The sequence below is a fragment of the Kitasatospora sp. SUK 42 genome, from assembly GCF_015776785.2.
In the GTDB taxonomy this organism is placed as follows: Bacteria; Actinomycetota; Actinomycetes; order Streptomycetales; family Streptomycetaceae; genus Kitasatospora.
Map to the genome: position 1 here is coordinate 879,664 of NZ_LFMD02000007.1, position 113,105 is coordinate 992,768.

The window sequence follows — 113,105 nt, forward strand, 5'->3', positions numbered from 1 at the left end:
TGACCGCGATGGCCAGGACGGCGCATACGGGCCAGAAGCGGCGGGACGGGCGAAAGCGGGTTGTGCTCATCCCTATAGTCTCTCTGGCCCGGCCGCGCGGGATCGCACCGCCTCGCCCAGCGGGGCGATCGGCACGGAAGGTAAGGTGCCCCGGGGGACCTTCCTGGTAGTTCGCTGAGCATCTGGTCCGGACGTAGGCCGTCCGGGTGGCAGACTGAGCGCCGATCCGAATCCGGAACACCGCGGCGACGTGATGTTCCTCTCAGGTTCCACACAGATTCGGACGGCAACCGATCATCGGTTCTCAGCCGTCTGATGCCATTGACGCGCGTCCGGGCGAGTGGGGCCCGGACGGCGAGCGACCCGGATACGAGAACTCGATGGAACTGACAGGTACGCCATTCTTCATCCTCACCGTCATCCTTGTGCCGGTGTCCATCGCTGTGGCGTTGCTGTTCTGGGGGAAGGTCCGCGGCCCCCAGCCGGCGCGGTTCCTCGCCCGGATCGTCATGATCATGTTCTGCCAGGTCACGGCCGTGCTGATGGTCTTCGTGATGGTGAACAACGCCAACCTGATCTACGGCAACTGGGACGACCTGCTGGGCACCGGTGACCACGTCCGCGCGGTGCCCTCGATCGCCCCGGCGGACCCGGCCGGCAACCAGAACGGGCAGCAGCAGCAGTCCAACGACGCCGCCAAGCAGCCGCCGAAGGTGCTGCAAAAGTTCGGCGGCGTGAACGACCCGGCGGTGCCGGGCGACGTGCAGAAGACCGAGCTCAAGGGCCAGGTGTCCGGCGTCGACGGCGAGGTGCTGGTCTGGCTGCCGCCGCAGTACAACGACCCCGCGTTCAAGGACAAGAAGTTCCCGGTGGTCGAGCTGATCCCGGGCTACCCGGGCTCCTCCTCCACCTGGTACGGCACCCTCAAGGTGTCCGAGCAGCTCAAGCCGCTGATGCAGCAGGGCAAGGTCTCGCCGTTCATCCTGGTCTCGCCGCGCACCCTGCTGCTGGGCAGCCACCAGGACGCGGGCTGCACCGACATCCCGGGCAAGATCAACGCCGACGCGTGGATCACCCGCGACGTCCCGCAGATGGTGCTGGACAACTTCCGCGCCGACCCGTCCTCGGACCGCTGGGCGATCGCCGGCTACTCGGCCGGCGCCCACTGCGCGGCCAAGCTCTCGCTGGCCCACCCCAACCGCTACCGGGCCGGCATCGCGATGTCCGGCTACAACGACCCGGGGACCGAGCCCGACTCGCTGGTCGGCAAGGACCCGAAGCTGCGCGAGGCCAACAACCCGGTCAACATCCTCAAGGCCGCCCAGCAGCCGCCGAAGGTCGCCCTGCTGGTCAGCGGCGCCAAGGGTGACGGCTACGAGGCCGGCCAGGCGATCGCCGCCGCGGCCAAGGACCCGACCAAGGTCCAGGTCGAGGAGAGCACCGGCCCGCACACCACCGACATGTGGAAGCAGATGGTGCCGAGCGCCTTCCAGTGGCTGACCACGGTCATCCCCCCGCAGTGACCGACCGGTACGAGTGAGGGCCCGCCGCGAACGTTCGCGGCGGGCCCTCCGCTTTCCCGGTGATCCGACCGGAAGCTCACAGGAAAATCCCAGGAAAGCTTCGGCAAACCCCGGGGTGCGGTCAGGCCAGTTCCAGCGCCAGATAGAAGTCCACCCGGTCCTCCAGCCGGGACAGGTCCCGCCCGGTCAGCTCCTCGATCCGGCCGATCCGGTACCGCAGCGTGTTGACGTGGACGTGCAGCTGCCCGGCGCAGCGCGTCCAGGAGCCGTCCGAGCGCAGGAACGCCTCCAGGGTGCGGACCAGGTCCGCCTGGTGCTCGATGTCGTACGAGATCACCTTGTCCAGCAGTCGGCTGCGGAAGGCGCGGCGCACCTCGTCCGGGACGGCGGCCAGCAGCAGCACGTGCGAGGCCAGCTCCTCGGGGCCGGCCACGCAGACCCGGCCGACCCGGGCGGCGGCGATCCGGCGGGCGTGCCGGGCCTCCTCCAGGGCGCCGCGCAGGCCGCCGGCCTCGGCGGCGGGGGCGGAGACGCCGAGGGTGATCCGGCCCTCCGAGCCGAGCCCGGCCTCCAGCGGGGCGAGCAGCTCGCGCAGGGCGTCCGCGGGCACCGGTCCGGGCGGGGCGGGGAGCACCACCACGGCGCCGCTGCCCGCCCCGGCGACCAGGGCGCGGTCGGTGGTGCCGCCGAGCGCCTCCTCCAGGACGGCCCGCACCGTGCCGTCGGGCAGGCCGGTGCCCTCGGCGCTGAGCACCAGCCAGGAGTCCGCCTGCGCGTGGGACCTGGGCTCGGGGCTCTCGTAGCGGGCGGCCATCGCCGAGGAGGCGTACAGGGCGCGGCCGATTTCGGCCGGGTCGGCGTCGCGGCGCAGCAGGGCGAGCAGTTCGTCGGCGAGGCGGCGGCGCAGCCGACGGCCCTCGTCCCGGCGATGGCGCTCGGCGGCGACCAGGCGGGCCAGGTTCTCGGCGAGCTGCTGGCGCTTGGTGGTCCACTCGGTGACGTCGCCGGCCACCACGAGCACCCAGTCGGCCAGCGGAGAGCCGGCCTGCGGCGCCTCGTGCTCGGCGGAGGCCGGGGCGGGCAGCAGCGAGTAGGTGCCGCCCGCCAGCCGGGCCCGGTGCGGGGGGCGGCGGCGCTGGCGCTGGGCGGCGAGGTGGGCGCGGACCAGCTGGTCGCGGTCCTCGGCGGTGAGCCGTTCGGCCGGGCCGGCGATCACGGCGCCGGTCGGGGTGAGCACCCAGCAGTCCAGGTCGAGGTCGCCGCCGAGCAGGTCCAGCACGGCGTCCAGCCCGCCGCCCCCGGCCGCCGAGACCAGCAGCCGGTGCCGGTCGACCAGGGCGGCGAGGTCGGCGGCCCGGTCGGCGGAGACCTGGCGGCCGATGAACTCGGTGACGGTGCCGAAGGCGATGTCGTCGGGGACGGCGAGCAGCGGCATCCGGTGCCGGCGGCAGGCCTCGATCAGGTCCTCGGGCACCGGCCCGACCTCGGCCTCGCCGGCCGCCAGGGCGACGGCGCCGCCGGCCGCGAGGGTCCGTACGAACCGTTCGGAGTCGGCCGGGCCGCTGCGCCACAGCATGCCGGTGAGCACCAGTTCGCCGCCGTGCAGGTAGCGGCCCGGGTCGTGCAGGTCCGTGGTCATGACGCCGCTGACCTGCCGGTCCAGCTCCTCCTCGGCCGCGAGCAGCCGCAGTCGTGGGGCGCCGGGGGCGAGCAGGTCACGGACACGCATCCGCGGACTCCTTACGGGGCTTGGGCCAGGGGCACGGCCACGGGTCAAGGTCAGGGGTCAAGGTCAGGGGTCTAGGTCAGGGCAGGGAGCCCGGGAGCAGGATCAGGGGGCGGGGTCGGGATCGGGCGGCGGGATCACCGGGTCCGGACCGGGGCTGGGTGGCCGGTCGTTCCCGTCCCGAGGGGGTCACAGTGTGCCCGAACATCCGTGCTCAGTGTTACGCACCACCGGGCGGCCGGATTACGGTCGTAGGTAGCACCGGGTGGACACCTGGGCTGCGGGATTCTCCTCCTTAGAGGAACGTACAGGATGCCGGGCGGGCTCACAGCCGGGGCTTCATGCCATCGGTGACTGCCAGTGGGCCGCGTCACAGGGGTTCACTGGGCGACACGCCGCCGGGCATCCGGCGGTCGACGACAGGAGGAGAGACCCGCATGGAGTTCCTTCGGCCCGCCACCTGGGACGAGGCGCTCGCGGCGAAGGCCGAGAACCCGACCGCGCTGCCCATCGCGGGCGGCACGGACGTCATGGTCGAGCTGAACTTCGACGTGCACCGGCCATCCGCGATTCTCGACCTGAACCGCGTCACCGAGCTCACCGAATGGACCAACGACGGCGCTGTCGTCCGGCTCGGCGCCTCGGTCCCGTACGCCCGGATCATCGCGGAGCTGTCCGGGCCGCTGCCCGGGCTCGCGCTGGCGGCGCGCACCGTCGGCTCGCCGCAGATCCGCAACCGCGGCGGCGTCGGCGGCAACCTCGGTGCGGCCTCCCCGGCCGGCGACTCCCACCCGGCGCTGCTGGCGGCCGGGCGGGACGTGTTCGTGGAGGCGGCCTCGGTGCGCGGCACCCGGATGATCCCGATCGACGACTTCTACCTCGGGGTCAAGCGCAACTGCCTGGCCGCGGACGAGCTGATCCGCGCCGTGCACGTCCCGGTGGCGGACGGCCCGCAGCAGTTCTCGAAGATCGGCACCCGCAACGCCATGGTGATCGCGGTCTGCGCCTTCGGCTTCGCCCTCCACCCGAAGAACGGCACCGTCGGCACCGGGATCGGCTCGGCCGCCCCCACGCCGCGCCGCGCCGTCGAGGCCGAGGAGTACCTGCGGGGCGTGCTCACCGAACGCGGGCTCTGGGAGTCCGGCGGGCCGCTGGGCGCCGAGGTAGTCCAGCGCTTCGGCGAGCTGGTGAAGGCCGCCGCCTCCCCCATCGACGACGTGCGGGGCACCGCCGACTACCGGCGGCACGCGCTGGCCGTGATGGCCCGCCGCACCCTCACCTGGTGCTGGAACGACTACGGCCGGCAGATCAGGAGCGCGGCATGAGGGTCACGTTCACCGCCAACGGCAAACCCGTCGAGGCCGACGACGTGTGGGAGGGCGAGAGCCTGCTGTACGTGCTGCGCGAGCGGGTCGGCCTGCCGGGCTCGAAGAACGCCTGCGAGCAGGGCGAGTGCGGGTCCTGCACGGTCTACCTGGACGGCGTGCCGGTCTGCGCCTGCCTGGTCGCGGCCGGCCAGGTGCAGGACCGCGAGGTCCTCACGGTCGAGGGCCTGGCCGGGGAGAACGGCGAACTGGGCCTGGTCCAGCAGGCGTTCGTCGACGCCGGCGCCGTCCAGTGCGGCTTCTGCACCCCGGGGCTGCTGGTGCAGACCGACGCGCTGCTGGAGCGGGACCCTCAGCCGGGCGACAACGACATCCGCGAGGCGCTGTCCGGCAACCTGTGCCGCTGCACCGGTTACGAGAAGATCATGGACGCGGTGCGGCTCGCCTCCGTCCGCAAGTGCGCCGCGAGGGGCACCGGCCAAGGCGCCGGTCAAGGCACCGGCCAAGGCGCCGGTCAGGGCACCGGGCGGAACACCGGCCCGGGCGCCGGAAAGGGTGGTGCGGAATGACCGCGCGGACCATCCAGGGCGAGAAGAACCTGCAGAAGATCAACCAGGCCGCCAAGGACGGCATCGGCGGCTCACCGCTGCGCCCGGACGGCAACCTGAAGGTCAGGGGCGAGTTCGCCTACTCCTCCGACCTGTGGCACGAGGACATGCTCTGGGGCACGGCGCTGCGCTCGCCGCACCCCAGGGCCAACATCCTCTCGGTGGACATCACCGAGGCGCTCAAGGTGCCCGGCGTGTACGCGGTGCTGACCCACGAGGACATCCCCGGCGCCAAGTACTACGGACTGGAGATCGCGGACCAGCCCGCCCTGGCGATCGACCGGATCCGCTACCACGGCGAGGCGATCGCGCTGGTCGCCGCCGACCACCCGGAGACGGCCCGGCGCGCGATGAAGAGGATCAAGGTCGAGTACGAGGTGCTCACCCCGATCGTCACCGAGGAGCAGTGCCTGCACCCGGAGACGTACGGGTACGTGCACGAGCCGCACGAGTACAAGTCGCACGCGCACGGCAACATCTGCCACGAGCAGCGGCTGGTCTCCGGCCTCGGCGTGACCGACGAGGTGCGGGCGATGGCGGACGTGATCGTCAGCGGCGACTACGAGGTCGGCATGCAGGACCAGGCCTTCCTCGGGCCCGAGTCGGGCCTGGCCGTGCCGGCCGAGGACGGCGGCGTCGACCTCTACATCGCCACCCAGTGGCTGCACGTCGACCGCCAGCAGATGGCCCCGGTGCTGGGCCTGCCCGAGGAGAAGGTCCGGCTCACCCTGGCCGGCGTCGGCGGCGCCTTCGGCGGCCGCGAGGACCTGTCGATGCAGATCCACGCCTGCCTGCTGGCCCTGCACACCGGCAAACCGGTCAAGATCGTCTACTCCCGGGACGAGTCCTTCTTCGGCCACGTGCACCGCCACCCGGCGAGGATGCACTACGAGCACGGCGCGACCCGGGACGGCAAGCTGGTCTTCTCCGACTGCCGGATCGTGCTGGACGGCGGCGCGTACGCCTCCGCCTCCCCCGCCGTGGTCGGCAACGCGGCCTCGCTCGGGAACGGCCCGTACGTGATCCCGAACGTACGGATGCACGCCCTCGCGCTCTACAGCAACAACCCGTCCTGCGGGGCGATGCGCGGCTTCGGCGCGGTGCAGGCGGCCTTCGGCTACGAGTCGCAGATGGACAAGCTGGCCGCCGAACTCGGCATGGACCCGGTCGAGTTGCGCCAGCTCAACGCCGTCAAGCAGGGCGACCTGATGCCCACCGGCCAGGAGATCGACGCGCCCGCGCCGGTGGCCGACCTGTTGCAGCGGGCCAAGGACATGCCGCTGCCGCCGCCGCTCGACACCGAGCACCCGGACCTGCGCCAGCTGCCCGGCGCGCTGTCCAACACCTCCCACGGCGAGGGCATCGTGCGCGGCGTCGGCTACTCGGTCGGCATCAAGAACGTCGGCTTCTCCGAGGGCTTCGACGACTACTCCACCGCCCGGGTGCGGCTGGAGGTGATCGGCGGCGAGCCGGTCGCCATGGTGCACACCGCGATGGCCGAGGTCGGCCAGGGCGGCGTCACCGTGCACGCCCAGATCGCCCGCACCGAGCTGGGCGTCGAACAGGTCACCATCCACCCGGCCAACACCCAAGTGGGATCGGCCGGTTCGACCTCCGCCTCGCGCCAGACGTACATGACCGGCGGCGCGGTGAAACTGGCCGCCGAGGCCGTCCGGCGAGAGCTGATCGACAAGGGCCGCCGCCGCTACGGCTGGACCCACGACGACCTCACGCTGGCCGGCGGCAAGGTGGTGTCCGCCGCCGCCGGACCGCTGGTGTCCATGGTGGACCTGCTCGGCGACGAGGCGATCGAGCGGACCCGCGAACACCGCCACCGGCCCACCCGGCCCTTCGACAAGGAGACCGGCCAGGGCTTCGGCCACGTCCAGTACACCTTCTGCGCCAACCGCGCGGTGGTGGACGTGGACGTCGAACTGGGCCTGGTCAAGGTGGTCGAGCTCACCGCCGTCCAGGACGTCGGCAAGGCGCTCAACCCGCTCTCCGTGGTCGGCCAGATCCAGGGAGGCTGCACCCAGGCGCTCGGGCTCGCGGTGATGGAGGAGATCGTCGTGCGGGACGGGAAGGTCCGCAACGCCTCCTTCACCGACTACCTGATCCCCACCATCCTGGACACCCCGCCGATCCCGGTGGAGATCCTCGAACTGCCCGACCCCAACGCCCCGTACGGGCTGCGCGGGGTCGGCGAGGCGCCGACCGTCTCGGCGACGCCCTCGATCGTGGCGGCCATCCGCAACGCCACCGGTCTGGCGCTCAACCGGATCCCGGTCCGGCCGGAGCACCTGACCACCGAACAGCCCGGCTGAACCTGCCGGTTGACACTGCTCGGCACGTCCCGGGGCGGCGACGCGTCCTGCCCTCCGCCCCGGGACCGCCCCCACCCGCCGCCCCACCCGCCGCCCTGCCCACGCCGGGGCACCGCAGTGGTACGCACAGCCCTCGCCCCACCCGCACTCCCCCGCCGAGTGCCCAGTGAGTCGATACCGTCCCCCCCCGTGCCGCCCTCGTCGACCGGCGGCCAGGTCGGCTCGCCCACCCCAACCCCCTGTGACACTTGGGAGTGGACATGACCAGGATCCCCACGGAGCCCGGCACCACCGGAGCAGACAGACCCGCCGAGGACGGGCCCCACCCCTCGCCCCCGGCACCGCCATCAGCGCAGGCAGCACCATCAGCGCAGGCGCCACCACCAGCGCAGGCACCGCCATCAGCGCAGGCACCGCGTGCGAACGGCGCGCTGGACGCGTACTTCAGGATCTCGGCCCGCGGATCGACCCTCGCCAACGAACTGCGCGGCGGCCTCACCACCTTCATGGCGATGGCCTACATCATCCTGCTCAACCCGCTGATCCTCAGCGGCGCGGACGTCAACGGCGTCAAGCTCGACCAGGCCGCGCTGACCACCGCCACCGCGCTCGCGGCCGCCGTCACCACCGTCCTGATGGGCGTGGTCGGCAACGTGCCGCTGGCCCTGGCCGCCGGGCTCTCGGTCTCCGGCGCGGTCTCCGCCCTGGTCGTGCCGCACACCACCTGGCCGCAGGCGATGGGCCTGTGCGTGATCTACGGCCTGCTGATCGTGCTGCTGGTGGTCTCCGGCCTGCGGGAGAAGATCATGAACGGCATCCCGCTGCCGCTCAAGCACGCGATCACCATCGGCATCGGCCTGTTCGTCACGGTCATCGGCCTCCACAAGGCCGGCTTCCTGCACACCGGCGGCCCCACCCCGCTCTCGCTCGGCCCGGCCGGCGAGCTGACCGGCTGGCCGGTGCTGGTCTTCTGTGTCACCCTGCTGGCGATCTTCGTCCTGATGGCGCGCGGCGTCCGCGGCGCGATCCTGATCGGCATCGCCGGCGGCACCGCCCTCGCGATGGTCGTCGACAGGGCCGCGCACGTACCCGCGGCCGCCTGGCGCAACTCCGCCCCGGTGTGGCCCGGCAGTCCGGTCTCCGCACCCGACTTCGGCCTGTTCGGCCACGTCGACCTGTTCGGCGCCTTCGGCGCCCACGGCATGGGCGCCATCAGCGCCTCGGTCGCGGTGTTCACCCTCGTCCTGGCCGGCTTCTTCGACGCGATGGCCACCATCATCGGCGTCGGCACCGAGGCCGGACTGGCGGACGAACGGGGCCGGATGCCCGGACTGTCCAAGGCCCTGTTCATCGACGGCGCCGGCGGCGCGGTCGGCGGCCTGGCGGGCGCCTCCGGCCAGACGGTGTTCGTCGAGTCCGCGACCGGCGTCGGCGACGGCGCCCGGACCGGCCTCGCCTCCACCGTCACCGGCGCGCTGTTCGCGCTGATGCTGTTCTTCTCACCGCTGGCCGGCATCGTCCCGGTCGAAGTCGCCTCCGCCGCCCTGGTGGTGATCGGCTCGATGATGATGAGTCAGGCCCGGCACGTCGACTGGGCCGACCGCGAGGTCGCCGTCCCCGCGTTCCTCACCTGCGTGCTGATGCCGTTCACCTACAGCATCACGGCGGGCGTCGCGGCCGGGGTCGTCTCGTACACGGTGATCAGGGCCGGCCGGGGCGGGTGGCGCGAGCCCGGGGCGCTGATGTGGATCCTCACCGCGGTGTTCGTCGTCTACTTCGCGCTCAGTCCGATCAAGTCCTGGCTGGGCGTGCACTAGCGCCGTCGGATCACGGCGGTACCGCCGATTGAGCACAACCGCCGCCGTACGGGATCGTTTCCCGTACGGCGGCGTCTCCCGCTACCGTCGAAACCGTGAAGGAGCTCTCCGACATGCAGGACATCGCCGAACGGTTGCAGGCGTGGCACGCGTCCGGGCGCGCCTTCGCCGTGGCCACCGTGGTCGGGGTCTCCGGCAGCGCCCCCCGCGACCCGGGCGCGGCACTGGCCGTGGACATGGCCGGGGAGGCGATCGGCAGCGTCTCCGGCGGGTGCGTCGAGGGAGCGGTGTACGAGCTGTGCCGGGCCGCGATCGAGAGCGGCGAGCCGGTGCTGGAGCGCTTCGGCTACAGCGACGAGGACGCCTTCGCCGTCGGGCTGACCTGCGGCGGGACCCTCGACGTGTTCGTCCAGCCGATCGTGCCGGGAACGGATCCCGGACTGGACGCCGGCATCGCCCGCATCGCCACCGGCGAGCCGGTCGCGCTCGCCCGGGTGATAGCCGGGCCGGGCGGGCTGGTCGGCGCCACCCTCGCGGTCACCGCCTCCGGCGCCTTCGGGGCCCTCTCGGTCGGACCGTCCACGGTGGGCGCGCTGGAGCGGGCGGTGGTCGCCGAGGCACGGGCGATGCTGGACGCCGGGCACACCGGGCGGATCGTGCTCGGCCTGGACGGGCGGCCCTGCGACGAACACCAGCAGGGGACGGTCACCTGCTTCGTCGAGTCCTACGTGCCGGCACCGCGGATGCTGGTGTTCGGCGCGATCGACTTCGCCGCCGCCGTGGTGCGGATCGGCAAGTTCCTCGGCTACCACGTCACGGTCTGCGACGCCCGGCCGGTCTTCGCCACCACGCGGCGCTTCCCGGACGCCGACGAGGTGGTCGTCGACTGGCCGCACCGCTACCTCGACTCCCAGCTCGGCCGGATCGACGGGCGCACCGTGCTGTGCGTGCTCACCCACGACGCCAAGTTCGACATCCCGCTGCTGGAGCGCGCCCTGCGACTGCCGCTCGGCTACGTCGGTGCGATGGGCTCGCGCCGCACCCACCGCGACCGGATGGCCCGGCTGCGCGAGGCCGGGCTGACGGACGCCGAGCTCGCCCGGCTGCGCTCCCCGATCGGGCTCGACCTCGGCTCCCGTACGCCCGAGGAGACGGCGGTCTCGGTCGCCGCCGAGATCATCGCCCACCGGCGCGGCGGCAGCTGCCTGCCGCTGAGCGCCGGGGACGGGCCGATCCACCACGACGTGGCCGAGGCGGAGGGCCGCCAGGGGCCGCGGACGCACGCGGCGTGAGCCGGGCGGGTCACATCAGCCGGGGTCGGACCAGTCGGGTTCGGACTGGTCGGGTTCGGACTGGTCGGGTTCGGACTGGTCGGGCCCGGATCAGTCGGTGAGCGCCAGCTTCAGGCCGAAGCCCACCACCACCACGCCGGTCACCCGGTCCATCAGGCGTCGGGCGGCCGGCTTGCGCAGCCAGCCGCGCAGCACCTGGGCGAAGCCGACCAGGACGGTCGACCAGAGCACGCCCTCCACGACGTGGACGCAGGTCAGCGCCACCCCGGCGGCGAAGTGCGGGGCCCCGGCGGGGATGAACTGCGGCAGCACGGCCACGTAGAACACCCCGACCTTGGGGTTCAGCAGGTTGGTCAGTGAGCCGCGCCGCCAGCCGTACCCGAAGCCGCCCTCGGCCGGCGCCTCCTCGACCGCGGTCTGGTCGCCCCGGTTGCGCAGCATCCCGATGCCCATCCACACCAGGTACGCGGCACCGGCCCAGCGCAGCACCTCGTACGCCACCTGCGAGGCGGTCAGCAGTGCCGTCACCCCCGCCGAGGTCAGCGTCCCCCAGATCAGCGTCCCGGTCTGGATCCCGAGCACGACCCCCCACGCCTGCCGGCGCCGCCCCAGCGCGGAGGTCCGGAGGATCAGCGCGGTGTCGAGCCCGGGGGTGAGCGTGAGCAGCCCCACGACGAGGGCGAAGGACCACAGAGCGGTTGTCATCTCCATGGACCTCGATGCTCTCACAGCCTCGAACGGCCCCCGTCAGCCGGTGTCGGCGGTGCTCAGCCGCCCGTACCGTCGCCGTCGCTGTCGCTGTCGCCGTCGCTGTCGCTGTCGCTGTCGAGGAGCAGTGTGCGTTCGGCGCGGAGCCAGGAGCGCTCGGCCGCCATCTCGGCCGCGTCACCGCGGGCGAGGAACGTCGCCCACGGCTCCTGGCCGAGCCCGCCGAGCCGTTCGATGCGCTCGGCCTCGCGGGACTGGACGGCGTCCAGCGCGTCGAGCACGGCCGCCGGCTGCGCTCCGTAGGCGGCGCACAGGGCGTCGAGGCGGCCGCGCAGGACGGGTGCACCGGCGACCGATGCCCTGCGCTGCTGCTCGACGGGGCGCAACGGCACGGCGTACCAGGCGAGTTGCGCGAGGTCGTCGAGGGCGTGGCCGGGCGCGGCGAAGTCCCAGTCGATGAAGCCGACCAGGCTGTCGCCGGTCCAGATGGAGTTCCACGGGCCGAGGTCGCCGTGCCGGATGACCATGCCGGGCCGCCACTCCTCCTCCTGGCCCTGCCACCGCGCGTCGGCCGGCGGCCGGAAGTCCCGGACGGCGTCGTGGTATTCGCGTAGCCAGCGCCCGAGTTCGACGACTCCGCCGGTCGAGCGCAGGGGCGACGGCCAGGGGCTGAAGGCGGGTTCGCCGTGCAGCAGCGACAGCACCTCGTCGGTGCCGTCGATGCCGATGGGTCGCGGGGCCCGGGTGAAGCCCACCGCTTCGAGGTGGGTCAACAGGGCGTGCACCGCGGGCGTCCACTCGCCGACCGGGCGGCGGATCGTCTCGCCGATCCGCCGCACCGTGGTCACACTGCCCTTGTCCGTAGCGCCATCCTCGATCACCGGGTCAGCGTAGCCGGACGCCCGCGCAGGTGTCCCGGCCGATGTTCCGGGTGACGTCCCGGCCGCCGTCTCAGGTGACGTTGAGGCGGGCGGCGAGGCGGAGGAGGCCGGGGCTGAGGCGGGAGAGGAGGCGGGCGGCCTTCGCCTCGGGGGTGACCGGGACGACGGGCTTGCCGGTGCGGACGGCGGTCAGGATGGCGGTGGCGACCTTCTCCGGGGGGAAGCCGCGGCGGGCGTAGAGCTTCGCGGCGCGGGCCTGCTTCGCGGACTGCTCGACGGCGGTGGTGGCGGAGAAGGTGGAGGTGCGGGTGATGTTGGTGTTGACGATGCCCGGGCAGATGGTGGAGACACCGATGCCGTGGCCGACGAACTCGGCGCGCAGGCAGTCGGAGAGCATGAACACCGCGGCCTTGCTGGTGGCGTAGGCGGTGAGCGCCTTGGACGGCAGGTAGGCGGCGGCCGAGGAGACGTTGACGATGTGTCCGCCCTGGCCGCTGTCGGCCATCAGGGTGCCGAAGGCGCGGCAGCCGTGGATCACGCCCCAGAGGTTGACGTCCAGGACCCGCTGCCACTCCTTCTCGGTGGTCTGGAGGAACGTCCCGGAGTGGCCGATGCCCGCGTTGTTGACCATCACGTCGGGCACGCCGTGCTCGGCGGCGACGGTCTGCGCGAAGGCGTCCATCGCGGCGCCGTCGGAGACGTCCACCCGGTAGGCGTGCGCCTGCGGACCGATCAGCGAGGCGAGTTCGGCGGTGCGCTCGGCGGCGGCGAGGTCGAGGTCGCAGACCACCACCCGGGCGCCGTCCTCGGCGAAGGCCAGCGCGGTGGCCCGTCCGATGCCGCTGCCGCCGCCGGTCACCACCACCAACCGTCCCTCGCCCTCAGCGGGTTGGGCGCCCCCTTTGTCGATGCGGGCGGTGAACTCGCGGACCATGCCGGCCACGGTGGCTCCCTTCTCCAGCAGCGCCGACCAGTGGCCGGCGTGCAGCGTCCGTCGGGTCAGGTTCGGCACCCAGCGCTCCAGGCCCTCGGAGAGGTAGGTGCCGACGTAGCGGTCCCGGGTGAGGGTGATCAGCTGGACCGGCACCTCGGTCGGCCGCTCGCGCGGGCTGCCCAGGGTGGGGCGGAAGTTGGCCCGGTAGAGCTCGATGCCGCGCACCGCGTCGCGGCGCAGGCTGCGCTGCGGGTGGTCGGCGCGCGGGGTGACGTGCTCCAGGTCGCGCAGCACCCTCGGCCAGGCCCGGGCCAGGCCGAGGCGCCAGACGGCGGGGGCGAGGAAGGGCAGGTGGAAGGCGGTGATGTACCAGGAGTGCGCGCCCTGGTGGAGCAGCTGCCGCAGGTGGCGGGGGGTGGGGCGGCGCAGCCGGTGGCGCAGCCAGTGGCCCATGTGGTCCAGGCTGGGGCCGGACACGGTGGTGTACGAGGCGATCCGGTGCTCGGCGCCGGGGGCGGTGACGGCCTCCCAGGACTGGATCGAGCCCCAGTCGTGGGCGAGCAGGTGGACCGGGCGGTCCGGGCTGACCGCGTCGGCGACGGCGAACAGGTCTTCGGCGAGCTGCTCCAGGCGGTAGCCGGCCCGGTCGGCGGGGACGCCGGACTCCCCGGCGCCGCGCACGTCGTAGCGGACCACGTGGTGGTCGCGGGCGAGGTCGGCGGCGATGTCGTCCCAGACGGCGTGGGTGTCGGGGTAGCCGTGGACGAGGAGGACGGTGGGGGCGGCCGGGTCGCCCTGCTCGAAGACGGCGAGCGGGAGGCCGCCGGAGTGGACGGTGCGGCGGCGGACGGGGGGCGTCATCGGGTGGCCTCCAGGGTGTCGGTCGGCTCGGCGGCGGTCGACGCGGTGGCCGGCGCGGTGGCCGACCCGGTGGTCCAGCGGCGGACGTGCGGGAGGTCGTCGTCGAGCCAGTAGGCGTCGTCCTCGGTGACCACCAGCAGTTCCTCGAACTTGATGCCCACGCCGCGGAAGCCGATGTGCGGCTCGACCGCCCACAGGCCCGGAGTGGGTGCGTGCCGGGACGACCGGCCGTCCGCCCACAGCGGTGAACGGCCGTGCAGCCGCTCGGAGATGAGCTCACGGCCGAGGGTCTGGAGGGTACGCACACCGAAGCCGAAGACGTTCACCCCGGCCGGGCCGCGCACGGTGGTGCGGGTGACCTGGTGGCCGATCACCCGGCCCGGGTAGACCTGGTGCCGGTTGTCGTAGCCGTGCGCGGCGATCTGCGCGTCCACGGCGGCGTAGACCTCGTTCAGAGGCCTGCGGGCGCGCACCTCGGTGAGGATCAGCTCGCGGTAGACCTTCAGGTCGGCGGCCAGGCGGTCCCAGACCCGGTTCTCGCCGACCTTGCCGCCGTAGCCGATGTCGGCGGTGTAGCCGTCCACGATGGGGGCGCAGTCCAGCACGTACGGCATGCCCTCCTCCAGGCGGCGGTTGCCGGCGAAGAACTGGAGCGGGGTGTGGAAGTGCCGGAAGGCCGTGCGGTCGCCGAACCAGGCGAAGGGGACGTGGAAGAAGTCCTGCACCCCGGCGGCGACCAGGCGGCGGCGCAGCTCGGCGGTGGCCTGCCGCTCGGTGACGCCCGGTTCGATCCAGGCGGCGACCTGTTCGGCGCAGTCGTAGGCGAGCTGCTGGGTCGCGCGGAAGCGGGCGAGGTCGTGCTCGGTGTAGGGGAAGGCGGGGAACGCGGAGGACGCGGGGGACGCGGGGGTCGCGTGGGTCGCTTTCGCCAGCGGGGGCATCGGGGCTCCTTCTAGAGGTCGAGCACGAGGGTCTCGCCCTCGGCGGCCCGGGAGACGCAGGGCAGGAGGGCGCCGGCGGCGCGCTGCTCGGGGGTGAGGCGGCGGTCCCGATGGTCGGGCTCTCCGGAGACCAGGCGGACCTCGCAGGTGCCGCAGAAGCCCTGGTGGCAGGAGTACGGGAGGTCGGGGCGGGCCTCGCGCAGCACGTCCAGGGCGGAGCGGTCGGCGGGGACGTCGAGGGTCGGGCCGTCGGCGCCCAGGCGCACGGCGAAGGGCCGGCCGTCGGTGACCGGGGCGGCACCGAAGCGCTCGAAGTGCAGGGCGGTGGCCGGGGATCCGTCCAGGGCCCGCTGGACGGCGGTGAGCATCGGGGCCGGGCCGCAGCAGTAGACGGCGGCGCCGCGCGGGGCGTGGGCGAGCAGTTCGGCGCCGGTGGGGACGCCGCCGTGCGCGTCGTCGGTGCGCAGCACCACGCGGTGCGGGTCGAGGGCGCGCAGCTCCTCCGCGTACGGGAGGGTGTCGGCGCTGCGCCCGACGTGGACCAGGCGCCAGTCGAGGCCGTGCCGTTGCGCCTCGCGGGCCATCGGGAGGAGGGGGGTGATGCCGATGCCGCCGGCGAGCAGGAGGACGGCGGGCTCGGTGCAGAAGGCGAAGCCGTTGCGCGGGCGGCGGGCGGTGAGACGGGCGCCCGGGTGCAGGGTGTCGTGGATCTCGACGGATCCGCCGCCGCCCTCGGGCAGCCGCCGTACGGCGATCCGGTAGCCGTGGCGGTCGGCCGGGTCGCCGCTGAGCGAGTAGTGGCGCTCGCGGCCGGAGGGCAGGGCGAGGCGCAGGTGGGCGCCGGGCTGCCAGGGGGGCAGTGGCCCACCGGAGGGGTCGGCGAGGGTCAACTCGATGACGTCGGATGCGAGTTGGCGGCGGGCGGCGACGACCAGCTGGAGCAGCGGGGTGGGGCGGCTGAACGGGCGGCGGGGGTTGCGGCGCAGCAGCGGGCCACCGAGCGCCGGGGAGTAGCGGTCGCCGAAGGCGGTGAGCCAGCGGATGAAGGAGTCGGCCCGGGGGCGGCCGTAGAGGTCGGGGGGCGGGGTGAGCAGATCCATCCGGCGGGGTCCTTGGGGAGGGGGTGGCGAGCGGGCGGGCGGGCGCCGGGCTTCGGCGGTCGGGGTTCGGCGTTCAGATTTCAGCGTTCGGATTTCAGCGAACAGATGACGTTTTCTGTTCGCTGAAATCTGTCAGCTGTCAGCCGTCAGCTGTTCGCAGCCGCCGCGCGGGCGGCCGGGGATGTGGCCAGGTAGCCCAGCGCCTGACTGGAGGACCCCTCCTGGGTCGGGTGGTAGCCCGGCCTCAGGTACCGCAGCCCGGAGCGGACCGACTTCATCGGATCCGGCAGCAGCCCGCGCTTGGCGATCCGGCCCGCCTCCCGCCAGGTCGGCTTGAGCCGCCCCTCCAGCGTCGGGTCGGCGGCGAGCATGAACCGGGCGCCGCGCACCCACAGATGGACCAGCAGCGGCCCGGACATCATCATCCCGCGCACCCGGCGCAGATACCCCGGGTCCAGGTGGACCATCAGGTCGAAGGCGACGCTGCGGTGTTCGACCTCCTCGGCGCCGTGCCAGCGCAGCAGGTCGAGCATGGTCGGGTCGGCCTTCGCCCGGTCCAGGCCGGGCGAGTTGAGGGCCCAGTTGCCGAGGAAGGCGGTGAAATGCTCGATCGCCGCGATGAAGGCGACCCGCTCGATGATGTTCTCCCGCCGCCGGGCCGGCGCCAGGCCCGGCTTGTCGCCCAGGACGCGCTGGAACAGCCAGGAGATCTGCCGGACGTACGGGCGCGGGTCGAGCCCCTGGCCGAGCAGGTGGGCGAGCACCTCCTCGTGCGCCTCGGCGTGGATGGCCTCCTGCCCGATGAAGCCGAGCACCTCCTCGCGCAGCTGCTCGTCCCGGATCAGCGGCAGCGCCTCCTTGAACACCCGGACGAACCAGCGCTCGCCCTCGGGCAGCAGCAGGTGCAGCACGTTGATGACGTGGGTGGCCATCGGCTCGTCCGGGATCCAGTGCAGCGGCAGCTGGGACCAGTCGAAGCGGACGTCCCGGGGCTCCAGGACGAGGCTTTCGTGCACGCGCGCGGCGGGGGCGGCGAGGGCGGGGACAGGGGTGGTTCGGGTCATGACAGGCCCTCCTGACCTGGGCGGGCGGCTCGGCTGAGGGAAACGTACTCGCGGGTAGCGGCCGGGACAAGGGTTTCGGCAACTCTTATCGACATCGAGTCTAATAAGTGATGTGCACCCGGGGACGGCCGCTGAAACACCACCAGGGGAGCGGCCGGGACGACGAGGGCCCCGCCGGACGCGGCACGTCCGGCGGGGCCCGTCGGGCGGACGGCTCAGACCGCCATCGCCAGCATCAGCGGCGCCGCCCGGGCCGCCAGCAGCTCGGCGGCGGCCTTCAGCTTGTGGATGTTGTCCGCCGGCATCGAGGTCGCCAGGCAGCCGACCGTGCTGCCCGCCGTGATCGGCACCGCCGCGCACACCGTGCCGAGCGCGTACTCCTGGATGTCCAGCACCGGCACCGTGGCCGGCTGCCGCTCCAGCCGGTGCATCAGCTGGTCCGCGTCGGTGACCGTACGGGAGGTGAGCCGGGCGACCGGGTGCCGGGAGAGGTGGTCGCGCCGGGCGTCCGCGTCCAGCTGGCCGAGCAGGCACTTGCCGATCGCGCTGGCGTGCGCGGTGGCCCGGAAGTCCACCCACTCCTGCACGGCCGGCGCGAAGTCGGACGCCGAGACCGCCTCGACCGACAACTCCCCGTCGTGGTAGCGGCTGAAGTACACCGCGGCACCCAACTCGTCACGGAGTTCGGCGAGTTTGCGGTTCAGCCGGGCCTTGACCAGCTGTTCCCGGTTGTGCTGCCCGAGCAGGGCGAAGGTGCCCCCGAGCACCCAACCCCCGTCCTGGCACTGGAGGTAGCCCTCGATCTCCAGGATCTCCGCGAGCCGCCGCACGGTCGGCAGGCCGAGCGAGGTCTCCCGCGCGAGGGCGACCAGGGTGGCGCCGTCGGGGTGCCGGTCGACGGCCTCCAGCAGTCTGAGGGCGTGCTGCAGGGAGGTGAACGGGCCCGGCAGGCCCTGGTCCAAAGCGGCGTGACGACCCGGGGCTGGTGTCGACATGTCGTCCCCTTCCGATGTCCCCCCACGGAGCGACCGCGGGCGGTCTCCAGCCTATCGACCCCGCGGCCCCGGCAACTGCCGTCCGTGAATATCCGTGAGCATTCCGTGGAGCACGGCTCGGCCACCTGGTAGAAGGGGCGGCCACCCGACGCCGACGGGCCCCTCCCCCACTGCCCTGGGGGGAGGGGCCCGTCGTGCGGCCGCCGGGTTGCGGGCCCCGGTGGCCGTGCGGATACGGATGGTCGGAGGAGCCGGACGAGCGGACGGACGGTCGGCTCGTCCGGCTCAGCCCTCGTCGCCCGCGCGCAGCTTGGCGACGGCCGCCGCGACCCGGGCGCCGTACTCCTCGTCGGCGGCGTGGAAGTGGGCCAGGTTCTTCTCGACGACGTCGTCCCGTGTCACCTGCGACAGGAAGCCCGCGATGTTGCCGACCAGGCGGGCCTTCTCCCCCTCCGACATCAGCCGGTACAGCTCACCGGCCTGGAAGAAGTCGTCGTCCTTGCTGTGGGCCGGCGTGGTGTAGGTGCCGGTGTGGCCGTTCACCTTGACCGGCGCGGCGAGCGCCTCGTCGGTCTGGGCCGGGCCGTCGTACGAGTTGGGCTCGTAGTTCCTGCCGCGGCCGGCACCGTTGACGGCCATGAGCCCGTCCCGGCCGTAGTTGTTCGCCTCGGTGGCGCGCGGGGCGTTCACCGGCAGCAGGGTGTGGTTGACGCCGAGGCGGTAGCGCTGGGCGTCGGCGTAGGCGAACAGACGGCCCTGGAGCATCTTGTCCGGGGACGGGCCGATGCCGGGCACGAAGTTGTTCGGCGAGAACGCGGCCTGCTCGACCTCGGCGAAGACGTTCTCCGGGTTCCTGTTGAGCACCAGGCGCCCGACCTTGACCAGCGGGTAGTCGGCGTGCGGCCACACCTTGGTGAGGTCGAAGGGGTTGAAGCGGTAGTCCGCGGCCTCGGCGACCGGCATCAGCTGGACGTGGAGGGTCCAGGACGGGAAGACCCCTCGCTCGATGGCCTGGTGCAGGTCGCGCTGGTGCGAGTCGGCGTCGGCGCCGACCACCTCGGCGGCCTGGTCCCCGTCCAGGCTGCGGATGCCCTGGTTGGTCTTGAAGTGGTACTTCACCCAGTAGGCCTCGCCCTCGGCGTTGACCCACTGGTAGGTGTGCGAGCCGTAGCCGTTCATGTGGCGGTAGCTGGCCGGGATGCCGCGGTCGCCGAACAGCCAGGTGATCTGGTGGGTCGAGGCCGGCGAGTGGGCCCAGAAGTCCCAGACGTTGTCCGCCTCCTGCACGCCGGTGTACGGGTCGCGCTTCTGCGAGTGGATGAAGTCGGGGAACTTGACCGGGTCCTTGATGAAGAACACCGGGGTGTTGTTGCCGACCAGGTCGTAGTTGCCCTGCTCGGTGTAGAACTTCAGGGCGAAGCCGCGCGGGTCGCGCACCGCGTCGCTGGCACCCAGGTTGCCGGCCACGGTGGAGAAGCGCAGGAAGACCTCGGTGCGCTTGCCGACCTCGGACAGGAACGCCGCCCGGGTGTACCGCGACACCTCGTCGGTGACCTCGAAGTAGCCGTACGCGCCGGAGCCCCGGGCGTGCACGACCCGCTCCGGGATGCGCTCACGGTTGAACCGGGCCAGCTTCTCCAGCAGGTGCTGGTCCTGGATCAGCAGCGGGCCGTACTCGCCGGCCGAGGCCGAGTTCTGGTTGTCGGCGACCGGGGCACCGGACTCCGTGGTCAGGATCTTGGACATGGAGGGTCCTTCGGATATCGATAAACGCGGTGCGTGGAGAGTGAGATGACGGTGCGTCAGTTTCAGGTGCCGAGCAGGCGCCGGACGGCCTCACGGCGGCGGTCCGAAGCATCCGAGCCGTCCGAGCCGTCCGAACTGCCGGGGCCGTCGGCCGGCCGGAGGGCGGCGACCGCGGCGGCGACCGCGGCCGGGTCCGCCAGCGGGCGGGCGGCGGCCAGCTCGGCGGCCTCCGTGCCGGTCAGGCCGGCCCCGGTGAGGGCGTCCGCGGCCTCGGCGGCCGGGGCGGCGTTGAACCAGCGCAGCGCGAGGGCCGCGCGGCCGGCCCCGGTGAGGCGGCCGGTGAGCCGGAGGCGGGCGAGCCCGCCGTCCGGGTAGACGTTGATCCGCACATGGGTCACCGGACGGCCCGCGTCGAGCCGGAAGCGGTGCCGGGTGTCGGGCTGGAGCCGGGTGCGGGGCAGGAGTTCGAACCACTCGCCGTCGGCCGGGTCCTGCCCGGCCGAGGCGTCGAAGCCGATCAGGTCGGCCCAGCCGGGGGCATTGGCGACGAAGTAGGAGGTGTCCACCTCGGCGGCCAGGACCTCACCGCCCCCGGCCAGGGCGATCTGCACCCAGTCGTTGGCCTTGTCGCGCCGACGCCGGGTCTCCCAGCCATCGCCCATGACGGAGGCTCGGCCGGGAGCGTTCAGGTTGTGCGGGGAGGAGAAGTAGCGGTCGGAGGCCGCCTCGGCCACGCCGCCGAACTCCTGGGCGGCCAGGTCGAAGGTGAGGCCGTCGAGTTCGCGCGGGTCGGGCAGCACCTCGCCGTGCACCCGGAGCCGGGCGACGCCGCCGTCCGGGAAGATGTTCAGCCGCACGTGGGTGTACCGGGTGCCGTCCTCGACGGCGAACTCGTGGGCGGTGTCGCCCTGCAGCGGGGTGCGCGGCACCACCGTCCTCCACTCGGCGCCGTCCAGCTCCTCGGGCGAGGGGTGGCCGGGTACAGAGGCGGCCTCGACCGAGGCGCTCTCCGGGTAGTTGCCGGTGAAGTGGGCGGTGTCGACGATCACGCCGCGGATCACCCCGGCGGCGCCGAGCCGGACGATCGCCCAGTCGTGGTCCTGGTCGGTGGGGTGCGGCTGCTCGGCGGAGACGCCACGCCGACGCTTGGACTCCCAGCCGTCCATGATCTGGCCCTTGTGGCCGAAGGTGTGCGGGCGGAACTCGGCCGGCTTCGCGACCAGCAGGTTCTCCGCGTCGGCGAAGGTGTCCTCGTTCGTGGCGACGACGCCCGCGCCGAGCAGCCGGGAGGCCAGGTCGACCAGCTCGGTGAAGGGAGCGCTCGGGGTGTCGGCAGTGGTCACTGACTCTCCTCAGAAGACGTTGTCGGACGGGGTGACGGCGGGCCGGGTGAGCGGGCGCCCGAAGGGCTCGGCGCCGGTGTCCACCACGCGGCCGCGCAGCCAGGTGGTGCGGACCGCACCGGTGAGCGTCCGGCCCGCGTACGGGGTCACCGGGTTGCGGTGGTGCAACCCGGCGGCCCGGACGGCGAGTTCGCCGTCGGGGTCGAAGGCGACCAGGTCGGCGTCGTGGCCGACCGCGATGGCGCCCTTGGTGCCGCTGAGGCCGGCCAGCTCGGCCGGTCCGGCGGACATCCAGCGCACCACGTCGGCCAGGGTGTGGCCGCGGCGGCGGGCCTCGGTCCAGACGGCCGGCAGGCCCAGCTGGAGCGAGGCGATGCCGCCCCAGGCGGCCGCGAAGTCGCCGCTGCCGCCGTACTCGGGCAGCAGTTTGAGGTCGGGGGTGGACGGCGAGTGGTCGGAGACGACGGCGATGAACTCGCCGTTCGCCAGGGCCTCCCAGAGCGCGTCGCGGTTGGCCTCGTCGCGGATCGGCGGGCAGCACTTGAAGGCGGTGTCGCCGTCCGGCACCTGCTCGGCGGCGAGGGTCAGGTAGTGCGGGCAGGTCTCGGCGCTCACCCGTACGCCGTCGGCGCGGGCCTGGCGCAGCAGCGGCAGCACGGCCGCCGAGGAGACGTGCAGGATGTGCACCCGGGCGCCGGTGCGCCGGGCGGTGTCGAGCAGGTGGGCGACGGCGGCGGTCTCCGCGTCGGCGGGACGGGAGGCGAGGAAGTCCCGGTAGTGGACGCCGGGTTGTTGCGGTGCGGCGGCCAGGACGGCCGGGTCCTCGGCGTGGATGATCGCCAGCGCCCCGATCCGGGCCTGTTCGGCCAGGGCGGCCTCCAGGTCGGCGGCCTCGACGTGCGGGAACTCGTCGACGCCGGACGGGGCGAGGAAGCTCTTGAAGCCGAACACGCCCGCCCGGTGCAGGGGTTCGAGGTCGGCGACGTTGCCGGGGACCGCTCCGCCCCAGAAGCCGAGGTCGACCCAGGCCTGGCCTTCGGCGGTCTTCCGCTTGACCTCCAGCGCCTCCACCGTGGTGGTGGGCGGGATGGAGTTGAGCGGCATGTCGATGACGGTGGTGACGCCGCCGGCCGCGGCCGCCCGGGTGGCGGTGGCGAAGCCCTCCCACTCGGTACGGCCGGGCTCGTTGACGTGCACGTGGGTGTCGACCAGGCCGGGCAGCAGGGCGGTGTCACCGAGGTCGGCGATCCCGCCGGCGTCCGCCGCGGACCCGGCCGCGAACTCGGCCGTGCGCTCGGCAGTGGGCTCGGCGGTGGGCTCGGCGGTGAACGTGCCGTACGCGGCGACCTCGACGATCTTCCCGTCCCGGATCAGCACGTCCGCGGGACGCTCGCCGCCGGGCAGGACCACCCGTCGGGAGCGGATCACCGTCGGCTGGCTGAAAGGCATGGGGGACCTCCGAAACCTGGAAGTTGAGGGTGGTTTGGGGGGCGCGGAACGCCGGAGGAACCGAAGGATTGCCGGGAGCCTAGGCCCGCCTTCAACAAAACGTCAATGGTGGAACGTCCAAGGGATCAGCCCCGTAGCAGCTCCCCGGCCAACCGCTCCCCCGCGGCCTCGGCCAGCTCGGCGGCCCTGGTCAGGCTGTCCCCCGGGTGCTCCGCCAGGTCGGTGAGCGCGAGCGCGGCGGCGAACCCGGCCGCCCGCCACTCCGGCTCGGACAGCTCCAGCCGGCCCGCCACGGCGGCCACCCGGACCCCCGCCCGGGCAGCCGCTGCGGCGACTCCGGCGGGGGCCTTGCCGTGGAGCGTCTGCGCGTCCAGGCAGCCCTCGCCGGTGACGACGAGGCGTGCCCCGCGCACGGCCTCGTCGAAACCCAGCAGTTCGAGCAGCAGCTCGATACCGGGTCGCATGGTGGCGCCGAGCAGGGCGAGGGCGGCGAAGCCCACCCCGCCGGCGGCCCCCGCGCCAGGGGCCTCCCGTACGTCGCGGCCGGTCACCGCGGCGACCTGGTCGGCGAAGCGGGTCAGCCCCTCCTCCAGGACCACCAGGTCGTCCGCGTCGGCACCCTTCTGCGGACCGTAGACGGCGGCGGCGCCGCGCGGGCCGAGCAGCGGGTTGTCCACGTCGCAGGCGACCACCAGCTCGACGCCGGTCAGCAGCTCGGCCGACCGGCCCGGGTCGATCCGGTCGAGTCGGCGCAACGCTCCCCCGCCGGGCGGGAGTTCGGTGCCGTCGGCATCGAGCAGGCGTACCCCGAGCGCCTGCACCATGCCCGCCCCGCCGTCGGTGCACGCACTGCCGCCGAGGCCCAGCACGATCCGTTTGGCGCCCAGCGACACCGCCCGGCCGATCAGCTGGCCGACCCCGTAGGAGCCGGCCGCGAGCGGGGCCGTCCGGCCGCCGGGCAGCCGGGCGAGCCCGGAGGCCTGGGCCAGCTCGACCACGGCGGTGTCACCACTGACGGCGAGGGCGGCGTCCACCGGCAGGCCGGTCGGGCCCGCCACCTTGGCCGGGACGCGGGTGAAGCCGGCCGCGAGCGCGGCGGCCAGGGTGCCCTCGCCGCCGTCGGCGACGGGCAGTTCGCGCACCTCGGTACCGGGCGCGGCGCGCCGGATGCCGGCGGCGATCCGGGCGGCGGCCTCGGCGCCCTCCAGGGTGCCCTTGAACTTGTCCGGAGCTACGACCACATGGCCCTGGCGGGGGGTGGGGGGCATGAGGCGGTCCTCGCTTCTGTACGGGGTCTGGCGTTGGTTCGACGACGTGCGTCCAGCATGTGCCCGGTGCCCTCGGTGGTGCGACCCCCTCCCGGGTGGTGCGACCCCCTCCGCGCCGTCCCCCTCGTCCCGCTTCCGACGTACGAGAGGCTCCCCTCGGCGGGGAGGGGGCCAGGCGACGCGCATCGGGCACGACCGAGGTGCCCCCCGGGGGAGGGTGTGCGCGTCACCGGCTGGATCGACCGGCGGGCGGGCGGATGAGCCCCGGCCCGCACGCCGGTCGGGTCCGGCCTCCTGGCGGCGCGGGCACGACCGGATCAGGTACACGCCGCCAGGAGGAGCTTGGGGCCGGGGGCTCCGCGCGGGAGCCCCCGGGTGGGCCGGCAGGCCTCGCGGCCGACAGGTCCCGTGACCGTCAGGCCTCGGGGCCGGCAGGCCTCGGGGCCGGCAGGCCTCGCGGCTACTCGACCTCGCGGCCCGAGAGCCGCTCGACACCGCGCAGGAGCGCCGAGTGGTCCAGCGAGCCGTCGCCGTTGGCCCGGGCGGAGGCGACCAGCTGGGCCACCACGGCGCCGACCGGCAGCGCGGCGCCCACGGCGCGGGCGGCGTCGGTGACGATGCCCATGTCCTTGTGGTGCAGGTCGATCCGGAAGCCGGGGGCGAACTCCCGGTTGATCATGTTCGCCCTCTTGCGGTTGAGCACGGTGGAGCCGGCCAGCCCGCCGCCGAGCACGTCCAGCGCGGCGCCGAGGTCGACGCCGGCGTTCTCCAGGAACACCACGGCCTCGGCGAGCACCTGGATGTTGACGGCCACGATCAGCTGGTTGGCGGCCTTGACGGTCTGGCCGGCGCCGGCCGGGCCGACGTGGACGACCGTGGTGCCGAGTGCGTCGAACAGCGGCTTGGCCTCGGCGAAGTCCTCCGCCGCGCCGCCGACCATGATGGACAGCACCGCCTCGACGGCCCCGGCCTCGCCGCCGGAGACCGGCGCGTCCAGGGCGCGCACGCCCTTCGCCCGGGCGGCCTCGCCGACCTTGATGGAGGTCTGCGGGGTGATCGAGGACATGTCGATCACCAGGGTGCCCGCCCCGACGTTCTCCAGGACGCCGTCCTCGCCGAGGATGACCGCCTCAACGTGCGGGTCGGCCGGGACCATGGTGATGACGACCTCGGCGTCCTTCACCGCGTCCGCGATGCTGGTGGCGCCGTGGCCGCCGGCCGCGATCACGGTGTCGATCGAGGCCTGGGAGAGGTCGAAGCCGGTCACGTGGTGGCCGGCCTTGACCAGGTTGACGGCCATGGGCTTGCCCATGATGCCGAGACCGACGAAGGCAATCTTGCGGGAGGCGCTCATCGCGTCGCGTTCCTTACGTGTGCGGGTGGGGTGGCCGGCCGGGCGGGCCTCCGGACGGGCGGTGCGGTTCCCGGACCGTTCCGGGCCGGGCACTACCGGGCAGGGCGCTGTCGGACAGGTCGCGACCGGACGGTTCGTCGCCGGGCGACCGCGCTACCGGGCGGCGCGCAGCTCGCGCGGCAGCCAGTCGAAGCTGTCGGCGCTGACGCCGGTCGAGGGGCGGTACTCCAGGCCGATCGAACCGCTGTAACCGGCGGCGCTGAGCCGGGCGAACAGGTCCTCGAAGTCCAGTTCGCCGGTGCCGGGTTCGTTGCGGCCCGGGGTGTCGGCGATCTGCACGTGGCCGATCCGGTCGGCGTGGGTGTCGATGACGGCCGCCAGGTCCTCGCCGTTCCTGGCCAGGTGGTACAGGTCGCAGAGGAACTTGGCGTTCCCCAGGCCGGTGGCGGCGTTGACCTTGTCGACCACCTCGACCGCGGCGGCCGTGGAGACCAGCGGGTAGTCCGGGGACTCGGCCCTGTTGAGGGCCTCGATCAGCAGGACGGCGCCGATCCGGTGCGCGGCCCGGGCGGCGATCACCAGGTTCTCCAGCGCCAGCGCGTCCTGCTCGGCGGGCTCGACGCCCGCGATCCGGTTGCCGTACAGCGCGTTGAGCGCGGTGGCACCGAGCGAGGCGGCGAGCTCCGCGGCGACCGGGACGTTGGCGCGGAAGCGGTCCTTCTCGGACGGGACCGAGACGGTGCCACGGGCGCCCTGGGAGAGGTCGTCCAGGAAGTTGAGGCCGGTGAGCCGGACGCCCGCGTCGCTGAACGCCTTGCCGAGCGCGTCCAGTTCGGTCCGGCTCGGAGCGGGCTCCGGGCCGAAGGGCCACCACAGCTCGGCGGCGGTGAAGCCGGCCGCGGCTGCGGCTGCGGGACGTTCCAGCAAGGGGAGTTCGCCGAACAGGATCGACAGGTTGACCGTGAAGCCGTGCTTGGCTGCCGCCGTCACGTCCATCACCTCTCACTCTCTTCCTTCATCCACAACTTCCACGATCCGGAAGAGGGATTCTGTGTGGTGGAAGCATCTCCGGCCCGCGGAGCGAGTGTCAAGGCTGTCGCAACATTTTGTTGAAGAAGCCCCCGACCACCCCCCTGAGCCCCGGACGACCGTCCGGCCACCGGACCCCTGCCCGCCCCCACCCGCGCTCGATACAGTGATCCCGTGCGATTGATGGTGGAGTTCACGACAGAACCATTCGAAATGGACACGTTCCCGGAGCACGCCGCGGCGGCCCGCAACGTCGTCGACGAAGCCGGCCTGGACGTGTCGGTCGGCCCCTTCGGGACCGGCGCCGAGGGCGAGGCCGACCAGGTGCTCGCCGCGGTGACCCGACTGCTCCGGGAGACCCTGGAGGCCGGGGCCACCCGCATCTCCGTCCAGGTCAGCGTGCTGGGCGAGGAGGGCGGTACGCCGTGACCGAGCACGTGGAGCACCCGCTCGCCGCGGCGATCAAGCCGCTGCTGGACGCGGTCGGCGCGGTGCCCGTCCCGCTGGACGAGGCGAAGGCCGAGGACGTCGTCCTGGAGTGGGAGGGCGCCCCGGCCGTGGCCGTCCGGCTGCCGCACCTGAGCAGCGCGCTGGACCGGCTGCTGGCCGAGATGACCCGGCAGTTCGAGGGCCGCCCGCTGGCCGAGCTCGACCGGCTGGAGAAGCAGCGGGTCGTCGCCCTGCTGGAGGAGCGCGGCGCCTTCACCGTCCGCCACGGGGTCGAGACGGTCGCCTCGGCCCTGGGCGTCAGCCGCTTCACCGTGTACAACTACCTCAACCGCCAGGACAGCTCGAAGCCCTCCTGAGCGGGTGCGCACTCCCGGGCGGTGCCCCTTCCGACGGTCGGACGGGGGCCCGCCGGCCGGGTGGTCCCGACCGGTGCCGCCGACACGGATGGCGCGGATCGGCCCACGGCGCGGCGCACTTGGCGAATCGCACACGAAAGGGCCCGAGATCAGGGCGCGGCATCAGGGCCCGGTTCAAAACGTAACCACCAACCGTTCAACAAACTGTTGACCTAAGGGTGGGGCCGATCTAGCTTTTCCGGGTGGCACCACTCTTCAGGAGGTCCACTCGTGACCAACCACCCCCACACCCTTGACGCCCTGGCCGCGGCCGACGCCGCGGAGTTGACGGAGATCCTGCTGGAGGTATGCTCCAGCCCCCGCTGGGCCGCCGCCGTCGCGGAGGCCGAACCCTGGTCCAGCCGAGAGGCCCTCCTTGCCGCCAACGCGGCGGCGACGGCGGAGCTGACGGCCGCGGACCTGCACGACGCCATGACCGGACACGCCCGGATCGGCCGGCCCACGGCGGGCGACGCCACCTCCGAGCGCGAACAGGTCGGCATCCAGGGCGCGGACCAGGCCGTCCTGGACGAACTGCACGAGGCCAACAGCGCGTACGAGGCCAAGTTCGGCCACGTCTTCCTGATCTGCGCGACCGGCCGCACCGCGGTCACCATGCTCGCCGCCCTGCGCGAGCGGCACCCCAACGACCCCGCCACCGAGGCGGAGATCGTCCGGGGTGAGCTGCGCAAGATCAACGACATCCGGATCAACCGCCTGCTCGACGTGCCCTGATTTCTTCTGACACGTCGTCAGGAATGCTTCGTACGCCGATTCATGCCGCCCGACATGGCACTCTTTGTGAACCGGCGGGCCGGCATCAGATCTGACGCACCATCACTTCTGCCATCAGTAAGGTCACTCCACCCATGACTGGCATCTCCACCCATGTGCTCGACACCAGCCTCGGCCGCCCGGCCGAGGGAGTTCCGGTCGAGCTCGCACTGAACACCGAGGGTGGCTGGCAGGTGCTCGGCACCTCCGCCACGGACTCCGACGGCCGGGTCAAGGACCTGCCGGCCGTGGAGGCGGGCTCGGTCGTCCGGCTGCTCTTCGACACGAGCGCCTACCACGCGCTCACGTCCGAGGAGGCGCCGTTCTTCCCCGAGGTCTCGATCGTCTTCACGGTCGCGCCCGCGCAGCACCACTACCACGTGCCGCTGCTGCTGAACCCGTTCGGATACTCGGTCTACCGCGGAAGCTAGACCGACCAGGAACCCTAGGAGCCTGTCATGGCCCACGTGCTCGGTCAGAACCAGTACGGCAAGGCGGAGAACCGCATCGTCCGGGTCCACCGCGACTCCACCCGCCACGAGATCAAGGACCTCAACGTCTCGGTCTCCCTCCGGGGCGAGTTCGAGGACGTCCACCTCACCGGGTCCAACGCCAACTGCCTTCCCACCGACACCACCAAGAACACCGTCTTCGCCTTCGCCAAGGAGCACGGCATCGAGTCGGCCGAGGCCTTCGGCATCCTCCTGGCCCGGCACTTCGTCGACGACACCGAGCGCGGCGTCGTGCACGGCGCCCGGATCCGGATCGAGGAGTACACCTGGGACCGGATCAGGACGCCGGACAGCTCGGCCCGCTTCATCGGCTCCGAGGAGGTCGGCCACTCCTTCGTCCGCAACGGCCAGGAGATCCGCACCACCGAGATCGTCTACGACGGCGAGTCCGTCCAGGTCATCTCCGGCCTCAAGGACCTCGTCGTGATGAACTCCACCAACTCGGAGTTCTGGGGCTACATCAAGGACGGGTACACCACCCTGCGGGAGGCGTACGACCGCATCCTCGCCACCCAGGTCACCGCCCGCTGGAAGTACGGATACGGCGGCGGGGACAGCGAGGCCCAGCCCAACTGGAACCGCTCCTACGCCCAGGTGAAGCGGCACATGCTGGAGGCGTTCGCCGAGACCTACTCCTACTCGCTGCAGCAGACCCTGCACGCGATGGGCACCCGGGTCCTCAACAACCGCGCCGAGGTGGACGAGGTCCGTCTCGAACTGCCCAACAAGCACCACTTCCTCGTCGACCTGGAGCCCTTCGGCCTCAAGAACGAGAACGAGGTCTACTACGCCGCGGACCGCATGTACGGCCTGATCGAGGGCACCGTGCACCGCGAGGGCGTCGTCCCGGTGATCCCGGTCGCCTGATCTCCCCGGCTCCGTCCGCCCTGCCTGTTCCGTCCATCCCGTGTATCCCGTCCATCCCGTCCACCCCACCGACCCCATGGACACCACCCGGAGTCGCCGCACCCTCCGGCCCCCACGGGCCGGCCGAATCCGGGCGGACCGTACCGACCGCTCCAACCGCACCACCAGTATCTCCACCCCCACCCACCGGAGTTCGTGTCTGCCTCACGGCGGCCGGCCCGGGGTGCTGGAGAGGCCCGCCGAGGGACCCTTGCCCGCCGTCCCGCCCTCGGCCAGGAATCCACCGGCCGGCCTCCAGCGCCACGGGCGCGCCGGGAGCCACGGGCACAAGAGGGGCTCGACATGGCACCCAGCAACACCACCAGTAAAGACGGCGGTTCCACCCCGGCGAGAGTCAACGATCCTGATGATTCGTCAATCAGCCTCGGCAGTACGCCATCAGGGGCGGGAACCCACCCCGTGGACGAGGTGCTGCCCCCGGTGAAGCTGTTCTCCACCGGGCTCCAACACGTCGCCGCGATGTACGCGGGGGTCGTCGCACCCCCGCTCATCGTCGGCGCCGGCGTCGGGCTCTCCGCCGCCGACCTCGCCCTGCTCATCTCGGCCAGCCTGTTCACCGCCGGACTGGCCACCCTGCTCCAGACCCTCGGCATCTGGAAGATCGGCGCGCGGATGCCGTTCGTGAACGGCGTCTCGTTCGCGGGCGTCGCGCCCATGATCGCCATCGCCAAGGAACACGGCCCGAAGGACGCCCTCCCGGTGATCTTCGGAGCGGTGATCGTCGCGGGGGCCCTGTGCTTCCTCGCGGCACCGTACTTCTGCAGGCTCATCCGGTTCTTCCCCCCGGTCGTCCAGGGCACCGTGATCACCCTCATCGGGGTGTCCCTGCTTCCGGTGGCGGTCAACTGGGCGCGCGGCGGCTCGCCGAGCGCCCCCGGGTACGGCTCCATGCGGGCCATCGGCCTCGCCGCGATCACCCTCGTCGCGGTGGTGCTCTGCAACCGGCTGCTGCGCGGTTTCTGGCAGCAGCTGTCGCTGCTCATCGGTTTGGCGTTCGGCACCCTGATCGCCTTCCCGCTGGGGCTGGCCGACTTCGGCGCGGTCCAGGACGCGAAGGTCTTCTCGCTCCCCTCCCCGTTCCACTTCGGCGCGCCCGTGTTCGACGCGGCCGCGATCGCCTCGATGTGCATCGTCATGGTGGTCTCGATGACCGAGTCCACCGCCGACATGCTCGCCCTGGGCAAGATCGTCGACCGCGAGGCCGACGAACCCACGCTCGCCGCCGGCCTGCGCGCCGACGGGCTGGCCACCGCGCTCAGCCCCGTCTTCAACGGCTTCGCCGCCAGCGCCTTCGCCCAGAACATCGGGCTGGTCGCGCTGACGAGGATCCGCAGCCGTTTCGTGGTCGCGGCCGGCGGAGGCATCCTGATCCTGTTGGGGCTCTTCCCCGTGCTCGGGTCGGTCGTCTCCCTGGTGCCGCAGCCCGTCCTCGGCGGCGCCGGGATCGTGCTCTTCGGCACGGTCGCGGCGAGCGGCATCCGCACCCTCGCCGAGGCGGGCATGGAGTCCAGCTCCAACACCATCCTGGTGTCGGTCTCGCTCGGCGTCGGCATCATCCCGATCGCCGTACCGGCCTTCTACGACTCCTTCCCGGAGGCCGTCCGGACCCTGCTGCACTCGGGGATCTCGGCCGGCTGCGTGATGGCCGTCCTGCTCAACCTGCTCTTCCACCACGTCGGAGCCGCCCGCCGGCCCGGGCCGGGCCAGACCTCCGGCGCGACGGTGCCGAACGCGACGCCGTCCTGACCGGCCCGGAAGGGATGCGCGCCGCTCCAGGTGCGCACCCCTTCCGGCCCTCCCCCCATAGGAGCCCCGTCATGGCAGTCCAGCCCCCGCCCGCCGACCGGCGGATCGTGATCGAGAACGCCGCGATCGCCACCGTCGACGTCACCGGCACCGAGTACGCCCGCGGCCACGCCGTCATCCTCGGGAACACCATCGAGTCGGTCGGGGACGGGCCCGCGCCGGACCGGCTAGACAACGTGGCACGCCGGATCGACGGCGAGGGCCACCTGCTCACCCCCGGGCTGGTCAACACCCACCACCACTTCTACCAGTGGATCACCCGCGGCCTCGCCCAGGACGCCATCCTCTTCGACTGGCTCGTCGCCCTCTACCCCACCTGGGCGCGGATCGACGAGGACCTCGTGCACGCCGCCAGCCAGGGCTCGGCCGCCGCCCTGCTCAAGTCCGGCTGCACCACCGCCTCGGACCACCACTACGTGTTCCCCCGGGACGGCGGCGACGTGCTCGGCGCCTCGATCGAGGCCGTGCGGGAGCTCGGGCTGCGCTTCACCGCGCTGCGCGGCTCGATGGACCGGGGCAGGAAGAACGGCGGACTGCCGCCGGACCACGCGGTCGAGGAGCTCGACGACATCCTGGCGGCCTCCGAGGTCGCGGTGGACCGGTACCACGACGCCTCCTTCGGCTCGATGCTGCACGTCGCGCTGGCGCCGTGCTCGCCCTTCTCGGTCTCCACCGAACTGCTGCGCCGGTCCGCCGAACTCGCCCGCCGCAAGGGCGTGCGGCTGCACACCCACGGCTCGGAGACGGCCGAGGAGGAACGGTTCTGCAAGGAGCTGTTCGGGATGGGGCCGACCGACTACTTCGAGTCGGTGGGGTGGCTCGGCGAGGACGTCTGGATGGCGCACTGCGTGCACATGAACGACTCCGACATCGCCAAGTTCGCCGAGACCGGCACCGGCGTCGCGCACTGTCCGTCCTCCAACGCCCGGCTGGCCGCCGGGATCGCACGGGTGCCCGACATGCTCAGGGCGGGCGTTCCGGTGGGGCTCGGGGTGGACGGCACCGCCTCCAACGAGTCCGGCGAGCTCGGCACCGAGCTGCGCAACGCCCTGCTGATCAACCGGCTGCACGGCTACCCGACGGCGCTCACCGGGCGCCAGGCGCTGCGGCTGGGCACCATGGGCGGTGCCCGGCTGCTCGGGCGGCAGCACGAGATCGGCTCGATCGAGGCCGGCAAGCTGGCCGACCTGGCGCTGTGGAAGGTCGACGGGATCATGCACTCCTCGATCGCCGACCCGGTCGCGGCCCTCACCTTCGGTGCGCTGCCGCCGCTGTCGGTGCTGTTCGTCAACGGCAACGCCGTGGTCGAGAAGGGCGAGTTGACCACCGTGGACGAGGACCGGATCGCCCGCGCCTGCGCCCGCGCGGCCAAGGAACTCGCGGCCCGGCCGGTCTGACGGGACGGGGGCCCCGCTTCCGTGCCCGCCCCCTGTGCTCCGGGCCGCCCAGGGACGGTGCGTGACCCGGGATCCGCGCGCCTCCGGGCGGCGGGCGGGTGACGGCTGACAACTTTCGTCATCTGTTATCTGTCACCTGTTATCTGTCCGCTGTTCACTGTCACCGGTGCGCGGACCGCTGCCCCGGACCCACGGCGAGGGTCCGGGGCAGCGGCGCGCCCGGGGAACCGGCCCTCACCCGGCCGGGCGCCGCGAGGCCGAAACCTTCGAGGCCGGGACCTTCGAGGCCGGGACCAGTGCGAATCCGGCGAGGGAGAAGAGGACTGCGAGCACGAGCCAGCCGAGGGCGCCGTGGGTGACGACGGTCAGGCTGATCACCAGCGGACCGAGAACGTGCGCCGCGGCCTGGCCGCTCATGAAGACGCCCTGATACTCGCCGTGCGACCGAGGATCCGCCAGGTCCAGGCTGAGCGTCCAGCCACCGGCCGAGGTGAGGAGCTCGCCGAGGCTGTGGACCAGGGCGCCGGCCAGGACCGTCGCCGTCGCCACGGTCACCGGGCCGTACTGGGCCGCCGCGTAGACGAGGCAGGCGGCGGCGAGCAACACCCCTCCCCGGGCACAGGCACGCGCGGCCGTCGAGGCGCTGTCGACACCGCGGCTCGCACGGACCTGGAACAGCACCACCAGAAGGCAGTTGACCACGTTGACCGCGGCGACCACGGCGGTCGGCGCGTCCGTCGCCAGCACGATCCACAGCGGTATCCCGACCGTGAGCACGGCCAGCTGAAGCTCCAGCACGGCGTGCAGGGCGGTGACCAGCAGGTAGCGCCGGTCCCGAAGTGCCGTCCGCTGCCGAACCACTGCCGCTTCGGGCGCCCGCCTCTCCGCCTCCGCCGGGAGGGGCAAAACGGCCAGCAGGGCCGTCGCGCCGAGGAAGCTCGCCGCGTCCAGGGCCATCATCGTCACGCACCCGGCATAGGTGTTCGCCTGGAGGGCGACCGCCGCACCGGTGGATCCGACGACGACCCCCGCATTCATCACCGACCGCAGCAACGCCCTTGCCCGGACCTGCCGTTCGGCGGGAATCACCCGCGCGATCAGCGCGCTGCGCACCGCCACCGCACCGCGCTCCAGCACCGTCGCCACGCACACCAGCACCACGTACGCGGCGAAGGAGTGCACGAACGCGTACCCGAGCACGGCCACGGCCTCCAGCGGCCCGACCACGAGCAGCAGCCGCCTGCTGCCGATCCGGTCCGCGAGCCGGCCCATCGGCACCCCCGCGAACACCCCGCACACCCCGGCGGCGGTGAGCCCCAGCGCGACCCGTCCGGGCGTCAGCCCGACGGACCGGGTGAGGAACAGCACGCTCACCGTCACGAACAGGCCGTTGCCGACGGTGTTCACCAGGCTCATCAGGGCCAATCCGCGCAGCAGCGGATCATCCGGGAGCAGTCGGCCGACGAGGCCAGGGCGGGAAACGGAGGGCGGACGCGCCGCGGCGGAAGTCATGGCAGCAGGACAGCGGGGTTCCGATCGCGGTGGAATTCTTTTACCGTTGCGGTCAATGTTCGAGTTCCGATTGGGTGTTGATGATCTGGCCGCCACCTGGTTCGGCTACTCCCCGCTACAGGAAACGGTGTTGAGCCTGCGCACCCGATCCCGGCCGGGCGGCTATCCGGAGCAGCAGCGGTGGGTGGCCGGCTGGCGATCACGCTACGCGGCCCTGGACACCGCCCTGTTGGATTCCCTGATCACCCCGCTGGGCTTCGTGCCGGACTTCCTGACGCCCCGCCCGACGGTGCCCCGGCCGGACATCGCGGCCGAGCTCGCCGTCCTGGCGGCCACCCCGCCCGAGGTCGTGCGGACGGACGTCCTGACCGCGTACCGCAGCGCCGGGAACGTGCTCCCGCCGGTGCTGGCCGCACTGGTCGACGATCCGGCGGCGCTCGCCGCCCGGGTGGCCGGGGCGCTGGAGGCGTACTGGACGCACTGCCTCGCCCCCGCCTGGTGGCCGCGGGCACGCTCGGTGCTGGAGGCGGACATCGCCTACCGGGGGCGGCGGCTCTCGGAGCACGGCGCCGAAGGACTGTTCGCCGATCTCGACGGCCGCCTGTCCTGGCACGCCGGCGTCCTGCGGCTCACCGACCCGCACCCCGCCACCAAGGCCCTGGGGACCACGGTGGACGTCGCCGGGCGGGGGCTCGTGCTGATGCCGACGCTGTTCGCGCTCGGCGCGGTGACCGACATCATCCAGGGCGGGCCTCCGGTCATCACGTACCCGGCGCGGGGCAAGGCCACGATGGGCGAGGACGCGGAGACCGGTCGGCGCCCACCGGAGCAGGGCTCGGCGCTCGCGGGGCTGATCGGCGCACCCCGGGCGAGGCTGCTCCTCCTGCTGGAGACCCCGGCGAGCACCACCGAACTGGCCCACCGACTCGGTGTCACCCCGGCGGCGGTCAGCCGCCACCTCGGCGCGCTCACGGCCGCCGGCCTGCTGGAACGCACCCGGCGCGGACGCAGTGTCCTCTACCGGCGCAGCGGACTGGGGGACAACCTGGCGGCGGGCGGGCGGGGGCGACGGGCGCCCGACGGGTGACGGCGAACAGCTGACGGATAACAGATGATGAAAGTTGTCAGCTGTTATCTGTTGATTGTCGGCTGTCCGCTGTCCGCAGAGCCGCCAGGTAGCCGGGTAGCCGGGCCGCCAACCGTCAGGCCGTACGCCCCAGCGTCGCCAGGTAGGCGCGCCAGCCGCCGTGGTGGGTGATCTCGCGGTGCACGCCCCGCTCCAGCTCCCCGCGGGCGAGCAGCATGGACAGGCAGGCGGAACCGTCCTCCAGCTCGATCACACCGAGTTCCAGCTCGCGCGGCTCGCCGGGCAGGATGACGTCCCGCAGCCGCTCCAGGGGAATGTCGTACAGCTCGCCCTCGATCGCGGTGTCGACCGCCGGATCGGCCAGCAGTCCCGGGCAGACGTCCGTGCCGCCGCTGTGGTCGATGGAGAAGAAGCGGTAGCCGGGGGCGGTCCGGGCCGGACCGATCAGCGAGTCGGCGACCTTCGCGTGGAACGGTCCGCCGACCATCGCCTGGCCGTTGAAGAACATGCGCGCCATGGGTGAACTCCTCATGTGAAAAAGGCCGTTCCGTACGACGACGAGAGGACAGGTGGAATCGTCGCCGCACGGAACGGAGCCGTGGACCGCCGCTCAGCCCAGCAGGGGAAGCGCGGGGAGGGTCAGGAAGTCCGCGAAGTCCTCGGCCAGGGCGACCTGTTCGAAGAGCCGGGCGGCCTCCTGCCAGCGGCCGGCCCCGTAGGCCTCCTCGCCCAGCTCGGTGCGGAGTCCGGCCAGCTCTGCGGCGACCAGGGCGCGGACCAGCTCGGCGGTGGCCTTCTCGCCGGTGTCGGACAGCACGACCCCGTTGTGGATCCACTGCCAGATCTGCGAGCGGGAGATCTCGGCGGTGGCGGCGTCCTCCATCATGTTGAAGATGCCGACCGCGCCGAGGCCGCGCAGCCACGCCTCGATGTAGCGGATGCCGACCTGGACGGCGTTGTGCAGCCCCGCGCGGGTGCAGGTGCCGCCGGCGCCGGCGACGTCGAGCAGTTCGGCCGCGGTGACCGGCTCGGACGGGCCCGGGTTGTCCTTCTGGTGGGGACGCTCGCCGAGCACCGCGTCGAAGGAGGCGCGGGCGACCGGCACCAGGTCCGGGTGGGCGACCCAGGAGCCGTCGAAGCCGTTGCCCGCCTCGCGGTCCTTGTCCGCCTTAACCTTCTCCAGCGCGGCCGCGTTGACCTCCGGGTCCTTGCGGCTGGGGATGAACGCGGCCATGCCGCCGATCGCGTGGGCGCCGCGCCGGTGGCAGGTCTGCACCAGCAGCCGGGTGTAGGCGGCCATGAAGGGCGAGGCCATGGTGACGCTGTTGCGGTCCGGCAGGATGTAGTGCTCGCCGGCGTCGCGGAAGTTCTTGACGATCGAGAACAGGTAGTCCCAGCGCCCTGCGTTGAGGCCGGCCGCGTGGTCGCGCAGCTCGTAGAGGATCTCGTCCATCTCGAACGCGGCGGTGATGGTCTCGATCAGCACGGTGGCGCGGACGGTGCCGTGCGGGATGCCGAGTTCGGCCTGGGCGTGGGTGAACACGTCGTTCCACAGCCGGGCTTCGAGGTGGCTCTCGGTCTTCGGCAGGTAGAAGTACGGGCCGGAGTTCGGGTCCTCGGCGCCCTTGGCGAGCAGCCGGGCCGCGTTGTGGAAGAAGTACAGTCCGAAGTCGACGAACGCGCCGGCCACCGGGGCGCCGTCGACCAGCAGGTGGTTCTCGTCCAGGTGCCAGCCGCGCGGGCGGACCACGACGGTCGCCAGTTCGGCGGCGGGCCTGAGGGCGTAGGCCTTGCCGGCGGAGGTGGTGAAGTCGATCCGGCCCTCGAAGGCGTCGATCAGGTTGACCTGGCCGCTCACCACGTTCTCCCAGGTCGGGGAGGTGGCGTCCTCGAAGTCGGCGAGCCAGATCCGCGCCCCGGAGTTGAGCGCGTTGATGACCATCTTGCGGTCGGTCGGGCCGGTGATCTCGACCCGGCGGTCCTGGAGGGCGCGCGGCGCCTCGGCGACCTTCCAGTCGCCGGCCCGGATGTCGGCGGTCCCGGGGAGGAAGTCCAGCGTGCCGGTGGCGGCGATCTCCGCGCGGCGGCTCCTGCGCCTGGCCAGGAGTTCCTGCCGGCGGCCCTCGAAGGCGCGATGGAGGCCGGCCACGAAGACGAGCGCCTCCGGGGTGAGCACCTCCTCCGCCCGGTGGACGCGCGGTCCGGCGACAGTGACGACCGGAGCGGCGGGGGAGGCGCCGACGGGCCCCTGATCTGCAGCCATGAGCAGGACACTCCTAAGACGGTTGAGCCTGACGAAGGGAGCTCCGACAGGAACTTCCTCGGGAACTTCCTTGATCGGACCCTGCCTGCCGGCGAGTCCGATTCTGTAAGGTGGAGACTAGTTTCCGCGATACAGAATTTCAACGGTTTGTTGAAGAGGTCGCCGGGACTCTACTCCTCCCCGACAGCGAAGGGAACGCCGGTGGTTGCGACCCCCGACTCAGCACCGACGACAGGCGCCGACCGCGCGAGCGGCGGCGTGCAGTCCGTCGAGCGCGCCTTCCAACTCCTGGAGGCGCTGGCCGACTCCGGCGGAGTGGCCACCCTCAGCGAGCTCTCCACCACCTCCGGCCTCCCGATGCCGACCATCCACCGACTGGTTCGTACCCTCGTCCAGCAGGGCTATGTCCGCCAGGACACCGCGCGCCGCTACACCCTCGGCCCCCGGCTGATCCGGCTCGGCGAGACGGCCGGCCGCCTGCTCGGCAGCTGGGCCCGCCCCTACCTGGCCGAACTCATGGAGGCCACCGGCGAAACCGCCAACCTGGCGGTGCTGGAAGGCGGCGAGGTGGTGTACGTCGGACAGGTGCAGTCCCGGCGCTCGATGCGGATGTTCACCGAGGTCGGACGCCGGGTGCAGCCGCACTGCACCGGAGTCGGCAAGGCACTGCTCGCCCAGCTCCCCGAGGACGAGGCCCGCGCGATCCTCGGCCCCAACCCGCTGCCCGCACACACCGAGTACACCGTCACCGACCCGCAGGAACTGCTGAGCCAGCTCACCGAGGCGCGCGAGCGCGGGTACGTGGTCGACGACCAGGAGCAGGAGATCGGCGTCCGCTGCATCGCGCTCGCCGTCCCGGGCGCGCCGACGCCCACCGCGCTCTCGGTGTCCGGCCCCGAGGCCCGCATCCGGGCGCTGGAGGAGCAGGCCGGCGCCTCCGCGCTGGTGCCGGTGATGCACCAGATCGCGACCAGGCTGGGGCAGGTCCTCGCGCCCTGACATTGCCTCAACTGCCGCCGTACGCGCAGGGGATGTGTGGTTTCGTCCAGCCGGTGTCCCTCGTTCGGGGGGACGGCGGGCGGGTTGCGCCCCGGATCCGGCGGCGACTCCGCCACCCTGGTGCGGACGCGGCCCGCGACGGCGCGGGCGGCCGGAACGCGAGAGCAGGGTGAGCGGGGATGACACGCCGGGACGGACGGGACGCACTGGACCGGCGACGCGGCACCGGGCACGACACCGAACACCGCACCGGGCGACGTACCGGGCTCAGCGCCCGGCTCCGCAGCGGATTGGTCGCGGCCGTGACGGCGCTGGCGGTGGGCTGTGCGGTGGCGGTGCTGGTCGACGTGCCGTCCTGGGCCCGTCAGCCCGAGCCCGGTCCGGGCGTCGGCCTCACGGTGGCCGCCGAACCGTCCCGCTCCGAGCTGGAGGTGGTCCGGATCGACCCGGACGCCGCCCCGCCCGGCGGCACCACCACCATCCACGCCTTCGTCGCCAACCGCGGCCCGGACACCACTGCCTCCCCGATCACGGTCGTGGTCCACCTGCCGCACGGCGTCACCGCGGAGGGCCCGTACTTCCCGTCCGACTGCCAGGTGTTCCGGGGCGGCCGCCAGGTGCGCTGCGTCTTCGGCCCCGGCCTGCCGCCGCTGCGCAGTGCGACCGCGCTCGTCCCGGTCCGGCTGGACCCGGAGCTGCACCCGGGCAGGCTCGACGGGGGCTGGGTCGCGGCGCACGGCCCCGACGACCGGAGCGGGAGCGACCACCGGCAGCCGTTCGACCTCACGGTGGTCGAAACGGCTGCCGGTTCGCGCGCGGCCAGTTCGTGAGGGGCCGGTTCGCGAGCAGTCGGCCGGTGGGCGGCCCTCCCGGCGGAGGGGCGCGTCAGCGGTACACGCGGACGTAGTCGGCGGCGAAGGTGATCGGGGCACTCCCCTGCGGGCCCGGGTGGTACTGGCCCGCGGACACCGACAGGTTGAGGACCAGGTACGCCGACCAGTTGGCGCCGACGCCCTTTCCGTCCGAGAAGACCTTGACGCCGTTGACGTACCAGTCGACCGAGTTGGCGCCGTAGTAGGTACCGATGGTCACCCACTGGTCCTTGGCGATGGCGCCCGCGTCGATGTGGTACTTCGCGTTGCCCGGGTTGACGTGGTTGGTCAGCTCCAGCAGGTTCGGGTTGTCAGGGTGGTACTCGAAGGAGTCGACCTCCCCGTTGCCGTTCTTCCAGGTCCACAGGGCCGGCCAGGCGCCGCTGCCGGAGGGCAGCTTGACCCGGGCCTCGGCGTAGTCGCCGGTCCTGACCTGGAAGCCCTCGGCGGAGCCCTCGGTGGTCAGGAAGCCGGTGTTCCAGGACTGCTTGCCGTTCTCCAGGGCGGGCCCGCCGGGCGTGGCGGTGAAGGTGGCGACGCCGTTGGCGACGGTGACGTTGTTCCTGTTCAGCCAGTCGAGCTTGTTGTCGCCCGGGTTGTGGTTGCCGTACTTGTACGCGGTGCTCTTGTCGCCGACCCAGCGCTGGCCCCAGGCTATGGGGCCGTTGAACTCGTCGGACCAGGTCAGCGACTTGCCGGCGATCGGCGAGGCCTGCGCCGGGGTGCTCGGGCTCGCGGTGGCTCCGGGGGTGGTGGTCGGCCGGGTGGTCGGGGTGCCGGCGGAAGTGGCGCTCGGCTTGGCGGTCGGGGACGGCTTGGCGCCGGAGGTGGTCGTCGGGGCCTGGCTCGTCGGGGCCGGGGTCGGCGTGGACGCACCGGCGGCGGAGACCACCAGCTGCCGCGAGGGCAGGTTGTGCCAGGCGCCGCCGAGGTCCTGCCACATGCCGAACTGGGTGTACGTCCCCGCGGGCAGGCTGCGTGGGCCACTGGTGAAGTCGAAGCCGCTCGGGCAGATCTGCACGTTGCCCGCGCTGCCGGGGAAGTCGAGGTTGGTGCCGCGCGCGTCGCGCACCCCGACACCGACGGCCTTCGCGGTGAAGCACGACGAGGAGTGCAGGCTGAGCGAGGCGGTGGCGGCCTTGCCCGCGACCATGGTGGCGGGGGCGAGCCGGTCCTGGGTGACGGTCGGAGCGGTGACGGACTGGGCACCGGAGACGGCCTGGGCGCCGGAGACGGACGGCAGGCCGAGAAGGCCGGCGCCGCTGATCGCGAACGCGCCGGTGGCGGCGAGGGCCGCGTTGCGACCGCGGTGGGACGGGCGGGCGTGGCGCGGGGCTCGGCGGCGCCGGGCGGGCTGGTGCATGGGGGTCCTCTGCGACGCCTGCGAGGTGAGCTGTCGGATTCGGGCTGCAGTTGCCCGGCCGCCTGCGGAGCGGCTTCACCCCTAGCCTCGGCCCGCACGCGGGAGCGTACGGGCCGGGCGCTGACCTTGGTTCCCCCGCTCCCGTCCGCTGTGGTGCTCGGCTGCCCGCCGACGGGTGGACGGGACTCGGCGTCCCGGCGGCGGGGTCCGCGAGGGGCGGACGACCGGTTGCAGGCTAGGCAAGCCGTCCGTGAACGGACAACTCCACCGGGCCCGTTGTCGCGCAGCTCACAGTGATGTCGATCAACGACGCTGCGTGGCGGCCGAGTTGATCACTGGCGTGGGTCAATGGTGTGGATCAACTACACGGATCAACGGCGCGCGTCGGCGGCGCACGCCACCGACACGGATCGACGGCAGGGCTAGCCCAGCCACGAGTTGACCTGGCTCTCGGCGTCCGGGGACCATGCCAGCTCCAGGTGGTTGAGGCCGGTGAGCAGCCGGGTGCCACCGACCGTCGCGATACCGGTGGTGTCCAGGGCGCTCGCGGTGAACACGATGCCGTCGCTGGGCCCGCGGTTCTCGTTGAGCACGCCGGGGATGTCCGCCGACCCGCCCGCGAGGAGGTAGGTGCGTACCGAGGCGGGCACGCCGGCCCGTTGCAGCGGGGCGATCAGCGAGCCCGCGTCGATGGCCGCCTGGATGCCCTGGCCGGAGGTGTAGAAGCCCTGGCCGCCGTAGTAGGTGGTCCACCAGTCCTGGGCGGTGGTGTCCACCCCGTAGGTGCCGTCCCAGCGGGCGAGCATCTGGCGCTGTCCCGGGTAGCAGTCGTAGCCGCCGGTCGGCAGCACGCCGAGGCAGGGCTGCGCGGTGTAGGTGCCGTAGCAGGTCATGTACAGGTGCGGGGACGGCGCGTTGGCGGTGCCGCCGCAGGCCGGCCAGGTGGCCAGGTCGAAGTCCCAGCCGTGCGCGTAGGCGTAGTCGAGCCCGCCGTTCGGCCCGCCGAGGGTGACCAGGCGGCGCACGTCGCCCGCGTACGCCCTCCCCCAGGACGGGCGCACCGAGGACACGTACGCCCGGGCGGAGATCTCGCCCTTGCTCCAGGCCACCACGTCGACCTGGGGGACGCCGAGGCGGGCCCGGATCAGGGCGATCGCGTCGCCGATGGCCTGGGCCTGGAGCAGGTTGTCGCCGTGCTTGTGGGCGAAGCCGATCGCGAAGACCCGGTGGCCCGTCCCGGCGAGGTACTGGGCGAGGCCGGTGGACGGGCAGCTCGCGGCGCCGCAGGTGCCGCTCTCCCCCGGGTTGGCCCAGGCGCGGTCGGCGTTGTCGTTGACGCCGTGGACCAGCAGGACGGGGGTGGCGAGGCCGCCGGTGTCCCAGCCGGCGGCGGAGTAGAGGAGGAAGCGGCCGGAGTAGGGCTCACCGGTGCCGAAGTAGGTGCGGCGGGCGCCGTCCTGGTCGCCGCGGCCGTCGGCGGGGAACTGCTCGGTGCGGAAGCCGGGGGTGGTGTCGAGGTACCGCTCGACCTTGGCCCAGCCGTTGCCGGGGGTGGGGAAGGTGGCTTCGAGGGTGAGCGGGGCGGTGGCCGCCTGCGCCGGGGTGGTGACCGCCTGCGCCGGGGTGGGGGCCCCGAGGAGGAGTGCGGCGAGGGTCAGGAGCACGGCGGACAGCGCGGCGGGGACGCTTCTGGTGGGGGTGCGGGTGGGGGTACGTCTCATGGGCGTGGACGGTAGGACCGGCGCGCGGCGGGCGCCCATGTGCCGGTCGCACACCCCCACCGGCGGCGCGGTGGCGGACCGCACCGTGGCGCGGGGCGAAACGGGCCGTGGCACGGGCGCGGACAGGGGCGGCGGCGGGGCGGGACGGGCCGTGACGCGGGGCGAACCGTTCGGCGCCGGGGCCCCACCGAGTCCGCCCGGTCGGATAAATTGGATGCCTGGCATCTTCCGCAGTGCACAAGAGCTCCGAGCATCTCCGAGCATCACAGAAACGAGGACCCGCCCCACCATGACCGCGTCCCTGCCCGCCTTCGCCGGCCGTACCTACGTCTTCCGGGCCGACAACGGCGCGGCCTTCCGCAACACCTACTCGGCCGACGGCACGCGGCTGCGCTGGGAGGGCCTCGGCGAGTCGGCGGGCCAGTGGGAGGACGTGCGGCTGCACGTCGCCGAGGTCGCGCCGGAGATCTACTTCGTCAGCTGGACGGAGCAGAGCGGGATCACCGTCAGCCACGTGATGGACCTCAACAAGCTGACCGTGCGGGCCTTCTGGACCTTCGAGGGCGAGGGCGGCCGGGTCGGCCAGCTGCACACCGGGACGCTGGAGCGGGTGGCCTGAGCCACGTGAGAACCGAACCCCCGGGGCTGCGGCCCCAGGGGTTCGTCGTGTCGACGCGTCGGCGTGCGAGTGGTCCGGCCGTCAGACCGACTGGTTGGGCACCTTGAGGTGCTGGGAGAGCCACTCCAGCGAGGACGGCAGCAGCGCGCTCCAGGTCTCGAAGTTGTGGCCGCCGTTCTCCAGCATGCTGTAGGAGACCTTCATCGGGCTCTTCACCGCGTCGACGAAGGCCTCGGTGTCCTGCTTGTAGTTGCCGTCGCCCTCCTTGGTGCCGGCCAGCAGCACGGAGACGTTCGGCTGGGGCAGGTTCTTCAACCGCCACATCAGGTTGGCCTCGTCGCGGCGCTGCTTGCTGCCGCCGAAGAGGTCGCCGGTGGTCGGATCGTCGGCGGCGTCGTAGTACGCGGACAGGGCGACGGCGGTCGGGAAGACGTCCGGGTGGCGCATGGCCAGCTTGAGGGCGCAGTAGCCGCCGGTCGAGTTGCCCATGAACGCCCAGGCCTGCGGGTCGCTGGAGACCCGGAAGCTCGCCTCGATCGCCGAGGGGACGTCCTTGGTGAAGTAGGTGTCGGACTGGGCGCCGCCCGGGATGTCCTCGCACTCCGTGTCCTGCGGGAGGGCGGGCGAGGGACGCATCAGGACCAGGACGGTCGGCTGCATCCTCCCCGCCTGCAGCAGCTTGAGCGCCGCGCCCGGGTAGTTGAACCGGGTGATCAGGTTCTCGGCGATCCCCGGGAAGCCGGTGCTGACGATCACGGCCGGGAACTGGCGGTTCGCGTACTCGGGCTGGAAGTACTGCGGCGGCAGGTAGACGTACCCCTCGGTGGACAGCCGGCTGACGGCGCCGTCTATCCGGACCTTGCGGATCTCGCCGGACTGGCTGGGCTCCCGGCCCATCGCGCCGCCGCCCTTGACCTCGGCGTGGCCGATCGTGTCCACCAGCAGGCGCCCGGAGGCGTCCGCCTTGTTGTGGATGACCACCGGGCCGGTGGTGCCGGTGCCCAGCAGGTCGTCCCAGCTGCTGTAGAAGGCGAAGTAGTTGTTCGCGACCAGGCCGAGCGCGGCGAGGACGGCGAGCTGGGTGGCGAGCAGCGCGCCGATCCGGCCGAGCACCGCCTGCCAGCTCTTCCTGGCGAGTCTGGGCCACAACCAGACCGTGCCGACCATCATCACGACGGAAACCAATACGGCCAGCGCCAGCACCTTGTGGCTCGTCAGACCCATGTCCTACTTGCTCCCACGCCTCGAACTCCCCGCCCCCTCCGCCAAGGACATCCGAGGAGATCACCCCGGTTCCCCTCCGGGACGCGAGCACCAACCCTAGCGGTAGCTGGGAGAACGCTGATGGCGGCTGGGAGGTAACAGCAAACAGATAACAGCTGACAGATTTCGAAATCTGTCAGCTGTTATCTGTTCGCTGGCGGCTGTTCGCTGGCGGCTGCCGGCTGTTCGCTGTCGGCTCGCGGCTGTCGGCCGTTCGTTGCTATCCGGCAGCCACCCCCACTCCCCTACTCCCCGCCGACCCGCCCCCACAGCCGCAGCCCCGCCGTGAGCTCGCGCATGCAGCGGGCGCCGAGGTCCTGCGGGGAGCCCGGGCCGGTGGCGGCGGCGTCGGAGGCGGCCCACTGCTCCAGGGCCACCCGGATGGCCGCGGTCGCGGCGGCGGCCCCCAGCCGGATCTCCAGCGGGTCGGTACCGTCCGGGCAGCGCTCGGCGAGGACGGTCCGCAGCCGCTCCTCCGAACCCGAGTGCACCCGCTGCCAGGTGCCGTCGAGCCGCGGGTCGCGCAGCAGGCTGCGGGTCCAGTGCATCGCCTCGACGGCCGCGTCGTCGGCCGGGGTCAGCGACTCGACCGCCGACCGCTCCAGCGCCTCCCGCAGCGGCAGGTCCGCCGAGCTCTCCGCGAGCAGTTCCACCCAGCGCCGCCCGCCCGCCGCGAGCAGCGGCGCGACGGCGTCCTCCTTGACGGAGAAGTAGCGGTAGAAGGTGCGCAGCGAGATGCCCGCGGCGAGGGCGATCTCCTCGGCGGTGGTCGCCTCGGCGCCCTGCCGGGCGAAGAGCGCGGCGGCGGTGCGGGCGATGTCCAGCCGGGTGGCGTCACGGCGGCGCTGGGTCAGGGTGGGGCGTCCGGTCACAGGGTCAGCGTACGCAGGCGAAGCACCTTCTGACACGTTGCGCCGCAATGTCACAACAAGACTTATTGGCACAACATGCCAGAAAGGCGTACCGTGCCTATCGAGGTCGAGAGACCACGAACGAACGGAGTACCACCATGGAGCGCTTCAGCGGACGGAACGTCCTGATCACCGGCGGCGGCTCGGGCATCGGCCAGGCGACCGTGCACCGGATCCTCGCCGAGGGCGGGAAGGTCGTCGCCGTCGACGTCAACGAGGACGGCCTGAAGAAGACGCTGGACCGCGCGACCGCCGACGGCACCGCGGACCGCCTGACCATCCAGGTTCTCGACATCTCGGACGAGGCCGCCGTGGTGACGGGTGTGGCCGAGGCGATCACGGGTCTGGGCGGCCTGGACGTCCTGGTCAACGCGGCCGGCATCCTCCGCTCCTCGCACACCCACGAGACCACCCTGGAGTTCTGGAACAAGCTCCTCGCGGTGAACCTGACCGGCACCTTCCTGATGACCCGCGAGGCGCTCCCCGCGCTGCTCGCGAACGGCAAGGGCGTGGTGGTCAACTTCAGCTCCACCTCCGCGAGCTTCGCCCACCCCTACATGGCCGCGTACGCCGCGACGAAGGGCGGCATCCAGTCCTTCACCCACGCGATCGCCTCGGAGTACTCGAAGCAGGGCCTGCGCGCGGTCTGCGTGGCGCCGGGCAGCATCGACAGCGGCATGACCAACAACCCCGGTCTGCCCGCCGACGCCGACTTCAGCCTGCTCGCCAAGCTCTCCCCCGCCATCGGCCAGGGCTTCGCGGGCCCGGAGACGGTGGCCGGTGTGATCGCCATGCTCGCCTCCGACGACGGCGCGTTCGTCACCGGCACCGAGCTCCGCATCGACGGCGGCACCCACATGTGACGCGTCGGTCCGGTTGACGGCGGGGCCTGTGCCATCCCCCTTACGGCACAGGCCCCGCCGCGTTTTCTCCCTGAGAGTCGGGCGGGGTCAGGCCAGCGGCTTGGCCAGGAGGAGCTCGCGGGTGCCCGCGTCGTCGAGCGGCTCACCGGGCTCGGCGAGCGGGACGAAGCCGTGGCGGCGGTAGAGCGCCAGCGCGGGTTCGTTGCCGGGGAGCACGGCGAGGCGCAGCGTGCGACCGCCGGTGGCCCGGGCCCAGCGTTCGACCTCCTCGATCAGCCGGTCCGCGACGCCCCGGCCGCGCGCCTGCGGCCCGACCCAGAGCGAACGCAGCTCCCGCACGCCCCCCGCCGCGCCCAGGACACCGCCGGCCAGGCCGACCGGGACGCCGTCGAGCAGGGCCGCGACGTGGAGGGTGCCCGGCAGGTGGAGCCGGGCCCGCCAGCGCTCCTCGCCGCCCCGGTGCCAGTCCGCCAGGCCCCTCTTGAAGGCGTGCGGCGCGTCGGTCAGCGCGGCGAGGCGCAGGTCGCGCCAGAGCGGCCAGTCGTCGGCGGTGAGGGTCCGGAGCGTCGGCATGACCGTCACGGTACGGGTGCGCGGAGGCGCCGGGTGCGTGTTTCAGGGCGTGCGCCAGTCGGCGGCGAGGGCGGCGGCCGGGTTGGCGACGAGGAGCCGGTCGGGCAGTTCGGGGCCGAAGCTGCGGGCCAGGCGCGGGGCGAGGTCGGTGAGCAGTCGGGCGGGGCCGCCGGCCTGCCGGGCCGTACGGGTGGTGGTGTCGGCGCCGAGCAGCAGCCGGTCGGCGTGACCCGCCTCGACCAGGTCGGCGATCACGTCGAAGGCCTGCAGGTCGGCGGGGTGGCCGAGCCTGGACGGGCTGTCCAGCGCGAGGTGGACGCCCTCGGCGGCCAGGCTGCGGTGCAGCGAGCGGTCGGTGAACCGGGTGAGGTGGCCGAGGACGATCCGGTCGGGCCGGACACCGTGCAGGCCGCTGAGCTGCTCCAGCACGCCGTGCGGATCGCCGTCGGATTCGAGGTGGACGGCGATCGGGGCGCCGGTGGCGTGGTGTGCCCGGGCGGCTGCGGCCAGGGTCCCCCGGGTGTGCGGGGTCGTGGGCCCCGGGTCGTCCGCGACCTTGATCAGCCCGGCCCGGACGCCCTCGGGCGCGCCGGGCAGTCCGGTGGTGAGCTCGGCGACGAAGCGTTCGGCGAGGTCGCCGACGGCGCGGAGGGCTCCAGATGGGTAGTGGACCGCCTGGTGCGCGCCGGTGGCGGCGACCACCTGAACGCCGGTCGCACGGGAGAGCCCGGCGAGGGAGTCCGCGCCACGGCCCATGCCCCACGGGGTCCACTGGACGAGGGTGCGGCCGCCCGCGGCGGCGTAGGCGCGCAGGACGTCCTCAGCGGCGGCCGGGTCGTCCAGCTCCTGGGCGGGGAGCAGGGGGCTGCGGATGAAGAGGTGGTCGTGGGAGTCGGTGACGCCGAGCCCGGCGGGGTCGATGTCACCGAGGACGGTCCGCACGGTGCGTGCCGCACGGGCGGTGGGGGTGCTCATCCGCGGGCTCCGGGGGTGGCTTCCGCTCCGGGGGTGGCTTCCGCTTCGGGGGTGGCTTCCGCTTCGGGGGCCGACTTCGAGTCGGGGGCCGACTGCTCGTCGGCGGCCGGCTTCGGGTCGGAGGCGCGCTGCGAATCGGAGGCGGCGAAGGTGGCAGTGGCGACGCGGAGGCCGGCCAGTGCCTTGGGGACGCCGACGTAGGGGGCGAGGTGGACGAGGACCTCGGTGATCTCCTCCCGCGTCAGGCCGATCCGCAGGCTGTTGCGGACGTGGTCGGCGAGCTGCGGTTCGACGCCGCCGAGGGCGGTGAGCGCGGCCAGGTTGGCGATCTGGCGGTCGCGCAGGGCGAGGCCGGGGCGCTGGTAGGTGCCGCCGAAGAGACTGGTGATGATCCAGTCGGGGAAGCCGGGGGCGAGGCCGTCCAGGCCGCCGAGGGTGGCGGCGGCGACGGGGCCGGCGAGGTCGGCGAGCAGGGCGTAGCCGGCTTCGCGGTCGAGCGGGGCGGCGGTGAGGTCGGCCGGGGTGAGGTCGGCGGGGCTCAGGTCAGTGGCGGGTGCCTGGGCGACAGACGTCGGGGTGGCGGGCATCGGGGTGGCGGGTCCTTTCACCAGTGGCGGCCGGTCGGCAGCCGGTCGAGTTCGGGGCGGGAGAGGTGCAGCACCCGGTAGCGGGTGCCGGGCACCTCCTCGGGGGCCGGGCCGTGCCAGAGGGCGAAGCGGAGCAGCTCCCAGCGGCTCGGGTCCACGGCGACGGCGGCGGTGTGCAGGTCGGAGTGCACGGGGAGTTCGGCGAGGGCCCGCTCGACGGCCTCGGCCGGGTCGGCGGTCTCCGGGAGGCGTACGGTCTCGCGGGTGGCCGTGGTCGGGGGTTCGGTCCGGGCGTCGCCGATCCGCGCGTCACCGGCCCGGACGCCCTGGGCGCGGGCGCCCCGGGACAGGCCCGCGCCGAGCCAGTGGCGGACGGCGGGGCGGCCGAAGTCGGCGCTCAGGCCGCGGAAGCCAGGGCCCCAGAGGAAGCCGTTCATGCCCTCGGCGGTGCGCCAGAGGTAGAACGGCGCGTACTGGTTGACCGGCGAGCCGTCCTGGCCGCGCTCACGGACCAGGTACGCCTTCAGCCCGAGGCCGGGGTGGGCGTCGAGCAGGTGGCCCCGCTCGGCGACGCGCTTCCGGATGATGCCCAGGTCGTAGTCGGCGGGGAGGGTGATCTCGTACTGCATGGCGTGCACGGCAGGACTCCTCGGGTTGCGCGTCGGGTGGAGGTCAGGCCTGCCGGTGTGCGGCGAGCAGTCCGAGGGCGCCGCGTACGGCCCGGTCGAAGGGCTCGGCGCTGTCGGCGGCGCGGGCCAGCACGTAGCCGCCCTGGACGACGGCGACCACCGCGGCGGCGGTGTCCCCCGGGTCCAGGCAGGGGGCGAACTCGCCGCGCGCCTGGCCCTCGGTGACCAGCTCGGCGATCCGGCCGCGCAGCCAGTCGAAGGTCTCCTCGACGGGGGCGCGCAGCTGCGGGTCGGCGACGACGTCCGGATCCTGGGCCATCCGGCCGATCCGGCAGCCGCGCAGCACCTCGCGGTCGCGGTGCAGGTAGGCGGCGATGCGGTCGTACGCGCTGCCGGGGGCGGAGAGGTCGGCCTCGGCGATGCCCCGCATCTGCTCGGCGCTGCGGCGCAGGGCGGCGGCGGCGAGGTCGGGCTTGCCGGTGAAGTGGTGGTACATGCTGCCCTGGCCGACCCCGGAGCGCTGCTGGATGGCCTTCGGGCTGGTGCCGACGTAGCCGCGCTCCCAGAGGAGTGCCTGGGTGCTCTCGATGAGGCGGTCCTGGGTGGTCATGCGGATCACTGTACATACCAGTAGGTACAGAGCGCCAGAGAGTATCCCCGGCAGCGGTCCGGGAGACCGGAACGCCTGAGGGCCGTGCGCCGCCCCCCGGCGGCCACGGCCCCTCGCCCGTTCGTCATCCCCCGCCCCACCGGGCGGCATTCCGCCCCGACCGGTGGCGCGCGTCACGTCACGTACGGTCGCGGGCGTCACACCGGACGGGGGGTGCGCGGCGCGTTGCGCGGGCGGGCGGGGCGGGGACCGTCGCGCGGACCGGACGTCGCCCCGCGCCGCCCGCCGTCAGGGCAGTTCGCGCCGGATCACCGGGGCCACCTCGCCCGCGAACAGCTCCAGTTGCTCCCGCTGCGCGCCCTCGGTCAGCGCGTCCACGCCGATGCCGACCACCTCGTTGCCGAAGGCCTCGTGGTAGCGGTGGATCTTCTCGATCACCTGCTGCGGGCTGCCCACCAGTGCCGAACCGTGCTCCAGCGCGTCCTCCAGAGAATTGAACGGCGAGTTGTTGTGCCGACCGGCCGCCGAGTTGAACATTTCGTTCCAGTAAGGGCGGTAGCCCTCGACGGCGTCCTGCGAGCGTCTGGCGACGTACAGCCCGCCAAAGCCCGCGCCCACCCGGGCCTCCTTCGGGTCGTGCCCGTAGTGCTCCCAGCGCTCGCGGTAGTGCTCGACCAGGGCCTGGTACTTGGCCAGCGGGTGGAAGGAGTTGGCGGAGAACAGCGGATCACCGTAACGGGCCGCGAGATCGGTGGACTGGACACTGGTCGCGCTGCCGTGCCAGACCGGGATCGGATCCTGGAGCGGGCGCGGCGAGACGGTGGCCTCCTTGAGCGGCGGGCGGGTCGAGCCCTCCCAGGTCACCTTCTCCTCCCGCCAAAGGCGGCGCAGCAGCGCGTAGTTCTCGGCGAGCGCGTCCCACTGGCGCTCCTCGGGAAGGCCGAACAGGCCGAAGTGGCGCGGATCGTTACCCTTGCCGACGATCAACTCGACCCGACCGCCGGAGAGTTGGTCCAGCATCGCGTAGTCCTCGGCGACCCGGACGGGGTCGAGGATGCTGAGCACCGTCACGGTGGTGAACAGCCGGATGGCCGAGGTGCGGACGGCGATCGCGCTGAGCAGGACGGGCGGCGCCGGGGAGATGAACGGCTCGCCGTGGCGCTCCCCCACCCCGTAGCCGTCGTAACCGAGTTGTTCGGCGAGGACGGCCTGGTCGATCACGCTGTGGAGCTTCTGCTGCGGGGTCCGCCGCACACCGGTGACGGGGTCGGGGCCGTTGGCGACGAGGGACGAGACGGTGAACCGCACGGCGGTCTCCTTGGGGCGATCGAGAGGAAGGGGTCGGGGCGGGTCACTGACCGCTTCGAGCGCCGTGGAGGAGGCGGAGCCGGTCCCACGAGGGCACCGTGCGGTGCCGCGCTCGGACGGGCAGCACCGATGGGGAACGCGGGGCACTGGTCACCCGGTCACGGGCCGGGCGGATCGCCCGGCGGGGAGTGGCGTCAGCGCGCGGTGCTGCGGCGGTGGCGACAACAACAGCGGGGTACGACGGTCACGGTCAGGACTGCCATCACGCCCCCTTCGCCTCGCACCCATACGCTCCTCCGCGAGGATAGGCAGTGGCCGGAAACGGGGCAAGGGCTTGATCGGGCGGGCCCTGCTGGCAAGATGTCCGGCATGAGCTACCTCGCCGCGGATGACCGCTATGCCTCGATGACCTACCGGAAGGCCGGCCGCAGTGGCGTCCAGCTGCCCGCCGTCTCGCTCGGGCTCTGGCACAACTTCGGTGACGCCCAGCCGCTGGAGGTGCAGCGGGCCGTGCTGCGCCGGGCCTTCGACCGGGGCGTCACGCACTTCGACCTGGCGAACAACTACGGCCCGCCCTACGGCAGCGCGGAGCGCAACTTCGGCTACCTCTTCGCGCAGGACTTCCGGCCGTACCGGGACGAGCTGTTCATCGCGAGCAAGGCCGGCTGGGACATGTGGCCCGGCCCGTACGGCAACGGCGGCAGCCGCAAGTACCTGCTGGCCAGCCTGGACCAGTCGCTGGAGCGGATGGGGCTGGACTACGTCGACGTCTTCTACTCGCACCGCTACGACCCGGACACCCCGATCGAGGAGACGATGGGGGCGCTGGACCGTGCGGTGCGCTCCGGCAAGGCGCTGTACGCGGCGATCTCCAACTACCCGGCGGAGCAGCACCGGGAGGCGGTGGCGATCCTGCGCGAGCTGGGGACGCCGGTGCTGATGAACCAGTCGGTGTACTCGATCCTCAACCGGCACGTGGAGGAGGGCGGCGTGCTGGACGCGGTGGGCGACACCCAGACCAGCCTGATCGCCTACTCGCCGCTGGCCCAGGGGCTGTTGACGGACCGCTATCTCTCCGGGCAGGTGCCGGCCGGGTCGCGGATGTCGGTCGGGAAGTTCCTGACCGAGGAGACGCTGACCGAAGCGAAGCTGGAGCAGCTGCGGGCGCTGAACAAGGTCGCCGAGGGGCGCGGGCAGACCCTGGCGCAGCTGGCGCTGTGCTGGGTGCTGCGGGATCCTCGGGTGGTCTCGGTGATCATCGGCGCGAGCAGCGTGGCCCAGCTGGACCAGAACCTCGACGCCCTGGCGGGCGGGCCCCTGACGGAGGAGGAGCTGGCGGAGATCGACCGGCTGAGCCTCTGAGCTTCTGAGGCGCTGAGCCCCTGAGGCTGGTTGACGGGCTCGTGAGTAACGGCCGACGGATGACAGCTGACAGATTTCGAAATCTGTCAGCTGTCATCTGTTCTCTGTTCCCCGTCAGCTGTTAGCTGTCGGCTGTTATCCGCCGGCTGTAGTCCGTCGGCTGTCAGCGACGGATGCCCAGCGCGGGCAGGACCGTTTCTGCAATCCGGTGGGCCTCCTCCAGCAGCGGGTTGCCGGAGAGGATGAAGGTGTCCACGCCCAGCGCCTCGAACTCCTGCAGCCGCTCGACCACCTGGGCGGTCGAACCGACCACCGCCGTCCCCGGGCCGGGGCGGAACAGGCTCATGCCCGGCCAGAGGTTCGGGTAGGCCTCCAGCTCCCGGGCCCGGGCCGGGACCTTCCCGCCGTGCTGGCGGAACTGCCGCTGCCAGCCGACGCCGTCCTCCCCCTTGGTCTCCCCCAGCTGCCGGGCGTACGTCGCCTCACTGGTCACGTCGAGCAGCCGGTCGGCGGCGGCCCAGGCCTCGTCCTCGGTGTCGCGGACGATCAGGTGCAGCCGCAGCCCGATCCGCAGGGTCCGGCCGTGAGCCGCGGCGCGCTCGCGCACCAGGTCCAGCTTCTCCTTGAGCAGGTGCGGCGGCTCGCCCCAGGTCAGGTAGACGTCCACGTGCTGGGCCGCCATCTCGATGCCGGCCGCCGAACTGCCGCCGAACCAGAGCGGGATGCCGCCCTGCTGCACCGGGGTGAGCTCCCGCAGGCTCGCGCCCGCGTTCTTCAGATCGTAGAACTCGCCCTTGTGGTCGAAGACTTCACCAGCCGTGAGGCGCTTGACGATCGACCAGTACTCGGCGCTGAGCCGGTAGCGGTCGTCGTGCTCGACGTCCAGGCCGTACTCGCGCAGCTGCGCGGTGGAGCCGTTCACCACGTTGAAGCGCAGTCGGCCGCCGTGCAGGTGGTCGAAGCTGAGCGCCATCTTGGCCAGCAGGGTGGGTGAGACCAGCCCGGGGTGCACGGCCAGCAGCGGCTTGAACGCCGGAGTGGTGGCGGCGGCGAGGGCGCTGCCGAGCGTCCAGACGTCGTGGAGGTCGGTCGCGAGCAGGGCGCCGGTGTAGCCCAGGCGCTCGACGCTGCCGGCGAGTTGCTGAAGGTAGCGCAGGTCCACCGGGCGGCGGCCGGCCGGCTCCCAGGGGTAGTGACCCTCGCGCGGGATGATGTACCAGAGGACTTCGGAGGCCACGGCTCAGCTCTCCTTCGCGAGCGCGGCCGCCACCGGGGCCTCCAGGGCGGGCAGGTGGGCGTCGGCGACGGTCAGCGTGCGGTCGATGAACCCGACTCCGTGGAAGATGTCCGCGGCCTCCTGCTGCTCGGCGATGAACCCGGCGGTGGCCGGCTCCAGCCGCCAGGGAAGTGCGGCGAGGGCGGTCCGCCAGTCGGTGGCCGTACCGCCCAGCTCCCCGGACGCGATCGCGGCGGCCTCGGCCGGGTGGGCGGCCGCCCAGGCGTCCGCCCGGCGCAGTGCGGTGGCGATCGCGGCGACCACCTCGGGGCGCGCGGTCGCGAACTCTCGGCGGGTGAAGAACACCGAGCGGTCGGTGATCACGTCGCCGGTGCGGATCAGCTCGCGGAACTCCCCGGTGCGGCGGGCGGCGGCGAGCTCCGCCCCCTGGGCGATCCAGCCCGCGATCTCGCCGTCGCGCAGCCGCTGCGCCTGGTCCTCCCCCGCCGCCGGACGCGCCGGGATGACGTCCTCGCCGTACGAGAGCCCCTGCGCGTGCAGGGCCTTGGCGAGCAGGTGGGTCTGCCAGGAGCCGACGGCGAGGACGACGGTACCGCCCTTGAGGTCCTCGACCGTACGGACCGGTCCGGCGTCCAGCACCAGCAGCGCGCCGTGGTCGGGGCGGGGTGCGGAGACCGCCGCGTACACCAGGTCGTGGCCGGCCGCCTGGGCGGTGATCGGCGGGGTGGAGCCGGTGCCGCCGAAGTCGATGGTGCCGTCGGCGAGCAGGTCGCCGGTGCGGGTGCCGTCGGTGTAGTGGTGGAATGCTCCGGTCTCGCCGAGCGGGGCCAACTCCTCGTCCAGGTAGGGCAGCCGGGCGAGGTAGTAGAGCGAGGGGTTGCTGGCGTGGACGCCGAGGGTGACGGTCATCTGTTCAACTCCGGTGGTGCGGGGGTGGTTTTCGTCGGATTCGGGCAACACGGGGGGCGAGGGTGCTCAGTGGACGCCGAGGTCGGCGAGCAGGTTCCGGCGCAGCTCGGCGAAGGCCGGGTCCGCGGGATCGCGGGGGTGGTCGACGCCGACCACCTCGTCCCGGACCAGCAGGCCGTCCCGCAGCACGGCGACGCGGTCGGCGAGCCGGACGGCCTCGTCCACGTCGTGGGTGACCAGCAGGACGGCCGGGCGGTGGCGGCGGACCAGGTCGCCGACCAGGTTCTGCATGCGCAGCCGGGTGAGTGCGTCCAGGGCGGCGAACGGTTCGTCCAGCAGCAGGAGTTGCGGCTCGCGGACGAGCGCCCTGGCGAGCGCGACGCGCTGCGCCTCGCCGCCCGACAGGGTGGCCGGCCAGGCGTCGGCGTGCCGTTCCAGGCCGACCTCGGCGAGCGCCTTCAGCCCGGTCTCCCGGGTCGTGGCGCCGCGCGGCAGGCCGACCGTGACATTGGCCAACACCCGCTTGGACGGCACGAGTCGGGGCTCCTGGAAGACCACCGTACGGACCGGGGGGACGAGGACGGTGCCCTCGTCGGCCTGGTCCAGCGCGCCGAGGATGCGCAGCAGGGTGGTCTTGCCGGTGCCGCTGGCGCCGAGCAGGGCGACGAACTCGCCCCGGGCGATGGAGAGGTCGACGCCGTCGAGGACGGCCCGGCTGCCGAACACCCGGCGTAGGCCGCGCAGATGGACGGCGGGGACGGTGGCCGTGGCGGCGACGGCGTCGGTGGTGGGCGTCGCGGTCGTGGCGGGCGTCGTGCCGGCGGAGGGCGTCCCGGTCGTGGCGGGCGTCGCGGTGGTCATCGGGCGGCTCCCTGGACGGCCTGACGCCAAGGCATCAGCAGGCGCTCCAGGACTCGGACGATGCCGTCGGCGGTGAGGCCGAGCAGTCCGTAGATCAGGATGCAGACGGCGAGGACGTCGGTGCGCGAGTAGTTCTGCGCCTGGGCCATCAAGTAGCCGATCCCCTCGGTGGAGTTGATCTCCTCGGCGGCGATCAGGGCGATCACGCTGAGGGTCATGGACAGCCGCAGTCCGGACAGCAGCGAGGGCAGTGCTCCGGGCAGTACGACCGTGCGCACGATCGCCCAGCGGCCGAGTCCGAAGCTGTGCATCGCCTCGACCAGCTTGCGGTCGGTGTTGCGGACTCCGCCGGAGGCCGAGACGTACATCGGGAAGCTGGTGGCCACACCGATCAGGGCGACCTTCGCGGTCTCGGTGATGCCGAACCACACCATGAACAGCGGGACGAGCGCCAGGAAGGGCACGGTGCGCAGGACCTGGATCGCCGAGTCGAGCAGTTCCTCGCCGAGTCGGGTGAAACCCGTGACCACGCCGAGCACCAGGCCGGTGGTGGCGCCGAAGAGCAGGCCCAGCCCGGCCCGGGTGAGCGAGACGGTGAGGGCGTCGGCCAGCTGGCCGTTGCCCCACAACTCGCCGACGGCCTCGGCGACCTGGGCGGGCGAGGCGAGCACGTCCTGGGTGAGTGCGCCGGTGGCGGAGGCGAGTGCCCAGCCGCCGAGCAGGGCCAGCGGGCCGAGGGTCCGCAGGACGACCGCGAGGGCGCGCGGCCGGGGCCTGCGGCGTTTGGTGCGCGGGGCCACCAGGCCCGCGTCGAGGGCGGCCCGGGTGTCCTCGGAGGCGATGTCCGGTGCTGCCGTGGTCACTTGGAACCGCCTGCGAGCGTGTTGATGTCGATCAGGTACGGCTTGACGTCGACCAGCTGCTTGGTGACCTTCTGGTCGGCGAAGAACTGAGCGACCGTCCCGAAGCGGGTGATGTCGGACTCGGCGATGGCGTCGGCCGCGGCACCCTGCCGGCTGACGTTCACCGCGATGTCCTTCTCGGCGGGGGTGACGGCGGTCGGGCCGGAGTCGGTGAAGACGTTGAGGTAGGCGGCCGGGTCGGCCTTCTCCTGCAGACCGTTCTCGCGCAGGTAGGTGTAGAAGGCCTTGACCACCTCGGGGTGCTTGTCGGCGAAGCCGTTGCGCACCGCCCAGACCGCGTAGTTGTCGGAGCCGATCGCCTTGCCGTCGACGAGGAAGTGGGCGCCGGCGTTGGCGATGGTCGGCGTGGAGAAGGTGTTCCAGGTCGCCCAGGCGTCCACCTGGCCGGAGTTGAAGACGCCGGAGGTCTGGTCGGCGCGCAGGTAGACCCGTTCGACCTTGTCGGCCGGGACACCGCTCTTCTCCAGCGCCTTGAGGAGCAGGTACTCGCTGGTGCCGCCCTGGGAGACGGCGACCTTCTTGCCGACCAGGTCCTGCACGGTCTTGATGGGCGAGTCGTTCTTGACCAGGATCCCCTCGCCGACGCCGTCGGGCGCGGTCTGGGCGAACAGCTTGAAGCCGGGCTTCTGGGCGAGCGCGGCGACGGCCGAGGTGATCGATCCCTGGGCGACGTCGAGCTGGTCGGCGGACAGCGCCTGGGCGGCGGGGGCGAAGGGGCCGGCGCTCCCGGTCCAGGCCACCTTGGCGTGGACGGCGGCGAGGGCCTTGTCCAGGGAGCCGTCCTTCTTGCCGCGGGCGAGGAATCCGTTGTTGCCGGGGTCGGGCAGGCGGAGCACCACGTCGGCCTTGCCACCGGCCCCGCCGTCGGCGGAGGCCTTGGCCCCGTCGGCGGACGAGCCGCAGGCGGCCAGGGCGGTGGAGGCGAGCAGCGCGGTGGCGGCGAGGGCGAGGCGGGGGGTGTTCACGGGGGTCTCCAAACGGGCGACAGATGACGACTGACAGCTGACAACTTTCGAAATCTGTTCGCTGAACTCTGTTCGATGAAAGTTGTCTGCTGAAAGCTGTTCGCTGAAGGCTGTTCGCCGAAAGTTGTTCGCTGAAATCTGTCGACTGACATCTGTCCGTTGTGATCTGTCAGCCGGTCGCGGTCAGGCCGCAGAAGCAGCAGGGAAAGCCGGGCCGGCCAGGCCTGTCAGGCCGGTCAGGCCGGTCGGGAGCGACCCGATCCCGCAGGTGCGGGTGCTCAGCCGCCCGCCGCCACGGCCCGCCGCTCGCGCAGCAGTTCGCGGGCCGCGCGGAGCGGCTCCGGGTCGGCCCAGGCGCGGACGTCCACCGGCGCGGCGAGGAAGCCCTGCTCCCGGAGGAAGCGTTCCTGCTGCGCCAGCAGCTCCAGCCGCTCCTCCGACAGGTCCAGGTGCAGCGTGCGGTGGCTGCCCGAGGCGTAGGCCCCGGCGACGCCTTCGGCACCGGCACCGGTCTCGGCCTGCAGGATCCGGGCCACCTCCGCCGGACGCTCCGCCGCCCAGTCGGCGGCCTCCAGCAGCACCGCGAGGAAGCGGGCCACCAGCTCGGGGTGCTCGTCCAGCAACCGCTGGTGGACGGTGACCGGCCGGGGCGTCCCGTTGTTGACCCGGGCCTGGCGGTCCGGCACGGTGTCCAGTTCCACGGCCACCTCCGCACCGATCCGGCGGGCCGCCTCGACGGCGAGCGCCCCCTTCACGTACACGGCGTCCACCACACCATCCCGCAGCGCGGACAGTTCCGCGGACCACTGCCCGTCGCCCGGGGTGCCCGGCACGTCGACCAGTTCGGCGTCCTCCAGGCCGAGACCGGCGAGCGCGAGGGCGCCACGGAAGCCGGCCAGCGCCATGGCCCGCCAGAAGTCGATCCCGATCCCATGATGTGGAACGGCCAGCCGCAGCCCGCGCAGCTGCCCCGGCTCGGTGATGCCGCTCCCGGCCCGGACCAGGACGACCTGCCGCTCCTCGATCCAGGTCAGCCCGATCAGCCTGGTCTCCTCGCCTCGCGAACGGGCCCACAGCGCGGGGACGTTGCCGCCCTCGCGGAAGAGACCGGTGAGCGCGTGGGTGTAGTGGTGGTCGGCGGCCACCTCCGGCGGGGCGTCCTGGAGCGAGCGGACGGCGATCCCGTCGGCGGCGAACTCCCGTGCCAGCCAGCCCTGATCGGCGGCGATCCCGGTCGCGGTCGGCACCGGGCAACGGGTGAACCAGAGGGTGTCGGGAAGACCGGCGGAGCCCGGCGAACTCGCGGAACTTGCAGTGCTGCTGGAAGGGCTGGCCACGGAACGTGTCCTCTGCGGAGGCTCCGACGACGGTCGGAGCAGGTGGGATCGGGCGCGCCCCGGCAGGCCGACAGGCAGCACGAGGCTTGGGAGGCTTGGTACGTACGGGAGTCGCTCCCCGCACCGGAGCGGGGCGGGAGGGGCGGCCGCGCGGTAGGCGTCAGCGACAACACGCACAGGAGGAGGTACACCGGCGGGACATCACGGTGCTGCTCCTTCCTGTGGTCGGGGACGCGGGCCCGGGTCGTCGATTCGCCCGGTGCGATGCGAGGAGCGTTCCACGGCAGCCGAGCCGTAGGCAAGCCCTTGCCACATGGTGGGATCAGTTGTTCATCAACGCCATCCCATTGCAACGCGGTTGACACATTCCGGCAGCACCAGCTGCCCTACGCTGAAACTCCCTCCGGCGGTCCGGCCGGAGTCCCGAACCGAAACGCGAGGTGTCATGGCCGAGGCCGCCACCGCCGTCCAGAGCCCGCCGGCCGGTGCGCAGGCCGTCCAGCGCGCGCTCGGGCTGCTGCACTGCTTCCACGACAACGGCCCCGACCTGAGCGCCTCGGACCTGGCACGCCGGATGGACCTCTCGGTGTCCACCGCGCACCGGCTGGCCCGTACGCTGGTCAGCGCCGGGTTCCTGGAGCAGGACGAGCAGAGCGCCCGCTACCGGCTCGGCCCGGCCGTCGCCGAACTCGGCCAACTCACCTTCCATCAGCGCGGGCTGCACCTGGCCGCGCCCGAACTGGACCTGCTGTCCCGGCGCACCAAGGCCGCCGCCGACCTGGCGATCCGCAGCGGCCCGCACGCGGTGATCCTGGTGGGCGCCTCCGTCCGTCCGGACACCGGGCTGGGCCTGCGTCGCCCGCTGCACTCCACCGCGCTCGGCAAGGTCCTGCTCGCCTGGCCGCGCCCCGGCGACGCGGCCGTGTCGACGCTCGGCCCACTGCTTCCCTTCACCGACCGGACGATCACCGAACCACTAGCCCTGGACGAGGAGTTGGCGAGGGTCAGGACGTCCGGTCACGCGCTCAACGACGGCGAGTCGGCCGACGGGGTGCGGACGGTCGCCGTTCCCGTCCTGGACGCCGCCGGACAGGCCCGGTTCGCCCTCGCGGTCCGCTCGACCCCGGCGCACCTCACCGACGAACGGCTGGACTGGTTCCTGGGCCACGCCCGGACCTGTGCCGACGCCCTCTCCGTCCTCCTGCTCCCGCCCGATCAGCGGGCCTGACGAACCCAACCCGCGAGCCCGGCGCGACCGTCGAGCCCGACAGGGCTCGGCAAGGGGTTCGGCAAGGGGCTCGGTAGAACGCCAACACGCCGCAGCGGGCCGCCCGTTCGGTGAACAACGGACAACCCGCCACGGCGGCGCGGACGTTGGATCAGATCAGCTGACCGGCGTGTACTTGTAGCCGACCCGGCGGACCGTCACGATCGTCCCCCGGTAGGCCGGTCCGAGCTTGCGGCGCAGTCGGGCCACGTGCACGTCGACCGTGCGCCCGTCCCCGACGTGGCCGTAGCCCCAGACCGCCGAGACCAGGTGGTCCCGGGTGTGCACCCGCTGCGGGTGCTCGGTGAGGTGGGCCAGCAGCTCGAACTCCAGGTAGGTCAGGTCGAGCAGCCGCCCGTCGACATAGGCGTTGCGCCGCTCGGTGTCGACGGTGATGCCGCGTCCGGCCGGGCGGACCGGGCGGACGGCGCCCGGTGCGCCGGTGCCGGGCGCGTTCGGCACCACGGAGGGCGCCGCCGGGCTCTCGGCCGGCACCAGCACCAGGTACCCGATCATCGGGTGGCCCGCCGCGCCTCCGGGCTGCGCACCGGACTGCGCGCCGTACTGGGCGAGCAGTCCCTGCGGCAGCGCGCCCTGCGGCAGGGCGGCCACCACGGTCGCCCCCTCCGGGAGCGCGGCGAGCAGCGACTGCGGTGCCGGCGGGACGACCGCGCCCGGCTGGGGCGCGACGGCCGGGCCCGCCACCGGGCGGGACGGCCCGGTGACCGGTCGGGAGGCCCCGGCGACCGACGGCACCGAGGGGATGGTCGGGACGACGGGAACGGGAGGGACGGAGGGGACGGACCGGACCGCGCGCAGGTGCGGGGTCGCGGTGGGCAGGGGCAGGGTGGCCGTGGAAGAAGAAGACATGGTGTGCCGCTCATTTCGCGCGTGACGGACGGGGTGGACTCGTCTGCGCGTCGACCGGGCGTACTACTGCCGGAGCTGGACCGTATCGGACCGGTTCAGCGGGCGGAGAGCCGGGACGCGCTGGGCGAACCCGGACACGTCTGATCGAACAGGTGCGGCTGCCGGGACGGCCAGAACGGCTCAAGGTCGAAGCGACCCTGCGGCCTGTCCGTGGCACGGTGCGCACGCCCGTTCCACCGTCCGGTCCACGGACCCGCGCACATCGCGGAGGCCGGCCCGGTCGGACGGGCGCGGCCGGCGATGCCGGGGGCTGGGCTGGGGCAGACGATGTTCACTGGTGGTTTCTCCGCGAGGCGGGGCCGGTTGGTCGGCCGCGGGCACGCCTGTCCGGCGGTCCGCTACGGCCTGGTCGACGGGATCGGCGGTGCGTCGAGCGGCGGCCGGGAGTGGGTCGGAGGTGCCGCGGACGTACCGGGTGAGGGGAGGCCGGTCAGCGACAACAGGCGCTACAGATGAGCGCGTGGTCGATGTAGCGGCGGACGGTGAGCACCGGCATCACGGGGGCGGGCACGGTGGTGATGCGTCGCTGGCCGACGGTCATCCCTACTGCCCTCCCCCTTCGTTCTGCTTCGTTTCAGCGCGACGACGCACCGGTTCCGGTGCGCGCCGACGGTGCCGCGTCGGATCGTCGAAGACCACTCACTGGTCGGCAACGCCCGTGTGAACGGCACGTTTCCGACCCTCCCGACGGCATGGCCGGGGCGGCCTTCGTCCACAGAGCCTTCCACGGCTGAGCCCGTCTAGGCAACCTTCAGCACATGAAGTGTCCGGGATCCGGACGACCGAATGAGACGTCGGGCAGGCGGAGGGCACCTGACCAGCCACTTCCCCACGGAGCCTCAGGCCCGTGCCGGCGCCCGGCGTCGAAGCTCGGAGGCGTGCTCGACCAACGCCACCAACAGCTCCTTGCCGTCCTCCCGCAGCCGCGCGTCGCACAGCAGCACCGGGATCTCCGGGGCGAGGTCGAGCGCGTCCCGGACCTCCTCCGGGGCGAACCGCTCGCCGCCCTCGAAGCAGTTGACCGCGACCAGGAACGGGATGCCGCGCTGCTCGAAGAAGTCGACCGAGGGGAAGCAGTCGGCCAGCCGGCGGGTGTCCGCGAGCACCACGGCACCGAGCGCGCCGCGCGCCAACTCGTCCCAGACGAACCAGAACCGGTCCTGCCCGGGCGTGCCGAACAGGTAGAGCGCGAGGCCGGGCCGCAGGTCGATCCGGCCGAAGTCCATCGCCACGGTGGTGGTGCGCTTCGCCTCCACGCCCGAGGTGTCGTCCACCGGGCGGCCCAGCTCGCTGAGCTCCTCCTCGGTGCGCAGCGGCCGGATCTCGCTCACCGCGCCGACCAGGGTGGTCTTGCCCGCGCCGAAGCCGCCCGCGACCAGGATCTTCACCGCGACGGCCGGACCGCCGCGCCAGCGCGGTTCGCCGGCGTTCCCGTTCCAGCCCGCCGGGCGGTCGCCGGGGCGGGCGTCCGGCCGGGCGTCCGAATGGTGGTCCGAGTGGTGGTCCGAGTGACCGCTCGATCGGCCGTCCGGCCGGTGGCCCGCACGGCGGTCCACAGGTCCGTCCGGATGGTGGTCAGAGCGCACGGAGTCCATTGATCACGTCTCGCAGCAGGCGCTCGTCCGGGAGCTCGGCGAGCGGAACGGGTCGGGTGACGCTGATCAGGTCGGCGTCGTAGAGGTCGCCGAGCAGCACACGCACGACGCTGACCGGTAGGTCGGTGTAGGAGCCGAGTTCGGCGACGGAGAGCGGCTCGTGGCGGCACCAGGCCAGCAGGGTCTGGTGCTCCGGGTCGAGGACGTCCGCGGGCACGGCCCCCGAGTCCGGCCCCGGTTCCTTGGCGGTGATCAGCGAGATCAGGTCGAACAGACCCTCCTCGACCGGCCGGGTGCGGCCCCGGGTCATCGAGTAGAGCCGCACCACCGGGCCGGCCTCGTCGTCGAACCAGCGGTCCTCGACCGGGGTGCGAGGCCGGAACAGGTCGACCTCCGGCTCGTCCGGGCCCGCCTGCTCGGCACTCGACCGACCGGGCCGACCGGGCCGACCGGGCTGGCCGGACGGCTCGGTCGGACCGGACCGCCGGGAGGACCCGGACGCGCCGACCGGCACCTGGGGGCCGTCGGGCGCCTCCGGGCCGTCCGGCGCGTCCGCCTTCGGATCCGCCATCGGACCGCTCAGTTCCTCGGCGGGGCGGCTTCGCCGCGCGGCTCGGCGGCCATGTGCTCGCCGACCCGCTTGACCAGCAGGGCCATCTCGTAGGCGATCTGGCCGATGTCCGCCTCGGCCTCGCTCAGCACGGCCAGGCAGCTGCCGTCGCCGGCGGCCGTGATGAACAGGAACGCCTCGTCCAGCTCCACCATGGTCTGCCGGACCCCGCCGACCTTGAAGTGCCCGCCGGCGCCCTTGGCCAGGCTGTGGAACCCGGCCGCGACGGCGGCGAGGTGCTCGGCGTCCTCGCGGTCGAGGTCGCGGGAGGCACCGGTGGCCAGTCCGTCGTTGGAGAGGATCACCGCGTGCCGCAGGGCCGCGACGCGTCCCACCAGGTCGTCCAGGAGCCAGTTGAGGTCTCCGGACGGCTGCGTCGAAGTGGTCATGAATCAGTTCCTTCCGCTGGAGCGGGTGGTGCGGGCCGTGCAGGTGGTGCGGGTACTGCGGTTTGAGCGGGTGGTGCGGGTGGTGCGGGTACTGCGTTCTGAGCGGGTACTGCGGATGTCGCGGGTGCCACAAGTGGTACGGGCGACGGGGCCGCCGGGTTCCGCCGCACCGGCTGCCCCGGCGGCACCCGCCGGGCGAGCGGCGCCCGGCCGGACTCCGCGGGCGCGGGCAGTGCCGCCGGGGAGGGCGCCGGGCTGATCGCCCGCCGGGACGGGTGCGGCGGCTGCCAGGCCGGTACGGCCGCGGGGCGGGCGCCGGACCCGGCGGGGCTGCCCGACACCGAGCCGCCCGACGCCGAACCGCCCTGCCCGGGGCCGCTCTGCGCGGAGCGGTCCTGCGCCGAGCGGTCCTGCGCCGAACGATTCGCCGCAGCCGAGCGGCCCGCCGGGCCGGTGGCCCCGCGCCCACGGGTGAAGCCGCGCTGGAAGGAGGCGAAGGTGGCCCTGGCCTCCTCGGGCGAACGTTCCCGAGCCTCCCGGGCCTCGCGGGCCGCCGTTGCCTCCGCGCCCTCCCGGGCGGCTCCGGCCTCGGGCCCGGTCTCGCCCCGGAGCCGCTCCTTCAGCTGTTCCTTCAGCTGCGGCGCGAGGTTCGCCTGCCGCACCCGCCGGGGCAGCCCGCCCGCCGTCCGGGGCTCGGCGGCCGCAGGAGCGGCCACCACGGGAGCGTCCGCAGGCACCGTGTCGACGGGCGGGGCGTCGGCAGACGGGACGTCAACGGGCAGGGTGTCGCCGGGCAGGGCGTCCGCGGGAACCACGTCCCGCCGGTGCCGCCCCGTCCCCGGACCGCCCTCGACGTCCGGCCCGGGCGCCGGCACCAGCACCGGCCCGCCCTTGGTCCGCGCCGCCCGGCGCGGCAGCCCGTTCACCGTACGCCCGGTCTCGGGTGCGGACGGCCGCGGGCCGCCGGACACCCGGTGCCGCCCACTGGTGCCCGCCGCGGCCGAGGAGCCGGAGGCCCCGCTCGGCACCGCGACCAGGTCCCTCCGCCCCGCCGCCCGCGACGCCGGAGCCCCGGCCCTGCCCGCGGATCCCGAGGCCCCCGCCGAACCCGGAGCGCCCGCAGCCGTCGAGGCCCCCGCGGCGGGCGGCTCCGGCAGCCCGTCCGGCGCCTCCGCGAGCAGTTCGCGCGGTATCAGCACCACCGCTGTCGTCCCGCCGTACGGCGAGGGCCTCAGGTGGACCCGGATGCCGTGCCTCCGGGCCAGTCGGCTGACCACGAACAGTCCCAGCCGGTCGGTGTCGGCGAGGTCGAACTCCTGCTCCACGGCCAGGCGTTCGTTGATCTCGGCGAGCAGCTGCTCGCTCAGGCCGAGCCCCCGGTCGTCGATCTCAAGCGCGAAGCCGTGCGCCACCACCTCGCCCTGGACGGTGACCTGGGTGGTCGGCGGGGAGAACACCGCGGCGTTCTCGACTAGTTCGGCGACGAGGTGGGTCACGTCGGCGACGGCGCTGCCGAGCAGCCCGGTGCCCGGGAACGGCCGGACGGTCACCCGGGCGTAGTCCTCGACCTCGCCGACCGCCGCGCGGACCACGTCCACCATCCGGACCGGCTTGCGCCAGGCGCGCCCGGGCGAGCCGCCGGCGAGGATGATCAGACCCTCGGCGTGCCGACGCATACGGGTGGTGAGGTGGTCGACCTTGAAGAGGTCCTCCAGCTCCGCCGGGTCCTCGGTGCGGCGCTCCATGGTGTCGAGCAGGGTGAGCTGGCGGTGCAGCAGCACCTGGCTGCGCCGGGCCAGGTTGACGAACACCGCCGAGACGCCTCGCCGCAGTTCGGCCTGTTCCACGGCGGCCTCCACGGCGGCCCGCTGGACGGCGTTGATGGCCTGGCCCACCTGCCCGATCTCGGCCTGTCCGAAGCGCAGTTCAGGCGCCTCGGCGGCCACGTCCACCGGCTCGCCGCGGCGCAGCCGCAGCATGACGGACGGCAGCCGGGTGCCGGCCAGGTCGTTGGCCGCGTTGCGCAGACCGATCAGCTCGCGGGCCAGCCCCCGGCCGATCCGGGAGGAGATCAGCACCGACAGGACGACGGCGACCAGGCCGATCGCACCGGCGATGCCGCCGCGCCAGAGCGAGGCGGTCGCGGCGGACCGGCCGCGTTCGTCCAGCCCGGCGGAGATCCGGGAGTTGATCGAGGCGAGGTCGCCGAGCGAACGGTCGGCGGTCTCCCGCCAGTTGTCCCCGTTGAGCGCCTGGCCGACCCGGTCGGGCCCGCCGGCGCCGACGAAGTCGGCCTCGGCCCGGGCCAGCGCGCCCCAGGCCTCGCCGCCGCGCAGGGCGATGTAGTCGGCCTGGTCGGCGGGTTCGAGTTCGGCGATGTAGACGGTGAACAGCGCCTGCTGGTTGTGCAGGGCGTCCAGCGCGACCTGGTACTGCTCGGCGGTGGGCCTGGTCGCGCTGGTACGCAGGCCCTCCATCGCCGCGTCCTCCTGCGCGAGGTACTCACGGGCGCGCACCAGTTCGATCAGGATGGTTCCCTGTCGCGGGAGTTGGCCGCTCTGACGGGCGACGTAGGCGGACCGGAAGCCGAACACCGGCTTGACCAGGTCGCTGTACTGCTCCAGCGCGAACTCCCAGTTGAGCGCCAGCCGGCCGACCTGGGCACGCAGCGGGCCGAGCTGGTCCGCTGCGGCGATGATCTGCACCAGGCGAGCCCGCTGGGCCGCGGAGAGCCGGTCTCCGGCGCCGTCCTTCTTCTGCCGCAGCACGGCGAGGCTGCGGTCGGTGGCGGTCGTGGCGCGTTCGAAGGCGTCCCGGGCGACCGGCGAGGCCGGGTCGGCCAGGTGCTGGACGGCGGCCCGGCGCTCGCCCTGCAGATCGCCCGCGTACTGGTCGACCGGCGCTCCGTACTCCTTGTACGCACTGCTGATACCCAACTGGTTCCAGGCGTCCCCGGTGGTGGCGAGCGTCGCGTACACCCACAGGGCGATGAGCGCGACGATGGGCACCAGGAGCAGCGCGATGATCTTCGCGCGGATCGAGCTGCTGCGCAGACGCATGGAGTCCTCGGTCGGGAAGTGCCAGGCGCGGACGGGGAGCGGTGGGAGCGGGTCGGAGGGGCGGGGGCGACACGGAACGGCGGGCGGAGCGGCCGGCGGAGCCTGTGGACGGAGCCGGTGGGGGTGGCGGAGAACGGTGGGAAAACGGCGGGAGAACGGTGCTGGGGGATGTCGGAGGGGAGGCTCCCGGCCGCAGGTCTGCGAGACTCTACTACGCCCTGACCAGACGTTCGAGGGCCGAACCACTCCACTTCCCGGGCTTGCCCCGCACACGTCAGAAACCAGCCGTGATCGCCTCCGGTTTCGCACGCGGATCGCGCACCGGCACCCGGAAGGCCCAGGCCGTACGGCACCCGGCTCCTCCCCGCCTCCTCCCCCGGACCTCCCCGAATGCGACACCGTCCGAGCGGACGCGTGCCGTTCTCGTCGCGTCACCGCCACAACCCTGGGCAGTGACAGGACGATCCGATAGTTTCGCTCCACCCGCGCGACCGGGCGCCGCAACCCCGGCGCCCGTGCGCCGGAATCGGCGGAGAACGCTGCGGAACGCGAACTGGGGAGGACTGTGCGCGAGTTCACCACCCCCGCCCCGGCCGGGCGCGAGGCCGCCGGAGGACTCGCCGACTCCTTGTACGACACCGCCGAACGCACGCCCGATCTGGTCCAGCTCTCCTGGCGCAGCCCCGACGGGCCCTGGCGGGGCGTCACCGCACGGGAGTTCCGGGACCAAGTGCTCGCCCTCGCCAAGGGCCTGCTGACCCGGGGCGTGCGCTACGGCGACCGGGTCGCGCTGATGTCCCGCACCCGCTACGAGTGGACGCTGTTCGACTACGCACTCTGGTCGATCGGCGCGATCACCGTCCCGGTCTACCCCACCTCCGCACCCGAGCAGGTGCGCTGGATCCTCGCCGAGACCCAGGCGGTGGCCTGCCTGGTCGAGGACGAGGACGCCGCGATGACCGTCGGCGCGGTCTGCGACGCCCTGCCCGACCTCACCGGGATCTGGCAGCTCGACCGCGACTGCGTCGCCGCGATCACCGAGGACGGCCGGGGCGTCCCCGACTCCCTGGTGCACCGCCAGCGGGTCGGCGTCGGGGCCGACAACATCGCGACCGTCGTCTACACCTCGGGTACCACCGGCCGCCCCAAGGGCTGCCTGATCACCCACGCCAACCTCGCCGCCGAGGCCGACGCGCTCCTCGACGGCTGGGGCGAGGTCTTCCGCGACACCGGCGGAGGCCAGCCCGCCACCCTGCTCTTCCTGCCGCTGGCCCACGTGTACGGGCGGGCCGTGCAGATCGCGGCGATCCGCGGCGGCTTCCGGATCGGCCACATCCCCGAGGTCTCCACCGACGCGCTGCTGCCCGCCCTGGAGAGCTTCCGGCCGACCTTCCTGCACGCCGTCCCGTACGTCTTCGAGAAGATCTTCCAGCAGGCCAGGCGCGCCGCGGAGGAGGCCGGACGCGGGGAGGCCTTCGAGCAGGCCCGGCAGGCGGCCGTCGACTGGGCCGCCGCCCGGGAGCAGAAGGCCTTCGGCCGCGGCCCCGGTCCGGGCGCGGCGCTGCGACTGCGCCACCTCGCCTACGAGCGGACCGTCTACCCGAGGCTGCGCGCCGCGCTCGGCGGCCGGGTGCGCAGCGTGATGTGCGGAGGATCCTCGCTGCGCCGGGAGTTGGGCCTGTTCTTCACCGGCGCCGGGCTCCAGCTGTACGAGGGGTACGGGCTCACCGAGACCTCCGCCGCGATCACCGCCAACCCGGCCGGTCGGCAGAAGCTCGGCACGGTCGGACAGCCGGTGCCGGGCGCCTCGGTGGCGATCGCCGACGACGGCGAGGTGTGGGTGCGCGGCGCCTCGGTGTTCGGCGGCTACCTCAACCACCCGCGCTGCACTGCGGAATCGCTGGTCGACGGCTGGTTCGCCACCGGCGACCTGGGCCGGCTGGACGAGGACGGCTACCTCACCATCACCGGCCGCAAGAAGGACCTGATCGTCACCAGCAGCGGCAAGAACCTCGCCCCGGCGGCGCTGGAGGAACGGGTCGAGGCGCACCCGCTGGTCTCCCAGTGCCTCGTGGTGGGCGACGACCGACCGTACGTGGCGGCACTGATCACGCTCGACCCGGCCGCGCTGGCGCACTGGCTGAAGACGCACGGGCGGGGGCAGCTGGACCCGTGGGCGGTCCTCTCGGACGAGCAGCTGCACGTCGAGATCCAGCGCGCGGTGGCGGCCGCGAACGCGGCGGTCTCGCGGGCCGAGTCGATCCGCGCCTTCCGGCTGCTACCGCGGGAGTTCAGCCAGGACCAGGGGCTGCTGACCCCTTCACTCAAGCTGCGGCGGGCGGCGATCGCGGAGTACTACGCGGAGGACATCGAGGAGCTCTACCTGTCCTGAGTCGGGCCCGAACCGGGCTTGTCGATAACGGTCCTGACGTACCGTCTTGTCCCTTTCCGCACCGGGGTGGTGGAGGCTCGGTTCACCGGCCGTTCCCTTGACTGGCCGATTGGTCCAGTCCATTGTTGCACTCCGGTCCGAGTGCGGCGCACCATCACCAACCGCTCCCGCCCCTCCGGGAGCGCCCAGGTTCCACGGCCCCGATTCCGCCCACGCCCTCCCCACGGGCGTGCCCCCACCTGCTGGAGTCCTCACGTGTCGATGTCCACGCGCCTGTCCGCGCTGGCCGCTTCCGTCGCGCTGATCACCGCCTTCGCCGTACCGGCGGCCTCCGCGGACGCCCCGCCGACCACCGGTCCGAGCGCGCCGACCGTCAACCTGGCCACCAACCCCGGCTTCGAACTGCCCCAGCCCGGCCTCGCCGACTGGGGCAGCATCCCCGGTTGGAGCTGCACCGGCGGACCGGCCGAGGCGGCCGTCACCACCACCGCCCCGCACTCCGGCACCTCCGCGCTCACCGTCACCCCGGCGAGCGCCGACTCCACCGGCGAGTGCGCGCAGACCGTCGCCGTCCAGCCCAACACCACGTACACCGCCTCGGCCTGGGTGCGCGGCAACTTCGTCTACCTGGGCGCCACCGGCACCGGGCGGGACGTCGCCCCGGCCTGGACCGAAACCACGGGCGGCGGCTGGCAGCAGCTGACCACCCGCTTCACCACCGGCCCGAACGCCCGGAGCGTCCGGCTGTACGTGCACGGCTGGTACCAGCAGGGCCCGTTCTCGGTCGACGACGTCCGCGTGGACGGCCCGGCACCCGCCCCCGCGGTGGCGGCGGGCTCGATCCCGACCAATGACAAGGTCGTCTTCTTCACGGTGGACGACGGGTGGCAGCGCACCCCCGAGGCGGAGAAGTTCATCGCCGACCACCACCTGCCGATCACCGCCTTCCCGCTGCCGATGCCGGCCGGGACCGACCCGTCCTTCTTCAAGCGGGTCACCTCGGTGCCCGGCTCCTCGATCCAGGACCACAGCGTCTCGCACTCCGACCTCAGCAAGCTCCCGCTGGACCAGCAGCAGGTCGAGATCTGCGACGCCCGTGACGCGCTGACCCGGCTGTTCGGCACCGCGCCCGTGGTGTTCCGCCCGCCGTACTTCGCCTGGAACGCCGACACTCTGCAGGCCGCCGCGAACTGTGGCATCCGCACCGTGCTGACCGCCGACGCGGACTTCAGCTGGGGCGCGTCCAACATCTGGCACCCGGGGCTGCTGCAGCCGGGCGACGTGGTGCTGATGCACTGGACCGACACCCTCGCCACCGACCTGCAGCGCGCCCTCGCCGCCGCCGACGCGGCCGGGCTCAAGCCGGCGGGCGTGGTCGACTACGTGCGCTGAGCCGCGCCCGCACCGACGGCCGGGCAGGCAGGAAGGCAGGCAGACGACGGGTGACAGCTGACGGATAACGGCTGACAGATTTCATCATCTGAAATCCGTCAGCTGTTATCCGTTTCTCGTCTCCCCTCCCCTTCCCCTCTCACCCGACCCCCTCCTCGATGATCTTGGTCGTTGACAGGCCGTCCGCCGCCTGGCTCTAATGGGGGCGTGCAGCGCGGCGTCGGCCACAGAGCAGTGGGCCGGCCGACAGCCGAGCCAGCACCTTCATTCGTAAGGGACGATGCGCGATGAGCACCTTCTCCGCTGCCCTGATCTGACCCAGGCGGCCACCGCGGTGTCCGCCCGTTCGCGCGTGGTACCGCGTGTGGCCGCGACTCCCCGAATTCTCAGGAGACTTCACCACACACGCATGCCCATGTCCTTCAATCTGAACGTCATCGAGGAGTTCCGCGCCAACGGCGGCCGCGTCGGCGGCCCCTTCGAGGGCGGCGACCTGCTGTTGCTCACCACCACCGGGGCCCGCTCGGGGCGACCGCACACCGTGCCGCTCGGGTACGTCCGGGCCGAGGGGCTGCTCCTGGTCGTCGCCTCGGCGGCCGGGGCGCCCGAACACCCGCAGTGGTACCGCAATCTGCTGGCCCACCCGGTGGTCCGGGTCGAACTCGGCACCGAGACCTTCGAAGCGATCGCCGTACCCGCCGAAGGCGCCGACCGGGAGCGGCTGTTCACCGCCGTCGTCCGGATGGCGCCGGGCTATGGCGACTACCAGGCGCACACCGAGCGGCGGTTGCCGGTGGTCGTGCTGGAGAGGCCCGAGGCGCCGCCGGGCGCGGTACGCGAGGTGCGCAGCCTCGCCGACAAGCTGCTGGAGGCCCACACCTGGCTGCGCGCGCAACTGCGCCACGTCCGGGAGGAGGCGCGGGACCACTCCCCGGACCGTCCGGCCGGGCTCGGGCTGCAACTGCGACAGCACTGCCTGGCCTTCTGCCAGGGCCTGACGCACCACCACACCGGCGAGGACTCCGCGATCTTCCCCGCCCTGGCCCGCAGCCACCCGGAGCTGGCCGGAGTGCTGGAGCAACTCGGCGAGCAGCACCGGGAGATCGGCCGGATCAGGGAGGAGCTGGTGGCCCTGCTCGCCGGGGTCACCCTCACCGACCCGGACCGGTTCCGGGTTGAGCTGGACCGGATGTCGGCCGAACTGGAGACCCACCTCGACCACGAGGAGGCGGAACTGTTGCCCGTCCTCGCCAGGATCCCGTTCCCGCCGGTCCGGCCCGCCCCGGCCGAGGGCTGAGATACCGACGCCGCCGCCCCTCCCGAGGTACGGGCGGGGCGGCGGCACCGGCGTGTCCGTCAGCGGCGCCGCACCGGCGCCTGGCGAGACGTCACCGAGCGAAACGTCACTGCGCGGAACCGGGCCTCAGGAGCGGCTGAAGACCGGGAAGTAGCCGTTGGCCTGGCCGGACGAGTTCGGGTGGTAGCTCTCGTCGATCGGCAGGGTGGTGCTGTGCAGCCAGGTGCTCAGCGAGCCGCAGATCTCGTGCTCGGCGAAGATGCTGCGCACGTCGCCGAAGGTGAAGCCGGCGTTGGCGACCCGCTTGGCGATGACGCCGTCCAGCGCGTCGGCGGCACTGTTGATGGCGGCGCGCTTGGTGTCACCGATGCCGAAGATGCAGTCGCCGCCGACCTTGTACAGGTGCGGGTAGCCCATCACCACGACGTGCGCGTTCGGCGACTTGGAGTGGATCGCGGAGTACACCTTGTCCAGCTGGCTCGGCAGGGTGTTCTGGGCGTAGCTCTTGGCGTTGTTGACCGCGGTGAGGCAGTCACTGTCGGAGCCCAGCACACAGGTCTTCATGGTGTCGGCGAAGCCCGCGTCGTTGCCGCCGACCGAGATGCTGACCAGCGAGGTGCTGGAGCTCAGGGCGGAGATCTGGTTGTTGAGGACGTCGCCGGTTCTGGCGCCTGAGCAGGCGACGAAGCTGAAGGAGGACGGCGCGTGCGCGTTCTTCCACAGGTACGCGTAGGCGTTGGTGCTCCGCTTGCAGCTACCGCTGTCGCTCAGGTAGCTGCCGGCACCGACGCCGGCGGAGTAGGAGTCCCCGAGGGCGACGTAGTTGACGCCTGCCGCACTGGCGGACGAGGCCGTGAAGAGCGTGGTCAGGGTGAGGAGAGCCGCTATGGCGGCAACGGACAGGGCACGGGCGGGGCGAAGCATTGCACCTCCTGGTATGGCGTGGGTCACAGAAGGGATACCAGGCAGTAGCCAAACGCGGAAGCGCTCATGCCAAGGACATTGACGGGCAGTCTGATAGCGGAAACGTGAACTGGCCCCGACGGAGTGTGAGTTCGCGCTGGTGAGCGCGGGTGTATGTCGATGCGCATCGGTCATCGCGTGTAGATGGGAAATTCCTGAGAAGTCAGCACTCCGTCAGCCGCTGGTCAGCACGCGGCCGCCGCCGCGTCAGTTCCGCCGCGGGAGCAAGGGCTCGCGCACCGACCGGTACGACGGATACGACAGGTACGACGGTGGGCGCAGCAGTACTGCGGTAGGTACGGCGGCGACAGGCGCAGCGCCGGGCGCAATGCAGAGCGCAGCGGCGCGCGACCGGACATCCGGAGGCATCCCGCCGGGTGCGCGACTGCGGATGCCTCGGTCCGCGCGCAGGCCTGAGCGATGCTCAGGCATCCGGGCACGCCAGAGTCAGCCCCCGGCCCAGGGCACGACTCGGCTCCCCGCCAACCGCCCGAGGGCACACGTCAGCACCCCGCCGGCCGACACCCCACCCGTCGATCGCCGCGGTACTGCGCCTGCCCCCGCTAAGGCGACCCCGGGGAGATCGTGCAGCCCTCGACCGGCAGTTCCTCGATCGTCTCGTTCGCGGCTGCGGGCACACCGAGCCAGTGGACGGCCATGGCCACCGCCGCCCGGGCCTGGCGCAGTCCGGGCGCGCCCCAGCCCAGGAGCTCGACCGCGAGCCCGGGCGCGACCAGCAGCCGCCGGTAGTGCCGGCCTGAGGCCGGGTCGGCCACACTCGGGCCGACCGCCCGCAGCGCCGCCGTCATCCGCACCCGCGCGCACTCGTGCCCGCCGTTCGCCGAACCGACCCGGTCGTAGAGGTAGCCGAGGTAGTACGGCGGGCCGATCGCGGCCTGGGCCTCCTCGCCCGCCTCCCGGGCCAGGGCGGCCGCAGGGTCCCCGTCGTCCTCAGGCTCCAGCGAGCCGCCGGGGAGGGAGCAGATCCCGTCCCTGGGGTTGACCAGGGTCAGCACCCGGCCGTCCGGGACGAACAGCCAGCCCCAGGACTGCTTCACCGGCAGCCCGTCCGGCACCTGCTCACCCGGCCGCCACGGCCAGCCCGCCGTGGGACGCCGGCGCACCTTCCCGAGCAACTCGGCGACCTCCGCCGTGAACTCGATCCGGCCCATGCCGTGCGTCCCCCTCTCACTGTCGGGCCCGCCGGACCTGCGGAGCACGGTTCGGAGCGGAGCGGCCGGAGCGGCGGCGTGGGGTACCAGACGCTCCTGCTGTTGATCTTCTCCGATCTTCCCCGAACAGGCGGTCGATGAACAGTCCCCAGCGCCGCATGGTGGATGCGGAGGCCACGAACGCCCTGATCACACCAGCGGCCCACCCCCTTCCCCGGCCCCGGAGAAGCCCTGGGACGGGAACCCGGGCAACGGGAACCCGGGCCGCGGCACCACTCCGGGCGGGAAGGGCAGCCCCCGCGCCGCGTCGTCGGCCAGCTCGTCGAACACCTCGTGCGCCGTCATCGGGCGCAGCCGCCCACCGGCCAGCGCCCAGCCACGCACCAGCTGACCTTCCGACACGCCGCCCGGCACAGCGCCCGACGCACTGCTCGACACACCACCCGGCACGACACCCGGCACACCGCCCGCCGGGTCACCGTGCAACAGCAGCGCCCCCTCCCCGCCGGAGGCCACCCCCGCCGCGAGCGTGACGCAGAACGCCTCCGCGTCCCGCCCACCGGGGACGAGACGCCCGGCCTCCACGCAGACGTCCACCGCCGAGGTGAGCTGCTCACCGTCCTCGGGCCCGTGGCAGCGGAGCGTCAGCAGGTGACAGCCCTCCCCCGCTCCCTCGGCCAGCGCCAGGTAGACCGAGGTCACGTACCGCATCACCTCCGACATCCGCCGCTGCCCGACCGGGTCGTCGCCGACCGCGTCCAGCAGGGCCGCGCAGGCGACGGACATCCGCACCCGCGCCCGGTGATCGTCCAGCAGCACCGGGAGCAACTCGGCCAGCCGCTCCCCCGCGTAGACGAACGGCTCCCCCGCCAGCTCCGGATCGCCCGCGTACGCGACCCGGGCGGCGGGCATCCGGGGGTCGAGCCCGAGCGCCGCGCAGTAGTCCTCGAAGTCGGCCGCCTCGAACACCCGCAGGTGCACCTCCAGCCCCTGTTCGTACAGGGCGTTCAGCTGCTCCTCGGCCCGCCGCAGGTAGTCCCGGTGCCCGACCGCGCCGAACAGCCCGTACCGGGCCAGCCCCGCGAAGTCGGCCGGCTCGGCGGCCAGCGCCACCGCCACCGGCTGGGGCGGCGGCGCTCCCCGGGCCCGACCGCCGCCCCGCCCGCGCGCACCGGCCGCGCCGGACCCACCGGCAGTACCGGACCCACCGGCTCGACCACCCGGCGGCCGCGCCCCACCGGGACCACCCGCCGGCGCCCCATCGATGCCCCCGGACCCGATCCCGCACTCGCGCCCGCGCCCACGCCCGCCGAGCAGCAGCACCCGCCGCCCCCGCGCCGACCCGCCCCGCACCACCGCGACGGCGCCCAGCACCTCGCTCACCAGCTCCCGCACAGCCATGCGTCCTCCCGTTCACTCGCTCGGCGCCGGACGGCGTCGACGCCACGGAACATACACAGAGCCACTGACAATCAACCCTGAGTAATCGAACACCTGGCCCCCGGAGCCCCCGTGGCCCCTGATCCCGGCGGGATTGTCAGAGGCGGGCGTTATCGTCGGGGACCATGCGACTGCTGCATACCTCCGACTGGCATCTCGGCCGTTCGTTCCACCGGGAGAGCCTGCACGAAGCCCAGCGCGCCTTCCTGGACCACCTGGTGGACGTGGTCCGGTCCGAGGGCGTGGACGCCGTGCTGGTCGCCGGGGACGTCTACGACCGGGCGCTGCCCGGCCTGGACGCGGTCGCGCTGTTCGACGACGTGCTGCACCGGCTGGCGGACCTCGACGTCCCGACGGTCTTCATCAGCGGGAACCACGACTCTGCGCGCCGCCTCGGCGTCGGCGCCGGCCTGATCAGCCGGGCCGGGATCCACCTGCGGACCGACCCGGGCGAGTGCGCCGAACCCGTCCTGCTGGCGGACGAGCACGGGCCGGTCGCGGTGTACGGGCTGCCGTACCTGGAGCCGACACTGGTGCGCGAGCGGTTCGGACTGGCCAGGGGCGGGCACGCGGCGGTGCTCGGCGCGGCGATGGAGCAGGTCCGGGCCGATCTGGCGGCGCGCCCGGAGGGAACGAGGGCGGTGGTGCTGGCGCACGCCTTCGTCACCGGCGGCAAGGAGACCGACAGCGAGCGGGACATCGCGGTCGGCGGGGTCGCCTCCGTCCCCGCCTCGGTCTTCGACGGGGTGCACTACGCGGCGCTCGGCCACCTGCACGGCTGCCAGACCGTCGCCCCGCACCTGCGCTACAGCGGCTCCCCGCTGGCCTACTCCTTCTCCGAGGTGCGCCAGCGCAAGACCATGTGGCTGGTCGACCTCGCGGCCGACGGCTCGGTGGCCGCCGAGCGGATCGACTGCCCGCAGCCGCGCCCGCTCGCCACCCTGCGCGACACCCTGGACGCACTGCTCACCGACGAGGGGTACGCCGAGCACGAGCAGTCCTGGGTGCAGGCCACGCTCACCGACGCGGCCCGTCCGAGCGAGCCGATGGAGAAGTTGCGCCGCCGCTTCCCCCACACCCTGCAGCTGCTGTTCGACCCCGAGGAGAGCGGGGCCGAGCCCACCCGGTCGTACGCGGCCCGGGTCAGCGGCCGCGACGACCTGGAGATCGCCGAGGGCTTCCTGCGGCACGTCCGCCCCGGCGCCGAGCCGGAGCCGGACGAGCTCGGCTGGCTGCGCGAGGGCTTCGAGCTCGTCCGGGAGACCACCGACCGGAAGGCTGACCTGCCCCGATGAGGCTGCACCGGCTCACCGTCACCGCCTTCGGCCCGTTCGCGGGCAGCGAGACGGTGGACTTCGACGCGCTCGCCGCCGGCGGACTGTTCCTGCTGCGCGGCGCGACCGGCGCGGGCAAGAGCAGCGTGCTGGACGCGGTCTGCTTCGCCCTGTACGGCGAGACGCCGAACGCCCGCCGGGCCAACCGGCTGCGCAGCGACCACGCCGATCCGAAGCTGCTGACCGAGGTGCGGCTGGAGCTGACGCTGGGCGGGCGGCGGCTGCAGATCACCCGGCTGCCCGAGCAGCGCCGACCGAAGAAGGTCGGCACCGGCACCACCGTCGAGCGGCCGCAGACCCTGCTGCGCGAGTGGACAGCCGACCCGGGCGACGGCACGCCCGGCTGGCGGCCGGTCAGCAAGTCGCACCAGGAGGCCGGGGAGGAGATCCACCGGCTGGTCGGTATGAGCCGGGAGCAGTTCTGCCAGGTGGTGCTGCTGCCGCAGGGCGACTTCGCCCACTTCCTCAAGGCCGACTCGGAGGAGCGCGGCAAGCTGCTGCGGCGGCTGTTCGACACCGAGCGCTACGGGCTGGTCGAGGCCTGGCTGGCCGAGCAGCGGCGTGCCCAGGAGTCCGCCGTCCAGGCCGGTCGGCGCCGGCTGCGCGACCTCGCCAGCAAGGCCGAGCAGGCGGCCGGGCCCGGCGCCGAGCCCGCCGACGGCTGGGTGCCCATCGAGGACGGCGACGACGGCCTGACCGCCGGGGTGCTCGGCTGGGCGGCGGTCCTGCGCAGCGGCGCCGCCGAACAACTCACCGTCACGGAGGCCGCGCTCGCGGGCGCCGCGGCCTCGCAGCGCGCCGCTCAGGAGGGCCGGGCGGCCGCCGAGGAGCTGGCCGGCCGGCAGCGCCGGTACCGGGAGGCACTGGCCGAGGCCGAGCGGCTCACCGGGTTCGAGCAGGCGGCGGCGCGGGACCGGCAGCGGCTGGCCGCCGCGCAGGAGGCCGTCGGGGTGGAGTCCGCGCTGCGGCTGCGGGGCGGCGCGGCCGAGGCCCTCGGGCGTGCGCAGGAAGCGGAGCGCCGGCGCTGGGAGGCGCTCTCCCGGGTCGGTGGCGAGGGGCACGCGCTCGCCGGGACGGACGCCGCCGGGCTGGCCGAGGCCGAGCTGCGGCTGCGCGCCGAGGTGGTCCGGTTGGAGGCGGCCCGGGCGGAGGAGCGGCGCTGCGCCGAACTCGCCCGCGAGCAGCGGTCCCTGACCGCGGACCGACGCGGCGCCGAGGAGCTGGCCGAGGATGCCGAGGACTGGCTGGCCGAGTTCGACGGCGAGCTGGGCCGGTTGGAGGAGCAGCAGTCCCGGGCCCGGGCGGCGATCGCCCGGGTCGAGCAACTGGACGGCCAGCGGGCCGAGTTGAAGACCCGCCTGGACGCATCCCGGGAGCGCGACGGGCTGCGGGCCGAGCTGGAGACCGCCGGGCCCCGGGTCGCCGAGCTGCGCACCGCCGCGCTGGACGCCCGCGAGCACAGCCTCGACCTGCGCGACCGCCGGCTGACGGGCATGGCCGCCGAGCTGGCCGAGCAGTTGCGGGCGGGCGAGGCCTGCCGGGTCTGCGGCTCGCCCGAGCACCCGGCACCCGCCGAGGCCACCGAGGGCGGCCGGGTGAGCGCCGAGGACGAGGAGCGGGCCCGCCGGGCCCAGGCCGCCGCCGAGCAGGCCTGGACGGACGCCGACCAGGCCCTGACCGCGCTGCGGGTGCGCGAGGCGACCGCCGCCGGAGCGGCCGGGCCTGACACGGCGGACGCGCTCTCGCGCTCCCTGGCCGAGCTGGAGGCCGAGCACCGCGAGGCGCTGCACCAGGCGGAGGCTCTCGGCCGGGTCGAGCAGGAGATCGACCGGCTGTCGCAGGACCGCACCCGTCGGCTGAACGAGTTGCACGAGGCCAAGGAGCGCGCCGCCGTCCTCACCGACCGGCTGCAGGCCCTCGACGCCGAACAGCGGGAGCTGACCGCCCGGGTGGCGGCCGCGCGGGGCGACGCGGCCTCGGTCGCCGACCGGGCCGAGGCCCTCACCCGGCTCACCGGGGAGGTCACGGCCACGGCCGCCTCCGCCCGGGCCCGCGCGGAGGCGGCGGCCCGGCTCGACGAGGCCGAGGACGAGCTGGGCAAGGCCGCCGCCGGGGCGGGCTTCCCGAACGTCGGGGCCGCGCTCGCGGTGCTGCTGCCACGCGAGGAGCGCGAGCGGCTGGAGGCCCGGCTGGAGCGGCACCGTGCGGAGTCCGCCGCCGTCCGGCACGAGCTGGCGCTGCCCGAGCTGGCCGAGGCCGCCACCCGTCCACCGGTCGACCTGCCCGCCGCCGCGGCCGCGCTCGGCGCCGCCACCGACCGGCTCGGCCGGGCGCACGCCGCCCGGTCCGCGGCCGGCGAGCGCTGCGCGGCGCTGGCCTCGATCGGGCGACAGCTGACCGACCTGGCCGGCGAGCTGGCCCCCGCCCTGGAACGGTACGGGCGGATCAACCGGCTCGCCGCGCTGGCGTCCGGCACCTCCACCGAGAACCGACTGCGGATGCGCCTGGAGTCGTACGTGCTGGCGGCCCGGCTGGAGCAGGTCGCGGCGGCGGCCAGCGACCGACTGGTGCGGATGTCCGGCGGCCGCTACACCCTGATACACAGCGACGACCGGGGCACCGGCAACAAGCGCTCCGGCCTGGCCCTGCGGGTGGTCGACGCCTGGACGGGCACCGAGCGGGACACCGCGACGCTCTCCGGTGGCGAGAGCTTCTTCGCCTCGCTCTCCCTCGCCCTCGGCCTGGCCGACGTGGTGACCGACGAGGCGGGCGGCATGCCGTTGGACACCCTGTTCATCGACGAGGGCTTCGGCACCCTGGACGAGCAGTCCCTGGAGGAGGTGATGGACGTCCTCGACGGTCTGCGCGAGCGGGACCGCGCGGTCGGCATCGTCAGCCACGTCGCCGACCTGCGCAGCCGCATCCCCGCCCAGCTGCTGGTCCGCAAGGGCCGCCACGGCTCGACCCTGGCGCTGGCCGGCCGGGAGGACGCCTAGGGAGGACTCCTCAGGGAACCCGCGTTGAAGGGCCCGCGCTCGATGGACCCGCGCTCAGGGACCCAGCGCTGAAGGGCCCGCGCTCAGCCCGAGCAGGCCAGCCGCTGCGCCTGCTGCCAGGCGCACACCGGGCACAGCGTGCCGCCCGGCTGGTCGGCGGGCAGCTCGGTCGGCTCCCCGCACAGCACGCAGTCCGCCCGGGGCCCGGTCGCCCCAGGGTCATGCCGCAGCGCCGCCTCCGCCGAGCCGTCGGGGGCGAGCTCGCAGACCGCCGCGTCGTCGCTCACGCCTGCGGGGTTCTTCGCGATGTCGCTCATGCCGCCTTCCTACTCCGCACCCCCGCCCGACCGCAAGGCAGCCCCACCCCGACCCCCGGCCCCGGCCCCCGCCCCGGACGGTGCCCGACGCCGCCCGAAGCCCCCGTCGACGGTGAGCCCCGGGCACGCGGCTACCGTGGCCGGCATGGTTACCGATCTTCAGCGGCGGTTGCAGGCCGCCAGGGCCACCGCCCCCACGTACGCCGAGGTGGGGGCCACCCGGCACGGCCGGTTGCCGGAGGGGTACGCGCACCTGCGGCGGCGGGTGCACCTGGGGCGGGGGGCGGAGGTGCTGGAGCGGGCCGGGCGGTACGTGCTGGGCTGGGGCAGCCAGCTGGGCACCGGCTTGGCGGTGTTCCCGGGCGAGCCGGCCCGGGAGGGGGCCACCGTGCTGCTGCGGCTGAACCTGCCGGGCACCCGGTGGCCGCGGCTGGTGATCCCCTGCCGGGTGGTGTGGACGGTGGAGGAGCCGGACCGGATCGGCTTCGCGTACGGGACGCTACCGGGGCACCCGGAGTGCGGCGAGGAGTCGTTCATGGTGTCGATGGACGCCGAGGGCGAGGTGTGGTTCGAGGTCGCCGCGTTCTCCCGGCTGTCCGCCTGGTACGCCCGGCTGGGCCGTCCGGTCGCGCTGCTCTGCCAGCACCTGGCGATCGAGCGCTACCTCGCCGCGGTCGCCGCCCACGCGGGCTGAGGCGCCGGAGAGGGGCCGTCAGCCGAGGAAGGACAGCCGCACGGTGCGGCGCGGGTTGTCCCCGTTGGTGTCGATCAGCACCACGGACTGCCAGACGCCGAGCGCCAGCTGGCCGCCGAGCACCGGCAGGGTGGCGTGCGGGGCGACCAGGCCGGGCACCACGTGGTCCCGTCCGTGGCCGGGGCTGCCGTGCCGGTGGCGCCAGCGGTCGTCCGCCGGGAGCAGCTCGCGCAGGGTGGCGAGGAAGTCGTCGTCGCTGCCCGAGCCGGTCTCCAGGACGGCGATCCCGGCGGTGGCGTGCGGGACGAAGACGTTGAGCAGTCCGTCGCGCCCGGTGGCCCGCTCGTCGAGGAACGCGGCGCAGCGGTCCGTGATGTCGAGCGCGACCTCACGGTTGCCGGTGGTGATCTCCAGGGTGGTGGTCTGGAAGGAGCCGGTTGACCCGGTTGACGTGGAGTGGTTGTTGTCCGCCATGGCGCCATCCTGACCCAGGTCAGCGGGCCGGGCGTACTCCCTCGCCGACTGCCCTCGCGGGGGCGGCGAACTCGCATAGGGTGAAAGGTTCAGACCAAAGCACCGGACCGGTGCCCGGACACACCAAAGACCCGGCGGACCGGATGGTCCACCGGGCCGGGTCGGGCGAGAGCGCTAGCCGCGCCCGCCGAACAGGCTCCGCCGCAGCCGACGCAGCGGCGCCAGCAGCGAGACCCGGGTGTGGCGACGACGGGAGGACGTCGCCGGGGCGTCGGCGCCGCGCGGCGTCAGCTCCCTTATCAGCCCGAGCGCCTCGGCGGTGTCCACCGCCGGGAGTGCGGGCGCGCCGAGCACGGCCAGGTGTCGCTCGATCCGGCGGCCGGTCGTGCCGACACCGCACTGGATCGCCGGCACGCGGGGCCGAGTCCGCACTTGCATGTGTTCCATCAGTTTTCCCACCCCTACGAGGCGCCAGGGCCGTGAGGCGAAGACTATCCGTGACGGACGGCCTTCGCGCAACCGTCCATGGTGTTGTGCCACCGTACCGTGCGACGTCAACTGACGATGCACCAGGGGCCGCCCGGGCGATCACGACTAGGCATCAATGATGGTGCACGACCAGCCGTCCGTCAGCAGGAACGGCAATCTCGGGCCCGATACCGGTGCGCACCGCACGCGCCGGGCGCGCGGAAGGGCGCACGGCGAGAACCGGACCGCTCCCCCGGCTCCTCCCATATAGGGGACAGCCGCCAGATCGACAAAGCGATCACCACCGCCGATAACACCGCCCCCCGATAGCACCGCCACCACCACCGCCATCGCCACCGCTGTCGACCTCGATGCAGCCGAGATTCCCGATGCCTTCATGAAGTGAACACATTCGAGGGATTGACTAGCGCGAATCCTCCAAGCAGTATCTGTTGGAACGTGCCAGCTGCCCGCACCGCAGCAGGCGCGTGTTCGAGTGATGAACGACTCGATGAAGAACTCCGGCTCCCGCGAGCCACTGCCCGGCCGCCTCGACGCTGCGGTGGCCAGGCTCGCAGGGTGCCCGGACCGGCGGCCGGCCGTAGAGGGTCGGCCCGGCCGCCACCAGACTGCCGGTGCCGCCCCGCTCGGGGCCCGGCACCGGCGGTTCCGGGCCCAGCCCCGCCGTCCCGCCCCCCGGACGTCCCCGCAGGTCGCGCCCGGTCGATCGGTAGACTCGGCCAGCGTGTCCCTCCTCCTCAGCATCGTGCTCCCGGTCCACGGCGTGGAGCGGTACCTGCCGCGCTGCCTCGACTCGATCCTCGGCGACGTCCCGACCGCGGAGTCCCGCTTCGAGGTGATCGCGGTCGACGACCTCTCCCCCGACGGCTCCGGTGCGATCCTGGACGCCTACGCCGCCCGCGACCGCCGGCTGCGGGTGCTGCACCTCACCGAGAACCAGGGCCTCGGCGGCGCCCGCACCGCCGCCCTGCCGCAGGCGCGCGGCGAGTACGTCTGGTTCGTGGACAGCGACGACTGGCTGCCCGAGCGGACGGTCAGCGTGATCCTGGACGAGCTGGAGCAGGAGCGCCGCCGCGAGACCCCCGCCGACGTGCTGCTCACCGACTTCACCCACGTCTACCCGGACGGCGAGACCGAGCCCAACCCCTGGCGGCACGTGCTGGTCGGCTCCCCGCTGGTCGAGGGCTGCACGCTGGCCGAGCACCCCGCGCTCTTCCAGACCGTGATGTCGGTGTGGAACAAGGTCTTCCGCCGCGCCTTCCTGGAGGGCCTCGACGTCGCCTTCGGTCGCGGCTACTACGAGGACATCTCGGTCACCTACCCGGCGCTGCTGGCCGCCGAGCGGCTGCGCTACCTCGACCGCCCCTGCTACGTCTACCGGCGCGGCCGGGACGGCGCGATCACCACCACCGCCTCCCCCAAGCACGCAGACGTGTTCGCCCAGTACGACGCGATCTTCGCCTTCCTGGACCGCCCGGACCGCCCCGGCCGGCCCGTCCCGGAGTCGCTGCGCACCCTCGTCTTCGACCGCACCGTCCGCCAGGCGCTGAACGTCTACGACACCCCCGGGCTCGTCCCCACCGACCTGCGCAAGGACTTCTTCCGCCGGATCGCCCAGCACTTCGAGCGCCACCGCCCGGCCGGCTACCGCTTCCCCGGCGGGGTGCGCGGCGTGCAGTACCGGCTGGCCTCGCGCGGCGCCCGGATCGCCTACGCGGAGCTGCGCCGCACCGGGCGGCTGCCGCGCGAACTCAAGCGCGGGGCACGGGCGGTGGCGCCCGCGGTGCGCAAGGGCGTGCGCAGCGGCGCGCGGTTCACCGCGTACAACGCCTTCCGCCGGATGCCGCTGGACGAGGGCCTGGCGGTCTACGCCGCGTACTGGCACCGGGGTTACGCGTGCAGCCCAGCGGCGATCTACGAGAAGGCGAAGGAACTCGCCCCGCAGATCCGCGGCGTGTGGGTGGTGGAGAACCGCCAGCAGGCCGCCGCCCTGCCGTCCGGCGTGCCGTACGTGATCGTCAACACGCCCGCCTACCTCAAGGCGATGGCGACCGCCAAGTACTTCGTCAACAACGTCAACTTCCCCCACACGATGGCGAAGCGGCCCGGCACGGTGCACGTGCAGACCCAGCACGGCACCCCGGTCAAGGCCATGGGGATGGATCTGCGCCGCTACCCGGAGGCCGCGGAGGGGATGGACTTCGAGCGGCTCCAGGAGGGCATAGACCGCTGGGACTTCCTCGTCTCCTCCAACCCGCACACCAGCGAGCACTTCACCCGGGCCTTCCCCGGCCGCTACGAGCTGCTGGAGACGGGCTACCCGCGCAACGACCGTCTGGCGAACGCCACTTCGGAGGACATGCGGGCGATGCGCGAGCGGCTCGGGCTGCGCCCCGGCACCACCGCCGTGTTGTACGCGCCGACCCACCGCGGCGGCAAGGGCGGCTACGTGCCGCTGCTGGACGTGGCGGAGCTGGCCCGGCGGCTGGGCCCGCGCTTCACGCTGCTGGTGCGCACCCACTACTTCCACACCGGCGGCCCGGGCGACCTGGCGGCGGGCGAGGACGCGGCCGCGATCCTGGACGTGTCGGCGCACCCGACCGTGGAGGACCTCTACCTCGCGGCGGACGTGCTGGTGACGGACTACTCCTCGATGATGTTCGACTACGCGGTGCTGGACCGGCCGGTGGTGATATTCGCCCCGGACTGGGAGGAGTACCGGCGTGAGCGCGGCGTGTACTTCGACCTGTTCGAGGAGCCGCCGGGCGCGGTCACCGTGGACGCGGACGGGCTGGTGCGGGCGCTGCGGGCGGGCGATCCGGAGTGGTCGTCGCGGGCGCGGTTCCGGGCGAAGTTCTGCGTCTGGGACGACGGCGGGGCGGCGGAGCGGGTGGTGCGCCGGGTCTTCCCGGTCAGGAGTGCCGCGACCGATGCTGGGAAGGGCGCCGCGACGGGTGCCGGGGACGAAAGCGGGACCGACGCCGGGAAGGGCGCCGGGGAGCGCTGAGGGCCTCCGGACGGGGCCGGTGCCGCCGGTACGGCGCCCGGCCCCGTGGGCCCTGGTTCAGCGCTGGCGGGCGGCCAGGAACTCGTCGAAGGTCAGGTAGCCCTGGTGGTGGGTGTCCATCGCGTGGATCAGCGCCTCGGCCATCGAGAGCGTCACGTCGTGGTCGCCCATCTCGTTGGCGACCAGCGCGTACTCGGCCGCGGTGATCTTGCCGTCGCCGTTCTTGTCGAATCGGTCGAACATCGCCTTGATGGCCTCAGTGGTCTCCATGGTGCCCTCCTGCGTACTGCGGGGTCGTGCTCGGTTCGGACGGCCGTACCCTACCCGGCCGTGGTACGCGCCACGGTCTCCGGGAGTGGACGCGCGCCGGGGTCCGTGTCGTAGTCTGCGGATCTGATCGCGGACCCGGGCTCCTCCCGGGCGGTCGTTCGTCCAGGGAGGGAACCGTGCTCGACCTCGTCACCAAGCTGGTGCTGAAACCCGTCTCCCGGGCGATCTGGCGTCCGGTCATCGAGGGGGTCGAGAACGTACCGCGCAAGGGCGGGGTGATCCTGGCCAGCAACCACCTGTCCTTCATCGACAGCGTGGTGATCCCGCTCACCGCCCCGCGCCGGGTCCACTTCCTCGCCAAGGCCGAGTACTTCACCGGCACCGGGCTCAAGGGCGGCCTTTCCAGGGGCTTCTTCGAGGCGATCGGCGCGGTGCCGGTCGAACGCGGCACCTACCGCTCCGCCCAGGCCTCCCTGGAGTCGGCGCTGGAGATCCTGGAGGCGGGCAAGGCCTTCGGCATCTACCCCGAGGGCACCCGCTCGCTGGACGGCCGCCTCTACCGGGGCAAGACGGGCGTCGCCTGGCTCGCGCTGACCGCGGGCGTGCCGGTGGTGCCCGTGGCCCTGGAGGGCCCGGAGCAGATCCTGCCGGTGGGCAAGCGGATCCCGCGGCTCAAGAAGGTGACGGTCCGCTTCGGCGAGCCGCTGCACTTCGACGATCTGCACGGGCAGGCCCGCGCGCTGAAGGCCCGTCGGCAGGTGACCGACGAGGTGATGGCGGCGATCCAGCGGCTCTCCGGCCAGGAGGTCGCGGGGGGTTACAACGAGGTGCCGAAGGCCGCCTGAGCCCGGCCCCCTCGGGGCCCTCAGACGGGGCCCTCGGGCAGAGCCTTTGGGCGGGGCCTTCGGACAGGACCCTCAGACGTGCCCCAGGACCGTCGCCTTCGTCACCTCCGTCACCTCCGGCGCCTCCCGGCGCAGCAGCGCCGCGTACCGCCCGTCCAGCTCCACCAGCTCCTCGTGGGTGCCGAGTTCGACCACCTCGCCGTGGTCGAGCACGGCGATCTGGTCGGCGGAGCGGATGGTGGAGAGCCGGTGCGCGATGGTGATCGTGGTGCGGCCGGCGGCCAGGGTGTCCACGGCCTGCTGGACGGCGCGTTCGGTGCGGTTGTCGAGCGCGCTGGTGGCCTCGTCCAGGATGAGCACCGGCGGGTTGCGCAGGATGGTGCGGGCGAGGGCAAGGCGCTGCTTCTCGCCGCCCGAGAAGCGGTAGCCGCGTTCGCCGACCAGGGTGTCGTAGCCGTCCGGGAGGGCGGCGATGGTGTCGTGGACCTGCGCGGCCCGGGCGGCCTCGACCAGTTCGGCGTCGCTGGCCCCGGGCTTGGCGAAGCGCAGGTTCTCGGCGACCGAGGCGTGGAACAGGTAGGTCTCCTGGGACACCACGCCGACCGCGCGGGCCAGGGTGTCGAAGGAGAGGTCCCGGACGTCCACGCCGTCCAGGGTGACCCGACCTCCGGTGACGTCGTACAGCCGCGGCACGAGGTAGCTGAGCGTGGTCTTCCCCGAACCGGTCTCGCCGACCACGGCCAGTGAGGTCCCGGCCGGGACCTTAAGGTCGACGCCGGCCAGGGTCGGGCGCTCCTGCGCGGGGTCGTAGCGGAAGTCGACGGCCTCGAAGCGGACCTCGCCGCGGATGTCGCGCAGGGTGACCGGGTCGGCCGGCTCGGCGATCTCGACCGGCAGGTCGAGGTACTCGAAGATTCGCTGGAAGAGCGCGAGCGAGGTCTGCACGTCCACGCCCGTGGACAGCAGGCTGACGGTCGGGCGGAACAGCCCCTGCTGGAGGGTCACGAACGCGACCAGGGTGCCGACCGAGACGATCGGCGCGCCGGCGGCGGAGGTCAGTCCGGCCGCCCAGTAGATCAGCGCGGGCATCGCGGCCATCACGATCTGGATGGTGTTCATCCGCCAGCGCCCGGCCATGCTGGCGCGCACCTCCAGGTCAGCGAGCTGGTCGGACTGCCCGGTGAACTCCCGGGCGAGCGAACCGGAGCGGCCCATGGTGCGGCCGAGCAGGATGCCGCTGACCGAGAGCGACTCCTGGACCGCCGAGCTCATCGCGGCCAGCTGCTTCTGCCGCTCGGTGGTGATCTTCTTGCGCTCCTGGCCGACCCGACGGCTGATCCAGACGAACAGCGGGAGCAGGACCAGCGAGACCACGGTCAGCCGCCAGTCGAGGGCGGCCATGGCGACGATCGAGGCGATCACCGCGGTGAGGTTGGACACCAGGCTGGTCGCGGTGGAGGTCACCGTGGACTGCATGCCGCCGATGTCGTTGGCGATCCGGGACTGCACCTCGCCGGTGCGGGTGCGGGTGAAGAAGGCCAGCGACTGCCGCTGGAGGTGGCTGTAGACGGCGGTGCGCAGGTCGTGCATGACGCGCTGGCCGACGGTGGTGGAGATCAGCGTCTGCAGCACGTTGAAGATGCTGTTCACCACGGCGGTCAGGATCATCCCGAGCACGAGCAGGCTGAGCAGCCCGGTGCGCCCCTGCGGGATGGCGATGTCCAGGACGGCCCGGAGCAGGAACGGCGAGACGACGGAGACCACCGCGGAGGCGGCGACCAGCAGCCCGACGGTGGCGAGGCGGCCGGCGTACGGGCGGAACAGCGCGAGGATGCGCCGCCACTGGGCCGGTGGGCGGGGCTCACCCTCGGCGCGCTCGGGCGGGGTCCAGTCGATGGCGGCGGGCCTCAAGGACGGGCCTCCCTGGGTCGGGCGCGCGGAGGTGTGGGCGCGGCGGCGGGCGGGGCGGTCGGGCGAATGCCAGCATAGCGAGAGTAGCTCATAGTTAGACAAGCTAATAGTGAGAGTGACTCTATTCCCTCACCGAAGGCACCCCGCCCTCGCCGGGGGCACCTCCGACCACACCGGAGGCACCCCCACCCGACCGCGCCGCGGCTCAGTTCGGACCGTAGGTGCGCGCCGCCTTCGAGGAGACGCCGCCGAGCTTGCCCGAAGGCAGAACCCGGGCGAGGGCGACGGCCACCTTGTACCGCTTGCCCGGCACCGACAGCGACTTGCCGCGCGCCAGGTCTCGCATCGCCTCGTCCACCACCCGCTCGGCCGAGAGCCACGCCCAGGACGGGATGTTGCCGGTGCCCATACGGGCCCGCTGGTGGAACTCCGTCCGGGTGAAGCCCGGGCACAGCGCCAGCATCCGCACGCCCGTCCCGCCGAGGTCGCGCAGCACGCCCTGGGTGAAGCTCACCACCCAGGCCTTGCTCGCGCCGTACGTGCCGCGCGGCAGGAAGGCGGCCACCGAGGCCACGTTGATGATCGCGCCCCGGCCGCGCTCGCGCATCCCCGGGAGGGCGGCCGCGGTCAGCCGGAGGATGGCCTCGATGTGCACCTTCACCATGTCCAGCTCGCCCTGGAGCGGAACCGTGCCGAAGGTGCCCTTGTTGCCGAAGCCCGCGTTGTTGACCAGGAGGTCCACCGGACGCTCGGCGTCGGCGAGCCGGGCCTCGACGGCGGCGATGCCCTCGTCGGTGGCGAGGTCGGCGGTCAACACCTCCGCCTCGATGCCGTACTTGGCACCCAGTTCGGCGCTCGCGCGCTCCAGGCGCTCGGTGTCCCGGGCCACCAGGACGAGTCGGTAGCCGCTGCGGGCGAGCCGGCGGGCGAAGGCGGCTCCGATGCCGGCGGTCGCGCCGGTGATCAAGGCTGTGGTCATGCCCCGACGGTACCGACTCGCCACCGTCGGGCCCACCCCTGGACGGCGGACCGGCCGACTTCGTCCAGGGTTCCTCACGAAGGAGGAACCCCCGTGCCGTTCGCTGACGCGTCACCACGCGACGAGCACGCCACGGCCGTCGAACTCGCGGCCGGGCGGACGGCCTGATCCGTCAGGCGGCCACGGCCTTGGCCCGGTCGGTGGCGATGTGCAGGGCGAGGCCGCCGAGGACGGTGCCCATCACGTAGCGCTGGATCCGCAGCCAGACGGGGCGGCGGCCGAGGAAGCCCGCGATGCCGCCCGCACCCATCGCGATCAGGCCGTTGACGGTGACCGCGATCGCGATCTGGACCAGGCCCAACACCAGGCTCTGCAGGGCGACATGGCCGCGCTCGGGCGCCACGAACTGGGGCAGCAGCGAGATGTACATGATGGCGATCTTGGGGTTGAGCAGGCAGGTCAGGAAACCCATCGCGAACAGGCGGCGCGGCGGGTCCGGCGGCAGCTGCTGCGGGGCGAAGACCGCCGTACCACCCGGCTTGACCGCCTTCCAGGCCAGCCAGAGCAGGTAGCCGGCACCGGCCAGCTTGATCATGGTGTAGAGCGCGGGCACCACCGAGAAGACCGCGGCCACCCCGGCCGTCACCGCGACCAGGTAGACCAGGAGGGCGGTCGCGACGCCCAGCAGCGACACCAGCCCGGCGCGGCGGCCCTGCGCGATCGAGCGCGAGACCAGGTAGATCATGTTCGGCCCCGGCGACAGCACCATGCCCAGTGCCACGGCGGCGATCCCGAGCACTGCGTGGCCGCTCACAGCGGATGTCAACGCGTCCATGCGAGGAGGCTAGGGCTCGGCGCGAGCTCGATGCAATGATGGCTTTGCGCTCGGTGCAATGCCGTCGCGCTCCGGCGCCGTGCCGTCGTGCCGTGCTGCGGCGCCGTGCTGTCGTGCCGCGATCCAGGGGCGGGCGGAGGAAGGACCGGGCACCGATGGACGACTACCGCCTGATCGCGGACGGGATCGCCGCCGACATCACGAGCGGCCGGCTGCGGCCCGGGCAGCAACTGCCCACCCAGCGCGCGTTCGCCCGCAGCCGGGGCATCGCCCCCTCGACGGCGGGACGGGCATACCGCGAACTGGTCCGGCGCGGCCTGACCGTCGGAGAGGTGGGGCGGGGCACCTTCGTCCGCGCCGGACCCGGCACCGGCGACGGGCGGGTCGCGCTCGCCGAACCCGCCGCCGCACCGGTCGACCTCGAACTCAACTACCCGACCGCGCCCGGGCAGGCCGAACTGCTGGCCGCCGGGCTGGCACCCCTGCTGCGGGCGGACGCGCTGGGCGAGGCCCTACGACCGGTCGGCGCCGCCGGGACGGGCGCGGCCCGGCGCGCCTTCGCGGGGCTGCTGACCCGCGACGACTGGGAGGTCCGGGCGGACCGGCTGCTCTTCGCGGGCAACGGACGGCAGGCCGTCGCCGGGGCGCTCGCCGCGCTGGTGCCACCCGGGCAGCGGCTCGGGGTGGAGGCCATGACCTATCCGGTGGTCAAGGCGGCGGCGGAGCGGCTGGGCATCCGGCTGGTACCGCTGGCGGTGGACGAGTACGGACTGCTGCCGGGCGCCGTGGCGGCCGCCCACCGAGCGGCGCCGCTGCGCGCGGTGTACGTCCAGCCGCGACTGCACAACCCGCTCGGCGTGAGCCTGCCGGCCGAGCGGGCGGCCGCGCTGGCGGAGGAGCTGCGCCGACTGGACCTGCCGGTGGTCGAGGACGCGATCTGGTCCTTCCTGCGGCCCGAACTGACGCCTCTGGCCGCGCTCGCGCCGGAGCGGACCGTACTGGTCGACAGCCTCTCCAAGCGGCTCGCCCCCGGGCTGACGACCGGGTTCGCGGTCGTCCCGGACGGGCTGCGCGAACGGGTGGCGGGCGCGCTGCGTTCGGGTGGGTGGGCGCCGAGCGGGTTCGCGATGGAGGCGGCGGTGCGCTGGATCGGGGACGGCACGCTGGCGGTGGTCGAGGCGGCGAAGCGCGCGGACGCGGCGGCGCGGCAGGCGCTGGCGCGGGAGGTGCTCGCGGGGCCGGGCTCCGGGGCGGGTCCGGGGTCGACTTCTGGGTCGACCTGGCGGCGGCCGGCGGGGCAGCGGCTGCGGGCGGACCCGGCTTCGTACTACCTGTGGTGGGAGCTGCCTCGGGCCTGGCGGGCGGAGACCTTCGTCGCGGCGGCGGCACGGGCGGGCATCTCGCTGACACCCGCCTCGGCCTTCGCCGTGGACCCGCGGAGCACGCCGTCGGCCGTCCGGGTCGGGCTGGCCTCGCCGCCGCTGCCGGAGCTGGCGCGGGCGCTGGAGACGCTGGCGCGGATCGCGGGCGGCGGCGAACAGCCGACGGCTGACAGCTGACAGACGACAGACGACAGACGACAGACGACAGCGAACGACTAACAGATTTCATCATCTGTTAGTCGTTCGCTGTCAGTTGTCAGCTGTTACCCGTCATCCGCCATCGGTCAGCCGAAGCCCGTCAGCCGTCCACGCCCGCCCGGCTCCCCCGAGCAACCGTGTCCGCGGCACCCCCGGCCCCGACGGCCCGCAGGCGACTGGCGGCGGTGGCGGCGAGCTGCGGAGCGATCCTGGCGACGTCGCGCGAGCCGACCACCGCGATCAGGCTCGGCAGCAGCCAGCGCACCGGCTGCATGCCGCGCAGCCAGGGCTGGGCGTACACATGGGCGGACCGGCGGGCGATCCCGGCGACGATCCGGTCCACCGCGGGCTCCAGCGGGTACGTCTTGTTGGCGGGCCACGGCAGTCGGCTGCGCATCTGCTTCAGCACGGCGTCCTCGTCGGCCCCGCGCACCATGTCGGTGTCGGTCCAGCTGAGGTACCCCACCCCGACCTTGACCCCCTGGTAGGCCACCTCGGCGCGAAGGGAGTGGGCGAAGGCCTCCACCCCGGACTTGCTCGCGCAGTACGCGCTCATCAGCGGCGCGGGCGTCAGCGCGGCGAGCGAGGCGATCTGCAGCAGGTAGCCGCGACTCTCCGCCAACGCCGGCAGGAAGGCCCGCGCGGTGGCGACGCTGCCGAGCAGGTTGACCTCGATGACCCGGCTGAACGCCCGGTGGTCGCTGTCGGTCAGCGGTCCGCCGATGGCGATCCCGGCGTTGGCGACCACGGTGTCGATCCGGCCGTAGTGCTCCTTGATCCGGCGGGCGGCGTCACCGAGCGCCTCCAGGTCGGTGACGTCCACCTCCCAGCTGGTCGCGTGTGCGCCGCACTGCGCGGCAACGGCCTTGAGCTCCTCCGGCTCCAGCCCCAGCAGCGCGACCTTGGCCCCGCGCCGGGCCAGGGTGCGGGCCAACGAGGCCCCGACCCCGCGGGCGGCCCCGGTGACCACCACGACCTGCGCGGACAGCGGCGGGATGGCGTTCATGCGGCGGTGGTCCTCTCGACGACGGGAGCGGCGGAAGCCGCGGGCGCGACGGAAGCGGTGGCGGCGGCGCCGGCCCCGGCCAGGTGGGCGGCCGCCATCCGGTGGATCTCGGCGGCGATCTCCACCGGGCGCTCCAGCGGCGCCATGTGACCCGCCCCGGGCAGCAGCAACAGCCCCTGCGAGTCGGCGAGTTCGGCGACGATCCGGTGGGCGTGCACCTGCGGGGTCAGCCGGTCCGCGGTACCGACCACCACGGCGGTGGGCGCGGCGATCCGGCCGAGCCCGGCGTGCACGTCGAGGTGTTCGAGCACCCAGGCCCAGCGGGCGCGCACCACCGTCGGGCAGGCGTGCACGATCCGAGCCATCGCCTCGACCTGCCCGGCAGATGAACTCGGCCCCATGGTCGCGTACTTGAGTGCCGCCCGGCTGGCCGGAGTGACCGGCCCGAGCGGCATCCGGGAGCGCAGCAGCCGCCGGTGCAGGAAGCGCCGCACACCCGCGGACCGTACGATCTCCGGCAGGACGGCGACTTCGGCGACCAGTTCGCCCGGGCCGGTGGAGATCAGCACGTTGGCGGCGGTGCGCTCGGCGATCTCGGGGCGGCCGCCGGCGGCCATGATGGTCATCCCGCCCATGCTGTGCCCGGCCAGTACGGCCCGCTCCCCCGCCGGGACGGTCCGCTTGAGCACGGCGGCCAGGTCCTCGGCGAGCGCCCGGGTGGAGTAGCGGGCCCGGCTCGGCGGGATCTCGCTGCGTCCGTGTCCGCGCTGGTCGTAGGCCACCACCCGGTAGCGGTCGGACAGCCGGCGGATCACCGGAGCCCAGAAGGCCGTCGAGCAGGTCCAGCCGTGCGCGAGCACCACGGTGGGCGCGTCGGGCCGGCCGTGGATCTCGACGTGCAGCCGGATCCCCTCCGCCGACCGGACGCTCAACTCCTCGACGGGCGTGGGCGGCACGTACTCCGGGGGCAGCTGGGGGGCGCTCACGCCGTCACCTCCTGGGCGGCGCGGGAGGCGATCGGCGCGCCGCGCATGACCAGCTCGTACTCGCCGAGGTCGACCTTGCGGGTGGCGCGGCGGAAGGAGGTGGTGGAACCGGGCCACAGCAGGGTGTTCTTGCCGTTCGGGTCCAGGTACCAGCTGATGCAGCCGCCGGTGGTCCAGACGGTGCGGTCCATCCGGTGCTGCAGTTCGAGGTTCCACTGCCGCTGGGCACGCGCGGTGGGCTGCATCGCGGCGGCGCCGACCGAGTCCAGTGTGGCCAACGCGTCGATCAGGTAGTTCAGTTGGGACTCGATCATGAGAATCATCGAGCTGTTGCCGAGACCGGTGTTGGGGCCGATCACGAAGAAGAGGTTCGGGAAGCCGCGCACCGTCGAGCCGCGCAGCGCCTCCATGCCGTCCTTCCACTCCTCGGCCAGACTCCGCCCGTCGGCTCCGAACACCCGGGCGCCGATGGGCATGTCGGTGGTGTGGAAGCCGGTGCCGAAGACGATGGCGTCCACCTCGTGCTCGCTGCCGTCGGCAGCCACCAGGGTGGAGCCGCGCAGTTCGCGCAGGCCGGAGGAGACGACCTCCGCGTTGGGGGCGGCGAGCGCCGGGTAGTAGGTGTTGCTGAGCAGGATGCGCTTGCAGCCGATCCGGTAGTCCGGGGTGAGCCGGGCGCGCAGCGCCGGGTCCGGGACGCCCTGGGCGATGTGGCGTTCGGCGATCCGCTGGACCGCGCGCAGCAGCCCGGGGTGGCGGACGAAGGCATCGACCTGGAGCTCGCGGAGGGCGAAGAGGGCTCCCCGGCGGATCTTGGTGGTGGCCGGTACGCGGCCGTGCAGCCACCTCTCCAGCTGGGTGATCTCGCGGTCGCGACGCGGCAGGACCCAGGCCGGGGTGCGCTGGAAGACCGTCAGCTTGCCGACCACGGGCTGGATCGCCGGAATGATCTGGGCGGCGGAGGCGCCGGTGCCGACCATCGCGACGCGCTTGCCCGCCAGGTCGTAGTCGTGGTCCCAGCGGGAGGAGTGGAAGACCTTGCCGGGGAAGGAGCTCAGGCCGGGCAGGTCGGGGATCTGCGGGTCGGCGAGCGGTCCGGCGGCGGAGACGAGGGCGTCGGCGGTCCACTGGCCGACCGCGGTGGTGATCCGCCAGCGGGTCTGCTCGCTCTCCCAACGCGCTTCCAGCACTTCGGCGTTGAAGCGCAGGTGCGGGCGGAGGCCGAAGACGGTGGCGACCTTCTCCAGGTAGGCGCGGATGTCGGGCTGGCCGGAGAAGCTGCGCGGCCAGTCCGGGTTGGGCGCGAAGGAGAAGGAGTAGAGGTGCGAGGGGACGTCGCAGGCGCAGCCGGGGTAGCTGTTGTCGCGCCAGGTGCCGCCGACGGAGTCCGCGCGCTCCAGGATGACGAAGTCGGTGATCCCGGCGCGGCGCAGCCGGACGCCGGCGCCCAGGCCGCCGAAGCCCGAGCCGATCACCGCCACCCGGACGTGCGGGACGTTCTCCTGCGCAGCGCGGGCGTCGGCCGCTTCCGACGCGCCGGACCGGGGGCGCTTGCTGCTGGATGCCATGCGGCCTCCTCCTGAGGGTGGGGCGGTGGTCGTCGCGCTCGTCCGGGGCCACGGCCCCGGAACCTCCCGGGGTCCTGCCCCGGGACCCCCGGGGACCCCGCCCCGGGACCCTGCCAATCGCGCCAGTAATCACTGGCATGATTGGCAGGGTAGCCCGTGCCGACACCGGATGGAAGGAGCGCGACAGCCCGGATTCCGGCGAAATCCCGGAGGAGCCCGAGCGACCGGACACACCTATGCTGATCGCCGTGGACAAGGTCAGAGCTGCTGCGGACGACAGAAAACGCGAGTACCGGGTGGAGGAACTGGCCGAGGCGGCCGGGATCACCACCCGCACCCTGCGCTTCTACCGCGAGCGCAAACTGCTCCCGCCGCCCCGCAAGGAGGGCCGCATCGCCTGGTACGGCGAGGAGCACCTGGCCCGGCTGCGGATGATCGGCGAACTCCTCGAACGCGGCCACACCCTGGGCGGGATCGCCGAACTGATCGGCGCCGGCGAGAGCGGTCGGGACGTCGCCGAGCTGATCGGGCTGGAGGCGGCGATCGTCGCCCCGTGGTCGGACGAGACCCCGGTACGGATGGACTGGGACGAGCTGAAGGCCGCCTTCGGGGACCAGCTCACCGAGGAGAACACCGCCGAGTCGATCGCCCAGGGCTACATCACGGTCGAGGAGGACGGGATCACCCATGTCAGCCGCCGGCTGATGGACGCCACCACCGAACTGGTCGCCGAGGGCGTGCCGCTCGCCGCGGTGCTGGACGCCAGCCGGCGCACCCGGGAGCACGTCGACGCGATCGCCGAGATCTTCATCGAGGTGGTCGGCGAGCACCTGCTCAGCGCGCTCTCCGGCGAGACCCCGCTGGCCCCCGGCGAGGCGGCCCGGCTGACCGAGCGCATCCTGCGGGTCCGGCCCATCGCCCGCACCGTCGCCGACGCCCAGTTCACCCTGGCGATGGACCGCCGGGTTCGCGCCGAGTACGCCGAACTGCTGCGCCAGCGACGGGAGTACGGCCCGGAGGCGTAGCGGGGCTCCTGCGCGGGCAGGGATTCCCGCGCCCCGACCGCCCGTTGGAGGAGCCGCTGATGCCCCGACCCCTCAGCCGCCGCGCCGCACTCGGCCTCGCCGCCGGGCTCGCCCCGGGCCTCGCACTCGCCGCCTGCGGGGCCGACTCCCCCGCGCCGAACGGCGGTTCGTCGGCCTCCGGCGGCACCCGGACCGTCCGGCACGCGCGCGGGGAGAGCACCGTACCGGCCCGGGCCGGCCGGGTGGTGGCGCTGGACACCGACGCGCTGGACTCGGTGGTCACCCTCGGCCTCAGCCCGGTCGGCGCCACCACGGTCAGCCAGGGAGCCCCCTTCCCCGGGTACCTCCCGGCCGCGCGACTGGCCGGGACGAAGGCGGTCGGCGTGATCGGCCAGCCCAACCTGGAGGCGATCGCCGCGCTGCGGCCGGACCTCATCCTCGGCAACCAGGTCCGGGACGACAAGCGGTACGCGGAGCTGTCCAGGATCGCGCCGACCGTGCTGTCCGGGACGACCGGGCCGACCTGGAAGGAGAACGTCCGGCTGCACGCCGAGGCGATGGGCCGCCAGGCCGAGGCCGGGGCGGCGGACGAGGCGTACCGGACGAAGCTGAGGGACCTGGTCACGGCGCTCGGCGGACCGGCCAGGGCGGCGGCCACCCGGGTCGAGATGGCCCGCTTCCTGGCCGGCGCACCCACCCGGCTCTACCTCAACGACACCTTCGTCGGCTCGCTCTTCAAGGACGTGGGGCTGGGCCGCCCGGCCAACCAGGACAAACCGGGGTTCTCGCTGGAGATCAGCCCCGAGCAGGTGGACCAGGCGGCGGCCGACGTCATCTTCTACTCGGTGTACGGGGACGTGGCGAAGTCCGACCAGGGCAGGATCACCGAGGGTGCGCTGTGGAGGAACCTGGACGCCGTCCGCAGCGGGCGGGTGTTCCAGGTGGACGACAACCTGTGGATGCTCGGCATCGGCTACACGGGGGCCGGGCTGATCCTGGACCAGATCCGGAAGGACCTGGCGGCGGGGGGCGGGTGACGCGGAACGCGCGACGGCGGGGGCGACGAGTGGTCCGCACACCGTCGCCCCCGCCGTCAGGCCCGACCGGTCGGCACCCACAGTCCGGCCGGGCCCCGCTCGGACGCGTCCCGGGCCGGGCCCGCCCAACTCGGGCCCGACCCGGTTCAGGCCCGAGTCAGTTGACGTTGACCGCGGTCCAGGTGGCCGCGACCGCGTTGTACTCCGCGCTGTTCGCGCCGTACAGGTCCGACGCCGCGCTCAGGGTGGCTGCCCGGGCACCCGCGTAGTCGGTGGTGGAGGTGAAGTACGTGGTCAGCGCGCGGTACCAGATCTGCGCGGCCTTGTCGCGTCCGATGCCCGCGAGCGTCGAGTTGTCGTACGTCGGGCTGTTGTAGTTGAACCCGTTGATGCTCTTCGCGCCGCTGCCCTCGGAGAGCAGGTAGAAGAAGTGGTTGGCCACACCGGACGAGTAGTGCACGTCCAGGTTGCCGACGTTGGCGTCCCAGTAGTCGGCGGAGGCGCCGTCCTTGCTCGGCTGGTCCAGGTAGCGCAGCGGGCTGCCGTCGCCGCGCAGGTTGATCAGCTCGCCGATCCAGTAGTTCGGCGGGTTCGAGGGCAGGTTGGCGTACCACTCGACCATGGTGCCCATGATGTCGGAGGTGGCCTCGTTGAGGCCGCCGGACTCGCCCGCGTAGTTCAGGTTGGCGGTCGCGGCGGTGACGCCGTGGCTCATCTCGTGGCCGGCCACGTCGATCTCGGTGAGCGGCGCGGTGTTGTTGTTGCCGTCGCCGTACGACATGCAGAAGCAGCTGTCGTCCCAGAACGCGTTGACGTAGTTGGAGCCGTAGTGCACCCGGCTGAGGGCGCCGACGCCGTCGTTGCGGATGCCGTTGCGGCCGAAGGTGTTCTTGTAGAAGTCCCAGGTGGTGGCGGCGCCGAACTGGGCGTCCACGGCGGCGGATTCGCGGTTGTTGACGGTGCCGTCGCCGAAGGTGTTGCTGGTGTTGGCGAACAGCGAGCCGTTGCCCGAGGTGCCGTTGTTCAGATCGCTGGTGGACTGGCCGCCGCGGCTGCTGTCCTTCAGTTCGAACTGCGAGCCGTTCTGGTTGGTGGTGAGCGGGACCTGGCCGACGAAGACGCCGGTGCCGGTGCCGGCGGCGGTCTCGATCGTCTCGTGGGTGGAGAGGACCTTGCCGTCGGAGGCGTCGGTGATCAGGATCTGGCTGCTCGGGGTGCCGTCGGCGCGCACGCCCTGGACCGTGGTCCGGTACGCCAGGCGCGGGTTGCCGTCGGTGGCCCAGACGACCAGTTCGGGCGTGCCGGCCTGGTGGACGTCGGCCAGCGGGGACTCGTCCGAGTCGACGGTCACCCCGACGGTGGCCTTGACGGCGCCGGTCGCACCGGCGGCGGCCTGGTCGGCCGGGATCCGCGGGGTGAGGCTCGGCAGCGCGATCCGGGCGGAGACCGCCTTGTTGACCGACTTCACCGCACCGTCGGCCTTCTGGTGGACGACCAGGTCGCCGCCGATGACGGGCAGGCCTGCGTAGGTGCGCTCGTAGCGCAGGTGCCGGGTGCCGTCCCGGTCGACGACGGCGTCCTTGGCCACCAGCTTCTCCTGGCTGCCGAGCGCCAGCGCCTTCGCCACCGGGCCGGCCTGGCCGTTCGCCACCGCGAGCACGGCCGCGTGCTGCTGGGCGGCCTGCGCCTGCAGCGAGGGGGCGGCGGGGGACGCCTGGGCGACGGAGGTGCTCACCTGGACGACACCGGTCAACAGGGCGGTGGCCGACAGTACGGCGACAGCCGCGAGCTTTCGCTTCACGTACGAGTCCTTCCGGGAAACCGCGTGTGGGCGCGGTCGCGCCGCGTCCCGGGGGCCGGGTCGGCACCTGTGGGGCGGAACGGGCGCTGACGTGCTGGAACCCCGTGCGGTCGAGCGGATCGCCACCAAGGGGTGGGGGTGGGGGCTACCGCTGGGGGATGACCAGAAGCATGACAATCCAGCAGGTGAAATGACAGGTCTGCCTCAGTTGTTGGCCAGGTCCCGCCAGTAGGTAAAGTGATCCAACTGCCGGGCGAATCGGGACGATTCACCCAGTCACGCGATGGGTTACCGCCCGAACCACTACCGGGGGCCTGCGCCGACGGCCGATCGGTCGTCGGGCCCGGGTTCGGCGACCGACGCCGATCGGCGGTCGATCGACTTTTACATCCCTGTAGAACTTTCCATACGCACCCTTGACACGCCGATGGCGAGGTCCCGCCACCGGGCCCTCTTGTCCGCCGAGCGACGGTCTGTTAGAGGGCCCGCCATGCAGAAGGGGGTTGCGATGTTCAGGAGTTCCGGGCGTATCGAGCGTGGTCGGACACCTCCAGGACGGCCGCGATGACCGCCTGCGGCCGGTCCTCGTGGACGGCGTGGCCGGCGCCGGGCACCACGATGTGCTCCCCCAGGGTGGCACCGGTCGCGATCCACGCCTGCATCGCCGTCCAGCGCTCGCGCATGGTGCGGGGCAGCCCCACCGTCGCGCTCAGCACCCTCACCGGGACGTCCGGCAGCCGACCGGCGGCGCGCCGCCGACGCAGTTCCGGGACGACGAGGTCCGTCAACCGGTTCTCGGCGAGGATGGTCCGCCGCTGGTGGGGGTGGGCGATGACGGCCGCCTCGGCCCGGTCGAGGGCCTCGCCCTGATCCCGTGCGGCGGGTGCCAGTGCCGTGCGAAACAGCCAGATCCGGTTCAGCACCGCCTCCGCGGCACTGATCGCGCGCGGCCTGAACTCCTCGTGCGTCGGGTCCACCAGGACGAGGCCGGCCACCAGCTCCGGCCGTTTCCAGGCGAGGAGTTGGGCCAGCAGGCCGCCCCAGCTGTGCCCGACCAGGACGGCCGGACCAGCACCCAGGTGCCGCACCAGGGCGGCCAGGTCCGCGAGCTGTCCGTCCAGCGTCGGGCCGGGGGCACGGTCCGGCTCGCTGGCACCGAGACCGGCCCGGTCGTACGCCACCACCCGGCCGTGCCGAGCGAGTTCGGGCAGCACCGGGGCCCAGGTGAGACCGGAGCTGCCACTACCCGCGATCAGGACCACCGGCGCCACACCGCCGTGCCCGGCCTCCAGCCAGCGCAACGCCCGTCCGCCCCGGTCGAGTTCACCGGGCCGCACCCCGCCAGGGGTCCGGTCGGCCAGCGCCTGCGCGATGGCCTCCTGGACGCCCGGCAGGTCCGGCCGGCCGACCTGGTGGTTCCACTTGCCCTGCACGTTCGGCCCCCCTCTGTCCGTCCGCGGCGGTCGGCTAGGCCGACAGCGTCCGCTTCAGCAGGTCGAGCAGCGCGGCCCAGTGGCGGTCGTCGCCGGCCGCGTCGTAGCGGGTGGTGTCGCGCTGGGTGTAGCCGTGCGTGGCGCCCTCGTAGACCTCGGCCCGGAAGCGGACCCCGGCGGCGGTGAGGGCCTCGGCGAGCCGGTCGGCCTGCTCCGGCGACATCGAGGGGTCCTGGTCGGCGTGGCCGAAGTACAGCTCGGCGGTGATCTGGGGGGCGCCCAGGTGCGGGCTGTCCGGGGCGTCGGTGGCGAGGCTGCCGCCGTGGAAGCCCGCCGCGGCGGCGATCCGGTCCGGGTGGTCGGCGGCGGTGCGCAGCGCGAGGACGGCGCCGCGGCAGTAGCCGGTGACGCCGACCGGGCCGTCCTGGACCAGCGGGGACTCGGCGAACCAGGCCAGGAAGGCCTCCGCGTCGCGGGCGGTCGTCTCCGGGGTGAGGGTGGCGAGCAGCGGGCCGAGCTTGGCGAAGAGCTCCTCGCCGTGCTCGATGTCGATCAGCTCCGGCAGCTCGACCAGCGGCGCACGGCCGTTGCGGTAGTAGACGTTGGGGACGAGGACGGTGTACCCGGCCGCGGCGAGCCGGTCGGCCATGTCCCGCAGGTGCGGCCGGAGGCCGAAGGCGTCCTGGTAGAGCAGGACGCCCGGGTGGGCCCGGCCGTCGTCGGGGTGGGCGAGGTAGGCGTCGGCGGTGCCGTCGGCCGTCGGGATGTCCACGTGGGTTCCGCGCACGATCATGGTGAGGGCTCTCCTTAGGGTCCGCGGGCAGCCTAGCCGGTGGGCCAAAATCCGCCCGACACCGGCCGCCGCCACGGGAACGCCCGTGCGGCGGCGCGGCGTTGAACGGGGCATGGGGCTGATCGTGGGCGTGGCGTGCGCGGTGGCGGCGGGGGTCGGACTGGTGCTGCTGGCGGCCTGGCAGGTCTGGGGCGAGTCCTCGCCGCGCCGTCGGGAACGCGGCCCCGGGGTCGGGGTGGGGGCGGGCGGCGGGCTGGACGAGCTGCACGCGCTCTTCAGCCCGGGCAAGCGGGTGCAGATCGAGCAGCGGCGGGAGCAACTGTCCCGACGGGACGACACGCAGGTCGGAGCACCGCCGCACTTCGGCGTGGACCTGGACCGGGGTGTGGCGGTGCTGCGCACTGGCGGAGACCACGGTGACGGTGGGGGCGGTGGTGACGGCGCCGACCGGAGCGAGGGCGGAGGTGGCGAGGGCGGAGGCGGCGAGGGCGGAGGCGGCGGGCGGCCCGGTCAGACGTCCCAGCCGCGCGAGCAGAGCACCAGCAGGTAGCCGTCCGGGTCGGCCACCGTCACACCGTGCTCGCCCCAGTAGGGGTTGTGGGCCTTGACCCGGGTGCCGCCGTGGGCCTCCAGCCGGGCGACCAGGGCCTCGTCGACCGGTGCGGCGAGGTAGACGACGAACAGGTCGTCCACCGTCGGGGTCGGCTCCACCGGGTGCTCCGGGTCGTGGGTCAGCTCGAAGTGCCAGCTGCCGCCGGACGGGCCGACCATCAGCAGGTCGTGCTTGCCGGGCACCCGCTCGGTGCTGCGCCACTGCACGTCGAGGCCGAGGCCGCCGACGTAGAAGCGCTCGGCCGCCGCGATGTCGCGGGAGGGACGGGCGATCCGGACCCGCATCGTCGAATCGATCATGCCGGGGAGCCTAACCCGTACCGCCGACGGCCGTCCGCCCGATTCGCGCGTCCCCGGACCGACCGTCACAGCCGTTGCAGCCGCTCCTCGTCGGTGGTGCGCGGGCAGGTCAGGCACGTGGCGGTACCCGGCTCGACCGCGTAGTGGAGGCAGCAGCCGAGCCGGGTGCGGGTGTGGTGCTCGCGGCCGTCCGGGGCGCGCAGTCGGCGGAAGCCGGCGGCGCCCGGCAGCGGCTGGGTGCCGCCGGGCAGCAGGGCCCCGGCGGCGGCGACGGCCGCGGCCTCCTCGGCCCCGTCCGGGCCGGTGCTCCGCTCGCCGAGCATCCGGCCGAGGTACCAGACGGCGGAGGCGAGGTCGTCGGTCACCATGCCCCAGAGCGCGCGGTCGCGGCGCCGGGCGGGTTTGGCGAAGGCGGCGAGCAGCGGTTCGACGTGGGCGACCACGGCGGCCCGCAGCTCGGCGCGCAGTTCGTCGTCGCCGGGGAGGGTGACGTGGCCGCGCGGTCGCAGTGCCAACTCGCCGGTGGGGGCGTGCAGCCAGAGGTCGGCGGGGTCGAGGAGGGGGACCCGCCGGGCGAGGTGCCAGGGGCCGGCTATGAGCAGACAGGCCGACCAGACGTAGTGGTGGAGCAACCGGAAGGCGGTGACGTGCGGACGCGGCGAACGGCCCGCAACGAACAGTGAACAGATAACAGCGAACAGATAACAGATTTCGAAATCTGTTATCTGTTCGCTGTTATCTGTCGTCTGTCAGCTGTTCGCCAACCCTGTCCGCCGACACCCCCTCCACTCGCTCGTGCGAGAGTGGTAGGCAGCGAAGGGAGCGCGAACGTGCTGATGGACAAGGTGGCCGAGATACTCGCCGAGGCGTCGGCCGAGGCGGTCGAGCCGCGCTTCCGGGCGCTGGCGGCCGGCGAGGTGATGGAGAAGGCTCCCGGCGAGATCGTGACCGTCGCCGACCGCGAGGCCGAGGTCATCATCACCCGCCGCCTGCGCGAACTGCTCCCCGTCCCGGTGGTCGGCGAGGAGGCCGTCGCCGCCGACCCGGAGCTCGCCCTGGCCATCCGTGACGAACCGGCTGTCTGGCTGGTCGACCCGGTGGACGGCACCTCCAACTTCGTCGCCGGCCGCCCTGACTACGCCGTGATGTGCTCCCTCGTCCGCACCGGCCGGACCGTCGCCTCGTGGATCTGGCAGCCCTCCACCGCCACCGCCTACCGCGCCGAACTGGGCGCCGGCGCCTGGCGCGACGGCGTCCGCCTGACCCGCCCGCCGGCGCCGGCCGACCCCGCCGAGCTGTCCGGCATCCTGAAGAGCCGCTTCCTCGACCCGGACCACCGCCGCCGGCTGGAGGCCAACCGCTCGGCCTTCGGCGCGACCTCCCCCGGCCGGAGCGCCGCCGGGGTGGAGTACCCCGACGTCGCCGAGGGCCGGTGCGACTTCATCCTCTACTGGCGCACCCTCCCCTGGGACCACGCCCCCGGCTCCCTGCTGGTCACCGAGGCCGGCGGCGTCTCCGCCCGCTTCGACGGCACCCCCTACCGTCCCGAGGCCCCGGGCTGCGAGGACGGCCTGCTGGTCGCCGCCGACCCGCACACCTGGGAGCTCACCCGGGGCATCCTCCTCGGCGCCTGACTCCGCCCCGCCGGTTCCGGCCCACCGGCCCCGCCCCCCACTCCGCCCCATCGGCCCCGGTCCCGGCCCCGGCCCGCGACCGCCCTACCCCGCCCGGTCCCCCGCCACCTTGCGCCCGGCGCCGACCACCTCCCGCAGCAACGCCCCCACCTCCCCCGCCGTGGTGTGCGGATTGAGCAGCGTGAGCTTCAACCGCACCCGCCCCGCCCCCTCCCCCGGCAGCTCCGTGCGCCCGACCACCGCACGCCCGGTGCGCAGCAGCAGCCGCCGCAGCCGTCCGTTCACCTCGTCGATCGCGGCCTCGTCCGTCAGGCCCGGCGGCCGGTAGCGGAACAGCAGCACGGTGAGCTCCGGCTCGGCGTGCAGTTCGAGCGCGGGCTCGGCGCGGACGGCGGCGGCCGCCGCCAGGGCCAGGGCGTGGCAGGCGTCGACCAGCCGACCGAGTCCGTCACGGCCGAGGGTGCGCAGGGTGACGGCGAGTTTGAAGGCGTCGGCCCGGCGGGTGGTGCGCAGCGAGCGGCCGAGCAGGCTGGGGTAGCCGGCCCGTTCGTCGTCCACCGGGTTGAGGTACTCGGCGCGGCGGGCCAGCGAGACGTAGGTCTCGGCTCGCCGGACCAGGAAGATCCCGGCGGCCGCGGGCTGCCAGCCGAGTTTGTGCCAGTCGAGGGAGACCGAGTCGGCGCGGGCGATGCCGTCGAGCAGCGGGGCGAGCCGGTCGGAGAGCAGCGCGCCGCCGCCGTACGCGGCGTCGACGTGGAGCCAGGCGCCGTAGCGCCCGGCCAGGTCTGCGGCGGCGTGCAGCGGGTCAACGGCGCCGGTGTCGGTGGTTCCGGCAGTGGCGACGACGGCGATCGGGGTCCGCCCGGACCAGCTGGCCTCGGCCATGGCCCGCTCCAACTCCTTCGGCAGCATCCGGAGTTCACGGTCGACCGGCACGCCGATGACGGACCGCTCGCCGAGCCCGAGCAGGGCCGCGGCCCGTTGGACGGAGAAGTGCGCGGCCTCGGAGGCGAGGATGCACGGCCGTACGCCCTCCGGGATCCCGTCCAACTCCACGATGCCGTCGAGCTTCTGGTCCCGCGCCAGCATGAGTCCCATGAGGTTGGACTCGGTGCCGCCCGAGGTGAGCACCCCGGCCGCCCGCCCGCGGTGGTAGCCGACCAGTTCGGCGAGTTCGGCGAGGAGGGCGGTTTCGAGGGCGGTCGCGGCGGGGGCCTGGTCCCAGGAGTCCAGCGAGGGGTTGAGCGCGCCGACCGCGAGGTCGGCGGCGGCCGCCACGGCGAGCGGCGGGCAGTGCAGGTGTGCGGCGCAGGCCGGGTCGGCGGGGTCGGCGGCGCCGTAGGCGAGCAGTTCGGTGAGCTGGGCCAGTGCGTCCCGCCCGTCGGCTCCGGCGAGCCCGTCCTCGACCAACGCGGTGATCTCGGCCGGACTGCCCGCGGGCAGCGGCCCGGAGCGCAGTGCGACGCCGGCGTCGAGCGCGTCGAGGACGGTGGCCAGCAGCGGCCCGAGCGCGCCGGGCCCGCCGGCGCCTCCCGCGAGTGCGTCCAACGCGACCTCCTCGCCCGGCAGTCCGGGCACCGCGCCGAACCCGGCGGTCACTCGGCACCCCGGGAAGCGTCGGCATCCCGGGAGGCGCCGCTACCCCGGGAGACGCCGGAGCCCAGGGAGGTGTCGCCGCCCCGGGAGACGCCGGAAGCCGCCGCGATCGCCTCCGCCAGCCGGTCGAGCACCGCCGCCACCTGTTCGTCGGTGATGGTGAGCGGCGGCAGCAGCCTCAGCACCGCGTCGTGCCGTCCGCCGAGTTCCACGATCAGTCCCCGGGCCAGGCAGGCCTCCCGCACCCGCACGGCGAGCGCCGGATCGGCCGGGCGGGCCCCGCAGGCGTCGGCGTCGGCCGCCGGGTCGACCAGTTCGACGCCGAGCATCAGCCCGCGCCCGCGCACGTCGCCGATCACCGGCAGCTCGCCCGCGAGCTCCCGCAGCCGGGCGGCCATCCGCTCGCCGACCGCGGCGGCCCGTTCGGCGAGCCCGTGCTCCGCGACGTACCGCAGGGTGGCGGCCCCGGCGGCCATGGCGAGGGTGTTGCCGCGGAAGGTGCCGGTGTGGGCGCCGGGGCGCCAGCCGTCGTAGTCCTCGCGGTAGACGACGACGGCGAGCGGCAGGCTGCCGCCGATGGCCTTGGAGAGCACCATGGCGTCCGGGACGATGCCGCTGTGCTCGACCGCCCACATCGCGCCGGTGCGCCCGACGCCGGTCTGCACCTCGTCGACGATCAGCGGGATGCCGCGCTCGGAGGTGATCCGGCGCATCTCGCGCAGCCAGCCGTCCGGGGCGGGCACGACTCCGCCCTCGCCCTGTACGGCCTCCAGGATCATCGCCGCGGGCGGGACCACCCCGCCGGAGGGGTCGTCCAGCAGTCGTTCCACGTACGTCGCGGCGAGTTCGGCACCGGCCGCCCCGCCGACCCCGAACGGGCAGCGGTAGCCGTACGGGTAGGGCAGCCGGACGACCTCGCCGCCGCCGGGCAGCGGCTCCTTGACGGCGACGTTGCCGGTGAGCGCGAGGGCGCCGGCGGTCATGCCGTGGTAGGCGCCGGTGAAGGCGAGCGCGCCGGAGCGGCCGGTGGCGGTCTGCATCAGCTTGAGTGCGGCCTCGACGGCGTCCGTCCCGGCCGGTCCGCAGAAGTGGATCCGGGCGCGGGCGGCGAACTCGGCGGGCAGGCTCTCGAACAGCGCGCTGGTGAAGTCGTCCTTCTCGGCGGTGGCGAGGTCGAGCAGGTGCAGCGGGGCGCCGCTGTCGAGGGTGCGGCGGATCGCCTCCAGCACCACGGGGTGGTTGTGGCCGAGGGCGAGCGTGCCGGCGCCGGAGAGGCAGTCGAGGTAGCGCCGCCCGTCGGCGCCTTCGACGGTCATGCCGTTGGCCCGAACCGGGACGATCGGGAAGGAGCGGGCGTACGTCCGGGCGGCGGACTCGCGGACGCGCTGGCGGCGCAGGATGGCCTCGCCGGAGGGTGAGCCTCCGAGGGTGGCGGGTGCCCCGGGGGTGGAGGCCCCGGAGGCGGCCTGGGCGGGTACGGCGGCGAGCGACAAGGCGAACCCCCAGAAGAAGTTAGGTAAGCCTAACTTTATCGCCCTTGACCTCGCGGAATGCCTCCGGGGCATCCAGAACCACCCGAGTGAGTGAACCTCTCCCGGCCCCGCCGACGCCACGCCCCGTCGGTTCAACGAGCGGCGCGTCGGAAAGTCACGCCGAAAGGTCACACCGACAGGTCGCGCCGAAGGAGCGTACGAACCGGCCGGGCGGGCAGGCCGGGTGGCCGGGTCAGGCCCGGCCCCGCCACCGGTAGCAGAGCTCCGGCCGCCCGACGCTCCCGTACTGCGGTTCGCGCACCGCCCACCCGGTGTCCACGAGGTGTTCGAGGTAGCGCCGCGCGGTGATCCGGGACACCCCGGCGGCGGCGCCCGCGGCCGCCGCGGACAGCCCCGTCTCGGCCTCGCGCAGCACGGAGGCGACGGCGTCCAGGGTGGGCGCGCTCAATCCCTTGGGCAGGGTGGTGCGTTCGGGCGTGCGGAGCAGGGCGAGCGCCTGGTCGACCTCGTCCTGCCCGGTCGCCTCGCCGGTGCGCCCGAGGCTGTCGCGGTAGCGGGCGTAGCGCTCCAGCCGGTCGTGCAGGGCGGCCGCGCTGAACGGTTTCAGCAGGTACTGCACGACCCCCGCCGAGACCGCCTGCCGGACCATGGCCAGGTCCCGGGCCGAGGTGACCGCGATGACGTCGGTGGTGTGCCCGGCGGCGCGCAGCGTCCGGCACAGCTGGAGGCCGTGGCCGTCCGGCAGGTAGAGGTCGAGCAGGATGAGGTCGACCGGCGCCCCGGCGGCGCGCGCCCGCTCCAGGAAGCGCAGTGCGTCGGCGCAGCTGTGCACCGTCCCGGCGGGGTGGAAGCCGGGTTCGCGCTCGACGTACAGGGTGTGCGCGGCGGCGGCCACCGGGTCGTCCTCGACGACCAGGACGGAGATCCCCGCCCGGCCGTCGGCGCTCTCCGTCACGGCGTTCCCGGTCACTTCAGCGCCCCTTCCCGCTCCCGGCCGCTCGCGGCATCCCCGGACCCCCGGGCCCGGCCCGCCTCCCCGGCCCGGCCCGTTTCCCCTACCCCGGCGGCTCCCCCAGGCCGACCGGCTTCCCCGGCCCGGCCGGCCAGCGGCAGCCGTACGGTGAGCACCGCGCCGCGCTCCCGGCCGACCTCGACGGTGCCGCCGTTGCGCCGGGCGGCCTGGGCGACCAGGGCCAGGCCGAGGCCGTGCCCGAGGCCGTCCTGCTTGGTGCTCCAGCCGCGCCGGAACACGTCCTCGACGGCGGCCGGGTCGATGCCCGCCCCGGTGTCGGCCACCCGCAGCAGCAGGCAGGCGTCCGGTGAGCCCTCGCCGTCGATCCGCGCGGTGACGGTGACCTCCGGCGGGACGGGGCTGTGCGCGGCTCCGGCGATGGCGGCGTCCACCGCGTTGTCGATCAGGTTGCCGAGCACGGTGATCAGGTCCCGCGCGGGGAACCCGGGCGGGAGCAGCCCGTCGTCGATCCGACTGTCCTCGGTGAGGGTCAACTCGACTCCCCGCTCGGCGGATTGGGAGGCCTTGCCGAGCAGCAGCGCGGCCAGCACGGGCTCGCCGACCGCCGCGACCACCCGGTCGGTGAGCTGCTGGGCGAGTTCGAGTTCGGCGGTGGCGAACTCCACCGCCTGTTCGTGTCGGCCGAGTTCGATCAGCGAGACGACCGCGTGCAGCCGGTTGGCGGCCTCGTGCGCCTGCGCCCCGAGCGTCTCGGTGAAGCCGCGGACCGAGTCCAACTCACCGCACAGTGACTGGAGTTCGGTGTGGTCGCGAAGAGTCACCACCCGGCCGAGGCCGGTGCCGATGGTGGAGGTGTTGAGCACCACGACCCGCTCGGCGGTCAGGTGCACCTCGTCCCGCACCGGCTCCTCGCCCAGCACGGCCGCCACCAGTGCCTCCGGAAGGCCCAGCGCGTCGACCGGGCATCCTTCCAGCTCGCCTTCCAGGCCGAGCAGTTCACGGGCGGCGTCGTTGCACAGCACCACCCGGTGGGCACGGTCGAGCAGGACCAGGCCCTCGCGCACCGCGTGCAGGGTCGCCTGATGGTACTCGTAGAGGTGGCTGAGCTCGGCCGGTCCCATGCCGTGGGTGTGCCGCCGCAGACGGGAGTTGGCGAGGTAGGTGCCCACCCCGCCGACGGCGAGCGCGGCCACCGCGACCCCGACCAGGGCCAGTAGCGGAGTGCTCAGCTGTGCGGAGATGGACTCCAGCGTCAGCCCCACGCTGACCAGCGCGACCACCCGGTGCCCCTCGCCCCACACCGGTGTGACCACCCGGACCGACGGGCCGAGGGTGCCGGTGTACGTCTCGCTGCGGGTCTGCCCGGCGAGCGCCCAGTCGATGTGCCCGAGGTAGGGCCTGCCGATCTGCTCGGGGAAGGGGTGGGTCCAGCGCACCCCGCTGGTGTCCATGACGGTGATGAAGGAGACCCCGGAGTCCTGGCGCACCCTCTCGACGTACGGCTGGAGCGCCGCGGTCGGGTCGGGCCCGGCGACGGCGGCCCGTACGGACGGCGAGTCGGCGACGGCGTGGGCGACCGAGGTGACCTCCCGGCGGGCCGCGTCCTCGGTGCGCTCGGCGGTGTACAGGTACGCGAGCACCGCACCGCCCGCCACCACGGCGGCGACGATCACCACCTGGACGACGAACAGCTGCCCGGCCAGGCTGCGGACCAGCCGGCGCGGCGGAGGGAACCACCGGCGACGCGAGCGGGTGGGGACGGTGCTCACGGACATGCCTGCCAGTGTGCACCACGGCCTCCGGCGCCTTCGGGGCCCGGGGCGGCCCCAGGACCGGCGACCCACGACCCGCGACCCGCGACCCGCGACCCGCAACCAGCGACCGGCGACCAGCGACCGGCGACCAACCCCGGGGCGTCCGACCATCAGCGGCCGACGACCAGGCATCAGCCGGAGCCCAGGCGGGCGCGGATTCCGGCCGTGAACTCTATGAACGCAAACGTGACCCCCGTCACCCCTTCACCCATAGTCAGAGCGGCCCACCCCCAGGGGCCACCAGGACTGCAGGGCAAAGGAGCCGCAGATGTCGATCGCCGGAGCCGCGAAGGCGGAGAGAGCCAGGCACAAGGATCGGACCCACTACCTCTACCTCGCCGTGATCGCCGCGGTGGTCGCGGGTGTGGTGGTCGGGCTCGCGGCCCCCGGCTTCGCCGTGGAGCTGAAGCCGGTCGGCACCGGCTTCGTCAACCTGATCAAGATGATGATCAGCCCGGTGATCTTCTGCACCATCGTGCTCGGCATCGGCTCGGTCACCAAGGCCGCGAAGGTGGGCAAGGTCGGCGGCCTCGCGATCGGCTACTTCCTCGCGATGTCCACCGTGGCGCTGGCCATCGGCCTGGTCGTCGGCAACCTGCTGGAGCCCGGCGGCGGACTGCACCTGACCGCCGCGCTCGCCAAGTCCGGCCACGCCCAGGCGGCCGCCGGCGGCGCCCAGTCGACCACCGACTTCCTGCTCGGGATGATCCCCGACACCTTCTTCTCGGCCCTCACCCAGGGCAAGGTGCTGCAGACCCTGCTGGTCGCGCTGCTGGCCGGCTTCGCGCTGCAGGCGATGGGCCCGGTCGGCGCGCCGGTGCTGCGCGGGATCGAGCACCTGCAGCGACTGGTCTTCCGGGTCATGTCGATGATCATGTGGGTCGCGCCCGTCGGCGCCTTCGGGGCGATGGCCGCCGTGGTCGGCGCCACCGGCACCGCCGCGCTGAAGAGCCTCGCCGTGATCATGATCGGCTTCTACCTGACCTGCGCGCTGTTCGTCGTCGTGGTGCTCGGCGCGCTGCTGCGGCTGATCGCCGGGGTCAACGTGTTCGCGCTGCTCAAGTACCTCGGGCGCGAGTTCCTGCTGATCCTCTCGACCTCCTCCTCCGAGAGCGCGCTGCCCCGCCTGATCGCCAAGATGGAGCACCTGGGCGTCAGCCGCCCGGTCGTCGGCATCACCGTGCCGACCGGCTACAGCTTCAACCTGGACGGCACCGCGATCTACCTCACCATGGCCTCGATCTTCATCTCCGAGGCGATGGACAAGCCGATGTCGCTCGGCGAGCAGCTCTCGCTGCTGGTGTTCATGGTGATCGCCAGCAAGGGCGCCGCCGGGGTCACCGGCGCCGGACTGGCCACCCTCGCGGGCGGGCTGCAGTCCCACAAGCCGGCCCTGGTGGACGGCGTCGGACTGATCGTCGGCATCGACCGCTTCATGTCGGAGGCCCGGGCGCTCACCAACTTCGCGGGCAACGCCGTCGCGACCGTGCTGATCGGGCACTGGACCGGCGAGTTGGACGCCGAGCGCGCCCGCCGGGTGCTGGGCGGCGAGCTGCCCTTCGACGAGCTGACCCTGGTCGACGCCCACGGAGCACCCGGCGCTCCGGGCACCGCCGACGCTCCGGAGCCCGCCTCCGAGCCCGCCCCCCAGGCCGTCCCCGCCCAGGGCACCGCCCCCGCCGCCGCCTGAGCGGCACCCCCGACTCCCCCGGTCCGGCGCCACCCACCAACCCCCGGTAACGGCGCCGGGCCGGGGGTTCCTGCTGTCGCAGACCCTCTTGCGGCCGCCGTCGCGGCCCCGTCACAGCTCCTGCGAACCGCTGACCGCCCAGGCCACCCCGCTCGCCGGATCCTCCAGCGCGAGGTGCAGATGGCGCAGCCCCGCGGCCGGCTCCTGCCAGGTGAAGCAGCGCATCCGGGCCACCAGGGCGTTGATCTCGGCCCGGTCCGCCCCGTCCGTCCCGTCCGCTCCGGCCATCGCGCCGAGCACCCGCCACAGGCCGAGCCGCCCGTGCGCGCAGCCGTGCGTCCGGCCCACGGCGGCGGACTGCACCAGCGCCGGATAGGCGAGCGCGAACGGCAGGTAGCCGCCGACCACCCGTCGGCCTCGGGCCAGCACGGCGGCGGCGAGCGGGGCCTGACCACGCACGCAGACCACTTCCGTCCAGGGCGCGAGCGCGGTCAGTTCGGCCAGCCCCCGGGTGACCCGCTGCCCACCAAGCCGTGCTCCCGGTTCCGGCAGCTCGACCTCGCCGAGGCCCTCCCGGCTGGCCGGCAGGGTCAGCAGCGCACTGCGCGCCCCGCCGCCGGGCAGGTACTCGCGCACCCGGGAGGCCTCGTCCCAGCCCGCCTTCTCCCACGGCTCCAGACGCAGCGGCACGCCCTCCAGGTCGGGCTCGGCCCCGTACGAGAGGTCCTCGCCGAGCAGCACCCGGGTGTGCGCGACCAGTCGGCGCACCGGGGCCGGGCCGAGCAACGGGGCCAGGCGCAGCCAGGAGTGCCGGGTGGCGAGCACCTCCCAGAGCGGTCCGGCGTCGTGGTCGGCCACCCCGGCGACCGTCCCCGCGCCGCCGTCGGCGTCGAACAGCCGGACGGAGAGTTCGGGCGGCGCCGCGTAGGCGATCAGGTGGCCGAGCGGCGCGGCCAGGGCCGCCGCAGTCTCCTCCCCGGCCTGCGCGACGGCGGCCGCCCGGCCCTGCCGGTAGGCGGCGAGCAGCTCGGGCCAGCGGCCGTTCTCGGCCAGGGCGCGGAGGCGGCGGCGGTCCTCGTCCGTGATCACGATTTTCAGCGTACGGGCCGGGGCGGCACATCAGCCGACTTGCCGTCAGTTCGGTGCGTCGGAGCGGACGGAGAGCGCTCAGGCGCCGTGCCGGCGCTCGTGCTCCAGGACGGCGCGCAGTCGGCCGTGGGCTCGGCGCCGGGTGACGGCCAGGGTGCTGCGGTGCAGACCGAGCAGTTCGGCGGCCTCGTCGACGGAGTAGCCGTCGAGGTCGACCAGCACCACGGCGCGGGCCTGCTTGGCGGTCAGGAAGCCGAGCAGCCGGAGCACCTCCCAGCGCGCCTGGAGCTCGGCCATCCCGCCGGGCGGCGGATCGAGTGCGGACCAGCCGCGCTCCGCCGCCTCGACGAGCTCGGGCACCCCGGGCAGCGGGACCCGGCGGCGGTCCCGGCGCCACTGGTCGCGCAGGAGGTTGACCATGGTGGTGAACACGTAGGCGTACGGCTGTGGATGGCCGAGGAAGCGCTCGGGGCGCCGGGCGATCCGCAGGTACGCGTCGTGGACGACGTCCCCGGCGGCGAGCGGGCTTCCGGTGAGCATCACGGCCGCCTGTTGGAGCCTGGGCAGCAGGTCGGTGAACACCCGGTTGAAGTCGGCGGATTGGCGATCCACCGACCCGCGACCGAAGCCCTTCCCCCGTCCACCCGCACATCGCCCGCCGCAATCCGCCGCCATGCCGCTCTCCCCGGAAATCGGCATCCCCAACACCCAGTTGGGCCTGATCGCGCCACAACCGGCCAGGTTGTGACACAGGTCACATCATAGGCCGTCGTCTCACCCTTCGCAGTCAGTCGTGTGCATTTCGTCATCGATCGGACGGGAGGCGGGAATTCACGTCCATCCGCCGACCCGCCGGCCGGGACGCCCCTCGATTGGCACCGTAGAGCGAGGAGAACCGCATGCGAGGCTGCATCGCCAGGAAGATCGCCACGTTCGGGATGGCCGCCGCGGCCGCCCTGGGCCTGCTCGGGACCGCCACCCTGCCGGCCGCCGCGGCGTCGGTCCACCACCAGATCGTGACCCCCGGGGCCGCCGCGGCCTCGCCCACCATCGACGCCGCCGCCTACCACTGCGTGATCACCGCCAACTACGGCTGGCGCTGGGAGGGGTACTGCAACGTCTACTCCGGCCGGCTGCGCACCATCACCTACTGCGCCAACGGCAAGTACTCCGTCGGCCTGTGGATCGGCGCCCGCCAGCAGGCCTGGGCGGTGTGGGGCAACTGTCCGGGGTCCACCTGGACGAAGATCGTGTTCCAGTGGCACAGCTGAGCCGCGGCGGCTGGCGGACAGCGGCCGCCGGGTAGCAGCCGTCGAGAAACGGCCGTCGGGCGCCTGCCGGGTATCGGCTACCGACGGGCGGTAGGCGGCAGGCGGCAGAGGGCGGCCGACAGGGAACAGCTAACAGCTGACAGCTTTCGAAATCTGTCAGCTGTTATCTGTCGGCTGTGATCCGTCAGCCGAACTCCGTCCACCGCCGCCCCGGCACGGCCGCCCCTCAGCGCACCGGCGAGACATCCGCGAGCAGCCGGGCGGCGTGCACCCGTCCGGCGTGCTCGACCAGGTTGATCAGCACCTCCTTGCCGGAGGCCCGCCGGCGAGCGTCGCAGAGCACCACCGGCGTACCGGTGTCCAGGTCCAGCGCGCGGGCGACCTCGTCCGGGCCGAACTCCCGCGTCCCGGCGAAACGGTTCACCGCGACGACGAACGGGATGCCTCGG

The 113,105-nt window shown here is 73.3% G+C and carries 99 protein-coding genes and 1 riboswitch (2 of these 100 only partly in view); of the genes, 35 read left to right on the plus strand and 64 right to left on the minus strand.

Annotated elements, in window-relative coordinates; all coding sequences use genetic code 11:
• Positions 1 to 70, minus strand: partial view of a sugar ABC transporter substrate-binding protein gene (locus RZ50_RS25570; protein WP_196950754.1) — the beginning only. The gene continues 950 nt to the left of window position 1, outside the view; 70 of the gene's 1,020 nt are visible here — the first part of the coding sequence; the start codon lies at positions 68 to 70; its stop codon lies beyond the left edge, outside the window.
• A gap of 361 nt (positions 71 to 431) precedes the next feature.
• Here RZ50_RS25570 and RZ50_RS25575 point away from each other — a divergent pair, with 361 nt between their 5' ends.
• A complete protein-coding gene (locus RZ50_RS25575) occupies positions 432 to 1,523 on the plus strand; it encodes an alpha/beta hydrolase-fold protein (RefSeq protein WP_308272253.1) in 1,092 nt (363 codons plus the stop codon).
• Between the two features lie 121 nt (positions 1,524 to 1,644).
• On the opposite strand, the gene RZ50_RS25580 is transcribed toward RZ50_RS25575, so the two are convergent.
• Positions 1,645 to 3,252 (minus strand): PucR family transcriptional regulator, encoded by a 1,608-nt coding sequence (locus tag RZ50_RS25580; protein ID WP_196950752.1) that lies wholly within the window; start codon positions 3,250 to 3,252, stop codon positions 1,645 to 1,647.
• Between the two features lie 434 nt (positions 3,253 to 3,686).
• Here RZ50_RS25580 and RZ50_RS25585 point away from each other — a divergent pair, with 434 nt between their 5' ends.
• The 5 genes from RZ50_RS25585 to RZ50_RS25605 all read left to right on the plus strand — a co-directional run bounded on the left by RZ50_RS25585 (position 3,687) and on the right by RZ50_RS25605 (position 10,615).
• Positions 3,687 to 4,574, plus strand: a complete 888-nt coding sequence (locus tag RZ50_RS25585) for a xanthine dehydrogenase family protein subunit M (RefSeq protein ID WP_196950751.1) — start codon at positions 3,687 to 3,689, stop codon at positions 4,572 to 4,574.
• Positions 4,571 to 5,143 carry a (2Fe-2S)-binding protein gene (locus tag RZ50_RS25590; RefSeq protein WP_374199984.1) on the plus strand — a complete coding sequence of 191 codons (573 nt, stop codon included), beginning with the start codon at positions 4,571 to 4,573 and terminating at the stop codon, positions 5,141 to 5,143. Before RZ50_RS25585 ends, RZ50_RS25590 begins: the two co-directional genes overlap by 4 nt.
• The gene (pucD, locus tag RZ50_RS25595; RefSeq protein WP_196950750.1) at positions 5,140 to 7,506 is read left to right on the plus strand and encodes a xanthine dehydrogenase subunit D; all 2,367 of its coding nucleotides are present in this window, start codon (positions 5,140 to 5,142) and stop codon (positions 7,504 to 7,506) included. The genes RZ50_RS25590 and pucD overlap by 4 nt, the downstream gene beginning before the upstream one ends.
• Before the next feature lie 260 nt (positions 7,507 to 7,766).
• The gene (locus RZ50_RS25600) at positions 7,767 to 9,323 is read left to right on the plus strand and encodes an NCS2 family permease (protein ID WP_196950749.1); all 1,557 of its coding nucleotides are present in this window, start codon (positions 7,767 to 7,769) and stop codon (positions 9,321 to 9,323) included.
• 113 nt (positions 9,324 to 9,436) lie between these two features.
• Positions 9,437 to 10,615 carry an XdhC/CoxI family protein gene (locus tag RZ50_RS25605; RefSeq protein WP_196950764.1) on the plus strand — a complete coding sequence of 393 codons (1,179 nt, stop codon included), beginning with the start codon at positions 9,437 to 9,439 and terminating at the stop codon, positions 10,613 to 10,615.
• Between the two features lie 90 nt (positions 10,616 to 10,705).
• Here the strand turns inward: RZ50_RS25605 and RZ50_RS25610 are convergent, their stop codons facing one another.
• The 13 genes from RZ50_RS25610 to RZ50_RS25670 form a co-directional block, all read right to left on the minus strand.
• Entirely contained in the window at positions 10,706 to 11,326 is a 621-nt protein-coding gene (locus RZ50_RS25610) for a LysE family translocator (protein WP_196950748.1), read from the minus strand.
• A 56-nt stretch (positions 11,327 to 11,382) separates the two neighbouring features.
• A complete protein-coding gene (locus RZ50_RS30240; RefSeq protein ID WP_196950747.1) occupies positions 11,383 to 12,204 on the minus strand; it encodes an aminoglycoside phosphotransferase family protein in 822 nt (273 codons plus the stop codon).
• 70 nt (positions 12,205 to 12,274) lie between these two features.
• Entirely contained in the window at positions 12,275 to 13,999 is a 1,725-nt protein-coding gene (locus RZ50_RS25620; RefSeq protein ID WP_196950746.1) for an SDR family oxidoreductase, read from the minus strand.
• Positions 13,996 to 14,940: a M24 family metallopeptidase gene (locus RZ50_RS25625; protein WP_196950745.1), complete on the minus strand. Its 945-nt coding sequence runs from the start codon at positions 14,938 to 14,940 to the stop codon at positions 13,996 to 13,998. The genes RZ50_RS25620 and RZ50_RS25625 overlap by 4 nt, the downstream gene beginning before the upstream one ends.
• 11 nt (positions 14,941 to 14,951) lie before the next feature.
• Positions 14,952 to 16,040, minus strand: coding sequence for a PDR/VanB family oxidoreductase (locus RZ50_RS25630; protein WP_196950744.1), 1,089 nt, complete (start codon positions 16,038 to 16,040; stop codon positions 14,952 to 14,954).
• A 146-nt stretch (positions 16,041 to 16,186) separates the two neighbouring features.
• Positions 16,187 to 17,104 (minus strand): metal-dependent hydrolase, encoded by a 918-nt coding sequence (locus tag RZ50_RS25635; RefSeq protein WP_196950743.1) that lies wholly within the window; start codon positions 17,102 to 17,104, stop codon positions 16,187 to 16,189.
• A gap of 215 nt (positions 17,105 to 17,319) precedes the next feature.
• Positions 17,320 to 18,099 (minus strand): IclR family transcriptional regulator, encoded by a 780-nt coding sequence (locus RZ50_RS25640; protein WP_196950742.1) that lies wholly within the window; start codon positions 18,097 to 18,099, stop codon positions 17,320 to 17,322.
• A 285-nt stretch (positions 18,100 to 18,384) separates the two neighbouring features.
• Positions 18,385 to 19,845: a catalase gene (locus RZ50_RS25645; protein ID WP_196950741.1), complete on the minus strand. Its 1,461-nt coding sequence runs from the start codon at positions 19,843 to 19,845 to the stop codon at positions 18,385 to 18,387.
• Positions 19,846 to 19,907: 62 nt separating this feature from the next.
• The gene (gene alc / locus RZ50_RS25650; RefSeq protein ID WP_196950740.1) at positions 19,908 to 21,188 is read right to left on the minus strand and encodes an allantoicase; all 1,281 of its coding nucleotides are present in this window, start codon (positions 21,186 to 21,188) and stop codon (positions 19,908 to 19,910) included.
• Between the two features lie 9 nt (positions 21,189 to 21,197).
• Positions 21,198 to 22,637 (minus strand): allantoinase AllB, encoded by a 1,440-nt coding sequence (gene allB, locus RZ50_RS25655; RefSeq protein ID WP_196950739.1) that lies wholly within the window; start codon positions 22,635 to 22,637, stop codon positions 21,198 to 21,200.
• 125 nt (positions 22,638 to 22,762) lie between these two features.
• Positions 22,763 to 23,905 (minus strand): glycerate kinase, encoded by a 1,143-nt coding sequence (locus tag RZ50_RS25660; RefSeq protein ID WP_196950738.1) that lies wholly within the window; start codon positions 23,903 to 23,905, stop codon positions 22,763 to 22,765.
• Between the two features lie 460 nt (positions 23,906 to 24,365).
• Positions 24,366 to 25,259, minus strand: a complete 894-nt coding sequence (locus RZ50_RS25665) for a 2-hydroxy-3-oxopropionate reductase (RefSeq protein ID WP_196950737.1) — start codon at positions 25,257 to 25,259, stop codon at positions 24,366 to 24,368.
• Between the two features lie 153 nt (positions 25,260 to 25,412).
• Positions 25,413 to 26,255 carry a hydroxypyruvate isomerase family protein gene (locus RZ50_RS25670; protein WP_196950763.1) on the minus strand — a complete coding sequence of 281 codons (843 nt, stop codon included), beginning with the start codon at positions 26,253 to 26,255 and terminating at the stop codon, positions 25,413 to 25,415.
• A gap of 216 nt (positions 26,256 to 26,471) precedes the next feature.
• Between RZ50_RS25670 and RZ50_RS25675 the strand changes: the two genes are divergently transcribed.
• The 7 genes from RZ50_RS25675 to RZ50_RS25705 all read left to right on the plus strand — a co-directional run bounded on the left by RZ50_RS25675 (position 26,472) and on the right by RZ50_RS25705 (position 32,549).
• The gene (locus RZ50_RS25675; RefSeq protein ID WP_256463776.1) at positions 26,472 to 26,717 is read left to right on the plus strand and encodes a thiamine-binding protein; all 246 of its coding nucleotides are present in this window, start codon (positions 26,472 to 26,474) and stop codon (positions 26,715 to 26,717) included.
• Positions 26,714 to 27,094 (plus strand): helix-turn-helix domain-containing protein, encoded by a 381-nt coding sequence (locus RZ50_RS25680; RefSeq protein ID WP_196950735.1) that lies wholly within the window; start codon positions 26,714 to 26,716, stop codon positions 27,092 to 27,094. The genes RZ50_RS25675 and RZ50_RS25680 overlap by 4 nt, the downstream gene beginning before the upstream one ends.
• A gap of 270 nt (positions 27,095 to 27,364) precedes the next feature.
• Positions 27,365 to 27,868 carry a 2-oxo-4-hydroxy-4-carboxy-5-ureidoimidazoline decarboxylase gene (gene uraD / locus RZ50_RS25685; RefSeq protein WP_196950734.1) on the plus strand — a complete coding sequence of 168 codons (504 nt, stop codon included), beginning with the start codon at positions 27,365 to 27,367 and terminating at the stop codon, positions 27,866 to 27,868.
• A gap of 134 nt (positions 27,869 to 28,002) precedes the next feature.
• Positions 28,003 to 28,338, plus strand: a complete 336-nt coding sequence (uraH, locus tag RZ50_RS25690; protein ID WP_196950733.1) for a hydroxyisourate hydrolase — start codon at positions 28,003 to 28,005, stop codon at positions 28,336 to 28,338.
• A 27-nt stretch (positions 28,339 to 28,365) separates the two neighbouring features.
• Positions 28,366 to 29,286: a factor-independent urate hydroxylase gene (gene pucL / locus RZ50_RS25695; RefSeq protein WP_196950732.1), complete on the plus strand. Its 921-nt coding sequence runs from the start codon at positions 28,366 to 28,368 to the stop codon at positions 29,284 to 29,286.
• 342 nt (positions 29,287 to 29,628) lie between these two features.
• Entirely contained in the window at positions 29,629 to 31,092 is a 1,464-nt protein-coding gene (locus RZ50_RS25700) for a nucleobase:cation symporter-2 family protein (RefSeq protein WP_196950731.1), read from the plus strand.
• Between the two features lie 71 nt (positions 31,093 to 31,163).
• Positions 31,164 to 32,549: an 8-oxoguanine deaminase gene (locus tag RZ50_RS25705; RefSeq protein WP_196950730.1), complete on the plus strand. Its 1,386-nt coding sequence runs from the start codon at positions 31,164 to 31,166 to the stop codon at positions 32,547 to 32,549.
• A 234-nt stretch (positions 32,550 to 32,783) separates the two neighbouring features.
• Here RZ50_RS25705 and RZ50_RS25710 read toward each other — a convergent pair whose 3' ends face one another.
• Entirely contained in the window at positions 32,784 to 33,965 is a 1,182-nt protein-coding gene (locus tag RZ50_RS25710) for an MFS transporter (protein ID WP_196950729.1), read from the minus strand.
• A 151-nt stretch (positions 33,966 to 34,116) separates the two neighbouring features.
• On the opposite strand from RZ50_RS25710, the gene RZ50_RS25715 reads away from it, so the two are divergent.
• Entirely contained in the window at positions 34,117 to 35,148 is a 1,032-nt protein-coding gene (locus tag RZ50_RS25715) for a helix-turn-helix domain-containing protein (protein WP_196950728.1), read from the plus strand.
• Between the two features lie 115 nt (positions 35,149 to 35,263).
• On the opposite strand, the gene RZ50_RS25720 is transcribed toward RZ50_RS25715, so the two are convergent.
• Both RZ50_RS25720 and aceB read right to left on the minus strand, forming a co-directional pair.
• Positions 35,264 to 35,665 carry a gamma-glutamylcyclotransferase gene (locus RZ50_RS25720; RefSeq protein ID WP_196950727.1) on the minus strand — a complete coding sequence of 134 codons (402 nt, stop codon included), beginning with the start codon at positions 35,663 to 35,665 and terminating at the stop codon, positions 35,264 to 35,266.
• Positions 35,666 to 35,758: 93 nt separating this feature from the next.
• The gene (gene aceB, locus RZ50_RS25725) at positions 35,759 to 37,411 is read right to left on the minus strand and encodes a malate synthase A (protein ID WP_196950726.1); all 1,653 of its coding nucleotides are present in this window, start codon (positions 37,409 to 37,411) and stop codon (positions 35,759 to 35,761) included.
• A 201-nt stretch (positions 37,412 to 37,612) separates the two neighbouring features.
• Here aceB and RZ50_RS25730 point away from each other — a divergent pair, with 201 nt between their 5' ends.
• A complete protein-coding gene (locus tag RZ50_RS25730) occupies positions 37,613 to 38,410 on the plus strand; it encodes an IclR family transcriptional regulator (protein ID WP_196950725.1) in 798 nt (265 codons plus the stop codon).
• Positions 38,411 to 38,589: 179 nt separating this feature from the next.
• Positions 38,590 to 39,240, plus strand: a complete 651-nt coding sequence (locus RZ50_RS25735) for a hypothetical protein (RefSeq protein ID WP_196950724.1) — start codon at positions 38,590 to 38,592, stop codon at positions 39,238 to 39,240.
• A gap of 55 nt (positions 39,241 to 39,295) precedes the next feature.
• On the opposite strand, the gene RZ50_RS25740 is transcribed toward RZ50_RS25735, so the two are convergent.
• Complete coding sequence (locus tag RZ50_RS25740; RefSeq protein ID WP_254803055.1) at positions 39,296 to 40,645, minus strand: family 16 glycosylhydrolase; 1,350 nt, start codon at positions 40,643 to 40,645, stop codon at positions 39,296 to 39,298.
• Between the two features lie 7 nt (positions 40,646 to 40,652).
• A riboswitch (cyclic di-AMP (ydaO/yuaA leader) is annotated at positions 40,653 to 40,760 on the minus strand.
• Positions 40,761 to 41,067: 307 nt separating this feature from the next.
• Positions 41,068 to 42,366: a triacylglycerol lipase gene (locus RZ50_RS25745; RefSeq protein WP_196950723.1), complete on the minus strand. Its 1,299-nt coding sequence runs from the start codon at positions 42,364 to 42,366 to the stop codon at positions 41,068 to 41,070.
• Between the two features lie 289 nt (positions 42,367 to 42,655).
• Here RZ50_RS25745 and RZ50_RS25750 point away from each other — a divergent pair, with 289 nt between their 5' ends.
• Entirely contained in the window at positions 42,656 to 42,985 is a 330-nt protein-coding gene (locus tag RZ50_RS25750) for a phenolic acid decarboxylase (RefSeq protein ID WP_196950722.1), read from the plus strand.
• A gap of 81 nt (positions 42,986 to 43,066) precedes the next feature.
• Here RZ50_RS25750 and RZ50_RS25755 read toward each other — a convergent pair whose 3' ends face one another.
• Positions 43,067 to 44,209, minus strand: coding sequence for an esterase family protein (locus RZ50_RS25755; protein ID WP_196950721.1), 1,143 nt, complete (start codon positions 44,207 to 44,209; stop codon positions 43,067 to 43,069).
• A gap of 284 nt (positions 44,210 to 44,493) precedes the next feature.
• A complete protein-coding gene (locus RZ50_RS25760; RefSeq protein WP_196950720.1) occupies positions 44,494 to 45,120 on the minus strand; it encodes a TetR family transcriptional regulator in 627 nt (208 codons plus the stop codon).
• Positions 45,121 to 45,257: 137 nt separating this feature from the next.
• Between RZ50_RS25760 and RZ50_RS25765 the strand changes: the two genes are divergently transcribed.
• Complete coding sequence (locus RZ50_RS25765; protein ID WP_196950719.1) at positions 45,258 to 46,022, plus strand: SDR family NAD(P)-dependent oxidoreductase; 765 nt, start codon at positions 45,258 to 45,260, stop codon at positions 46,020 to 46,022.
• Positions 46,023 to 46,109: 87 nt separating this feature from the next.
• Here the strand turns inward: RZ50_RS25765 and RZ50_RS25770 are convergent, their stop codons facing one another.
• The 6 genes from RZ50_RS25770 to RZ50_RS25795 all read right to left on the minus strand — a co-directional run bounded on the left by RZ50_RS25770 (position 46,110) and on the right by RZ50_RS25795 (position 50,704).
• Positions 46,110 to 46,595: a GNAT family N-acetyltransferase gene (locus RZ50_RS25770; protein ID WP_196950718.1), complete on the minus strand. Its 486-nt coding sequence runs from the start codon at positions 46,593 to 46,595 to the stop codon at positions 46,110 to 46,112.
• 42 nt (positions 46,596 to 46,637) lie between these two features.
• A complete protein-coding gene (locus RZ50_RS25775; RefSeq protein WP_196950717.1) occupies positions 46,638 to 47,570 on the minus strand; it encodes a phosphotriesterase in 933 nt (310 codons plus the stop codon).
• Positions 47,567 to 48,157 (minus strand): carboxymuconolactone decarboxylase family protein, encoded by a 591-nt coding sequence (locus RZ50_RS25780; RefSeq protein ID WP_196950716.1) that lies wholly within the window; start codon positions 48,155 to 48,157, stop codon positions 47,567 to 47,569. Before RZ50_RS25780 ends, RZ50_RS25775 begins: the two co-directional genes overlap by 4 nt.
• 17 nt (positions 48,158 to 48,174) lie before the next feature.
• Positions 48,175 to 48,795 (minus strand): DUF4865 family protein, encoded by a 621-nt coding sequence (locus RZ50_RS25785; protein WP_196950715.1) that lies wholly within the window; start codon positions 48,793 to 48,795, stop codon positions 48,175 to 48,177.
• Positions 48,796 to 48,829: 34 nt separating this feature from the next.
• The gene (locus RZ50_RS25790; protein WP_196950714.1) at positions 48,830 to 49,396 is read right to left on the minus strand and encodes a TetR/AcrR family transcriptional regulator; all 567 of its coding nucleotides are present in this window, start codon (positions 49,394 to 49,396) and stop codon (positions 48,830 to 48,832) included.
• 288 nt (positions 49,397 to 49,684) lie between these two features.
• Entirely contained in the window at positions 49,685 to 50,704 is a 1,020-nt protein-coding gene (locus RZ50_RS25795) for an LLM class flavin-dependent oxidoreductase (RefSeq protein WP_196950713.1), read from the minus strand.
• A gap of 369 nt (positions 50,705 to 51,073) precedes the next feature.
• Between RZ50_RS25795 and RZ50_RS25800 the strand changes: the two genes are divergently transcribed.
• Positions 51,074 to 52,066 (plus strand): aldo/keto reductase, encoded by a 993-nt coding sequence (locus RZ50_RS25800; protein WP_196950712.1) that lies wholly within the window; start codon positions 51,074 to 51,076, stop codon positions 52,064 to 52,066.
• A 163-nt stretch (positions 52,067 to 52,229) separates the two neighbouring features.
• Here the strand turns inward: RZ50_RS25800 and RZ50_RS25805 are convergent, their stop codons facing one another.
• The 6 genes from RZ50_RS25805 to RZ50_RS25830 form a co-directional block, all read right to left on the minus strand.
• Positions 52,230 to 53,303 carry an LLM class flavin-dependent oxidoreductase gene (locus RZ50_RS25805; RefSeq protein ID WP_196950711.1) on the minus strand — a complete coding sequence of 358 codons (1,074 nt, stop codon included), beginning with the start codon at positions 53,301 to 53,303 and terminating at the stop codon, positions 52,230 to 52,232.
• A 3-nt stretch (positions 53,304 to 53,306) separates the two neighbouring features.
• A complete protein-coding gene (locus RZ50_RS25810; protein ID WP_196950710.1) occupies positions 53,307 to 54,212 on the minus strand; it encodes an ABC transporter substrate-binding protein in 906 nt (301 codons plus the stop codon).
• 66 nt (positions 54,213 to 54,278) lie between these two features.
• Positions 54,279 to 55,073, minus strand: a complete 795-nt coding sequence (locus tag RZ50_RS25815; RefSeq protein WP_196950709.1) for an ABC transporter ATP-binding protein — start codon at positions 55,071 to 55,073, stop codon at positions 54,279 to 54,281.
• Entirely contained in the window at positions 55,070 to 55,936 is an 867-nt protein-coding gene (locus tag RZ50_RS25820) for an ABC transporter permease (protein ID WP_308272261.1), read from the minus strand. Before RZ50_RS25820 ends, RZ50_RS25815 begins: the two co-directional genes overlap by 4 nt.
• On the minus strand, positions 55,933 to 56,961 hold the full coding sequence (locus tag RZ50_RS25825) for an ABC transporter substrate-binding protein (RefSeq protein ID WP_308272263.1): 1,029 nt from the start codon (positions 56,959 to 56,961) through the stop codon (positions 55,933 to 55,935). The genes RZ50_RS25820 and RZ50_RS25825 overlap by 4 nt, the downstream gene beginning before the upstream one ends.
• A gap of 278 nt (positions 56,962 to 57,239) precedes the next feature.
• Positions 57,240 to 58,208, minus strand: a complete 969-nt coding sequence (locus RZ50_RS25830; RefSeq protein WP_196950707.1) for an ABC transporter substrate-binding protein — start codon at positions 58,206 to 58,208, stop codon at positions 57,240 to 57,242.
• 535 nt (positions 58,209 to 58,743) lie between these two features.
• Here RZ50_RS25830 and RZ50_RS25835 point away from each other — a divergent pair.
• Positions 58,744 to 59,526, plus strand: coding sequence for an IclR family transcriptional regulator (locus RZ50_RS25835; protein WP_196950706.1), 783 nt, complete (start codon positions 58,744 to 58,746; stop codon positions 59,524 to 59,526).
• A 156-nt stretch (positions 59,527 to 59,682) separates the two neighbouring features.
• On the opposite strand, the gene RZ50_RS25840 is transcribed toward RZ50_RS25835, so the two are convergent.
• The 5 genes from RZ50_RS25840 to RZ50_RS25860 all read right to left on the minus strand — a co-directional run bounded on the left by RZ50_RS25840 (position 59,683) and on the right by RZ50_RS25860 (position 66,148).
• On the minus strand, positions 59,683 to 60,435 hold the full coding sequence (locus tag RZ50_RS25840; protein WP_196950705.1) for a winged helix-turn-helix domain-containing protein: 753 nt from the start codon (positions 60,433 to 60,435) through the stop codon (positions 59,683 to 59,685).
• Positions 60,436 to 61,334: 899 nt separating this feature from the next.
• Complete coding sequence (locus RZ50_RS25845) at positions 61,335 to 61,883, minus strand: ATP/GTP-binding protein (protein WP_196950760.1); 549 nt, start codon at positions 61,881 to 61,883, stop codon at positions 61,335 to 61,337.
• A 187-nt stretch (positions 61,884 to 62,070) separates the two neighbouring features.
• A complete protein-coding gene (locus tag RZ50_RS25850; RefSeq protein WP_254803257.1) occupies positions 62,071 to 62,475 on the minus strand; it encodes a DUF742 domain-containing protein in 405 nt (134 codons plus the stop codon).
• 194 nt (positions 62,476 to 62,669) lie between these two features.
• On the minus strand, positions 62,670 to 63,089 hold the full coding sequence (locus RZ50_RS25855) for a roadblock/LC7 domain-containing protein (protein ID WP_196950703.1): 420 nt from the start codon (positions 63,087 to 63,089) through the stop codon (positions 62,670 to 62,672).
• On the minus strand, positions 63,086 to 66,148 hold the full coding sequence (locus RZ50_RS25860) for an ATP-binding protein (protein WP_217680850.1): 3,063 nt from the start codon (positions 66,146 to 66,148) through the stop codon (positions 63,086 to 63,088). The genes RZ50_RS25855 and RZ50_RS25860 overlap by 4 nt, the downstream gene beginning before the upstream one ends.
• Positions 66,149 to 66,713: 565 nt before the next feature.
• Here RZ50_RS25860 and RZ50_RS25865 point away from each other — a divergent pair.
• The 3 genes from RZ50_RS25865 to RZ50_RS25875 all read left to right on the plus strand — a co-directional run bounded on the left by RZ50_RS25865 (position 66,714) and on the right by RZ50_RS25875 (position 71,229).
• On the plus strand, positions 66,714 to 68,540 hold the full coding sequence (locus RZ50_RS25865; protein ID WP_196948327.1) for a long-chain fatty acid--CoA ligase: 1,827 nt from the start codon (positions 66,714 to 66,716) through the stop codon (positions 68,538 to 68,540).
• A gap of 261 nt (positions 68,541 to 68,801) precedes the next feature.
• The gene (locus RZ50_RS25870; RefSeq protein ID WP_254803258.1) at positions 68,802 to 69,932 is read left to right on the plus strand and encodes a polysaccharide deacetylase family protein; all 1,131 of its coding nucleotides are present in this window, start codon (positions 68,802 to 68,804) and stop codon (positions 69,930 to 69,932) included.
• A 409-nt stretch (positions 69,933 to 70,341) separates the two neighbouring features.
• Positions 70,342 to 71,229, plus strand: a complete 888-nt coding sequence (locus RZ50_RS25875; RefSeq protein ID WP_196948325.1) for a nitroreductase/quinone reductase family protein — start codon at positions 70,342 to 70,344, stop codon at positions 71,227 to 71,229.
• Positions 71,230 to 71,355: 126 nt separating this feature from the next.
• On the opposite strand, the gene RZ50_RS25880 is transcribed toward RZ50_RS25875, so the two are convergent.
• From RZ50_RS25880 to RZ50_RS25890, 3 genes are all read right to left on the minus strand, one after another.
• Positions 71,356 to 72,153, minus strand: a complete 798-nt coding sequence (locus tag RZ50_RS25880; protein ID WP_196948324.1) for an SGNH/GDSL hydrolase family protein — start codon at positions 72,151 to 72,153, stop codon at positions 71,356 to 71,358.
• 602 nt (positions 72,154 to 72,755) lie between these two features.
• Positions 72,756 to 73,364: an NUDIX hydrolase gene (locus RZ50_RS25885; RefSeq protein WP_196948323.1), complete on the minus strand. Its 609-nt coding sequence runs from the start codon at positions 73,362 to 73,364 to the stop codon at positions 72,756 to 72,758.
• 189 nt (positions 73,365 to 73,553) lie between these two features.
• Positions 73,554 to 74,477, minus strand: coding sequence for a hypothetical protein (locus RZ50_RS25890; protein WP_196948322.1), 924 nt, complete (start codon positions 74,475 to 74,477; stop codon positions 73,554 to 73,556).
• Between the two features lie 452 nt (positions 74,478 to 74,929).
• On the opposite strand from RZ50_RS25890, the gene RZ50_RS25895 reads away from it, so the two are divergent.
• Together RZ50_RS25895 and RZ50_RS25900 are read left to right on the plus strand one after the other, a co-directional pair.
• Positions 74,930 to 76,099: an exonuclease SbcCD subunit D gene (locus tag RZ50_RS25895; protein WP_196948321.1), complete on the plus strand. Its 1,170-nt coding sequence runs from the start codon at positions 74,930 to 74,932 to the stop codon at positions 76,097 to 76,099.
• Entirely contained in the window at positions 76,096 to 79,134 is a 3,039-nt protein-coding gene (locus RZ50_RS25900) for an AAA family ATPase (RefSeq protein ID WP_217680851.1), read from the plus strand. The genes RZ50_RS25895 and RZ50_RS25900 overlap by 4 nt, the downstream gene beginning before the upstream one ends.
• 83 nt (positions 79,135 to 79,217) lie before the next feature.
• Here the strand turns inward: RZ50_RS25900 and RZ50_RS25905 are convergent, their stop codons facing one another.
• The gene (locus RZ50_RS25905) at positions 79,218 to 79,451 is read right to left on the minus strand and encodes a hypothetical protein (RefSeq protein WP_196947635.1); all 234 of its coding nucleotides are present in this window, start codon (positions 79,449 to 79,451) and stop codon (positions 79,218 to 79,220) included.
• Positions 79,452 to 79,596: 145 nt separating this feature from the next.
• Here RZ50_RS25905 and RZ50_RS25910 point away from each other — a divergent pair, with 145 nt between their 5' ends.
• A complete protein-coding gene (locus RZ50_RS25910) occupies positions 79,597 to 80,145 on the plus strand; it encodes a DUF1990 family protein (protein WP_196947582.1) in 549 nt (182 codons plus the stop codon).
• Between the two features lie 18 nt (positions 80,146 to 80,163).
• On the opposite strand, the gene RZ50_RS25915 is transcribed toward RZ50_RS25910, so the two are convergent.
• Positions 80,164 to 80,619: a YjbQ family protein gene (locus RZ50_RS25915; RefSeq protein ID WP_196947583.1), complete on the minus strand. Its 456-nt coding sequence runs from the start codon at positions 80,617 to 80,619 to the stop codon at positions 80,164 to 80,166.
• A 174-nt stretch (positions 80,620 to 80,793) separates the two neighbouring features.
• On the minus strand, positions 80,794 to 81,066 hold the full coding sequence (locus tag RZ50_RS25920; protein ID WP_196947584.1) for a hypothetical protein: 273 nt from the start codon (positions 81,064 to 81,066) through the stop codon (positions 80,794 to 80,796).
• A gap of 766 nt (positions 81,067 to 81,832) precedes the next feature.
• Between RZ50_RS25920 and RZ50_RS25925 the strand changes: the two genes are divergently transcribed.
• Positions 81,833 to 84,115: a CDP-glycerol:glycerophosphate glycerophosphotransferase gene (locus RZ50_RS25925; RefSeq protein ID WP_196947585.1), complete on the plus strand. Its 2,283-nt coding sequence runs from the start codon at positions 81,833 to 81,835 to the stop codon at positions 84,113 to 84,115.
• Positions 84,116 to 84,172: 57 nt separating this feature from the next.
• On the opposite strand, the gene RZ50_RS25930 is transcribed toward RZ50_RS25925, so the two are convergent.
• Complete coding sequence (locus RZ50_RS25930; protein WP_196947586.1) at positions 84,173 to 84,385, minus strand: EF-hand domain-containing protein; 213 nt, start codon at positions 84,383 to 84,385, stop codon at positions 84,173 to 84,175.
• Between the two features lie 176 nt (positions 84,386 to 84,561).
• Between RZ50_RS25930 and RZ50_RS25935 the strand changes: the two genes are divergently transcribed.
• On the plus strand, positions 84,562 to 85,230 hold the full coding sequence (locus RZ50_RS25935; protein WP_196947587.1) for a 1-acyl-sn-glycerol-3-phosphate acyltransferase: 669 nt from the start codon (positions 84,562 to 84,564) through the stop codon (positions 85,228 to 85,230).
• Between the two features lie 72 nt (positions 85,231 to 85,302).
• On the opposite strand, the gene RZ50_RS25940 is transcribed toward RZ50_RS25935, so the two are convergent.
• From RZ50_RS25940 to RZ50_RS25950, 3 genes are all read right to left on the minus strand, one after another.
• Positions 85,303 to 87,141 carry an ABC transporter ATP-binding protein gene (locus RZ50_RS25940; RefSeq protein ID WP_196947588.1) on the minus strand — a complete coding sequence of 613 codons (1,839 nt, stop codon included), beginning with the start codon at positions 87,139 to 87,141 and terminating at the stop codon, positions 85,303 to 85,305.
• 205 nt (positions 87,142 to 87,346) lie between these two features.
• Positions 87,347 to 88,120, minus strand: a complete 774-nt coding sequence (locus tag RZ50_RS25945; protein WP_196947589.1) for an SDR family oxidoreductase — start codon at positions 88,118 to 88,120, stop codon at positions 87,347 to 87,349.
• A 172-nt stretch (positions 88,121 to 88,292) separates the two neighbouring features.
• Positions 88,293 to 88,955 (minus strand): LysE family translocator, encoded by a 663-nt coding sequence (locus RZ50_RS25950; RefSeq protein WP_196947590.1) that lies wholly within the window; start codon positions 88,953 to 88,955, stop codon positions 88,293 to 88,295.
• A gap of 155 nt (positions 88,956 to 89,110) precedes the next feature.
• Between RZ50_RS25950 and RZ50_RS25955 the strand changes: the two genes are divergently transcribed.
• Positions 89,111 to 90,514 (plus strand): PLP-dependent aminotransferase family protein, encoded by a 1,404-nt coding sequence (locus tag RZ50_RS25955; RefSeq protein WP_196947591.1) that lies wholly within the window; start codon positions 89,111 to 89,113, stop codon positions 90,512 to 90,514.
• 121 nt (positions 90,515 to 90,635) lie between these two features.
• On the opposite strand, the gene RZ50_RS25960 is transcribed toward RZ50_RS25955, so the two are convergent.
• From RZ50_RS25960 to RZ50_RS25970, 3 genes are read right to left on the minus strand one after another with little or no spacing between them, the layout of a single operon-like run.
• Positions 90,636 to 91,541 carry an SDR family oxidoreductase gene (locus RZ50_RS25960; protein ID WP_196947592.1) on the minus strand — a complete coding sequence of 302 codons (906 nt, stop codon included), beginning with the start codon at positions 91,539 to 91,541 and terminating at the stop codon, positions 90,636 to 90,638.
• The gene (locus RZ50_RS25965) at positions 91,538 to 92,527 is read right to left on the minus strand and encodes an alpha/beta fold hydrolase (protein ID WP_196947593.1); all 990 of its coding nucleotides are present in this window, start codon (positions 92,525 to 92,527) and stop codon (positions 91,538 to 91,540) included. Before RZ50_RS25965 ends, RZ50_RS25960 begins: the two co-directional genes overlap by 4 nt.
• Positions 92,524 to 94,095, minus strand: a complete 1,572-nt coding sequence (locus RZ50_RS25970) for an NAD(P)/FAD-dependent oxidoreductase (RefSeq protein WP_196947594.1) — start codon at positions 94,093 to 94,095, stop codon at positions 92,524 to 92,526. The genes RZ50_RS25965 and RZ50_RS25970 overlap by 4 nt, the downstream gene beginning before the upstream one ends.
• Positions 94,096 to 94,343: 248 nt before the next feature.
• Here RZ50_RS25970 and RZ50_RS25975 point away from each other — a divergent pair, with 248 nt between their 5' ends.
• Positions 94,344 to 95,120: a MerR family transcriptional regulator gene (locus tag RZ50_RS25975; protein WP_308272268.1), complete on the plus strand. Its 777-nt coding sequence runs from the start codon at positions 94,344 to 94,346 to the stop codon at positions 95,118 to 95,120.
• A 59-nt stretch (positions 95,121 to 95,179) separates the two neighbouring features.
• Entirely contained in the window at positions 95,180 to 96,157 is a 978-nt protein-coding gene (locus RZ50_RS25980; RefSeq protein WP_196947596.1) for an ABC transporter substrate-binding protein, read from the plus strand.
• Between the two features lie 157 nt (positions 96,158 to 96,314).
• Here RZ50_RS25980 and RZ50_RS25985 read toward each other — a convergent pair whose 3' ends face one another.
• The 3 genes from RZ50_RS25985 to RZ50_RS25995 form a co-directional block, all read right to left on the minus strand.
• The gene (locus tag RZ50_RS25985) at positions 96,315 to 97,958 is read right to left on the minus strand and encodes a M4 family metallopeptidase (protein ID WP_196947597.1); all 1,644 of its coding nucleotides are present in this window, start codon (positions 97,956 to 97,958) and stop codon (positions 96,315 to 96,317) included.
• Between the two features lie 512 nt (positions 97,959 to 98,470).
• Positions 98,471 to 99,391 carry an alpha/beta fold hydrolase gene (locus RZ50_RS25990; RefSeq protein ID WP_196947598.1) on the minus strand — a complete coding sequence of 307 codons (921 nt, stop codon included), beginning with the start codon at positions 99,389 to 99,391 and terminating at the stop codon, positions 98,471 to 98,473.
• Positions 99,392 to 99,425: 34 nt separating this feature from the next.
• Positions 99,426 to 100,184: a dienelactone hydrolase family protein gene (locus RZ50_RS25995; protein WP_196947599.1), complete on the minus strand. Its 759-nt coding sequence runs from the start codon at positions 100,182 to 100,184 to the stop codon at positions 99,426 to 99,428.
• Positions 100,185 to 100,296: 112 nt separating this feature from the next.
• On the opposite strand from RZ50_RS25995, the gene RZ50_RS26000 reads away from it, so the two are divergent.
• Positions 100,297 to 100,734 (plus strand): DUF6191 domain-containing protein, encoded by a 438-nt coding sequence (locus RZ50_RS26000; protein WP_196947600.1) that lies wholly within the window; start codon positions 100,297 to 100,299, stop codon positions 100,732 to 100,734.
• Here RZ50_RS26000 and RZ50_RS26005 read toward each other — a convergent pair.
• Together RZ50_RS26005 and RZ50_RS26010 are read right to left on the minus strand one after the other, a co-directional pair.
• The gene (locus tag RZ50_RS26005; protein WP_196947601.1) at positions 100,695 to 101,096 is read right to left on the minus strand and encodes a VOC family protein; all 402 of its coding nucleotides are present in this window, start codon (positions 101,094 to 101,096) and stop codon (positions 100,695 to 100,697) included. The genes RZ50_RS26000 and RZ50_RS26005 overlap by 40 nt on opposite strands.
• A gap of 65 nt (positions 101,097 to 101,161) precedes the next feature.
• Positions 101,162 to 101,728 carry a (2Fe-2S)-binding protein gene (locus RZ50_RS26010; RefSeq protein WP_196947602.1) on the minus strand — a complete coding sequence of 189 codons (567 nt, stop codon included), beginning with the start codon at positions 101,726 to 101,728 and terminating at the stop codon, positions 101,162 to 101,164.
• Positions 101,729 to 101,932: 204 nt separating this feature from the next.
• On the opposite strand from RZ50_RS26010, the gene RZ50_RS26015 reads away from it, so the two are divergent.
• Positions 101,933 to 102,730: an inositol monophosphatase family protein gene (locus RZ50_RS26015; RefSeq protein WP_254803265.1), complete on the plus strand. Its 798-nt coding sequence runs from the start codon at positions 101,933 to 101,935 to the stop codon at positions 102,728 to 102,730.
• Between the two features lie 84 nt (positions 102,731 to 102,814).
• On the opposite strand, the gene RZ50_RS26020 is transcribed toward RZ50_RS26015, so the two are convergent.
• From RZ50_RS26020 to RZ50_RS26035, 4 genes are all read right to left on the minus strand, one after another.
• The gene (locus RZ50_RS26020) at positions 102,815 to 104,329 is read right to left on the minus strand and encodes a pyridoxal-dependent decarboxylase (protein ID WP_308272271.1); all 1,515 of its coding nucleotides are present in this window, start codon (positions 104,327 to 104,329) and stop codon (positions 102,815 to 102,817) included.
• Positions 104,326 to 105,819 (minus strand): diaminobutyrate--2-oxoglutarate transaminase, encoded by a 1,494-nt coding sequence (locus tag RZ50_RS26025; RefSeq protein ID WP_374199985.1) that lies wholly within the window; start codon positions 105,817 to 105,819, stop codon positions 104,326 to 104,328. Before RZ50_RS26025 ends, RZ50_RS26020 begins: the two co-directional genes overlap by 4 nt.
• A 232-nt stretch (positions 105,820 to 106,051) precedes the next feature.
• Complete coding sequence (locus tag RZ50_RS26030) at positions 106,052 to 106,789, minus strand: response regulator (RefSeq protein WP_308272274.1); 738 nt, start codon at positions 106,787 to 106,789, stop codon at positions 106,052 to 106,054.
• On the minus strand, positions 106,786 to 108,567 hold the full coding sequence (locus RZ50_RS26035) for an ATP-binding protein (RefSeq protein ID WP_196947605.1): 1,782 nt from the start codon (positions 108,565 to 108,567) through the stop codon (positions 106,786 to 106,788). The genes RZ50_RS26030 and RZ50_RS26035 overlap by 4 nt, the downstream gene beginning before the upstream one ends.
• Positions 108,568 to 108,874: 307 nt before the next feature.
• On the opposite strand from RZ50_RS26035, the gene RZ50_RS26040 reads away from it, so the two are divergent.
• Positions 108,875 to 110,296: a cation:dicarboxylate symporter family transporter gene (locus RZ50_RS26040; protein ID WP_196947606.1), complete on the plus strand. Its 1,422-nt coding sequence runs from the start codon at positions 108,875 to 108,877 to the stop codon at positions 110,294 to 110,296.
• 111 nt (positions 110,297 to 110,407) lie between these two features.
• On the opposite strand, the gene RZ50_RS26045 is transcribed toward RZ50_RS26040, so the two are convergent.
• Together RZ50_RS26045 and RZ50_RS26050 are read right to left on the minus strand one after the other, a co-directional pair.
• A complete protein-coding gene (locus RZ50_RS26045) occupies positions 110,408 to 111,385 on the minus strand; it encodes a hypothetical protein (protein ID WP_196947607.1) in 978 nt (325 codons plus the stop codon).
• 78 nt (positions 111,386 to 111,463) lie between these two features.
• A complete protein-coding gene (locus RZ50_RS26050) occupies positions 111,464 to 111,997 on the minus strand; it encodes an RNA polymerase sigma factor (protein WP_308272277.1) in 534 nt (177 codons plus the stop codon).
• A gap of 287 nt (positions 111,998 to 112,284) precedes the next feature.
• Between RZ50_RS26050 and RZ50_RS26055 the strand changes: the two genes are divergently transcribed.
• Positions 112,285 to 112,656, plus strand: coding sequence for a hypothetical protein (locus tag RZ50_RS26055; RefSeq protein ID WP_196947609.1), 372 nt, complete (start codon positions 112,285 to 112,287; stop codon positions 112,654 to 112,656).
• Between the two features lie 226 nt (positions 112,657 to 112,882).
• Here the strand turns inward: RZ50_RS26055 and RZ50_RS26060 are convergent, their stop codons facing one another.
• Positions 112,883 to 113,105, minus strand: partial view of an ATP/GTP-binding protein gene (locus RZ50_RS26060; RefSeq protein ID WP_196947610.1) — the end only. The gene runs 434 nt beyond the window's last position; the window shows 223 of its 657 coding nt (coding positions 435-657); its start codon lies off the right edge, out of view — the gene reads right to left on this strand; the stop codon is at positions 112,883 to 112,885.

Coding starts and splice junctions, on each gene's coding strand:
- RZ50_RS25720 (WP_196950727.1), bottom strand. CDS start 35,665: ATGGCGCGCATGTTCTTCAACGGCCAGGCGATGGTCGGCGGACCGTTC.
- RZ50_RS25810 (WP_196950710.1), bottom strand. CDS start 54,212: ATGACCGTCACCCTCGGCGTCCACGCCAGCAACCCCTCGCTCTACTAC.
- RZ50_RS25670 (WP_196950763.1), bottom strand. CDS start 26,255: ATGGACGTGACGGCGGCAGCCAAGCACGGCTTCACGGTCAACCTGTCG.
- RZ50_RS25835 (WP_196950706.1), top strand. CDS start 58,744: ATGGCCGAGGCCGCCACCGCCGTCCAGAGCCCGCCGGCCGGTGCGCAG.
- RZ50_RS25590 (WP_374199984.1), top strand. CDS start 4,571: ATGAGGGTCACGTTCACCGCCAACGGCAAACCCGTCGAGGCCGACGAC.
- RZ50_RS25585 (WP_196950751.1), top strand. CDS start 3,687: ATGGAGTTCCTTCGGCCCGCCACCTGGGACGAGGCGCTCGCGGCGAAG.
- RZ50_RS25745 (WP_196950723.1), bottom strand. CDS start 42,366: ATGAGACGTACCCCCACCCGCACCCCCACCAGAAGCGTCCCCGCCGCG.
- RZ50_RS25780 (WP_196950716.1), bottom strand. CDS start 48,157: ATGCCCGCCACCCCGACGTCTGTCGCCCAGGCACCCGCCACTGACCTG.
- pucL (WP_196950732.1), top strand. CDS start 28,366: ATGGCCCACGTGCTCGGTCAGAACCAGTACGGCAAGGCGGAGAACCGC.
- RZ50_RS25580 (WP_196950752.1), bottom strand. CDS start 3,252: ATGCGTGTCCGTGACCTGCTCGCCCCCGGCGCCCCACGACTGCGGCTG.
- RZ50_RS25915 (WP_196947583.1), bottom strand. CDS start 80,619: ATGGCGGACAACAACCACTCCACGTCAACCGGGTCAACCGGCTCCTTC.
- RZ50_RS25750 (WP_196950722.1), top strand. CDS start 42,656: ATGACCGCGTCCCTGCCCGCCTTCGCCGGCCGTACCTACGTCTTCCGG.
- RZ50_RS26040 (WP_196947606.1), top strand. CDS start 108,875: ATGTCGATCGCCGGAGCCGCGAAGGCGGAGAGAGCCAGGCACAAGGAT.
- RZ50_RS25765 (WP_196950719.1), top strand. CDS start 45,258: ATGGAGCGCTTCAGCGGACGGAACGTCCTGATCACCGGCGGCGGCTCG.
- RZ50_RS25955 (WP_196947591.1), top strand. CDS start 89,111: ATGGACGACTACCGCCTGATCGCGGACGGGATCGCCGCCGACATCACG.
- RZ50_RS26015 (WP_254803265.1), top strand. CDS start 101,933: ATGGACAAGGTGGCCGAGATACTCGCCGAGGCGTCGGCCGAGGCGGTC.
- RZ50_RS25905 (WP_196947635.1), bottom strand. CDS start 79,451: ATGAGCGACATCGCGAAGAACCCCGCAGGCGTGAGCGACGACGCGGCG.
- RZ50_RS25665 (WP_196950737.1), bottom strand. CDS start 25,259: ATGAGCGCCTCCCGCAAGATTGCCTTCGTCGGTCTCGGCATCATGGGC.
- RZ50_RS25660 (WP_196950738.1), bottom strand. CDS start 23,905: ATGCCCCCCACCCCCCGCCAGGGCCATGTGGTCGTAGCTCCGGACAAG.
- RZ50_RS25945 (WP_196947589.1), bottom strand. CDS start 88,120: ATGACCACAGCCTTGATCACCGGCGCGACCGCCGGCATCGGAGCCGCC.
- RZ50_RS25800 (WP_196950712.1), top strand. CDS start 51,074: ATGAGCTACCTCGCCGCGGATGACCGCTATGCCTCGATGACCTACCGG.
- RZ50_RS25840 (WP_196950705.1), bottom strand. CDS start 60,435: ATGTCTTCTTCTTCCACGGCCACCCTGCCCCTGCCCACCGCGACCCCG.
- RZ50_RS25895 (WP_196948321.1), top strand. CDS start 74,930: ATGCGACTGCTGCATACCTCCGACTGGCATCTCGGCCGTTCGTTCCAC.
- RZ50_RS25705 (WP_196950730.1), top strand. CDS start 31,164: ATGGCAGTCCAGCCCCCGCCCGCCGACCGGCGGATCGTGATCGAGAAC.
- RZ50_RS26055 (WP_196947609.1), top strand. CDS start 112,285: ATGCGAGGCTGCATCGCCAGGAAGATCGCCACGTTCGGGATGGCCGCC.
- RZ50_RS25980 (WP_196947596.1), top strand. CDS start 95,180: ATGCCCCGACCCCTCAGCCGCCGCGCCGCACTCGGCCTCGCCGCCGGG.
- RZ50_RS25880 (WP_196948324.1), bottom strand. CDS start 72,153: ATGCTTCGCCCCGCCCGTGCCCTGTCCGTTGCCGCCATAGCGGCTCTC.
- allB (WP_196950739.1), bottom strand. CDS start 22,637: ATGCCTTTCAGCCAGCCGACGGTGATCCGCTCCCGACGGGTGGTCCTG.
- RZ50_RS25920 (WP_196947584.1), bottom strand. CDS start 81,066: ATGGAACACATGCAAGTGCGGACTCGGCCCCGCGTGCCGGCGATCCAG.
- RZ50_RS25900 (WP_217680851.1), top strand. CDS start 76,096: ATGAGGCTGCACCGGCTCACCGTCACCGCCTTCGGCCCGTTCGCGGGC.
- RZ50_RS25700 (WP_196950731.1), top strand. CDS start 29,629: ATGGCACCCAGCAACACCACCAGTAAAGACGGCGGTTCCACCCCGGCG.
- RZ50_RS25675 (WP_256463776.1), top strand. CDS start 26,472: ATGGTGGAGTTCACGACAGAACCATTCGAAATGGACACGTTCCCGGAG.
- pucD (WP_196950750.1), top strand. CDS start 5,140: ATGACCGCGCGGACCATCCAGGGCGAGAAGAACCTGCAGAAGATCAAC.
- uraH (WP_196950733.1), top strand. CDS start 28,003: ATGACTGGCATCTCCACCCATGTGCTCGACACCAGCCTCGGCCGCCCG.
- RZ50_RS25870 (WP_254803258.1), top strand. CDS start 68,802: ATGTCCACGCGCCTGTCCGCGCTGGCCGCTTCCGTCGCGCTGATCACC.
- RZ50_RS26000 (WP_196947600.1), top strand. CDS start 100,297: ATGGGGCTGATCGTGGGCGTGGCGTGCGCGGTGGCGGCGGGGGTCGGA.
- RZ50_RS25645 (WP_196950741.1), bottom strand. CDS start 19,845: ATGTCCAAGATCCTGACCACGGAGTCCGGTGCCCCGGTCGCCGACAAC.
- RZ50_RS25790 (WP_196950714.1), bottom strand. CDS start 49,396: ATGACCACCCAGGACCGCCTCATCGAGAGCACCCAGGCACTCCTCTGG.
- RZ50_RS25740 (WP_254803055.1), bottom strand. CDS start 40,645: ATGCACCAGCCCGCCCGGCGCCGCCGAGCCCCGCGCCACGCCCGCCCG.
- RZ50_RS26035 (WP_196947605.1), bottom strand. CDS start 108,567: ATGTCCGTGAGCACCGTCCCCACCCGCTCGCGTCGCCGGTGGTTCCCT.
- RZ50_RS25610 (WP_196950748.1), bottom strand. CDS start 11,326: ATGGAGATGACAACCGCTCTGTGGTCCTTCGCCCTCGTCGTGGGGCTG.
- RZ50_RS25930 (WP_196947586.1), bottom strand. CDS start 84,385: ATGGAGACCACTGAGGCCATCAAGGCGATGTTCGACCGATTCGACAAG.
- RZ50_RS25885 (WP_196948323.1), bottom strand. CDS start 73,364: ATGGGCCGGATCGAGTTCACGGCGGAGGTCGCCGAGTTGCTCGGGAAG.
- RZ50_RS25755 (WP_196950721.1), bottom strand. CDS start 44,209: ATGGGTCTGACGAGCCACAAGGTGCTGGCGCTGGCCGTATTGGTTTCC.
- RZ50_RS25960 (WP_196947592.1), bottom strand. CDS start 91,541: ATGAACGCCATCCCGCCGCTGTCCGCGCAGGTCGTGGTGGTCACCGGG.
- RZ50_RS25770 (WP_196950718.1), bottom strand. CDS start 46,595: ATGCCGACGCTCCGGACCCTCACCGCCGACGACTGGCCGCTCTGGCGC.
- RZ50_RS25635 (WP_196950743.1), bottom strand. CDS start 17,104: ATGACCCGAACCACCCCTGTCCCCGCCCTCGCCGCCCCCGCCGCGCGC.
- RZ50_RS25855 (WP_196950703.1), bottom strand. CDS start 63,089: ATGACCACTTCGACGCAGCCGTCCGGAGACCTCAACTGGCTCCTGGAC.
- RZ50_RS25775 (WP_196950717.1), bottom strand. CDS start 47,570: ATGAGCACCCCCACCGCCCGTGCGGCACGCACCGTGCGGACCGTCCTC.
- RZ50_RS25950 (WP_196947590.1), bottom strand. CDS start 88,955: ATGGACGCGTTGACATCCGCTGTGAGCGGCCACGCAGTGCTCGGGATC.
- RZ50_RS25600 (WP_196950749.1), top strand. CDS start 7,767: ATGACCAGGATCCCCACGGAGCCCGGCACCACCGGAGCAGACAGACCC.
- RZ50_RS25970 (WP_196947594.1), bottom strand. CDS start 94,095: ATGGCATCCAGCAGCAAGCGCCCCCGGTCCGGCGCGTCGGAAGCGGCC.
- RZ50_RS25995 (WP_196947599.1), bottom strand. CDS start 100,184: ATGATCGTGCGCGGAACCCACGTGGACATCCCGACGGCCGACGGCACC.
- RZ50_RS25910 (WP_196947582.1), top strand. CDS start 79,597: ATGGTTACCGATCTTCAGCGGCGGTTGCAGGCCGCCAGGGCCACCGCC.
- RZ50_RS25715 (WP_196950728.1), top strand. CDS start 34,117: ATGTTCGAGTTCCGATTGGGTGTTGATGATCTGGCCGCCACCTGGTTC.
- RZ50_RS25625 (WP_196950745.1), bottom strand. CDS start 14,940: ATGCCCCCGCTGGCGAAAGCGACCCACGCGACCCCCGCGTCCCCCGCG.
- RZ50_RS25875 (WP_196948325.1), top strand. CDS start 70,342: ATGCCCATGTCCTTCAATCTGAACGTCATCGAGGAGTTCCGCGCCAAC.
- RZ50_RS25860 (WP_217680850.1), bottom strand. CDS start 66,148: ATGCGTCTGCGCAGCAGCTCGATCCGCGCGAAGATCATCGCGCTGCTC.
- RZ50_RS25640 (WP_196950742.1), bottom strand. CDS start 18,099: ATGTCGACACCAGCCCCGGGTCGTCACGCCGCTTTGGACCAGGGCCTG.
- aceB (WP_196950726.1), bottom strand. CDS start 37,411: ATGGCTGCAGATCAGGGGCCCGTCGGCGCCTCCCCCGCCGCTCCGGTC.
- RZ50_RS25630 (WP_196950744.1), bottom strand. CDS start 16,040: ATGGATCTGCTCACCCCGCCCCCCGACCTCTACGGCCGCCCCCGGGCC.
- RZ50_RS25735 (WP_196950724.1), top strand. CDS start 38,590: ATGACACGCCGGGACGGACGGGACGCACTGGACCGGCGACGCGGCACC.
- RZ50_RS25605 (WP_196950764.1), top strand. CDS start 9,437: ATGCAGGACATCGCCGAACGGTTGCAGGCGTGGCACGCGTCCGGGCGC.
- RZ50_RS26005 (WP_196947601.1), bottom strand. CDS start 101,096: ATGATCGATTCGACGATGCGGGTCCGGATCGCCCGTCCCTCCCGCGAC.
- RZ50_RS25620 (WP_196950746.1), bottom strand. CDS start 13,999: ATGACGCCCCCCGTCCGCCGCCGCACCGTCCACTCCGGCGGCCTCCCG.
- RZ50_RS25815 (WP_196950709.1), bottom strand. CDS start 55,073: ATGACCACCGCGACGCCCGCCACGACCGGGACGCCCTCCGCCGGCACG.
- RZ50_RS25710 (WP_196950729.1), bottom strand. CDS start 33,965: ATGAGCCTGGTGAACACCGTCGGCAACGGCCTGTTCGTGACGGTGAGC.